The organism is Staphylococcus sp. 11262D007BW (assembly GCF_053547815.1).
Genome location: NZ_JBPWPJ010000001.1, coordinates 1,730,148 through 1,845,490, shown reverse-complemented (window position 1 = coordinate 1,845,490; position 115,343 = coordinate 1,730,148). Strand labels below are relative to the sequence as shown.

Annotated in this window: 85 protein-coding genes and 4 pseudogenes (2 of these 89 cut by a window edge); 57 read left to right on the top strand and 32 right to left on the bottom strand. The window is 37.4% G+C overall.

What is annotated here, in order from left to right; genetic code table 11:
• Positions 1-1,604, top strand: partial view of a BCCT family transporter gene (locus tag ACEE93_RS09095; RefSeq protein WP_449155256.1) — the 3' portion only. The gene continues 22 nt to the left of window position 1, outside the view; only the last 1,604 of its 1,626 coding nucleotides appear in the window; its start codon lies off the left edge, out of view; it ends in the stop codon at positions 1,602-1,604.
• Between the two features lie 570 nt (positions 1,605-2,174).
• On the opposite strand, the gene cudC is transcribed toward ACEE93_RS09095, so the two are convergent.
• Positions 2,175-2,738 carry a choline uptake/conversion transcriptional regulator CudC gene (gene cudC / locus ACEE93_RS09090; protein WP_449156516.1) on the bottom strand — a complete coding sequence of 188 codons (564 nt, stop codon included), beginning with the start codon at positions 2,736-2,738 and terminating at the stop codon, positions 2,175-2,177.
• 390 nt (positions 2,739-3,128) lie between these two features.
• On the opposite strand from cudC, the gene betB reads away from it, so the two are divergent.
• Both betB and betA read left to right on the top strand, forming a co-directional pair.
• Positions 3,129-4,622 (top strand): betaine-aldehyde dehydrogenase, encoded by a 1,494-nt coding sequence (gene betB, locus ACEE93_RS09085; RefSeq protein ID WP_449155258.1) that lies wholly within the window; start codon positions 3,129-3,131, stop codon positions 4,620-4,622.
• Between the two features lie 18 nt (positions 4,623-4,640).
• A complete protein-coding gene (gene betA, locus ACEE93_RS09080) occupies positions 4,641-6,344 on the top strand; it encodes a choline dehydrogenase (RefSeq protein ID WP_449155259.1) in 1,704 nt (567 codons plus the stop codon).
• A gap of 45 nt (positions 6,345-6,389) precedes the next feature.
• On the opposite strand, the gene ACEE93_RS09075 is transcribed toward betA, so the two are convergent.
• A complete protein-coding gene (locus tag ACEE93_RS09075) occupies positions 6,390-7,130 on the bottom strand; it encodes a DUF429 domain-containing protein (RefSeq protein WP_449155260.1) in 741 nt (246 codons plus the stop codon).
• Positions 7,131-7,372: 242 nt separating this feature from the next.
• Between ACEE93_RS09075 and argF the strand changes: the two genes are divergently transcribed.
• Complete coding sequence (gene argF / locus ACEE93_RS09070; protein ID WP_449155340.1) at positions 7,373-8,314, top strand: ornithine carbamoyltransferase; 942 nt, start codon at positions 7,373-7,375, stop codon at positions 8,312-8,314.
• A gap of 76 nt (positions 8,315-8,390) precedes the next feature.
• On the opposite strand, the gene hisIE is transcribed toward argF, so the two are convergent.
• From hisIE to ACEE93_RS09025, 9 genes and pseudogenes are all read right to left on the bottom strand, one after another.
• Positions 8,391-9,020, bottom strand: a complete 630-nt coding sequence (gene hisIE / locus ACEE93_RS09065) for a bifunctional phosphoribosyl-AMP cyclohydrolase/phosphoribosyl-ATP diphosphatase HisIE (RefSeq protein WP_449155261.1) — start codon at positions 9,018-9,020, stop codon at positions 8,391-8,393.
• A complete protein-coding gene (hisF, locus tag ACEE93_RS09060; RefSeq protein ID WP_449155262.1) occupies positions 9,011-9,775 on the bottom strand; it encodes an imidazole glycerol phosphate synthase subunit HisF in 765 nt (254 codons plus the stop codon). Before hisF ends, hisIE begins: the two co-directional genes overlap by 10 nt.
• The gene (hisA, locus tag ACEE93_RS09055) at positions 9,772-10,476 is read right to left on the bottom strand and encodes a 1-(5-phosphoribosyl)-5-((5-phosphoribosylamino)methylideneamino)imidazole-4-carboxamide isomerase (RefSeq protein WP_449155263.1); all 705 of its coding nucleotides are present in this window, start codon (positions 10,474-10,476) and stop codon (positions 9,772-9,774) included. Before hisA ends, hisF begins: the two co-directional genes overlap by 4 nt.
• Positions 10,477-11,043: an imidazole glycerol phosphate synthase subunit HisH gene (gene hisH / locus ACEE93_RS09050; RefSeq protein ID WP_449155264.1), complete on the bottom strand. Its 567-nt coding sequence runs from the start codon at positions 11,041-11,043 to the stop codon at positions 10,477-10,479.
• Complete coding sequence (gene hisB, locus ACEE93_RS09045; RefSeq protein ID WP_449156515.1) at positions 11,040-11,615, bottom strand: imidazoleglycerol-phosphate dehydratase HisB; 576 nt, start codon at positions 11,613-11,615, stop codon at positions 11,040-11,042. Before hisB ends, hisH begins: the two co-directional genes overlap by 4 nt.
• Positions 11,599-12,609: a pyridoxal phosphate-dependent aminotransferase gene (locus tag ACEE93_RS09040; RefSeq protein WP_449155266.1), complete on the bottom strand. Its 1,011-nt coding sequence runs from the start codon at positions 12,607-12,609 to the stop codon at positions 11,599-11,601. Before ACEE93_RS09040 ends, hisB begins: the two co-directional genes overlap by 17 nt.
• Positions 12,593-13,861, bottom strand: a pseudogene (hisD, locus tag ACEE93_RS09035) (histidinol dehydrogenase). Before hisD ends, ACEE93_RS09040 begins: the two are co-directional and overlap by 17 nt.
• Entirely contained in the window at positions 13,854-14,468 is a 615-nt protein-coding gene (hisG, locus tag ACEE93_RS09030) for an ATP phosphoribosyltransferase (protein ID WP_449155267.1), read from the bottom strand. The pseudogene hisD and the gene hisG overlap by 8 nt, the downstream one beginning before the upstream one ends.
• Before the next feature lie 556 nt (positions 14,469-15,024).
• On the bottom strand, positions 15,025-15,828 hold the full coding sequence (locus ACEE93_RS09025) for an ATP phosphoribosyltransferase regulatory subunit (RefSeq protein ID WP_449155268.1): 804 nt from the start codon (positions 15,826-15,828) through the stop codon (positions 15,025-15,027).
• A 213-nt stretch (positions 15,829-16,041) separates the two neighbouring features.
• Here ACEE93_RS09025 and deoC point away from each other — a divergent pair, with 213 nt between their 5' ends.
• From deoC to dhaM, 10 genes are all read left to right on the top strand, one after another.
• Positions 16,042-16,704, top strand: a complete 663-nt coding sequence (gene deoC, locus ACEE93_RS09020) for a deoxyribose-phosphate aldolase (protein ID WP_449155269.1) — start codon at positions 16,042-16,044, stop codon at positions 16,702-16,704.
• 31 nt (positions 16,705-16,735) lie between these two features.
• Positions 16,736-17,914 (top strand): phosphopentomutase, encoded by a 1,179-nt coding sequence (gene deoB, locus ACEE93_RS09015; protein ID WP_449155270.1) that lies wholly within the window; start codon positions 16,736-16,738, stop codon positions 17,912-17,914.
• Positions 17,915-18,090: 176 nt separating this feature from the next.
• Positions 18,091-18,288 (top strand): hypothetical protein, encoded by a 198-nt coding sequence (locus ACEE93_RS09010; protein WP_449155271.1) that lies wholly within the window; start codon positions 18,091-18,093, stop codon positions 18,286-18,288.
• 187 nt (positions 18,289-18,475) lie between these two features.
• The gene (locus ACEE93_RS09005) at positions 18,476-20,233 is read left to right on the top strand and encodes a LytS/YhcK type 5TM receptor domain-containing protein (protein ID WP_449155272.1); all 1,758 of its coding nucleotides are present in this window, start codon (positions 18,476-18,478) and stop codon (positions 20,231-20,233) included.
• On the top strand, positions 20,230-20,955 hold the full coding sequence (locus ACEE93_RS09000) for a response regulator transcription factor LytR (RefSeq protein ID WP_449155273.1): 726 nt from the start codon (positions 20,230-20,232) through the stop codon (positions 20,953-20,955). The genes ACEE93_RS09005 and ACEE93_RS09000 overlap by 4 nt, the downstream gene beginning before the upstream one ends.
• 179 nt (positions 20,956-21,134) lie before the next feature.
• Complete coding sequence (gene lrgA, locus ACEE93_RS08995; RefSeq protein WP_449155274.1) at positions 21,135-21,563, top strand: antiholin-like murein hydrolase modulator LrgA; 429 nt, start codon at positions 21,135-21,137, stop codon at positions 21,561-21,563.
• Positions 21,556-22,257, top strand: coding sequence for an antiholin-like protein LrgB (gene lrgB / locus ACEE93_RS08990; protein WP_449155275.1), 702 nt, complete (start codon positions 21,556-21,558; stop codon positions 22,255-22,257). The genes lrgA and lrgB overlap by 8 nt, the downstream gene beginning before the upstream one ends.
• A gap of 164 nt (positions 22,258-22,421) precedes the next feature.
• Positions 22,422-23,390, top strand: coding sequence for a dihydroxyacetone kinase subunit DhaK (dhaK, locus tag ACEE93_RS08985; protein ID WP_449155276.1), 969 nt, complete (start codon positions 22,422-22,424; stop codon positions 23,388-23,390).
• Positions 23,391-23,402: 12 nt separating this feature from the next.
• Positions 23,403-23,978, top strand: a complete 576-nt coding sequence (dhaL, locus tag ACEE93_RS08980; RefSeq protein WP_449155277.1) for a dihydroxyacetone kinase subunit DhaL — start codon at positions 23,403-23,405, stop codon at positions 23,976-23,978.
• A 1-nt stretch (position 23,979) separates the two neighbouring features.
• A complete protein-coding gene (dhaM, locus tag ACEE93_RS08975) occupies positions 23,980-24,336 on the top strand; it encodes a dihydroxyacetone kinase phosphoryl donor subunit DhaM (RefSeq protein WP_449155278.1) in 357 nt (118 codons plus the stop codon).
• 169 nt (positions 24,337-24,505) lie between these two features.
• Here dhaM and ACEE93_RS08970 read toward each other — a convergent pair whose 3' ends face one another.
• The 3 genes and pseudogenes from ACEE93_RS08970 to ACEE93_RS08960 all read right to left on the bottom strand — a co-directional run bounded on the left by ACEE93_RS08970 (position 24,506) and on the right by ACEE93_RS08960 (position 26,333).
• A complete protein-coding gene (locus ACEE93_RS08970; protein WP_449156514.1) occupies positions 24,506-24,946 on the bottom strand; it encodes a hypothetical protein in 441 nt (146 codons plus the stop codon).
• Between the two features lie 496 nt (positions 24,947-25,442).
• Positions 25,443-25,630, bottom strand: a pseudogene (locus ACEE93_RS08965) (hypothetical protein).
• A 358-nt stretch (positions 25,631-25,988) separates the two neighbouring features.
• Positions 25,989-26,333: a zinc ribbon domain-containing protein YjdM gene (locus tag ACEE93_RS08960; RefSeq protein ID WP_449155280.1), complete on the bottom strand. Its 345-nt coding sequence runs from the start codon at positions 26,331-26,333 to the stop codon at positions 25,989-25,991.
• Between the two features lie 184 nt (positions 26,334-26,517).
• Between ACEE93_RS08960 and ACEE93_RS08955 the strand changes: the two genes are divergently transcribed.
• Positions 26,518-27,894 carry an NAD-dependent succinate-semialdehyde dehydrogenase gene (locus ACEE93_RS08955; protein ID WP_449155281.1) on the top strand — a complete coding sequence of 459 codons (1,377 nt, stop codon included), beginning with the start codon at positions 26,518-26,520 and terminating at the stop codon, positions 27,892-27,894.
• Positions 27,895-28,120: 226 nt separating this feature from the next.
• The gene (locus tag ACEE93_RS08950; protein WP_449156513.1) at positions 28,121-30,286 is read left to right on the top strand and encodes a hypothetical protein; all 2,166 of its coding nucleotides are present in this window, start codon (positions 28,121-28,123) and stop codon (positions 30,284-30,286) included.
• Between the two features lie 55 nt (positions 30,287-30,341).
• On the opposite strand, the gene ACEE93_RS08945 is transcribed toward ACEE93_RS08950, so the two are convergent.
• Positions 30,342-32,504 carry an amidase domain-containing protein gene (locus ACEE93_RS08945; RefSeq protein ID WP_449155283.1) on the bottom strand — a complete coding sequence of 721 codons (2,163 nt, stop codon included), beginning with the start codon at positions 32,502-32,504 and terminating at the stop codon, positions 30,342-30,344.
• Between the two features lie 331 nt (positions 32,505-32,835).
• Between ACEE93_RS08945 and ACEE93_RS08940 the strand changes: the two genes are divergently transcribed.
• The 3 genes from ACEE93_RS08940 (at position 32,836) to ACEE93_RS08930 (ending at position 36,854) form a co-directional block, all read left to right on the top strand.
• Complete coding sequence (locus tag ACEE93_RS08940) at positions 32,836-35,691, top strand: YhgE/Pip family protein (RefSeq protein ID WP_449155284.1); 2,856 nt, start codon at positions 32,836-32,838, stop codon at positions 35,689-35,691.
• 148 nt (positions 35,692-35,839) lie between these two features.
• On the top strand, positions 35,840-36,466 hold the full coding sequence (locus ACEE93_RS08935) for a class I SAM-dependent methyltransferase (protein ID WP_449155341.1): 627 nt from the start codon (positions 35,840-35,842) through the stop codon (positions 36,464-36,466).
• A 58-nt stretch (positions 36,467-36,524) separates the two neighbouring features.
• The gene (locus ACEE93_RS08930; RefSeq protein ID WP_449155285.1) at positions 36,525-36,854 is read left to right on the top strand and encodes a DUF2200 domain-containing protein; all 330 of its coding nucleotides are present in this window, start codon (positions 36,525-36,527) and stop codon (positions 36,852-36,854) included.
• A 964-nt stretch (positions 36,855-37,818) separates the two neighbouring features.
• Here the strand turns inward: ACEE93_RS08930 and ACEE93_RS08925 are convergent.
• Together ACEE93_RS08925 and ACEE93_RS08920 are read right to left on the bottom strand one after the other, a co-directional pair.
• A complete protein-coding gene (locus ACEE93_RS08925) occupies positions 37,819-38,310 on the bottom strand; it encodes a hypothetical protein (protein WP_449155286.1) in 492 nt (163 codons plus the stop codon).
• 203 nt (positions 38,311-38,513) lie between these two features.
• Entirely contained in the window at positions 38,514-38,711 is a 198-nt protein-coding gene (locus ACEE93_RS08920) for a YozE family protein (RefSeq protein ID WP_449156512.1), read from the bottom strand.
• A 124-nt stretch (positions 38,712-38,835) separates the two neighbouring features.
• Here ACEE93_RS08920 and ACEE93_RS08915 point away from each other — a divergent pair.
• The 6 genes and pseudogenes from ACEE93_RS08915 to ACEE93_RS08890 all read left to right on the top strand — a co-directional run bounded on the left by ACEE93_RS08915 (position 38,836) and on the right by ACEE93_RS08890 (position 44,458).
• Positions 38,836-39,557 (top strand): annotated as a pseudogene (locus ACEE93_RS08915) (epoxyqueuosine reductase QueH).
• Positions 39,558-39,647: 90 nt separating this feature from the next.
• A complete protein-coding gene (gene nikA, locus ACEE93_RS08910) occupies positions 39,648-41,135 on the top strand; it encodes a nickel ABC transporter substrate-binding protein (protein WP_449156511.1) in 1,488 nt (495 codons plus the stop codon).
• Positions 41,125-42,114, top strand: a complete 990-nt coding sequence (gene nikB / locus ACEE93_RS08905) for a nickel ABC transporter permease (protein ID WP_449155289.1) — start codon at positions 41,125-41,127, stop codon at positions 42,112-42,114. The genes nikA and nikB overlap by 11 nt, the downstream gene beginning before the upstream one ends.
• Positions 42,111-42,935 carry a nickel transporter permease gene (gene nikC, locus ACEE93_RS08900; RefSeq protein ID WP_449155290.1) on the top strand — a complete coding sequence of 275 codons (825 nt, stop codon included), beginning with the start codon at positions 42,111-42,113 and terminating at the stop codon, positions 42,933-42,935. The genes nikB and nikC overlap by 4 nt, the downstream gene beginning before the upstream one ends.
• Positions 42,928-43,704, top strand: coding sequence for an ATP-binding cassette domain-containing protein (locus ACEE93_RS08895; RefSeq protein ID WP_449155291.1), 777 nt, complete (start codon positions 42,928-42,930; stop codon positions 43,702-43,704). Before nikC ends, ACEE93_RS08895 begins: the two co-directional genes overlap by 8 nt.
• Positions 43,697-44,458 (top strand): ABC transporter ATP-binding protein, encoded by a 762-nt coding sequence (locus ACEE93_RS08890; RefSeq protein WP_449155292.1) that lies wholly within the window; start codon positions 43,697-43,699, stop codon positions 44,456-44,458. The genes ACEE93_RS08895 and ACEE93_RS08890 overlap by 8 nt, the downstream gene beginning before the upstream one ends.
• 198 nt (positions 44,459-44,656) lie before the next feature.
• Here ACEE93_RS08890 and ACEE93_RS08885 read toward each other — a convergent pair whose 3' ends face one another.
• Positions 44,657-46,837 carry a bifunctional glycosyltransferase/CDP-glycerol:glycerophosphate glycerophosphotransferase gene (locus tag ACEE93_RS08885; RefSeq protein WP_449155293.1) on the bottom strand — a complete coding sequence of 727 codons (2,181 nt, stop codon included), beginning with the start codon at positions 46,835-46,837 and terminating at the stop codon, positions 44,657-44,659.
• Positions 46,838-47,058: 221 nt separating this feature from the next.
• On the opposite strand from ACEE93_RS08885, the gene ACEE93_RS08880 reads away from it, so the two are divergent.
• Positions 47,059-49,656 carry a CDP-glycerol glycerophosphotransferase family protein gene (locus ACEE93_RS08880; RefSeq protein WP_449156510.1) on the top strand — a complete coding sequence of 866 codons (2,598 nt, stop codon included), beginning with the start codon at positions 47,059-47,061 and terminating at the stop codon, positions 49,654-49,656.
• Positions 49,657-49,747: 91 nt separating this feature from the next.
• On the opposite strand, the gene ACEE93_RS08875 is transcribed toward ACEE93_RS08880, so the two are convergent.
• Positions 49,748-50,803 carry an acyltransferase family protein gene (locus ACEE93_RS08875; RefSeq protein WP_449156509.1) on the bottom strand — a complete coding sequence of 352 codons (1,056 nt, stop codon included), beginning with the start codon at positions 50,801-50,803 and terminating at the stop codon, positions 49,748-49,750.
• A 385-nt stretch (positions 50,804-51,188) separates the two neighbouring features.
• Positions 51,189-51,854: an NAD(P)H-dependent oxidoreductase gene (locus ACEE93_RS08870; protein ID WP_449155296.1), complete on the bottom strand. Its 666-nt coding sequence runs from the start codon at positions 51,852-51,854 to the stop codon at positions 51,189-51,191.
• 135 nt (positions 51,855-51,989) lie between these two features.
• Between ACEE93_RS08870 and ACEE93_RS08865 the strand changes: the two genes are divergently transcribed.
• Positions 51,990-52,853: a fructosamine kinase family protein gene (locus ACEE93_RS08865; protein ID WP_449155297.1), complete on the top strand. Its 864-nt coding sequence runs from the start codon at positions 51,990-51,992 to the stop codon at positions 52,851-52,853.
• Positions 52,840-53,283, top strand: coding sequence for a DUF1648 domain-containing protein (locus ACEE93_RS08860; protein ID WP_449155298.1), 444 nt, complete (start codon positions 52,840-52,842; stop codon positions 53,281-53,283). Before ACEE93_RS08865 ends, ACEE93_RS08860 begins: the two co-directional genes overlap by 14 nt.
• Positions 53,284-53,348: 65 nt before the next feature.
• Here ACEE93_RS08860 and ACEE93_RS08855 read toward each other — a convergent pair whose 3' ends face one another.
• Entirely contained in the window at positions 53,349-53,951 is a 603-nt protein-coding gene (locus ACEE93_RS08855) for a YIP1 family protein (protein WP_449155299.1), read from the bottom strand.
• A gap of 315 nt (positions 53,952-54,266) precedes the next feature.
• Here ACEE93_RS08855 and ACEE93_RS08850 point away from each other — a divergent pair, with 315 nt between their 5' ends.
• The 5 genes from ACEE93_RS08850 (at position 54,267) to ACEE93_RS08830 (ending at position 58,215) form a co-directional block, all read left to right on the top strand.
• Positions 54,267-55,325, top strand: a complete 1,059-nt coding sequence (locus ACEE93_RS08850; RefSeq protein ID WP_449155300.1) for an efflux RND transporter periplasmic adaptor subunit — start codon at positions 54,267-54,269, stop codon at positions 55,323-55,325.
• The gene (locus ACEE93_RS08845) at positions 55,322-56,008 is read left to right on the top strand and encodes an ABC transporter ATP-binding protein (protein ID WP_449155301.1); all 687 of its coding nucleotides are present in this window, start codon (positions 55,322-55,324) and stop codon (positions 56,006-56,008) included. Before ACEE93_RS08850 ends, ACEE93_RS08845 begins: the two co-directional genes overlap by 4 nt.
• The gene (locus ACEE93_RS08840; RefSeq protein WP_449156508.1) at positions 56,001-57,176 is read left to right on the top strand and encodes an ABC transporter permease; all 1,176 of its coding nucleotides are present in this window, start codon (positions 56,001-56,003) and stop codon (positions 57,174-57,176) included. The genes ACEE93_RS08845 and ACEE93_RS08840 overlap by 8 nt, the downstream gene beginning before the upstream one ends.
• A 231-nt stretch (positions 57,177-57,407) precedes the next feature.
• Positions 57,408-57,608, top strand: coding sequence for a plasmid replication-associated protein (locus ACEE93_RS08835; protein WP_449155303.1), 201 nt, complete (start codon positions 57,408-57,410; stop codon positions 57,606-57,608).
• A gap of 490 nt (positions 57,609-58,098) precedes the next feature.
• A complete protein-coding gene (locus ACEE93_RS08830; protein ID WP_449155304.1) occupies positions 58,099-58,215 on the top strand; it encodes a type I toxin-antitoxin system Fst family toxin in 117 nt (38 codons plus the stop codon).
• 397 nt (positions 58,216-58,612) lie between these two features.
• On the opposite strand, the gene lip (ACEE93_RS08825) is transcribed toward ACEE93_RS08830, so the two are convergent.
• The 4 genes and pseudogenes from lip (ACEE93_RS08825) to lip (ACEE93_RS08810) form a co-directional block, all read right to left on the bottom strand.
• Positions 58,613-60,829 carry a YSIRK-targeted triacylglycerol lipase gene (gene lip, locus ACEE93_RS08825; RefSeq protein ID WP_449155305.1) on the bottom strand — a complete coding sequence of 739 codons (2,217 nt, stop codon included), beginning with the start codon at positions 60,827-60,829 and terminating at the stop codon, positions 58,613-58,615.
• A 244-nt stretch (positions 60,830-61,073) separates the two neighbouring features.
• A complete protein-coding gene (gene lip / locus ACEE93_RS08820) occupies positions 61,074-63,203 on the bottom strand; it encodes a YSIRK-targeted triacylglycerol lipase (protein WP_449155306.1) in 2,130 nt (709 codons plus the stop codon).
• A 277-nt stretch (positions 63,204-63,480) separates the two neighbouring features.
• Positions 63,481-65,705 (bottom strand): annotated as a pseudogene (lip, locus tag ACEE93_RS08815) (YSIRK-targeted triacylglycerol lipase).
• Positions 65,706-65,946: 241 nt separating this feature from the next.
• Positions 65,947-68,268 (bottom strand): YSIRK-targeted triacylglycerol lipase, encoded by a 2,322-nt coding sequence (gene lip / locus ACEE93_RS08810; RefSeq protein WP_449155307.1) that lies wholly within the window; start codon positions 68,266-68,268, stop codon positions 65,947-65,949.
• A gap of 290 nt (positions 68,269-68,558) precedes the next feature.
• Between lip (ACEE93_RS08810) and ACEE93_RS08805 the strand changes: the two genes are divergently transcribed.
• Both ACEE93_RS08805 and ACEE93_RS08800 read left to right on the top strand, forming a co-directional pair.
• Positions 68,559-68,699, top strand: coding sequence for a hypothetical protein (locus ACEE93_RS08805; protein WP_449155308.1), 141 nt, complete (start codon positions 68,559-68,561; stop codon positions 68,697-68,699).
• A gap of 147 nt (positions 68,700-68,846) precedes the next feature.
• Entirely contained in the window at positions 68,847-69,782 is a 936-nt protein-coding gene (locus ACEE93_RS08800) for a cation diffusion facilitator family transporter (protein ID WP_449155309.1), read from the top strand.
• Here ACEE93_RS08800 and ACEE93_RS08795 read toward each other — a convergent pair.
• Together ACEE93_RS08795 and yut are read right to left on the bottom strand one after the other, a co-directional pair.
• The gene (locus ACEE93_RS08795) at positions 69,779-70,081 is read right to left on the bottom strand and encodes an SdpI family protein (protein WP_449156507.1); all 303 of its coding nucleotides are present in this window, start codon (positions 70,079-70,081) and stop codon (positions 69,779-69,781) included. The genes ACEE93_RS08800 and ACEE93_RS08795 overlap by 4 nt on opposite strands.
• A 157-nt stretch (positions 70,082-70,238) precedes the next feature.
• The gene (gene yut, locus ACEE93_RS08790; RefSeq protein WP_449156506.1) at positions 70,239-71,225 is read right to left on the bottom strand and encodes an urea transporter; all 987 of its coding nucleotides are present in this window, start codon (positions 71,223-71,225) and stop codon (positions 70,239-70,241) included.
• A gap of 296 nt (positions 71,226-71,521) precedes the next feature.
• Here yut and ACEE93_RS08785 point away from each other — a divergent pair, with 296 nt between their 5' ends.
• The 4 genes from ACEE93_RS08785 (at position 71,522) to ACEE93_RS08770 (ending at position 79,270) form a co-directional block, all read left to right on the top strand.
• Positions 71,522-71,824 (top strand): urease subunit gamma, encoded by a 303-nt coding sequence (locus tag ACEE93_RS08785; RefSeq protein WP_449155312.1) that lies wholly within the window; start codon positions 71,522-71,524, stop codon positions 71,822-71,824.
• A 10-nt stretch (positions 71,825-71,834) separates the two neighbouring features.
• Positions 71,835-72,191, top strand: a complete 357-nt coding sequence (locus tag ACEE93_RS08780) for an urease subunit beta (RefSeq protein ID WP_449155313.1) — start codon at positions 71,835-71,837, stop codon at positions 72,189-72,191.
• Entirely contained in the window at positions 72,188-73,903 is a 1,716-nt protein-coding gene (gene ureC / locus ACEE93_RS08775) for an urease subunit alpha (protein ID WP_449155314.1), read from the top strand. The genes ACEE93_RS08780 and ureC overlap by 4 nt, the downstream gene beginning before the upstream one ends.
• 369 nt (positions 73,904-74,272) lie before the next feature.
• Positions 74,273-79,270 (top strand): SdrD B-like domain-containing protein, encoded by a 4,998-nt coding sequence (locus ACEE93_RS08770; protein WP_449156505.1) that lies wholly within the window; start codon positions 74,273-74,275, stop codon positions 79,268-79,270.
• A 329-nt stretch (positions 79,271-79,599) separates the two neighbouring features.
• On the opposite strand, the gene ACEE93_RS08765 is transcribed toward ACEE93_RS08770, so the two are convergent.
• The gene (locus ACEE93_RS08765; RefSeq protein ID WP_449156504.1) at positions 79,600-80,838 is read right to left on the bottom strand and encodes an aminoacyltransferase; all 1,239 of its coding nucleotides are present in this window, start codon (positions 80,836-80,838) and stop codon (positions 79,600-79,602) included.
• A gap of 229 nt (positions 80,839-81,067) precedes the next feature.
• On the opposite strand from ACEE93_RS08765, the gene ACEE93_RS08760 reads away from it, so the two are divergent.
• Entirely contained in the window at positions 81,068-81,490 is a 423-nt protein-coding gene (locus tag ACEE93_RS08760; protein WP_449155318.1) for a universal stress protein, read from the top strand.
• Between the two features lie 51 nt (positions 81,491-81,541).
• On the opposite strand, the gene ACEE93_RS08755 is transcribed toward ACEE93_RS08760, so the two are convergent.
• Positions 81,542-81,895 carry a DUF488 domain-containing protein gene (locus ACEE93_RS08755; RefSeq protein ID WP_449155319.1) on the bottom strand — a complete coding sequence of 118 codons (354 nt, stop codon included), beginning with the start codon at positions 81,893-81,895 and terminating at the stop codon, positions 81,542-81,544.
• A gap of 96 nt (positions 81,896-81,991) precedes the next feature.
• Here ACEE93_RS08755 and cidR point away from each other — a divergent pair, with 96 nt between their 5' ends.
• The 6 genes from cidR (at position 81,992) to ACEE93_RS08725 (ending at position 86,175) form a co-directional block, all read left to right on the top strand.
• Entirely contained in the window at positions 81,992-82,873 is an 882-nt protein-coding gene (cidR, locus tag ACEE93_RS08750; protein WP_449155320.1) for a cidABC operon transcriptional activator CidR, read from the top strand.
• Between the two features lie 109 nt (positions 82,874-82,982).
• Complete coding sequence (locus tag ACEE93_RS08745; RefSeq protein WP_449155321.1) at positions 82,983-83,372, top strand: CidA/LrgA family holin-like protein; 390 nt, start codon at positions 82,983-82,985, stop codon at positions 83,370-83,372.
• A complete protein-coding gene (locus ACEE93_RS08740) occupies positions 83,372-84,055 on the top strand; it encodes an LrgB family protein (protein ID WP_449155322.1) in 684 nt (227 codons plus the stop codon). The genes ACEE93_RS08745 and ACEE93_RS08740 overlap by 1 nt, the downstream gene beginning before the upstream one ends.
• 157 nt (positions 84,056-84,212) lie before the next feature.
• On the top strand, positions 84,213-84,389 hold the full coding sequence (locus ACEE93_RS08735) for a hypothetical protein (protein WP_449155323.1): 177 nt from the start codon (positions 84,213-84,215) through the stop codon (positions 84,387-84,389).
• Positions 84,390-84,555: 166 nt separating this feature from the next.
• Positions 84,556-85,440 carry a hypothetical protein gene (locus ACEE93_RS08730; RefSeq protein ID WP_449156503.1) on the top strand — a complete coding sequence of 295 codons (885 nt, stop codon included), beginning with the start codon at positions 84,556-84,558 and terminating at the stop codon, positions 85,438-85,440.
• Positions 85,441-85,545: 105 nt separating this feature from the next.
• The gene (locus ACEE93_RS08725; RefSeq protein WP_449155325.1) at positions 85,546-86,175 is read left to right on the top strand and encodes a nitroreductase family protein; all 630 of its coding nucleotides are present in this window, start codon (positions 85,546-85,548) and stop codon (positions 86,173-86,175) included.
• 85 nt (positions 86,176-86,260) lie between these two features.
• On the opposite strand, the gene ACEE93_RS08720 is transcribed toward ACEE93_RS08725, so the two are convergent.
• Complete coding sequence (locus tag ACEE93_RS08720; protein WP_449155326.1) at positions 86,261-86,845, bottom strand: M23 family metallopeptidase; 585 nt, start codon at positions 86,843-86,845, stop codon at positions 86,261-86,263.
• A gap of 279 nt (positions 86,846-87,124) precedes the next feature.
• On the opposite strand from ACEE93_RS08720, the gene ACEE93_RS08715 reads away from it, so the two are divergent.
• On the top strand, positions 87,125-88,981 hold the full coding sequence (locus ACEE93_RS08715) for an acyltransferase family protein (RefSeq protein ID WP_449155327.1): 1,857 nt from the start codon (positions 87,125-87,127) through the stop codon (positions 88,979-88,981).
• A 146-nt stretch (positions 88,982-89,127) separates the two neighbouring features.
• Here ACEE93_RS08715 and ACEE93_RS08710 read toward each other — a convergent pair whose 3' ends face one another.
• Positions 89,128-89,847: a transglycosylase SLT domain-containing protein gene (locus ACEE93_RS08710; protein WP_449155328.1), complete on the bottom strand. Its 720-nt coding sequence runs from the start codon at positions 89,845-89,847 to the stop codon at positions 89,128-89,130.
• 405 nt (positions 89,848-90,252) lie between these two features.
• On the opposite strand from ACEE93_RS08710, the gene ACEE93_RS08705 reads away from it, so the two are divergent.
• From ACEE93_RS08705 to ACEE93_RS08695, 3 genes are all read left to right on the top strand, one after another.
• Positions 90,253-91,674 (top strand): phosphate--AMP phosphotransferase, encoded by a 1,422-nt coding sequence (locus ACEE93_RS08705; RefSeq protein ID WP_449155329.1) that lies wholly within the window; start codon positions 90,253-90,255, stop codon positions 91,672-91,674.
• Between the two features lie 119 nt (positions 91,675-91,793).
• Positions 91,794-92,690: an alpha/beta fold hydrolase gene (locus ACEE93_RS08700; protein WP_449155330.1), complete on the top strand. Its 897-nt coding sequence runs from the start codon at positions 91,794-91,796 to the stop codon at positions 92,688-92,690.
• Positions 92,691-92,824: 134 nt separating this feature from the next.
• Complete coding sequence (locus ACEE93_RS08695; protein ID WP_449155331.1) at positions 92,825-94,033, top strand: multidrug effflux MFS transporter; 1,209 nt, start codon at positions 92,825-92,827, stop codon at positions 94,031-94,033.
• A gap of 47 nt (positions 94,034-94,080) precedes the next feature.
• Here ACEE93_RS08695 and ACEE93_RS08690 read toward each other — a convergent pair whose 3' ends face one another.
• Entirely contained in the window at positions 94,081-94,290 is a 210-nt protein-coding gene (locus tag ACEE93_RS08690; RefSeq protein WP_449155332.1) for a hypothetical protein, read from the bottom strand.
• Positions 94,291-94,499: 209 nt separating this feature from the next.
• On the opposite strand from ACEE93_RS08690, the gene ACEE93_RS08685 reads away from it, so the two are divergent.
• The 7 genes from ACEE93_RS08685 to ACEE93_RS08655 form a co-directional block, all read left to right on the top strand.
• Entirely contained in the window at positions 94,500-99,254 is a 4,755-nt protein-coding gene (locus tag ACEE93_RS08685) for an Ig-like domain-containing protein (RefSeq protein ID WP_449155333.1), read from the top strand.
• Between the two features lie 108 nt (positions 99,255-99,362).
• Positions 99,363-100,496: a hypothetical protein gene (locus ACEE93_RS08680; protein ID WP_449155334.1), complete on the top strand. Its 1,134-nt coding sequence runs from the start codon at positions 99,363-99,365 to the stop codon at positions 100,494-100,496.
• 76 nt (positions 100,497-100,572) lie between these two features.
• Complete coding sequence (locus tag ACEE93_RS08675) at positions 100,573-101,454, top strand: SDR family oxidoreductase (protein WP_449155335.1); 882 nt, start codon at positions 100,573-100,575, stop codon at positions 101,452-101,454.
• Between the two features lie 536 nt (positions 101,455-101,990).
• A complete protein-coding gene (locus ACEE93_RS08670) occupies positions 101,991-103,457 on the top strand; it encodes a hypothetical protein (RefSeq protein WP_449155336.1) in 1,467 nt (488 codons plus the stop codon).
• Between the two features lie 100 nt (positions 103,458-103,557).
• Entirely contained in the window at positions 103,558-104,424 is an 867-nt protein-coding gene (locus ACEE93_RS08665; protein ID WP_449155337.1) for a hypothetical protein, read from the top strand.
• A gap of 387 nt (positions 104,425-104,811) precedes the next feature.
• Positions 104,812-114,717, top strand: a complete 9,906-nt coding sequence (locus tag ACEE93_RS08660; protein WP_449156502.1) for an Ig-like domain-containing protein — start codon at positions 104,812-104,814, stop codon at positions 114,715-114,717.
• A 129-nt stretch (positions 114,718-114,846) separates the two neighbouring features.
• Positions 114,847-115,343, top strand: partial view of an NAD(P)-binding domain-containing protein gene (locus ACEE93_RS08655; protein ID WP_449155866.1) — the beginning only. The gene runs 643 nt beyond the window's last position; only the first 497 of its 1,140 coding nucleotides appear in the window; its start codon is at positions 114,847-114,849; its stop codon lies off the right edge, out of view.

Genomic DNA, 115,343 nt, shown 5'->3' with positions numbered 1-115,343 from the left:
TAGACTGGTTTGTATTTTCTGGTGCTGCGATTGTGTTATTAATTGCAGTTATTCCTATGATGGTCTTTCCTGAACAAAGTCGTTCAGTCGTCATGACTTTAAATGATTTTGTGACATCTAAATTGGGAGCAGTTTACCTGGTATTAGGTCTTGCTGTTTTTGCCTTTGTTTTATACATAGCATTTGGGAAATATGGTTCTGTCACATTAGGGGAAGCGACAGATAAGCCTGAGTTTAGTGACTTTGCTTGGGCATCGATGCTTTTCTGTGCCGGAATTGGCTCGGACATCTTATACTGGGGTGTCATCGAGTGGGCGTATTACTTCCAAGGTCCGCCACAAGGGGCAAAACCTTTAAGTGATACGGCGTTAGAATATGCAACAATGTACGGTATGTTCCACTGGGGACCAATTGCGTGGGCAATTTACGTTTTACCTGCGTTACCGATTGCGTATCTTGTATTCGTTAAAAAGCAACCGGTATTCCGTATTAGTGAAGCATGTCGTCCAATCTTAAAAGGACAAACAGATAAATTAATTGGTAAAATCGTGGACATTTTATTTATCGTTGGTTTAATCGGTGGTACTGCCACATCACTCGCTTTAGGTGTACCAATGATTTCAGCTGGACTTGAAAAGCTCTTTGGTATTGATGGCCAAAGCATGCTTGTGAAAAGTTTAGTATTAATTGGTATCACAATTGTGTTCTCTTACAGTTCATACCAAGGGTTGAAAAAAGGGATTCAAGTACTTAGTGACTTAAACGTTTGGTTATCGTTTATCTTACTTGCCTTTATTTTTATTGTAGGTCCAACAGTCTTTATTATGGAAACAACTGTAACTGGTTTCGGTAATATGCTTAAAAACTTCTTCCAAATGGGTACATGGCTTGAACCATTTGGTGGTTTAGGTGGCCGTGAAGAAACAGGTTTCCCTCAACAATGGACTATTTTCTATTGGGCTTGGTGGCTTGTGTATTCACCATTTATCGGATTATTTATCGCGCGTATTTCTAAAGGACGTACGTTGAAAGAGGTTATTTTAGGTACAATTGCATATGGTACGCTTGGTTGTGTGCTATTCTTCGGTATCTTTGGTAACTTCGCTGTATATTTACAATTATCAGGCCAATTTGATGTTGTACAATACTTAGATCAATTTGGTACTGAAGCGACAATTATTGAAATCATTAATCATCTACCATTTGCAAAAGTGATGATTGTGTTATTCATTCTGTCTGCTTTCTTATTCTTAGTTACAACATTCGACTCTGCGTCATATATTGTGGCTTCTGCTACACAATTATCAGTGGAAGGCGAACCATTAAGATGGAACCGTCTATTCTGGGCATTTGCGTTATGTTTATTACCATTCTCTTTAATGTTAGTGGGTGGTCAAGAAGCATTAGAAGTCTTACAAACCGCATCTGTCGTAGCAGGGGTACCATTGATTGCGATATTCATATTAATCATGGTCTCGTTTATATATATCCTTTCAGGCGACCGCATCGCCCTTCAATGGCGTGCAGAACGCTTTAAACGCGTAGAACGACGCTCATTACGCATCCTACGCGTAGGAGAAGACGAAGAAGACGATAACTTATAAAAAAGTGTGGAGCACTGCGGTCAGAACTCGAGCAAAATCGAGCGTCGAACTCAAACCGATTTTTGGTTTTAGTGAGGCGCTCATTTTGTTGAGAGTTTTGCAGTGCGAAACCGGATTGAACACAGTGAGTTAGTGCACGTTATGCATGCGAGCGAATAGCGAGCAGGCGAACCTTATTATAGAAATAAAATCGCCCAGGAAGCAGAAATTGGTTTTCAAATTTTTGCGACCTGGGCTTTTTGTTGAGGGGACAGCTTTCTAGAGCCGGATTATAAATTAAGGTGCACCTACTCACTAACGTTCGTATGTGTAAGGATGACGTAATTCACTATGTTCATAAGTCATCCTTTAGATTTTCTTTCTTCAATGTAATCTGTGAGGATCACCTATTTGATAACTCACATTTGTTCGAGGTGCTTAGTAAAGCGAGGCATAAAGGTGCAATCAGTATAATTTTATCGCCTATATTTATAAACCATTACTTGTAATGTGTACTTGTTCAAAATGATGTGAGGTATAAAATTATACATTCAAATAACATAAAAAATGAGGTGGGCTTTAATGCCTACCTCATTTTTTGGAATCTTTATCTAAGTCAGAGATAGGGAAATAATCAAATATTTCTCCAGACCTCACTGCATCACTAATTGTATCGAGCCATTGATAATATAAACGAGAATGTTCCATATGTTTTTTAATATCAATCGCTTCTTCTTGTGTTTCTTTGTCGACATCATCAGCATTAATAATATCCTCAATAATGGCTTCTGATTCTCTTAAAGCAGCCATATTAATAGAGCTTTCACGCTTCCATTTTTGAGGGAAGAAATTACTGAAAAACTCAAAGAAGTCTTTTTCAGCTTCAAAATGCTGTTTACGACTGCCACGTGTGAAGCGTTGTTTGACAATGTCGAACTCTTGAAGTTTTTTAACACCAGAACTCATACTTGGCTTACTCATCTGAAGTTCTTGGCGCATCTCATCAAGCGTCATACTATCTTCAAAAAGCATTGTCCCATATAGATTGCCGACACTTCGGTTAATCCCATATAAGTCCATAGTTTCGGCAATCGAATTAATGACAATATCTTTAGCTTCGTCTAATTGTGCTTCATAAGACTGTTGTGCCATCATGTACACCTCCAATACATATTGATTTTTAGTTAAAGTGTGGAAGGTTAATGTCTCTTTCTTAATCCACAAACGATGAAAATGCTACATCGATAACGTTAAATCGCATCACGTATCGATTTTACAACTTTGTTTATAAAAAATAAAACGTTTTTAAGAAATTTAACAAAGTTTTCGAGAAAAAACAAATTATAATGTCGTATCTTGAAGGCAAAACGTACTTAGATGTTTCAATAATCTGAATAATGGTATTGTTTAAGTACATACTCAATTGAAGATAACATCTATTGAAAATCCTCGTATTGTCAGTTGACAGTTTAAAAATTCATGTGGTAAAGTAAATTTGTCAAATTCGTTAAATAAAAATTTAACAAACTTAACGGAGGTATCTTGATGGAACTTGTAAACAATTTATCTCGTCGTCAGTTTATTGATGGTGAGTGGGTAGATAGCAGTAATAAAGCAACTCGTAAAATTATTAACCCGTATAACCAAGAAGTCATTATGGAAGTGGCTGAAGGTACGACTGAAGATGTGGAGCGTGCCATTTTAGCAGCTCGTCGTGCATTTGACGATGGAGAATATGCGAATGAAACAGGCGAAGTCAAAGGTCAAAAAGTACGTGCGATTGCAGATAAAATTAAAGAACATCGCGAAGAACTTGCAAAACTTGAAACATTAGACACTGGTAAAACATTAGAAGAGTCATATGCAGACATGGATGACATTCACAATGTATTTATGTATTTTGCAGGTTTAGCAGATAAAGATGGTGGCGAATTAGTTAATTCACCAATTCCAAATTCAGAAAGTAAAATTGTTAAAGAACCAGTGGGTGTTGTTACTCAAATTACACCTTGGAACTATCCATTACTACAAGCATCATGGAAGATTGCACCTGCATTGGCAACAGGTTGTTCATTAGTGATGAAACCAAGTGAAATCACACCATTAACAACAATCCGTGTATTCGAATTAATGGAAGAGGTTGGTTTCCCTAAAGGTGTGATTAACCTTGTATTAGGCGCTGGTTCAGATATTGGCGATATCATGTCTACTCATAAAGATATCGACCTTGTATCATTTACTGGTGGTATCCAAACTGGTAAACGCATTATGAAACAAGCCGCAGATCATGTTACAAATATTGCGCTTGAGCTTGGCGGTAAAAACCCTAATGTCATTTTCGCTGATGCTGACTTTGATTTAGCAGTAGACCAAGCACTAAACGGTGGTTTCTTCCACGCTGGTCAAGTATGTTCAGCTGGTTCACGTATCATCGTGCACAACGACATCAAAGCAGATTTCGAAAAAGCATTAGTAGAACGTATTAAAAACATTAAAATGGGCAATGGCTTTGAAGAAACAACAGAGCTTGGACCACTTATTTCAGAATCACACCTTAACAAAGTAGAAGGTTATATGGATGTTGCGAAGGAAGACGGCGCAACAATCGCAATTGGTGGTAAACGTCCTGATAGAGACGACTTAAAAGATGGCTTTTTCTTTGAACCAACTGTAATTACAGATTGTGATACGTCAATGCGTATCGTACAAGAAGAAGTCTTCGGTCCTGTTGTAACAGTAGAAGGTTTCGATACAGAAGAAGAAGCAATTCGTTTAGCAAATGATTCAATTTATGGTTTAGCAGGTGGTATCTTCACACAAGATATCGGCAAAGCAAACCGTGTAGCTAGTAAGTTACGTATGGGTACAGTATGGATTAACGACTTCCACCCTTACTTCGCTCAAGCACCATGGGGTGGCTATAAACAATCAGGTATTGGTCGCGAACTTGGCGAACCTGGTTTAGAAGAATATTTAGAAACAAAACACATTTTAACAAATACAAATCCAGAACCTGTTCATTGGTTTGGTAAGCAATAATAAAGGAGGACACGGAATATGAGTAAAGCATACGATAAGATGTACGATTATATCATTATCGGTGGCGGTAGTGCTGGTTCAGTACTAGGTGCCCGCCTTAGTGAAGATAAAGATAAAAAAGTATTAGTGTTAGAGGCAGGACGTAGTGACTATCCATGGGACTTATTAATTCAAATGCCAGCCGCATTAATGTATCCATCAGGTAATCGTTTATACGACTGGAAATACGAAACTGATGAAGAACCACACATGGGTGGCCGTAAAGTATTCCACACACGCGGTAAAGTGTTAGGTGGATCTAGTTCTATCAACGGTATGATTTATCAACGTGGTAATCCATTAGACTATGAAAAATGGGGTAGCCCAGAAGGCATGGAAACATGGGACTATGCACATTGCTTACCTTACTTTAAACGTTTAGAAACAACATTTGGTGCAGACAAAGACGACCCAATTCGCGGTTTAAATGGTCCTATTAAATTACGCCGTGGTCCTGCAGACAATCCATTATTCGAAGCATTCTTCAATGCAGCAGTGGATGCAGGCTACAAAAAAACAAAAGACGTGAATGGTTACCGTCAAGAAGGTTTCGGTCCATTCGACAGTCAAATTCATAACGGACGTCGTGTATCAGCTTCTCGTGCTTACTTACGTCCAGCTATGAAACGTAAAAATTTAACAGTTAAAACACGTGCTTTTGTTGAAAAACTTCATTTTGATGGCAACCGTGTTACAGGTGTAACATTTAAACGTAACGGTCGTTTACACACTGTATTAGCTAAAGAAGTGATCTTATCAGGTGGTGCGATCAATACACCACAATTACTACAATTATCTGGTATTGGTGACGCAGACCATTTACGTTCAGTAGGCGTTGAGCCTCGTCTTCACTTACCAGGTGTTGGTGAAAACTTCGAAGACCACTTAGAAGTATATGTACAACATGCTTGTAAAGAACCTGTATCTCTACAACCAAGCCTTAACTTATTCAGAATGCCATTTATCGGCTTAGAATGGTTAACTCGTCGTACAGGTGCAGCATCAAGTAACCATTTCGAAGGTGGTGGCTTCGTACGCTCAAACGACAAAGTGGACTATCCAAACTTAATGTTCCACTTCTTACCACTTGCAGTACGCTATGATGGTCAAAAAGCACCAACAGCACATGGTTACCAAGTACACGTTGGACCAATGTACTCTAACTCAAGAGGTAACTTAAAAATTACGTCTACAAACCCATACAAAAAACCTAAATTTGTCTTTAACTATTTATCAACACCAGAAGACCGTCAAGAATGGGTAGAAGCTATTCGTGTAGCGCGTAATATCTTAAATCAACCATCATTAGATCCATACAATGGTGGCGAAATTTCTCCAGGACCATCTGTTCAATCAGATGAAGAAATCTTAGACTGGGTACGTCGTGACGCTGAAACAGCATTACACCCATCTTGTAGTGCTAAAATGGGTCCTGCATCAGATCCAATGGCAGTTGTTGACCCATTAACAATGAAAGTTCACGGTATGGAAAACTTACGTGTTGTTGACGCATCTGTAATGCCAACAACAACAAACGGTAATATTCACTCACCAGTATTAATGTTAGCTGAAAAAGCAGCAGACATTATTAAAGGTGTGAAACCATTAGATCCTGAATATGTTGACTATTATGTACACGGTAAAAACGATCCAGAAGATGGTACAGTAGAATCACATTATTAATCAAAAAAGACCACAACACGCGTTTAAGTGTTGTGGTCTTACTTATTATATGTCATCTTGATACGGTATCACAATAGCCCCCGTTTCCCATTCTCCAAAGACACGTGGGTATGTCTCTCTATGCGTATGTATACGAAATAATGCATAAGCACATAGCAATGCATCCATTTGATCCTCATAGTGCTTTTTGGCACGACGTGATAGATTGGTCCAATCAATCGTCATCCTCATCGTATAGCCTTGTAATAAACCATTATCCTCTAGTTGTGTTAAACACGCATGAAGTCTCTTTAAACCTTGTAATGCCATCTTAAAATTGACATGTTTTTTCTCTTTGTAATGAAAAGGATAAGCTTGTGGAAACAAACTCGCTGTAATCGCTGTGGGAAATGTTTCAATGACATAATGCGTGTCATCATTAAGCTGAATTGAAGTTTCTTCTGATAAGCTCGAACGAATTTTAGTCAATAAATCTTCTCCACGTACGCGCTTAAAAGTTTGTGTTAAAAAGGTACGGCTGACATGAAACGCACGAACACGGTGTTGGTGTAACTGACTTTGCGTCAATGCTTGCTCAGCTTTTCGAGTCCCCTTTGTATTTGGCACAATGAGAGGGGCATCAATTGCGATACGTAGTAGTCCATCCCATTGCTTTATAAAGTCGACAATCTCTTCATCTGACCATTGCACAGCCTTCATTTCTACAATTTTGCTATGTTTATCTATGACACATAACCCTGTTGCATTGTGATCTGTCCACGCTAAATCAATCCCGATATAGTACATCGTCATCTTCCTTTTAAAATGCTGTCATATGATTACTTTAAAAAGGATAACACAAATTATGCAAAAGATGGGGGTAAAGGGTTGAAATTGAGTATTAGAAATGTATAATAATACGTAATAGGTTTTAAATATTAGTAAAAGGATGTGGTTTAGATGGGGCGTACACAACATCACTAAAACAACTAAAACAGTTTAAAGGGCATAGCTTTTTGAAAACAATTGACTTTACAGCGGATGAATTAATGACGCTAATAGATTTTTCATTAGAACTTAAACAGAAAAAACAAAAAGGGATTCCGCATCCCTATTTAAAAGGTAAAAATTTAGCATTATTATTTGAAAAGCCATCTACGCGTACACGTGCGGCGTTCAGTGTTGCCGCTAAAGATTTAGGCGCACAAGTAGATTATTATGGTGAAGGTGATTTTCACTTAGGCGTGAAAGAATCAGTAGCGGATACCGCACAAGCATTAGGAAGAATGTATGGTGGTATTGAATTTCGTGGCTATTTTCAAGATCATGTGGAAACATTGAGCGAAGCATCAGGTGTGCCAGTGTGGAATGGATTAACTAACGAATGGCATCCGACACAAATGATTGCCGACTTTATGACGATTAAAGAGCATTTTGGTACGTTAGAAGATATTACATTAACGTACGTCGGCGATGCGGATAATAATGTAGCAAGAGATTTATTAGTGACTGGTGCGAAGTTAGGGGTAAATATGCATATTGCAGCACCTCAAAGTCTTCAACCGACCAAAGACGTTCAGGATCTTGCGAACGAATTTGCACAACAATCAGGCGCCAATATTAAAATTACTGAAGATGTGGAAGAAGCGGTCAAGGGTGCGAACGCAATCTATACAGATGTGTGGCTATCAATGGGCACGGATGAAAAAGAATGGGAAGAACGCATTGATAAAATGCTGCCTTATCAAGTGAATCAGGCGTTATTACAACATGCTCATCCAGAACAGCTCATTGTGATGCATTGTTTACCGGCCTTTCACGATACACAAACCCAAGTCGGTCAAAAAATTTACGATCAATTTGGTGTTAAAGAAATGGAAATATCAGACGAAACATTCCAAGCATATCAAGATATTATCTTTACACAAGCAGAAAATAGACTTCACTCTATCAAGACTATTATGGCTGTAACATTAGGAGATATCTTTTAAAACTGTATAAATAGAGAACAATGCTCCCGTTTTTGTAGTCACGGGAGCATATTATTATAGGTGGCATAATGAAATACTACCAATTATCAATATTTGGACGTTCACCTTTAAAATTGTTGCGGGTTTGATGACGTTCGGCGAGTAGGTCTTCAACATCATTAATGGACACGTTTTGTTCGTGCCAAAGGACAGACAGATGATATAGTAGGTCTGCGCTTTCAGCAATCACTTCCTCGCGATCGTCTTTCATCGTAGCAATGACGACTTCAAAAGCTTCTTCTCCAAATTTTTTGGTAATTTTTTCTTTACCTTCCGTCATTAAATAGTGTGTATAAGACTGTGATTCTTTTGCCTGAAGCCGTTGTGTAATGGATGCCTCTAATTGTTGAAGGTGGAAGGGCACATTGGTATTAAAGCAACTTTGAGCGCCAGTATGGCACGTAGGTCCCTCAGGTGTAACGAAAATCAACAATGTATCTTGATCGCAGTCCAACTGCATATCAACAACTTTTTGAATATGACCAGATGTTTCTCCTTTTTGCCAAAGTCTTTCTTTAGAACGTGAGTAAAACCACACCACGCCCGTTTCAACTGTTTGATGAAAAGCCGCTTCATTCATATAGCCCAACATGAGTACTTGATGTGTGGATGTATCTTGTAATATTGCGGGTAACAGTCCTTTTGAAAAGTCAGGATTTAATGCCATCTTACCGGAATACCTCCTTGTTGTAGTGTTGTTTTAATTGCCTTAATCGTCGTTTCTTTATCATGTAAAATACTCGCTGCGAGCCCTGCCGAAACAGGGGTGTCAGTAAATAATGTCTTAAAATGCTCAGCAGTACCGCCACCGCCAGAAGCGATGACCGGTATGGAGACACGTTGTGTAATGCCGTTTAAATGGGCGAGGTCAAATCCTTGTTTCATGCCATCGTAAGCCATACTGGTAATGAGCAACTCACCAGCACCCAACGCTTCTACTTGTTGCACCCAATCATAAACACGTATATTTGTTCGTTTTTTACCGCCGTGCGTGCAACAGAAGTAATCATTTAATGTCTCATCATAATAACTATCAATGGCGATACAAATGCATTGTTTACCAAATGTATGACTAGCTTCACGAATCAATTCTGGATTATTTAACGCAGCCGAATTAAGAGATACTTTATCCGCCCCGTTTTGTAACAGTTGAGAAATGTCTTCAATAGAACTGATACCACCGCCAACAGTCAAAGGAATAAATAGTTGTTCAGCGGTTTGACGTATAATATCCAACGTTAAAGCATGACCTTGTTCCGTTTTTGAAATATCGAGAAAGACGAGTTCATCGGCACCTTCGTCGTTATAATACATCGCTAAATCAACAGGGTCCCCAATATCGCGTAATCCTTTAAATTGAATACCTTTGACGACCCGGCCATCTTTAACATCTAAACAGGGGATGATGCGTTTTTTAATCATGTTAATCCCTCCCAAAAGTCAGGGCGATGAGCCGCTTTACCGACAATAGCCGCTTCTACACCGATTGCTTCTAATTGTGCAAGGTCTTCTTGATGACGAATGCCTCCAGACGCAATGATAGGGAGGTTAACCGCCTTTACTAATTCAGCAGTTGTTTCGAAGTTCGGGCCGCCCATTTTTCCGTCTTTTGAAATATCTGTATAAATCATGCCACCAATTGGTAGGTGGGCAATGGACTGCGCAAATGTAATCAAATCCTCTTGTGTTGATTCAAGCCAACCATTGACTTTAATGGTCCGATTATACGCATCAATGGAAAGGTAGATTTTCCCAGGAAATAACGCACTCATTGATTCTAACCATTCAGGATGTTGAATGGCTTGTGTCCCTACAATGCAATAATCAACGCCAGCCTCAAAATAATGACGTAATGCCGCTTCGTCTCGAATACCACCACCTACTTCAACTGGCTTATGAGCATGTTGTACAAGGGAAGCAATATAATTTGATTCTGTCGGAGTTTGATGTTTCGCACCCATCAAATCGACAATGTGAATGCGATCGACACATTGAAATTGATTATAAAATTGAATGCTCTCTTCAGCAGAACGTGACATTTCCTCAGACGTATTGTAATTACCTTCTGTTAGGCGTACACTTTTACCTTCAATGAGGTCGATTGCTGGCCATAGCTTAATCATTTAAAACCCTCCTTCTAATGCTTGTTGTAGTATTGCCAATCCTTTATCGCCACTTTTCTCAGGGTGAAATTGAATACCGATGTACTGTTGATATTGGACGATAGCTGGAATATTTGTACCGTATGAGGCATAAGCTACCACATGCTCAGTCATCGGTGCTTGAAAACTATGCACGAAATATACATCGTGATTGAGCTCTGGATGGGAACCGAGTAACGTATTCCAACCTAAATGTGGCACAGTATATGGTGTATTAATCTGAACAATGCGACCTGGCATAAGCCCGAGTCCTTTGGCGTTTCCTTCTTCGCTCGATTCATAAAGTAACTGCATCCCAAGACAAATACCAATCATGGGTTGAGTTGTCTGTGTTAAAAAGTCATACAATTGATAGTCATTTATTTTTGTCATTGCCGTTTTAAAATGACCGACGCCTGGTAAAATTAGCGTATCTGCTTGAGCTAAAACATCTGTATCTTTACTTAATACAACGTCATAGCCTAAATGTTTAACAGCTCGTTGCACATTGAGCACATTCCCTAACCCGTAATCCACGATACCGATCATTCAATCACGCCCTTTGATGAGGGGATTCTCGCTGTATCAGAAGGGGCTAGTGCTTGTTTTAAAGCACGCGCAAAAGCCTTGAAAATGGCTTCAATTTCATGATGCATATTACCTTGATGTAATAAATCGATATGTGTAGTTAAACGCGCATTAATCACTAATGCTCTAAAAAACTCCTCCACTAATTCTGTATCAAATGTGCCGACTTTTTCTTTACTAAATTGAGCTTGAAAGTGAAGGTAGGGGCGACCACTAATATCGACGACAGCACGTGCAAGTGTTTCGTCCATTGGTAAATATTGCGTCCCGTACCGTTCAAAATGAGGTTGGTCTTTGATCATTTCAAGTAACAATTGTCCCATTACAATACCAATGTCTTCCGTCGTGTGATGGTCATCTACCCACGTATCGCCTGCCACATCTACATGTAAGCTTAACCCGCTATGAAAGCTGAATAAGGTGAGCATATGATCTAAAAAGCCGACGCCAGTTTGAATATGGCACTCCGACCCTTTAGACAATTCAATGGCTATTTTGGTTTCTTTCGTTTCACGATTAAGTTGATAAGGCATGTTGTTCACTCCATTCTTTGACAGCTTCTTCAAAAGCGTCTAATTCCTCTTGAGTCGCAATAGAATATCTCACACATTCTGCCATTAGTGGTAGTTCATTGGCATCATAAAAGCGTGGTAAAAAGCCTTTTGATGATAAATGTTGACCTAGTAACTCTGCGTTGGGCCCCTGAGTAAGTACGAAATTGGTCTCACTCGGAAAAATAGTCATGTATGGTTTGGCATAGGTCGTTAATATGGAATTAAGTTGTGTGCATAGCTTACGTTGTTGTTCAATGAGTGCTTGTGTTTCATATGGATGTTCAAAGAGATGAATCGCGATATCCAATGTTAAGGTTGAAAGTGGATATGGATGTTCAATTTGACGCATCATTGTGATTGTCGTTTCAGTGCTGATTAAGACACCTAACCGTAACCCTGCCATCGCAAAAGCTTTAGATAATGTGCGCATGACTAAAATATGATCTTGAAACGGTAGGTTAAGGGGTGTTGTAAAATCAACATAGGCCTCATCAATCACTAAATATCCTCCAACCTTCAGTAATTCATCCGCTATTGTCTGTATTGCTTCAGCGTTGAAGCGGTGACCTGTTGGGTTATGCGGATTACTAAAAATAAAAAAGCTTGGTTTAATCGTTCTAATCGCCTCGATAATGGATGCGATTGAAAAAGTAAGGTCCGTCGATGCATCGACAAAACGAATCTCCCGTTGTGTTTGTTGTGCGTAATCTTGATACATGAAAAAGTCGGGATTTAAGGTAAGGCACGGACCGGGCGGCATTTGAAACATCAGCTTTTGAATTAGTTCATCCGAGCCATTCCCACAACAAATTTGGTCCATCGTTATATTGCCATAATACGACGCATAAGCCCGTCGAAAGCGATCGTAGTGGTCGCTAGGGTAGTGATGATAATTGCTAGATGTAATAAGGTCGATGAGTGTTGCGTCGTCTATTGGTTTAATAGGGCTCTCGTTTTTATTCATTCTGATCATACAAGTCACCTCCGCGACGTATTAATAAGGATTGCTCATGGTTATATAATTGTTCTTCTTGTGCGAGTCGTGCCGCATCTTGATAAGTCGCATTAAAAGTATGTTGGTTTAAATGAATGACAGTATGTTTCGTTAAAAAGTCATTAACAGACAAACCATGTTGAAAACGTGCGGTACGGTTTGTTGGTAGGACGTGACTTGGACCAGCAATATAATCACCCATCGCCTCTGGAGCGTAACCTCCTAAAAATAGACTACCGACATAATTGATATCGTCAACGTATGTTTCCGGATTTTCCGTTTGAATAGAGGCATGTTCGGGTGCAATGGTATTCATCACTTCGCAACTTTCTTCAAAGTTTTGAGTATGAATTAAATAATGATGCTATGCCAAACTTTCTTTTAATATTGATTGACGTTGTGTTTGTTGAAATAGCTGTTGAATTCGAGTTGAGACTTGTTTTAATAAGGATAAATCGGTCGAAATCACAAAGGTACGTGCCAACTCATCATGTTCCGCTTGTGCGAGGACATCGTAAGCAATCGCATCAATATCACATGTATCATCAATCATTAATGCAATTTCACTCGGTCCTGCGATTTGATCAATACCTACTGTTCCGTACAATAACTTTTTAGCATAAGCGACATATTGATTACCTGGACCGACGATTTTATCCACTTTATCAATGGTTTCTGTTCCATAAGCTAGGGCAGCAATACTTTGCGCGCCTCCAGTTTGATACACATGATCAACGCCTGTAATGTAGCAAGCGGCTAGCACACTTTGGTTAACACCATTCGTTTGTGGCGGTGTGACGACAGTAATATTTTTCACACCAGCTACCTTTGCGAGTGTTGCGGTCATTAAAACGGTAGACGGATAACTCGCTTTGCCACCAGGAACATAAATGCCAACAGAAGCAATTGGGCGATAGACTTCATACATTTCTTCATCCGAAGGGCCATCAGTGTAACGAATGCGCTGTTGATACGCATAAATACGTTGATAGCTGTGTTCGAGCGCGGTTTTCAACTTAGGGTCAAGTGTGTCATAAGCCTGTTGTAATTGTATTTTTGGAATTTCTAATTGTGTCGTGTGAACCCCATCGAATTGCTGATTATAAGTATGAAGCGCTTGGTCCCCTTGTTGTTTAACAGTGTCACAAATCTCGGCAATAAGGTCGTGTAATGTTAGATCCAGTGGTTCGGTGGATTGATAATATTGCAGAAATGATTGGGTATTATAAATCAATGACAGACCCTCCTAACGTGTGAATAAATGCATCAATTTCATTGGAATGTGTAAAGAAACTTTGACGATTGGTAATTAATTTCGCTTGTACCTCTGTAATATATTCTTTTTCGACAAGCCCATTTGACTTTAAAGTGGTGCCAGTTTGAACAATATCGACAATGCCATCTACCATTCCTATGACACAAGCGAGCTCAATAGAACCAGACAGTTCGATACATGTCACATCGCGTCCTGTGTTTCTAAAATAAGCTTGTGCAGTTTTAGGATAAGAAGTCGCGATAGTCTTGTAGGTTTCTGTTGAGTCAAAAGCTGCCACCGCTAAGTGACATTGGCCAAATGGCAAAGATAAGAGTTGATTCACATCGTAGTGATGCTCCTGTAAAATGTCGCTTCCTGTAATCCCTACATCAGCAATGCCTTGTTCAACATAAGTAGGTACATCTTGTCCTTTCACAAATAAAAAGCGATACTGTTCTGTTTGAATTTGTAATTGTCGCTCGCGTGATTCCAATTGTTCAACGAGAGACTGTTGATTTTGATCTGCTAAATAAGCGATGAAACTTTTTAATAAACGACCTTTGGCTAAAGCAATGGTTAACATGTCACTTCCTCCTTGATGATTGAATGCGTTAAATCAATTTATATTAGTATCATTTAGTTTGATGTATTTAGACTTTTCAGAAATATAAATGTGTAATAAATAATAGTGTTGAGATATAGAACATCTATATCGTTCTACTGAGTACTGTAAACAAATGTGCGTTAGTGATCAGTATGCATATGAACGTGAGTGAATAGACGTTCCTCTCTATGCCAAAGAAGTCTCGGCTAAGGTTGCAATCAGAGGAAAACACCTCGAAACCAAGAATGCACTTTATCCAATTGAATGTTTCTAAATGTTTATTAAACAATGGTTTTAAATTCAGCGCTCGATTTTGCTCCTAAAGAAAGGTTCGCCTGCTCGCTATCACTCGCATGCATAACGTACACTAATCTCATTGTATTCGAAGTGTACGTAAGCTCCCACACTATGTTTTATAATCCGGTTTCGCGCTGCAAAACTCTCAACAAAATGAGACGCTTCACTAAAACCAAAGAACGGTTTGAGTTCAGCGCTCGATTTTGCTCGAGTTCTGACCGCAGCGCTTCACACTTTTTTATAACACTAGACCCAAGCCGAAGCCTTCGAGTTGATTGTTATAATAACCTCCTGATAGGACGTGATCGTTGTTCAGATAGGCTTTGATGAAGGTGCCTTTGTAATAAGACCTTGGTGGCAAGGGTGTAATGTCTAAATGAATGTTTGTAATATTTAATGACTCTAAAAACGTAGCCCATCGTTCTAAGCTTGCTACAATGTGATGCTCAGCTGAGTATAAAGATGTGAGCAGTGATAGTTGTTGATCTGTAGGTGTCAGCAAGAGTTGCACAATTGGGTGTTGGACGCCGAGCACTTTCTTTAATTCTGAGATGTTTCTTTGAGAAATCCACTTTAGTACCGACGCTGTTTGCTCTTTGGCATCAAGCAATAAGTGAATCAGCTGATAGTGTCCAATGACAACGTATTGAACGGTGGTCGACAGATGATGTTGAATATATGTATGAAATTGTTGAAAAGCGTGATGAATATCTTGAATCGTCGGATTATAGCATTCTAATCCGAGTTGCGTAGATACTTCCTGATATCTCGCAATAGGACCGCTGTACGCTATTTTTTGATTTTGAAGTTCGTAATTTTGATAATATCGAACGAGTTGGTCTGTAAAATCATTTCGTAATGCATAAATTTGGTCGTTGTTTTGCCAAATACTACGTTCTGGCATTTGTTTTAAATCATCTGAAGTTAATTGTGACCAGTTCAATGATTCGATAAACGACGTATCGATTAAGGTGAATCCTTGATTAGAGAAATAATCTAAGAATTGCACTTCTTGCTTTTTTGATTCAAGTAATTGCTGCATAATTAAACCTCGCTTTCATTCGCTATCGAACTAAAGTGTTTTAAGAATAACGTTATCATATCACAACCATTTTTCTATTTCAATGAATAATCTGAAAATAAAGAAAAGAAGAAGTTAGCGTATGAAATATATAGTAAATAATCGTATTTTATTAAAGTAGGCGGTATAATTAGAAAGTAGTAAAGTGATTATTTTAACAAGGGAGCATACATTATGAATTTTGAAAAATATATCGACCACACACAATTAAAACCAGAAACGACACGTGAACAAATCGATCGTATTTTAGAAGAAGCGAAAACATATCATTTTAAATCTGTATGTGTTAATCCAACGCATGTACACTATGCGGCTGAAGCATTATCAGATTCAGATGTGCTTGTATGTACAGTGATTGGTTTCCCATTAGGTGCATCAACAAGTAAGACAAAAGCATTTGAAACAGAGGATGCTATCAATAATGGTGCTGATGAAATTGACATGGTGATTAATGTTGGCGCATTGAAAGATGGCCGTGACGAAGAGGTACAACAAGATATCGAAGCGGTAGTTAAAGCAGCACAAGGTAAAACTGTGAAGGTCATCATTGAAACAGTATTATTAACAGATGAAGAAAAAGTGAAAGCTTGCCAATTAGCACAAGCAGCGGGCGCTCATTTTGTGAAAACATCAACTGGATTTGCAGGTGGCGGCGCAACACCTGAAGATGTCAAACTTATGAAAGACACTGTTGGTGATGCATTAGAAGTAAAAGCATCAGGCGGCGTACGTAGTTTAGAAGACTTTAAAGCAATGCTAGATGCTGGTGCGACACGCGTTGGCGCAAGTGCTGGTGTACAAATTATGCAAGGTTTAGAAGCAGATACAGATTATTAAGATTGTATCTGATTAAGAGGAGTGATTGTTTATGACTAGACCATTTAATCGTGTTCATTTAATTGTAATGGACTCTGTTGGTATTGGAGAAGCACCCGATGCTCACAAATTTAATGATGAAGGAAGTCATACACTGAAACATACGTTAGAGGGCTTTGAAGGTACATTGCCATCCTTAGAACGTTTAGGCTTAGGTAATATTGCCCCGCTACCGGTCGTGAATACAGTTGATCATCCATTGGCTTATCATACGAAGTTAAGTGAAGCGTCTGTCGGAAAAGATACGATGACAGGTCACTGGGAAATTATGGGATTAAACATTAATAAACCATTTAAAGTATATCCAAATGGTTTTCCTGATGAGTTAATTGAACAAATTGAATCATTAACTGGCCGCAAAGTTGTAGCGAACCGCCCAGCTTCAGGTACACAAATTATTGATGAGTGGGGCGAACATCAAATGAAGACAGGGGACTTGATTGTCTATACTTCAGCGGACCCTGTGCTTCAAATTGCGGCACATGAAGATGTCATTCCTTTAGAAGAATTATATGATATCTGTGAAAAAGTTCGTGAAATTACGAAAGACCCTAAATATTTAATCGGTCGTATTATTGCACGTCCATATGTGGGTGAACCTGGTAATTTCACACGTACAAGTAATCGTCATGACTATGCTTTAAAACCATTTGGCAAAACCGTGATGAACACATTAAAAGATGAGGGTTACGATGTGATTGCGATTGGTAAAATCAATGATATTTACGATGGTGAAGGTGTCACTGAAGCTATTCGTACGAAAAATAATATGGATGGTATGGATCAGTTGATGACAGTCGTGAATAAAGAATTTACAGGTATGAGTTTCTTAAACCTAGTTGATTTTGATGCGTTATATGGTCATCGTCGTGATAAACCGGGTTATGCCCAAGCCATTAAAGACTTTGATGAGCGATTACCAGAGTTACTGGATGCTTTAAATGAGGATGATTTACTCATTATTACAGCAGACCATGGTAATGATCCAACAGCAGACGGTACAGATCATACACGTGAATATATTCCTGTGTTGATGTATAGTCCAAAATTTAAAGAAGGTCACGCGCTAGATGGCGATACAACGTTCAGTTCAATCGGTGCAACGATTGCGGATAACTTTGGGGTGACATTACCAGAGTTCGGACATAGTTATTTAAATGAATTAAAATAATAGTAAGAGAGGTTGAGGCATAAAGCATTAATGCTCTGGGAAATCGATTAACGGTATCCCACAAGCAGGATTTTGTTTCAACCTCTTTTTGACGCTTATCATTAATACTTTTCGATTAATGTGTTACGTTATTAAGTGGAACTGTATTGGGATGTTGTAATGTAAAGGAGAATGATATGAGCAAACAACGCCATAGCATGTCAAAGTCTCAACAAATATTACTCGCTGTAATTATCATGATATTGTTACTGGAAGTCGTATTAACAATATTCTTTGTTTCCTTCAGCTCACCTGTATATAAAGGACTTACTATTATTCACGGAATACTCATTGTGGTATTTTTAGGTAGGCAAATTAAAGATAAAGGTGTGTAACACATCACTACCGGTCATTGTACAATGACCGGTTTTTCTTGTGTGACGTTATCATTGTTAGTTGCTACATGTTGTTGCCTATAATGTATAGCGCCTATTATGTATATCATTCAATGTGATAAAATAAAAGTGATTATATTGTTGTATTACTATAAGTTGAAGTAGAAAGAACTTAGAAGGTGCCGATATGTTTAATTTAACGATTTTATTATTAGAGCGTGTAGGTTTGATTATTATTTTGGCTTATTTGTTAATGAATTTAAGTCATTTTAAGAAAGTGATGAACCAACGTGATAAGTGGCGGTCAAAATGGCAGCTATGCATTATATTTTGTTTATTTGCGATTATGTCGAATTTTACTGGAATTGTCATTCATCATGGCGACATTTTATCGAGTAAAATTTACTTCCAACTTGATGATGATGTATCACTGGCGAATACACGCGTGTTAACGATTAGTGTTGCAGGATTAGTAGGTGGCCCATTCGTGGGCGCGGTTGTAGGCATTGTGTCTGGTATCTTTCGCTTTTATATGGGAGGTGCAGAGGCCTATACTTATTTAGTTTCTTCCTTATTTATCGGTTTAATCGCTGGCTATTTCGGCCAACACTTTCGTCGCTTTCAACAACGTTATCCTTCAGTCGGTGTGAGTGCATTAATTGGTGCGTCGATGGAAGTGTTACAAATGCTGTGTATTTACTTTTTAGCACAAGATAAAGCGCACGCGACGGATTTATTGCAACTGATTGCGTTACCGATGATTATCGTCAATAGTACAGGTACAGCGATTTTTATGTCCATTATTATCTCAACATTAAAGCACGAAGAACGTATGCGCGCGGTACAAACACATGATGTATTACAGATTACGAATCAAACGTTACCTTACTTTAAAGAAGGGTTAAATGAACATTCTGCTCAACATGTGGCGATGATTATTAAAGATCTTATGAAAGTCTCGGCCGTTTCGATTACAAGTGGGCGCGATATTTTAGCGCATGTCGGTGCGGGAAGTGATCACCATGTACCCAAAAAAGAAATTGTGACGCATTTATCGAAAGAAGTCATGCAAACAGGTGAGTTAAAAGAAGTACATACTAAAGAAGAGATAGGGTGCCCTCATGCTAATTGTCCGTTACATGCGGCCATTGTGATTCCTCTAAAGGCACATAAAACAGTGATTGGGACATTAAAAATGTATTTTACGGATCCGAATGATTTAACCTTTGTAGAACGTCAATTGGCGGAAGGCTTAGCCAAGATTTTTGGTAGTCAAATTGAATTGGGAGAAGCGGAAATGCAAGGGAAGCTATTAAAAGATGCTGAGATTAAATCCTTACAAGCTCAAGTGAATCCGCACTTTTTCTTTAATGCGATTAATACCATTTCAGCCCTGGTTAGAATAGATAGTGAAAAGGCACGTGAACTGTTATTAGAATTGAGCCATTTTTTTAGATCGAATTTACAAGGGTCTCGTCAAAATAAAATTACTTTAGAAAAAGAGTTAGGCCAAGTGTCTGCTTACTTATCTCTTGAACAAGCGCGCTTTCCAGGCCGTTTTAATGTCACATTTGATGTGCCAGAGCGATATATGAATGCATTTGTTCCACCCTTTTTAATTCAAATTCTAGTTGAAAATGCGGTCAAACACGCCTTTGCCAAACGCAAAAAAGAGAATCAAATTGTGGTTTCAGTGCAGGATACGGAGGCGGGTTTAAAAGTGGCTGTTCAAGATAATGGGCACGGTATTCCCACTGAAAAGTTAAAACTGCTTGGCGAACAAGCAGTAGAGTCTGAATCGGGAACAGGCAGTGCGCTTGAAAATTTAAATTTGAGATTAAAAGGATTATTTGGCAATGCCGCCAAATTGCATTTTGAATCTAATCCAACTGGAACGATCGTATGGTGCCATTTACCACATAAGAAAGAAGAGGTGTCGGGATGAAGGTATTAATTGTAGATGATGAACCACTTGCGCGTAATGAGTTGATGTATTTACTGAATCGAATTGGTGGGTTTGATACTATTGATGAAGCTGAAAATGTCTCGGAAACGTTAGAAGCATTGTTAATTGGAGAATACGATATCGTTTTCTTAGATATTAATTTAACAGATGACAATGGAGTGGAATTAGGACGCAAAATTCAAAAGATGAAGTCACCGCCTGCTATTATTTTTGCGACAGCTCACGATCAGTATGCTGTGCAAGCTTTTGAACTTAATGCGACAGACTACGTACTCAAACCTTTTGAGGAATCACGCATTAAACAAGCGGTTGATAAAGTCACTGCGATGCAACGTGAAGATAAAGAGACGACAAACGCAGCATCTTCCATCGAACAAGCGCTGCCGATTGAGATTGACGACAGAATTCATATGTTGAGTCAAAGTGACATTATTGGCTTTAGTGTAAATCAAGGTGTGACCACAATATTTACGACGCACGGAGACTACGAAGTGCTTGAGCCGCTTAGTACGTATGAAAAGAAACTCAACCCACAGCGTTTTTTACGCATTCATCGTGCACATATTATTAACAAACAACATATTCAAGCAGTTGAACATTGGTTTAATTACACATTGAGAGTGACACTGACGAATGAGATTAAAATGCAAGTGAGTCGTTCATATATGAAACAATTTAAACAGGCAATCGGGTTAACGTAATGGCTGCTTGATACGCTTTATTCAAAGGATACAGGCCTTGAATAGAGCGTATTTTTTTATGTCCTTCTTCATTTTGTGCATGTCACCTATCAATTTTTGCATTTCGGCGTGAAAATGCTTTATAAATGCGTTTTCATATTAAACTATAAGTAATTAATAAGTCTTAGGAGGACAGGGAAATGAGAGAGAAAAAAGAAAAAACATATGGCTTCTTGCATCAAGTATTAGTCATGTCACTCATACTATTTGTATCAAAAATAATTGAGTCGTTTATGCCAATACCGATGCCTGCATCAGTGATTGGACTCGTATTGTTATTTGTCTTGTTATGTACAGGGGTTGTGAAATTAGGACAAGTTGAAACAGTAGGTACAGCACTTACAAATAATATTGGATTTTTATTCGTACCTGCCGGCATTTCTGTAGTAAATTCTTTAGGTATTTTAAGTCAAAGTCCATTTCTCATTATTGCATTGATTATTATTTCAACACTTTTATTACTTATATGTACAGGATTTATATCTCAAATGATTATGAAATTGTCACCGAAAAAGACAGAAACATCTACTCAAACTAAACGCATGAAAGGAGCCCAATCACATGGTTAATCATCTTGCATTAGACACACCCTATTTCGGGATTTTGTTATCGGTTATTCCGTTTTTAATTGCAACGTACTTATTTAAAAAGACGAATGGATTCTTCTTATTTGCGCCATTATTTGTAGCGATGGTAGTGGGTGTAGCTTTTCTATATTTTACAGGCATACCTTACGAAAACTATAAAATTGGTGGGGACATCATTAACTTTTTCTTAGAACCTGCAACGATTGCTTTTGCGATTCCACTATATAAAAAGCGCGACGTCCTTGTTAAACATTGGCACCGTATCCTTGGTGGTATAGGTTTAGGGACTATAGTGGCTTTAATTGCGATATTCTTTATTGCTAAAGCCCTACAATTTGGCGATCAAATTATTGCATCAATGTTACCACAAGCAGCTACAACAGCTATTGCCTTACCAGTATCAGAAGGGATTGATGGCGTGAAAGAGCTGACCTCTTTAGCTGTTATTTTAAATGCGGTTATTATTTACGCGCTAGGTAATAAATTATTGAAATTCTTCCATATTGAAAACCCGATTGCAAGAGGATTAGCATTAGGTACAAGTGGTCACACTTTAGGGGCTGCAGCTGCAAAAGAGTTAGGACCAACTGAGGAATCAATGGCGAGCATCGCGATTGTACTTGTAGGTGTAGTAGTAGTGGCTGTCGTACCAATACTCGCAACCGTCTTCTTTTAAAATTTATATGTAATAAGATAATAGGAAAGGTTTGGACACACAGCTGCAACGTGTGGTCCGAGCCTTTTCTCTTTTTAAATGAAAGTCTGAGATAAAAAAGATATAATAAATGTAATATTAGTTTGAAGTTTATTACCTGAATTTTCGAAAAGTTGGTGAAAATGATGAAAAAGTTAATTCAACATAAGCAAGATTTTCTAAAAGATATGTTAGAAGGGATGCAGTACGCCAACCCAGCTATTGAAGTCATTCACGATACGATTGTCGTGCGTCAGACGAAAAAACAATCTGGTGTCGCACTTGTATCAGGTGGTGGCAGTGGTCACGAGCCTGCTCATGCCGGTTATGTGGCAGAGGGCATGCTAGACGCTGCGGTGTGTGGTGAAGTATTCACCTCTCCAACCCCAGATAAAATTTTAGAAGCGATTAAAGCAGTCGACACAGGCGAGGGTGTGTTATTGATTGTTAAAAATTACGCTGGCGATGTTATGAATTTTGAAATGGCTCAAGAGATGGCACAAATGGAAGGCATCGACGTTGAGACAGTCGTTGTAAAAGACGATATTGCTATAGAAGAGATACAACAACGTCGCGGTGTCGCAGGAACAGTTTTTGTTCATAAATATGCGGGTTACCTTGCTGATCAAGGAACATCGCTTTCTACGATACAGTCGAAAGTGTTAACGTTTATCGAGGGTATACGGACAATAGGCATGGCATTAACACCACCTATGGTACCCACCACTGGTCAATATGGTTTTGATATTGATGAGACAGAGATGGAGATTGGTATAGGTATTCATGGTGAAAAGGGGTTAAAACGGCTGCCGATTGAACCCATTCAGAGTATTTCAGATCGACTAATTGAATTACTGAGTGAAGAAGTAAAAGAAGCGTCAGTCATCGTCATGGTTAATGGGATGGGTGCTACACCACTTTCGGAATTAAATATCACAACGAAATATGTCGATCAATCCTTAAAAGCGCAAGGGAAAACAGTGCAATCATGGTTTGTGGGCGATTATATGACTGCTTTAGATATGCAAGGTTTTTCAATTACGTTAGTCCCTTATCAAGAAGAAGTTCAAAAAGCATTAAATGCACCAACAACGAGTCATTATTTTACAAAATAGAGGGTGAAACTTATGGATAAAGCAACACTTAAACAACGATTATTACAATTAAAAACAACATTTCAAGAGCAAGAAGAGACGTTAACCGAACTTGACCGTGCAATTGGAGACGGTGATCATGGCGTTAACATGAAACGTGGTTTTGAAGCATTAGCAGAGAAAATAGATGGTCGTTCAATTGCCTCCTTGTTGAAATCCACGGGCATGACCCTGATGTCTAATATTGGTGGCGCCTCAGGGCCTTTATATGGATTTAGTTTTGTCAAAATGTCTCAAGTGGTCAATGAAGAGATTGATCATGACACTTTAGTAGAAATGTTAACTGCTTTTGCTGAAGCGGTGGCACAACGTGGAAAAGTAGAACTTAATGAAAAAACAATGTATGACGTGATTGAAAGCGCGCGACAAGCGATTGCAAATGGTGAGACAGTAACGTTAGATAGATTACAAGGTTTCGCAAATGATACGAAAGAGATGGTGGCTACCAAAGGACGTGCAGCATACTTTAAAGAAGATTCAAAAGGTTACATTGATCCAGGTGCTCAAAGTAGTGTTTATATTTTAAATGCATTGATTGGAGAGGATTAGAATGACAGCCATTGTAATTGTAAGTCACAGTGAAGCCATTGCGACAGGGACAAAAGCCTTATTGAACCAAATGGCCCAAGGGGTGGAAGTGATTGCTGTAGGCGGCAGTCAGGGTGAGATTGGTACTTCGTTTGATGACATTTCGGAAGTGATTAATCACCTTGAGACAGATGCACTTTGCTTTTTTGATATTGGTTCTTCGGAAATGAATTTGGATATGGCTATTGAAATGTATCCAGGTGAATATCGAGTAGAAAAGGTCACTGCGCCTATTGTAGAAGGTAGCTTTGTGGCGAGTGTAGCATTATCCACCGGCAAAAGTTTTAATGAAGCTATTGCAGCTACCAATGATATTTAAAGCTAGAAAATATCTCGAAACTGAGAGCGCATCATAGCTACTTGATTTCTCTTTTTTAGTCAAGTTTTTTTAATCATTAAAATCAGATATATCAAGGGGTTAAGGGTAACTATCTCAAATCGAAATAGTTACCCTTATTATCAAGATAAGAAGAAACTCGTTTCAAAATCTAAAAGAAATTAACAATTTCTGTGAATAGTAAATAAGCAGAATACACAGTACCAGCAATATCAAAAATCTTAAAAAGCGTATCGGCAAAAGAAGCTTTACCACTAGAGGTTCTGAAAGCATAAATAGCACCAACTACAAAGCAAGTCATAGCACCACAAATTAAAATGGCAAATATAAATTTCAGAACAAAAAATTCATAATCTACAAAATACAAAGATAAGAAAATCATTCCAACTCCACCAGTAAAATAGCAATACCTCTTATAGCCTTCTTCACTCAACTCAACAAGTAGTCCTAAGAATCCAAATATTAAACACGGAAAACCTATCCAAACCCAACCTCCACCACCAAACATAAACCAAAAAAAGCCAAAAATAATACAAAAAGTTGCTATAGCATATCCAACTAAACCATTACTCTTATTTTCCAATGAAATCATCCCTCATTCTTTTATTTTTAATTATTATACACCTTAAAAACTTTTATTTGACGGTAACTTAAAGAATTTTTATCTCTTAGACAGAAAAAAACAGGATTTCGAAAGAACATAATATTATGGGCAAATTTAAAGCTTTGATCACTCAGTGGTTAAAGCTCTTTTTTTATAAAAGAATAGTTTGCTCTGCTGATTGCTATATTAATAAAACCAGAGTAAAAACTAGGAGGAATACAGATGACTGTAACAGTTATGCTAAGTAATATATGTATATGTATCATTGCCCAATATCTCTACGAACAAATAAAAAATAATAAGTAAAAAACATCTAATTACTTTATTCCAATTGCTTTATTGACAATGAGCCTCTGAACCCTTAACAAACCTAAAACTTGTCGAATCGTCGTCTTAATAGCTCAAGCTATGCCGACATTCGTCTTCAAGTTTAGTTAAGGGTTCTTCTCAACATCAATAAATTTTCTCGGCATAAATGTATGATCTATTTTTCTGAAGATTTCTTAAAAATACCAATAATCCAAAAAATAAAAAACACACTAACATACCAAAAAGAAATCCATCTAAAAGTTTGAAAGTTAATTTTTCAGGTGTTGGAAGTAAATAATCCATTGTACAACGAAGCATAATTGCTAATACTAACGCTTTTAAAAAGTAATTAATCCTATTCACCTATTTCACTCCTTTTTAAAAATTTTATCACAAGAACTATTTAAAATTTAAAGAAGTTTTTAAAGATTTATGGGTAAATCATATAATTTTATCATCTAAAACCGTATATAACTCTTAAAACACAAATATGAGCGAATAAATATATGCTATTTAAAAACTTGAGTTTGGCGCTTGATTTTGCTCTTAAGGAAAGGTTCGCCTGCTCGCTATTTCTACTTCTATTGCTCCCCAAATTAGAATAATCCGGTTTCGTGCTGCAAAACTCTCAACAAAATGAGACGCTTCACTAAAACCAGAGAACGGTTTTAGTTCAGCGCTCGATTTTGCTCGAGTTCTGAACGCAGCACTCCACACTTTTTTATATTTTTTTGACGAGGTTGGATTTTAGGCCGATTTGGCCGAAGCCTGGTATTTTACAGTCAATGTCGTGACCGTCGTCGGGATCAACGATTTTAATGTTTTTAACTTTTGTACCTTGTTTGATGGCGTTGGAGGATCCTTTGACTTTTAAGTCACGAATGACAGTGATGGTATCCCCGTCTTGAAGTGCATTGCCATTTGCATCGCGTACAATAGCGGCTTCGTTTGCTTCGTCGATTGATGCTTGAGTCCATTCATAGCCGCATATTGGACAAACGAAAGATGTGCCATCTTCATAAGTATATTCTGAGTCACATTGTGGACAATTTGGTACTGTTGCCATGTATGATTAACCTACTTTCATGAGTCATTACCTTATAATGTAGCACATAATTTAGGAAATGTATCTATGTTAACGTTTAAATTTGCTCGAAAAAAGGAATTATAAAACTAATATTGATAGAGCACACTGCATTTTCACACAGCTTGAAAAGTGACTGCTTATGATTAGAAAAGGGGATAGGACAATGTCAAAATTAGAAGTGATGAATCCATCAACAGAAGAGGTTATTGATACATTATCATTTGATACAAAAGCGGAAATGGAAGACAAAATTGAACGCGCGTATGAGGCGTTCCAATCTTGGAAAGAAGTGGATGCGCATGAACGTTCTCGACTATTGTGGGCATGGTCGTCATTAATCAAGGAACACCGTGACGAGTTAGCGCGCTTAATTACACTTGAAGGCGGTAAGCCATTTGCTGAGGCACAAGGAGAAGTGGATTACGCTGTTTCTTATGTTGACTGGTATGCTGAAGAAGCCAAACGTACTTATGGACGCACGATCCCAGCAAATACACCGGATAAAAAGATTCTCGTCGATAAGTTTCCAGTTGGTGTAGTGGGTGCGATAACACCTTGGAACTTCCCGGCTGCTATGATTACTCGAAAAATGGCGCCAGCCCTTGCTGCGGGATGTACGATTGTTTGTAAACCAGCGACACAAACGCCATTAACGACTATTCGTCTTGTGGAATTAGCGCATGAAGCAGGTATACCTAAAGCAGCGATTTCATATGTGATTGCTAGCGGAAAAGATGCTGGTGAATTATTTACAGACCACCCTCATGTTCATAAAATTACTTTTACAGGATCAACGGGCGTAGGCAAGCAATTAATTGCTCAAGCTTCTGAACATGTTAAAAATGTCACAATGGAATTAGGCGGCTTAGCTCCATTGATTGTTCATAAAGATGCAGATATTGAAGTGGCAGTTGATCAAACAATTGCATCAAAATTTAGAAATGCTGGTCAAACTTGTATTTGCGCAAACCGTATTTATGTTCATGAAGACATTGCAGAAGACTACGAACAACGACTGATCGAAAAAGTCCATGCACTTAAAGTAGGAGATGGATTTGAAGAAGATGTAAAGGTTGGACCACTCATTAATGAGGCCGCTGTAGAGAAAGTGTTAGATCACATTGAGGATGCTACAAAACATGGCGGTACATTATCTCGTTCAATGGAAGACATTAAAGTCGGTGGTCATTTCTTAAAACCAGTAGTTATTACACAAGCGAATCAAGATATGAAAGCCATGCATGAAGAAACATTTGGTCCGATTGCACCGGTTATGAGATATCGTGATTTAGATGAAGCAATTGGTTACGCAAATGATACAGAATTTGGTTTAGCAGCTTATTTCTTCACAAATGATTACCGTACAGGTCTTTATATCTATAACCATTTAGATTATGGCGTGATTGGATGGAATGATGGTGGTCCATCTGCAGCACATGCGCCATTTGGTGGTATGAAAGAAAGTGGTTACGGTCGTGAAGGTGCTATTGAGGGTATTGAGCCTTATTTAGAAACAAAATATTTATCTATCGGTCAATAATAAGATGAAACAAGAGGTTGGGTCATAGGCATTGAGATTGTTCTGCGATGCATGAGTAAGTGTGCGTTATGTTGATGACCTATCCTCTTCGTTTTTTGATAGGAGATATGTATTCACATTATACGTAACGAGGTTTATAATAAAGGGGTATTAAGATGAAAGGATGGAGGACATGCCGTATAAATTTTTCTCGCGACATGGGCACATGTTATATAAAGTGACCCTTATGACGACAGCAGCAACGCTATTAACAGGCACATTAATGCATCATGATACCGATACCTCTATAGCTGCTGAAGAGGATAATACAACAGAAGAAAATACAGCTAACAATAATACAGCTGAACAACCATCAGAAGAAAAAGATGTTAGAGCATTATCTGACGAAGCAGAAGGTAAAATAAACGAACTGGACTATCTAAATACGGATTATAAAAATTCATTTTTAGAATTATTGCGCCTTAATGACCATTCTGAAACAGGTATTGAAGATGTATTACAAGCTGCTGAAGACGCTAATGAAACCGCTAAAAAAGAATCTACTGATAATGATCGTAGACCGGTAGTAGATGCGATTGACCAACAAATTGATGAAATGTATCAAAAGGTTGATATGCCTCAACAAAAAGAACAACGAGATACGTTAACAGTTGGCAAAGATCAAGACAACAAATCTAACACAGAAGAATCTAATACTACAGAATCAAGTGAAACGAGCAATAACACTGATGAATCATCTTCAAGTGACAGTACGAGTGATGATGGAAAAGACGATTTTGATAAAATTTTAGATAAGATTGATTCACTCAATAATTTCCTAGGTAATGATAATCCTGTTAATACAAATGAAAACAATAGTACAGCTACAAACGAACAACCTACAAATGAAAGTGATGCTTATGTCTCTCCATCAAAAGGTGAAGAAGATGTTTCAACTGAGGAATCAACTTCGACTGAAGCGCAATCTGACAATAGCACTGCTCCAGCTCAAAATGACTCAGATGATTCAGGCAATGGTGGAGGCAGTAACGATTCAGAAAGTGACGATAATGCATCATCTGAAGACAAAGAATCAACACCAAGCGCGCCTGATATGTCTACTGACGACAAAACACCGCATCAAGAAGAACAATCCGCAATTAATGAAATTGCAGGTAAAGATCCAGAAGACTTATCAGAAAACCGCGATACCACTTCAAAAATTCAACAGGTGATTACAGATGTAGCTGATCGACAAAGTAAAGATCAAGACTATACAGAACTTAAACGTAATGCATTGAGTGATTTGAGTAACTTAACGCAAGACAGTTCACAATTAAGTGATGATCAAAAACAACAATTACAAGATAGTATTAAAGAAGTTTCTACACAATTAGATGATCAAAATAATGTCATTGTGGATCATTTAAAAAATACAGACGATAAACGTCAGGCAACTAAAACGATATTCGAACAATTATTTAATGAAAATGAAGCGTCAAAACGTCTCGATAATATCGATTTCGACAATCAAAATGATCAGCAACTTGCTAATCAAATTCAACGTGAAGTAGGCCAACTTCAAGGTATAACTGGTGATTCAGTGCTTGATGGCATGTTGAACAATACTTCTAACCAAGCTGGTTTAATTCAAGCAATACTAGCTTCTCGATATAATACGGATAAAGCCAAATCATTAGCGGATACGATCATGGAAGGTCATCCAGATAATGAAACGGTAATTGAACGTTTGAAATCACACTTTACAAGTGATGGAAAGGCCTCAAGTGATGATATTTTAAAATCTTTACTTAATAATTCGGATCATAAAAAAGATATTATTAAAGCCATTTTAGGTAGTAAATTAAGTCCAGAAAATGCGGACTTCCTAACAGACCGTTTAGCGGATGATATTCAATCTGGTCGAGACTTGTTAGGATTGGTACGTGGTGAGTTAGATGACAAAGCGAATACATTGTTAGCGCTACGTGGTAATATCGCTCAAGCACGTGATAAAGCGTCTGATCGATTAAGTCAAATTTTCTCACCTTTAAAAGGATTACCTAGTTTAGATTTACCAAGTCGTTCAAATTCCCTTAATTTACCATCAACAAGTACAAATGATAAACTAATGGATCGCTTAAATAGTGGTAGCCGTTTATTAGGTGGCAGCAATGGTTTATTCCAAAATGACTTTGCGCCAAAACCGAATATTGACCCATATGAACTGATTGGTCGAGATACAACGAGTGGCGGCTTATTAGATGGCTTGTTTGATGATAAAGGCAATTTTCAATTACCTGACACGGGTACTGTTGCGAAATATTCTTGGGTACCAATTGGTGTGGTAGTTGTTATTGTTGGTGTGCTATTCATTTGGAAATCACGTAAAAAACATAAACATTCTTCATAAGAAATAGAAAAAAGCAGAAATAGGCCGTCCTATTTCTGCTTTCTTTATGTGTGAATTAAGATTCACCTTCGATATAATCAAGAGATTGTGCCGCTTCTTTATCGATTGTGCGGTATGAGATGACGCCTAATCCTTTAACATTAGATTCTGACACCACAATTGAACCGTCATCATTTACTTTTTCGACAAAGGCTACGTGACCGTAATATGGATCTGCACCTGATTCACCAGGTTCAAATACAGCAACGGTTTGTTCGCTTGGTTCGTTAGAGACAGAATAGCCTTTTTCTAAAGCAGAACGTGTCCAATCTTTAGCATCGCCCATATCTCCTGCAATAGTTAAATCGAACTGTTTCATGCGATGGTATACATACCAAGTACATTGTCCGAATGGGTAAGGAGAGTCACCTGAAACTGAGAAAGGTTTAAAGTCTCCTGTGTCTTCTGTTGTTACACCTGAGTCGTCCTCCTCTGTTAGTAACTCAGGCATTTCTTTGTCATCAAATCGATCAAGGTCATACGTTTCGATTAATGATTTTAACTTTTTATCATAAGATGGGTCAGTCGCATAAGTCCCTACAAGTGCTGAGGCAGCTGAGCGATAACTTAAACTTTCACTTTTCCAAGTGCCTTTATAGATATCAGGATCGCCATCAATACCATTTTTAATTAAACGAGCGTAGTCATTGAGTGATGCTTTCGTATCCGGATATTTTCGGAAAGACGCGTTGATTTGAAACATGTTACGTCCATCTGATTCTAATGTATCAAAATCAGTCGATTGCCCTTCATAGGCACCTTTCATACCAAATAAATTGTAATTAGGTGCTTGAGACAGTGCACTGCGACCTGAATCAGATTCAAGGATAGCTTGTGCAATCATAATAGATGCATAAATATCGTTTTGTTGACCGATGTCGTGGGCATCTTCAGCAATCGAATTAATAAATTCACGCGTTGACTGATTTGGTACAGCGTGCAGCTCTGATTGATCATTACTGTCAGTGCTTGGTGATTCCTGGAAAAGCGTCGTTTGTCTCAACGCATTACTTTGTGCGTTATCTGTTGAGAATGATTGTTTTGGTGCTTGTGCTTCAGAACGTGTTAATGTGCTAGAATCAGGGATCTGAGGGTTACTTGAAGTCGTCTCATCTGAGTCTACTTCAGGTGTGTCTGAAACATTAGCTTCATCATTCTCGTCTTTATTTTGTTTTAAATAATCATTGTGCGTTTGACGTGCTGATTCACTATATTGATTTAATAAAGCATCAATAGATGTTTCTCCTTCAGAAGATGATGCACTGTCATTAGTATGCTCTTCAGATGTTGATGTATCTGTTTGATCGTTAGCTGATTCGTTATCAGGTTCTGTCTCCTCAAAGTCGTTGTTTGTATTTTCTTGACTATTAGATGCTTCAGTTGAGGCTTCTTCAGATGGCATTTCTGGTGTAGTGTTGTTTTCTGAAGAAGGATCCTCAGTTGTAGGTTGCGTATTGTCTTGCTCGTCAGTATTCATTGGGTCTTCAGTTGAGTTTGTTGTATCTTCACGGTTAGTACTGTCTTTATATTCATTTAAAAGTGCATTTAAATTATCAAGAAAATTACGATCATCGGGTGTGCTAGGATTATATGAAGATGATGCAGAGCCTTCTAATGAATTCTCTTCTGTATGCTCTTCAGGTGAAGTTGAATTTTCTGTTGATGGTGTCTCTGTAGAGGACGCATTCGTTTCTGAGGCGTCTTCCATTCCTTCATTTTCATTTGATCCTTCAGTCGATTCATCTGATTGCGGTGCGTTACTTGTGTCAGATTCAGATGGTGCAAAAAGACGATCTAGCAACGATGAACGCGATGTTGATGAAGGTAATTTAAACGGTGCAAACAAGTCATATTGATAAGAAGGGGTGTCAAATTGAGACGCCGACGCATGATCTTTTTCCTCATCTGATTTTGAGTCATCTTCTTTTTGACTTGATGAAGCATCCTCTTGTGTTGGTTCATCCTTTTTCTCTTTTTGTTGATCTTCTTTGGCTGCATCCTCTGTATTTTTTTCTTTTTTAGTTGTTGAAGCGTCTTCTTTAGATGTGTTGTCACGTTCTGTTTGATCGGCTTCTTGTTGCGTTGTTGATTCGGTGGCTGCTTGTGTAATGTTCAATGTTAAAGGTGGTAATAATAGTGCAGTTGTTAAGGCGCCTACCACAATGTATTTCGGCTTCAAAATACCCCTCCTGTATAATAGTAATAATAAAATAATCTGGGCATAAAATATGATTGCTTTTGTCCTATCTCGTGGTGAATATCTCTACCTTGAGGCTATACAAAATAACGATGACCCTGATATACTATGTAAAGTCGTCTTATAATGTTGATAAGTATCAACTAAAAAAGGTGACGGGATTTTTAATGAATATATTAGCAGTTTACATTAAAATATAAGAAGAATAAAGACCCATGATTTAAAATAGAGAGAGTGTCTATCAATTTGTTCGTCATTAAGCAAGTTGATAAGTTAAAGTAGGATAGTAAGTAATGGAGTTGAGGTGAAAAATATGAAAAATGCCATCAAATTATTTCTGATGGATATTAAACGAACGGCTAAGACACCCGCAGCTTTAGTTTTAGTAATTGGTCTGATGATCTTGCCCTCATTTTATGCGTGGTTTAACTTAGCAGCAACTTGGGACCCACCTTCAAATACGGACCAAATTAAAATTGCGGTTGTTAATGAAGATGATGGGGACACTGTTAATGATAAAGAGATTAATGTGGGTGACGATATAGAGGATGAAATACGGAAAGATGATAATTTTGATTGGCGGTTTATGAGTCGTGAAAAGGCCGATCAAGAGTTACATATGGGCAGAGTCTATGCTGCCATTTATCTTCCTAAAGACTTTACCCATGAGATCACGGGGACATTAAGAAAAGACCCTCAACAAGCCAAAGTATTATACAAGGTCAATCAAAAGCTTAACGCTATTGTACCTGGTATGACTGAAGCGGGAACAAGCGCTCTTGTGTCAAAAGCCAATGATACATTTAATGAAACGGTGACGGGCGTATTATTCGATAAAGCCAACGAACTCGGTTTATCGTTAGAAGATCAAATTCCTGCATACGACAAATTGCGAGATGGCGTTTTTCGAGCACAAGATGCCTTGCCAAATATCGAACGTTTCCGTCAAGCGATTATCAATTTAAATAACAACCAAGATCAATTGGATGAAAAGGCCGATCAGTTTAGAAACCTTGAAAACTATAAAGACGAAGCTGTGAATGCATTAGAGCGTTTGAATCAATTAAATGCAAGTGTTCCTGCTATCAATGAACGGGCACAACTTGTGGTGTCATTAGATCGTATGATGCCAAACATTGAACGTGCTTTACAAACAGTTCATCAAGCGAAAAAAGATCGTATCGCCTTTATCAATGATGGGGTAGACTTAGCTATTGCGGGTACCCAAAAAGGGTTACAAGACTTAAATGATGCGAGTGAGCGTTTACCAGTCATTGAAGCACGTGTGAACGCATTTGGCGAAGTGATTGATCGTGCACAAACAGCAAACAATGATTTTGCGAATGCTTTGAATAACAATCAAACGACAAATAATGCCGTTCAAACAACACCTCAAAGCAGTCAAGGTACAGACTATAAGGTAACGCCTTTAAGTACATCTAATGATGTTAACTTAGACCCATTACCAGATGGACGCGTGATTACTGAAGAAGATGCCAATGCAATGACATCCGCTTATTCTAGTGCATTAGAAGGCGTCAATAGTGCTGCAAAATCACAAGTTGAAGCGGCACAAAAAGACATTAAAGCGGCTGAAAACATCAGTTATGGTGTTATGGGTGCGAGTCAACCTGATTCATTTAAACAACCACTAACACACATTATTACGCGTATGAATCATACAAGTAAGTTTTTACGTGACTATCGCGACTTTTTAGATCAAGTTGAGCAACAAGAAGGTATTGATTTAACAGATGCTCAACAAAAATTGCGTAATTCGCAAGATGATATTTCACAAGTGACAAAACGTTTAAATGCATTAAATGATGCGATTACTTCTGGTAATTCAGGAGAAAGAGAAGCGATAGATGTTGTGAAAGGGCTAGATGATATTTCTTCACGCTTTAATGCGACGGGAGAAGTGATTAAAAATGATATTCGAAATGCATTGTTAAATGTATCAGATGGTGTGGCGACTGCGCTTAATAATGGCGAAGCGACAATCGATACAGTTCAAACTAAATTACAAGGTGTTCAAAATATCATTCGTCTAGGTCAAACGTTATTGTCAGAAGGTAATGAGCGCTTGACTCAACTAAGCGATACGTTACCAGCGATTGAGTCAGCGTATATTAGTGCGATGGATGCAGCAGAAGACTACTTCCCAGTGATTAGAGATAAAGTGTCTCGTGCTTCTGATTTTGTACAAAATGATTTACCGGCATTAGAATCACGATTAAACTCAGCTACTGAAACAGCAAATGAAAAGTTACCAGAAGCATTTAACCGCTATGATCAGATGCGTCAGTTATTAGATAACAATCAAGATCGAGCAAAACAAGCATTGAGTAACTTAGCTGATTTTGCGCAAAATGAAATGCCGAATGTTGAAGATAATATACAAAAAGCCGATGATGTATTCCAAGAATTGGAAGACAATAATACATTAGAAGAACTGATTGATCTCTTACAAAATGACTTAAAAGAACAGGCAGACGTTATTGCTAATCCGATTGATATTCAGTCAGAAAACGTCTTTCCAGTTAAAAATAACGGCTCAGCAAGTGCGCCATTCTATACGGCGTTATCCATTTGGGTTGGTGCATTATTACTTGTAAGTTTATTAACAGTAGATAACAAACACGAATCACTGCAACCTTATTTAACGATTCGACAAACTTATTTAGGTAAGATGGGATTATTCTTAATGATTAATATCATACAAGCTATTGTGGTATCGTCTGGTGATATTCTTATCTTCCATGCAGACGTAGAGTCGATACCGTTATTTATCGGAATATGTGCTTATTCCGCAGTGATATTTACATCGATTGTTTATACACTCGTATCAATATTTGGTAACCCAGGTAAGGCGATGGCCATTATTTACCTTATTTTACAAATTGCTGGTGGTGGCGGTACGTACCCAGTAGAAATCACACCGAAATTTTTCCAAACAATTCATCCGTTCTTACCATTCTCTTACAGTATCGATGCCTTACGTGAGGCAGTAGGAGGACCAGTACCAGAAATTTTAGTATCTAAACTGCTGATTCTAGGTATATTCGGAATTGTCTTCTTCTTAATTGGATTAATTGGTAAACCATTGATTGATCCATTTACAAGAAAAGTTACAAAGAAAGCCGAGCAAAGTAAGATCGTAGAATAATATTTGAGAAGCGGGAGAAAGCTTATTGATTTAAGTGTTTCTTCCGCTTTATTTATTTAGAAATTCATTTTATTTGAAGACTCAAGAAATTAGTTTATAATACATATCGAAAAACTAAGAAATAAAAGGGGTTATTTCAGTGGAATTTATGAATGTATTTAAAGAATGGGCAGACGTCTATGATGATACAGTATTTAATCAAGGCGAAGATAATGAGTATCAAGATGTGTTCGCAGGGTACGAGTCAATGTTAAATAACGCTGTTTCAAACGCATCAGGACGCATATTAGAAATAGGAGCTGGCACAGGAAATTTAACACAACGCCTTAAAGCAGCACATGATTCAGTCATAGCGATTGATCCATCAGAAGAAATGCGTACTATCGCCAATTATAAATTAGGGGAAACAGTCTATGATGGTCACTTTTTATCGATCCCAAGTGAAGGACCTTTTGATACTATCATCTCTACCTTTGCATTTCATCATTTAACAGACGAGATGAAACAACAAGCCTTTGAATACATGAAGTTATTTTTATCAAATGAAGGTAAAATTGTAATGATTGATACCGTATTTGATTCTCCAACGACAAAACAACAATTTGTGGAAAAATATACAGCACTTGGCCATTTAAATTTAGTTGAGGATTTAAATACAGAATATTATACTTATGTTGAAGAAATTAATCGCATGGTAGAATCATTGAATGGCAAAGTTCAATGGGATAAACAAAATGACTTTGCGAAATTAATGGTGATTCAATTTAACGAATAAAATCATTTTATAATTAACAATAGGGAGGTTATGTCCTATCGCACATCAAATTCAAACAATGGCTTTTTCAAAAGTATATCCAAGCTATGTAAATAAAGCAGAAAAGAAAGGCCGTACAAAAGAAGAAGTCGATGAAATTATTCGTTGGCACACAGGGTATACACAAGAGGAACTTGAGGAACAATTAGATAAAGAAAACACATTTGAGACATTCTTTGATGAGGCACCAGAACTCAATCCTAACCGTCATTTAATCAAAGGCGTCGTCTGCGGTGTCAAAGTACAAGAGATTGAAGACCCACTCATGAAAGAAATTCGTTACTTAGACAAAATGATCGATGAACTAGCCAAAGGAAAAGCAATGGAAAAAATCTTACGAACACAATAAAGTGCGGAAGAAAGCGGGTTGGCCCCGAGCAAAATCGATCACTGAATTCAAACTGTTAGTTTTAAATGGTTTCGTTATTGCTCGCGTTCCTACAGGCCTCGCTCGAACTAATCAAACCTTCATTAAAAATTTAAGGAAAAATCAAGGTTCACCTACTCACTAACGTTCGTATGTGTAAGGATGACATAATTCACTTTGCTCATAAGTCATCCTTTAGGATTTCTCACTTCGGCGTAATCTGTCAGGAGTCTCGCAACCGAAACCATTTAAAATAATTGCTCAGTAACATAGAGAAACATTTGAGTGGTTATGGTGCACTTTTGATTTCGAGGTGCTTTCCACTGATTGCCACCTTAGCCGAGACTTCTTTGGCATAGAGAGGAACGCCTATTCACTTGCGTTCATATGCATACTGATCACTAACTCACATTTGTTCGAAGTGCTCAGTAAAGCGAGGCGTAGAGGTGCAATCAGTATTTTTAAACGCCTGATCCTCATAAGTCATCCTTTAGGAGGCTTGCAATCGACACCTTATTCGATATCTTTTTGGTACAACGATGAAACTAAAGTAACAGTATAATTGAAAAATGTTAACTATAGAGTGATATTTTGTTATTATAAAGAAAATATTAATTAGGTCGTGAATTATGGTTCGTTTAAAAAATGTCGATTGGAAATTGTATTTTTCTTTATTATTAATTTTTGGAGTAATCATTGTGCTGTCTGTAGTATTTTTACCTAGTGAATATAGATACTTAGCGTTTATTTGGGTATTCTTTTTTTGGGGTGTCTACCATTATTTAAGTTATAGAAAAAAGAAGCGCGAAGAAGGTAGCTAATATACGATTGCTAGAATTGCTTTTGTTGTTGCAATAATCAAATCAGGACTAATGGTCATCCTTTAAAAGAAAGGCTAAGATGCTCACGGTTATGTGTGAGACATCTTAGCCTTTTATGGTATGTGTTAATTGTCATTCGAATTGCTTGAGTTGTTTGTGTTATTTGAAGTGTTTTGTGTATTAGAGCGGGATGTATTTTGTGATGATGTTGATTCTGCAGAAGGTTGCTCACTTTGTTGTGTTGATTTAGGTTGTTCGTTTGAAGCTGGTTGCTGAGTCGATGGCTGTTGTGATTTTTCTTGAGATTGTTGTGTTGATGGTTGTTGTTGTGATCGTGGTGCCTGCTGTGGTGCCTGCTGTGGTGCTTGTTGTGTATAATTGTTCGGTGTATATTGCGATTCTGTTGATTGTTGATACGTATTAGCTGCAGGCGCCTCGTATGTTTCTTCTGATGATGGTACTGCTTCCTCAGAGGAAGGCTTTTCTTTTTTCGTTGTCTCTGATTTTGGTGCTTCCTTTTGAAAGGGAACCTTATCTTGAGTTAATGCTAAAACTGAAAAATAAATAAGACCAATGACAAGTAAACTGATTACGCCGATAATAAGACCTTTTTTCATCTTAGTGTACTCCTTCGTTGATATATTTATAAAATGGGATACCGCTTATAAGGGTGTAAATGTTTGGTATTTTTTATTCTCAAAGTCTATTTAATGTATGTAGGCGGTCGGAACAAACTATTTTGGCTTCCCCCAAAACATTTGCCCCAACCCTCACCTATACAGAGGTTGATTATAAGTTATATAAGTGAGATTTGGCTCGGTTAAGCTGATCCAAATTGCATGTAAATTGCAATCGCTCGTTTGACATCAGCTACGCTAAAATGGCCGCTTCTACATGACTCATGAAAATATGCTAGAATTTCATTGGATGTACACATATCTTTAGGAAATTCAGCATCTGAGTGAATGTACCGAGCCAAATCACCTAATAATGTATCATCACCAATGTATATCTGCATAAAATCATAGAAGTTCAAATAACTCTCACCTCTTTGACGAGCTAGGCCATATTATACCACAATATAAGTGAGGAATATATGATATAGTTAGTAAGAACAACATATGGGAGAAATGAGGGCTATCATGATTCAAGCAGAAAGTATACTAACTAAAATGAAAAACCAAAAAATTAATTACGACAAAGTGTTACGTAAAATGATTATGAATTGGGAAAGAGAAGGGGCACGTCCGTCCATTTTATTACATAGTTGTTGTGCACCATGTAGTACGTACACACTAGAATTTTTAACTGAGTACGCTGATATTGCGATTTATTTTGCGAATCCAAATATTCATCCTAAAAATGAATATTTACGACGCGCTCGTGTGCAAGAACAGTTTGTTGAAGCGTTTAATCAACGTAATGGCACGAATGTAAAATATATCGAAGCACCTTATCGTCCGCATGAATTTATGAAAATGGCTAAATCTCGTGGTCTAACAGAAGAACCAGAGGGTGGCGCACGATGTACAGCGTGTTTTGGTATGCGACTGGAAATGGTGGCCGAAGCAGCTGTAGAATTGGGATATGATTATTTTGGTAGTGCGATTACACTGTCACCCAAGAAAAATGCGCAGTTAATTAATGAAATTGGTCTCGACGTGCAACAACTATATGATGTGAATTATTTACCTAGTGATTTTAAGAAAAATAAAGGATATGAACGTTCTATTACAATGTGTAATGATTACAACATTTTTCGTCAATGTTATTGCGGTTGCGTTTTGCAGCACAGCAACAAGGCATTGATTTTAAGACAATTAATCAACAAGCAAAGGCATTTTTAGAAAAAGATAAAATATAAATTTTTGAAGTTTTTTGTTAGGTTCGCCTAATATAGATGTGCTAGAATGATTGATATTAGATAAATATATAGAGAGAAGGCGTTTATAGTATGAATTGGAAACATGGGTTAGCTGTGGTTGCAACCAGTTCTGTTATTTTAGCGAGTTGCGGTACACCTTCTGCCTCAAATGACAAAGTGTTAGATATTGAGTTACCGCTTAAAACAACATCCATTGCTCCATATGAAACGGATGTGCCAGTCCAATCAGGTGCACTTGAATCTTTATTTAAAGTGTCAGATGATGGCGAGGTTGAACCTTTATTAGTTGATGATTACGATCAAGTATCTCCTCAAGAACTCAAATTTACCGTTAAAGATGATATTACATTCCAAAATGGTGAAAAGTTAACAGGGGACAAAGTTAAAAAAAGTTTAGACTATGCTTTGAAAAACAGTGATTTAGTCAACGCAACATTGCCAATTGATCAGATTACTGCAGATGGTCAAGATGTCACGATTACAACGACTGAACCTTACCCTGAATTAACGTCAGAGTTGGCAAGTCCATTTGCGGCGATTTTTGATGTCGATGCAGATACTGATGTAGATTCTGAACCAATCGGCACAGGTCCATACCAAATTAAAGATTATAAACAATCTCAAAAAGTTGAGCTTACACGTTACGATGATTACTGGCAAGGTGAACCTGCTTTAGATGGTGTCAATGTAACGTATCAAGAAGACGGTAACACACGCGTGAGTGACCTTGAATCTGGTAAAGCAGATCTTATTACAGATGTACCAGTGACAAGTGTAGATAAAATAGAAGATAATGATCAAACTAAGACTTCACGTGTACCAGGCTATCGTACACAGTTAGTCGTTTATAATCAAGACAGCGATAAAATGACTAAAGAGGTACGTGAGGCAATGGATGCGATTATTGACCGCAAAGGTATTGCAGAACAAGTATCCAATGGCTATGCTCGTCCAGCCACAGGCCCATTTAATGATTCATTAGATTTTGTTGAACAAAAAGATGTGCCTAAACAAGATATTAAAAAAGCGAAACAATTAATGGAAGATGCTGGTTATTCAGAAGATAAACCACTTAAAATTCAATTGGTCTCTTATGATGGTCGTCCAGAATTACCAAGAATTGCTCAAGTCATCCAATCAGATGCTAAAAAAGCACATATTGATATCGATATTCGCAATGTAGACGATATTGAAGGTTACTTAGAAGACCGTTCTCAATGGGATGCAACAATGTATAGCTTTGGTACCTTTCCACGTGGAGATGCAGGTTACTTCTTTAACCAAGCATATGATCCAGATGGTGCGGTCAACAAAGGTAATTACAGCAATAGCACAGTTACAAAAATGATCGAGCAATTAAATCAATCAATTGATCAAAATAAACGCGAAGATTTATCAAATGACATTGTAGATGAAGCTGCAAAAGATACTCCAAATAGCTATATTACGTATAATGATACGATTGACGCCTTGAATAGTAACGTTTCTAACTTTAAAGCTACACCAGAAGGTATTTATCTTATCGATTATAAAGTTGGAATGAAAGATGAAAATTAAGCGTTTAATCGGGTCGCTTATTCAAATGGTGGTCGTGTTGTGGATACTCTCGACCATCACTTTTATTTTAATGAAGTTAACACCCGGAGACCCAGTTAATGCGATTTTAGATGTTGGAGAATCCAATGTATCTCGAACGGCGATTAATGAAACGAGAGATGCAATGGGATTTAACGATTCTATTTTCCAACAATATATTCAATGGTTAGGTCAAATCGTAAGGCTAGATTTTGGCACAAGTTATCAAACGGGAGAGCCTGTGCTTAAAGAGTTATTATTTTATGCACCACCTACTTTGATGATTGCTGGATTAACGATTGTGGTTGTCATAGTTGTCGCACTGCCATTAGGTGTGATCGCTGCGTGGTATTATCAACGTCCATTTGATCAAATCATTCGCGTGGTTACTTCTGCTACTGTGAGTATTCCCTCATTCTTTTTAGGGATCATTTTAATTTATCTTTTTTCAGTGCAGTTTAATGTATTACCATCATCAGGGTTTGAAACGCCATTTCATCTTGTGTTGCCCGTGATCGCAATGAGCATCGGCATGTGTGCATATTATGTTAGATTGATGCGGTCGAATGTGGTTGATTTATATCGTAGTCCAGAAGTTGAAGCCTCAAGATTACGTGGTATGTCTGAACGCTATATTTTCTTTTATGACATTTTGAAACCCGCTTTAATTCCTATTGTGACCATACTAGGAATGGCGATTGGTAGTTTAATTGGCGGGACTGTAGTTATTGAAAACTTGTTTGGCATCCCAGGTATTGGTCAGTTCCTTGTTGATAGTATTCGAGCTCGAGACTATCCGGTCGTTCAAGGTGTGGTATTAATGATCGGGGTCTTCGTGATTATCGCCAACTTCCTGAGTGATTTAATTGTATTATGGTTAGATCCTGAACAAAGATATGCGAAACGTCGCCGTTCGATGGCACGTGCTAAAGCTTCCGATCGTGAGGTGATGCGCTCATGATGACACGTTTAAAACGCCTACCGGTAATGGTTTGGATTTGTATCGTTTATATTGCAGTCATTGTCATTGCGCAATTGTTTGTCTCGCAACAAGATGCTCTCGAGGTACATCTTGGCGAAACATTATTACCGATGAGTGCCGCGCATTGGCTCGGTACAGATGACTATGGACGTGATTTATTTGCCCGTATTGTCATTGGGGCGCGTTACACGTTAATTGTCAGCTTACTGACTTTATTGGTGACGATTGTCATCGGTGTGCCTATTGGTCTAATCGCCGGCTATTTTAAAGGGCGTATTGACCGGATTATTATGAGAATTGTAGATATTGGGTTGAGTATTCCAGAATTTGTATTGATGATTGCGATGGCTAGTTTTTTAAAGCCAAGTATATGGAATTTAGTGATTGCGATGACTTTATTACGTTGGATGACCTTCACTAGAATGACACGAACGATTGTGAGTGGTGTCCGCGATAAAGATTATATTCGCATGGCCAAACATTTTAATGTACCAACGATTAAAATTATGGTGAAACATATCTTACCACATGTCTTACCATCACTTATTGTCATTATGACAGTGGATTTTGGAAAGATTATTTTATATATTTCTTCTCTATCATTTTTAGGTTTAGGTGCACAACCACCTTCACCAGAGTGGGGTGCGATGTTAGATGCGGGTCGAGATTATATGACGACACACCCAGTTATGCTGATTGCACCAGCCTTTATGATTACTATCACCATTTTAATCTTCCAATTAACCGGAGATACATTGCGCGATCGATTTGCGAAAGAAGGGCGTGATTTAAATGAATGAGTTATTGAGTGTTAAAAATTTAAATATTTATAGTCCTTCTCACCATTTAATACATGGTATCGATCTTAAGCTATTCCAAAATAAAGTAAATGTCTTGATTGGGGAAAGTGGTTCCGGTAAAAGTGTTACAGCCAAATCACTATTACAAGCGTTGCCTTCCAATTTAACGGTAAGTTATGATACTTTTTGTTTTAATGGTCAAGATGTAACCTCCATCAAGTCGTTACTTGGCCGTCATATTGGATATATTTCGCAAGATTACACGCATAGCTTTAATGCGCATATTTCAATTGGTAAGCAATTGATTGCGATTTATCGCCAGCATTATGCTGTTTCTAAACAACAGGCTAAAGCCAAAGTGCAACAAGCATTAGGGTGGGTCGGTTTGGACCATATTGATATGATGAAACGGTACCGATTCTCCCTATCTGGTGGGCAATTAGAGCGTGTGCTCATTGCAAGTGTCATGATGTTAGATCCCTCATTAATTATTGCGGATGAGCCCACTGCGGCACTTGATGTGGTCACAGGATATCAAATGATGGATTTATTGCATCATTTAGCTGATAAACATGAGGTAACGTTACTCATCATTACGCATAATTTAACGCATGTGTTGCAATTTAGCGATTATATTTATGTACTTCGAGAAGGCCATATTGTAGATGAAGGATCAAAAGCATTATTACAGCGTGATGATGTGAGTGACTACACGCGCGAACTCTTTCAGCGCAGAAGCCAGTTAAAAAGAGGTGATGCCCATGCTTAACGTTTCATCCGTGCGATTTAGTTATGAACAAATGTTAATTTTAGATGATGTGTCATTAACGATAGAGCCCGGTGAAATAGTTGGGATTGTCGGAAAAAGTGGCTCTGGTAAATCCACTTTAGGACGATTGATTTTAGGAGAATTAGTCCCTGATCAAGGGCATATTAAAAATACCTTTCAATTAACCTTGCCCATTTTTCAACATGCCAGTTACGCGTTTAATCCGAAACGTTCACTGCAATCTTCATTAGATGAAGCGGCACATTATAGCGCGCAACAAGAAGCGGATATTAAGGCGTATCGTGATGAATTAATGACCCAAATGAAAGTCCCTCAACACCTTTTATCAAAACGCCCGAATCAAGTCAGTGGTGGCCAATTACAACGATTAAACGTCATACGGACCTTGATGTTAAAACCAGATTTATTAATATGCGATGAAGTTACTGCAAACTTAGACGTCATGGCAGAAGCAAAAATGACAGAACAATTTCAACGCTACGCCAGTGAAGCAGGCAAAACAATGATTGTCATCTCACATGACATTGCCTTTTTACAAAACATAGCCCATCGCATCCTCGTCATGGATCAAGGCCAATTAGTCGACGACTTCCCAATAGAAAATCTATTCAACACCACACGACACCCAGCCACCCAACAACTCTTAGACATATATGACCACCAAAGTGCGGACAATTACGTACACTTCGAATACAATGAGATTAGTGTACGTTATGCATGCGAACGAAAGTGAGCAGGCGAACCTTTGATTAAGAGCAAAATCGCCCAGGAAGCGGAATTAGAAACACTTCGAACGCAAGTGAGTTAGTGTATGTAAGCAAATTTTTAATCAATATTACTGGTTTGTACATATAATTAAGCTCACAAACCTTTAAAAGCCTTCAAAGTTCATTTAAAATTGGACTTTGAAGGCTTTTTTATCAACATTTATTTAATTTTGTTGGTTTTCGATGTAATCATGTATCAAATGACCGACATATTCTGAAGCACGTCCATTTTCATTAGCGCAAAAACGTTCGTAAAAACGCTCGATTTTAGGTTGATATGATTCAGCGACCTGATCTAATTGCTGCAAGCCTTCGATGAGAGAGGTTGCATCTGTATAAATTGGTCCCGGTAAATCTTCATGATAATTAATGTAAAAGCCACGTAAGTCATTAGCATATTTATCAATATCATACGCAAAGAACAACTGTGGGCGTTTTAAGATGCCGTAATCAAACATGACAGATGAATAATCCGTAATTAAGCAATCACTGATTAAATACAGTTCTGATACGTTGCTGTAATTAGATACATCATAGGCAAATCCTTCATACCCTGATAAATCCAGTTGATTAGCAATCAGATAATGCATACGGAGAAGAATGACCGTGTCGTCACCTAATTGTTGCTGCATTTGTGCTAGATCAATCTTAAGGTTAAAGGTGTATTCTCCTTGTTGAATATATTCATCATCACGCCATGTTGGAGCATATAACACCACGCGTTTATGCGCGGGAATATCCAGTGCTGCCTTTAAAGAGGCAATGTAATCTGTATCATTTTGACGATTCACAATGACATCATTTCTTGGATAACCAATCTCTAAAATTTGATGAGGATTCATCCAAAAAGCAGATTGGAAGATCTCTGTTGAATAGGCATTAGGAGAGATCAGATAGTCCCAACGCCGTGTTGCCCAGTAAAAATTACGCTTATAACGAGCTGTCGTTGTTTCAGGCAAACGAACTTGTGGCATATCATTGGCTAATCGTTTTAAAGGTGTCCCATGCCATGTCTGAATATACAGTTGATTATCCTTTTTCTTTAAGTGAAGTGGCACACGCGCATTTGAAACCCAAACTTGAGCGGTTTTAAATAAATCGTAATAGGCTTTTGTGCCTTTTTGAACAATGTGCACATCATCTGGAAAATGCGGTTCACTGCCTTCTTTATACACCCAATGGTAGTCATAACCTGGGAAATGCGTCGTCATATAATCATAAATGGCTTTTGGACTATCATTAAAAGATTTGCCGCCAAAGGATTCAAAGACAATTTTGCCTGGTTTTACAGCGCATTCTGTATTGTACAGCATGTATTTCGAATAATGTTTGCTTGGTTTATTTAATGCGATATTTTTCAACAAGCGGCTACGATAGCGATATTTATTCATAAACCATGCACCAGGAATGTAGCCTAATTTCAAACACATCAGTTCTAATTTAAACAGCAATTTCTGATGATAGGAAATAGCTGGCTTTAATAAAGGAATAAGCTCTGACAACATGCGATGGAAAGTGTAATAACGCTCTTTAATCTCACGTTGACTTGGGTCAAAGTCTTTATAAATTCGTGCTAACATTTCCTGACAAATCACACGTCGAACCGTCGTGTTTTGTGTGTGCGCTAGTGCATCGTAAAAGGCCTTCGTATAGTCAGAGAATCGTTCTGTAAACGGCTGCATTGTGAGTCGATTCGTCATAAATGGATCCAGCAGTTCACCACGATAGTAAAAGTCGACGCCTGTTAATTGAGTAGCCGTCTGAGCATGTGCCATATAATCAATTAATAACGACCAGTCTATATAAATCTTTAGATCTGTATTGAAACTCAGTTGATATGTATGAATAATGGATGTTTTGAAGACGATGTTGCTCACCGCACGATGTTTTAAGAGCGGTTCAATCATCTCTTCTTGTTGATAGTGGTGTTGTTCAAGCGCGGTTGTATCTAGTGTGTTAGATTCAGCAGTGTGGGCTCTGAAAGGTGTAATCGGTGCAAACAGCACATCTTGTTGGTTTAAAGCTGTTAAATATGTTTCTACAGTATAAGGTGCCAAAGTGTCATCTGTATCTAAAAACATAAAATAGGGTGTTGTTACTTTAGACATACCTACATTACGGGCATAAGCATGACCATAATTTTGATTTAACTTAATGTAACGCACTGTTTTATCGTAATGGTCTAGTTGTTCATTTAACAGTGTCTCACTTTGATCGGTTGAACCATCATTAATAATCATCAAATCAAAGTTTTGAGAGGATTGCTGAATCACAGATTGAATACAACCTTCAATGTCAATTTCAGCATTATACATAGGTATAATAATGGTTAAAGGATGTGTCATAATATTACTTCCCTCGCTTTAATGCATCTACGTTAATAATTTGAATTCACTATAAGACAATGATATCCGAATTTCAAGCATAATCAAATTAGTTGATTTTTAATTTTATCGTAATTAAATTGATTTGTGAGTTGGTCTATGATAAGTGACAACAGTTTTTAAAACTTTTTTGAACAAGTACAAAAAAAGATAAGAATTACAAGTAAAGAAGGTGTATCAGTATGCAAAATAACTTAAAACAACTGTTCAGGAAAAAATTTGAACTGCTATCATGCGATAGTGATAGCACAATGTTACATGTTGTTATTAAATTGACGCATTTTTATCAGTTTAACAAAAGTCATTTTGAGGTCAGTATTGATGATAAAAACGTCCATTTTGAATTACAAAAATTAACAACTCAAACTTATAAAGTAGCCATTCCTACACAACAATTAAGCCAAAATGATCATCAAATTGATTTTTATTATAAAGGGCAAAAATTATGGGTTGTGTCTTCATTGGATCATAAACAAATGATTCATGCGAATGAAAACATTTATACTATCGAAGTGAATCAATCGCTTCAATTAACACGTTTTATCACGAATTATAAATATCATTCAGACGTTTATCACATGTCATTATCTAATACGTCTGAGCATGCTGTTAAATTGAACACAAATGCACCGTTAGATAGTATTTTGTTATTAAATCGGTATGAGTCTATCGAAGTGCCAGTCAATGAACAAAACGAAATCGATATTCAACAACTTCAAAAAGATACAAAGGCACAGTCATATAAAGTATTTGGTATAAACCAACAACATATCTTCCCGATTTGGTTTGATAGCTATTATTTCTCATATTTTTTATGTATGAAACACGAATGGCAAAATGATGAAGTGCGAATTCAATCGAATAAGCTTGATGTTGAGATGGCTGGTATTAACAGCTTTTTAGATGATACGACATTGAATGTCCGATTGATAATGCAGCAAGATCTGAACCAAGCAACGATCTTTGATACAGAAGAAGCATTTGTCTTCGATACATTAGCTTTAATGGATTCTAATTTTAATACGTATTATGAGTTAGCGGTGGAAGTAGAAGGAGAGACGATCTTTACGCACATACCGTTAACTTATTTTGATTCTTCCCAAACTAAGAAATTGGTTGCTGTTTATAAAGAAATTGGCACTCAAAACAAACGAGTATTGTTAATCAATCCGCAAAAAATATCTAAATTTGAAGACTATTATAGAGTACATCAAGAGGTATTTAGCTTAAAAACAATCAAACGCAATGGTTTAACTTTCGTAAGTAAAAAACCGAAAAATCGTCTAGGCATTCATTGGATTAATGAGTCACAAATGTCTTGTTATTACCAACCACATACGATTTATTCAAGTTTTAATCACTATTTAACATTTGAAGAAAGAGTCTCTGGCCAAGCTTATCATATTCCGATTGGTCGTGGTGAGCATATAATTGATATTCCTTATGAACACATCGAAGCTATTAAAACAATGCCTAAAACAGTCATTGATATTTTTATTACGATATACAATCAAGATACATTAGTTCGTAAGGATAAGATCAAATATAGAAATGTTGAGTATAAAAAAGATGATATTTTGAGTTTAAAACACATTAAAACTCAAGGAAAAGAAACGTACTATATGGCAACGATTACGCCATTTGGCAATATCAAATTAGAAACATTTGCGATTACAGAAACGGAAAAATCAATATTAGATCAAGGCGAGCTAGATGCCAATGTATGGTTAATCGGTGAACGTACAGATACAGCGCAAGACAACGGTATTGCGTTATTTAAATGGCTACGTGAACATACGCACATTGAGGCGTATTATGTGATAGATGAGCTATCACAAGACTATGACAAAATTAAAGAAGATCCTCATGTGCTGCGTTTCGGTAGCCAAGCGCATTTCGAGGTCGTTTCTCGCGCCAAAGTACTCATTTGTACGCATGATTTAGAAAACATTGTACCGTTTAAAACAGCAGCGCCATTCTGGAACTATAAAGATACGGTCAAAGTCTTTTTACAACATGGTATTATGGGACGTAAAAATGTAGAATATCACAAACAATATTATCAAGTGCCATTTGATTTATTTAATGTCACAAGTACGAAAGAAAAAGAAAATGTAGCGATGGCACAGTTAGGTTATGATGACGCGGAAGTGGCGGTAACAGGGTTATCACGTTTTGACCGCTTACCATTACAACCTGAACGTAAGCTAACAAAAATATTACTGATGCCAACATGGAGAGATTGGTTAAATTCAGACTTTGCTTTTGAAAACAGTGATTATCTAAAACGATATTTAGATTTAATTAACGATCCAACATTGTTAGCCTTTTTAGAAGAGCACGATTTAGAATTGAACTTTTACCCACATTATCGTGCGCAAAGCTTCTTCCAACAATATGTAGATGAAATGAATGCACGTATTCACTTTGTGGAATTAGGAGAGCGCACTGTTCAAGATTTATTGATCGAACATGACTTATTAATCACTGATTACAGCAGTGTAAGTTTTGACTTTTCTTATATGAACAAACCTGTTATTTTCTATCATTTTGATGTGGCGCGCTTTTTCAGAAAAGGCATTTTGAGACCTATTCATGAAACCTTTATTGGCTCAATCGCGTATAATAACAAAGAATTAATTCATAAAATCCAAACAGTCGTGACAGAAGGTGGCCAACCAGCACAAAGCGATTTATCAGAAGTCTTTGATCACATTGACCATCATAATAACGAAAGAGTTTATAACGCTATAGTGGATAAAGTGGAAACGAATGCTTAAATAAAGTGATGCTTTAAAATAATAATAAGAAATGGACTGATGAATTTTGAGAAAACATCAGTCCATTTTTTAAGTTAAATTGATAATGTTGTTATTTAAGTGTGCCTTTAAGCAAATGGGCATGTTCTAGTTTGGTAACTGCGCCAATGATATATTTACCTATAATGAGACGATTCACTAAGTAAGCGACAATAATAGACATCACTATCGCTAATAAAAATTTATATAAAATATCGTAACCAAAATGCGTGTGTGTCATTGGGAAACTGTAGATGAAAAATAAATGCAATAAATAGATACTAAAAGAAAAGTTACTTATAAATAGAATGAATTTCGGAACATACTTGAAATAAGAACCAACTAAGAATAACAATAGAATAACTGCCGTTGTATAAAGTGGCGTATCTAACCTTTTAGAACCAATTGCACTATTAATACCTAAGTTATGAGTTAGCAATACAAAGATAATGCTAAAAATCATCAATCCAATAATATGTATACGATAATTCTTTAAACTTTGAATAAAACGATCATAGTAAATACCGATATAATAACCTAAAAGGAAATAGGTTATCCACCCTATAAAAATGGTTTGTCCTTCTTTTGCCCATATTAATGAACCTATAATATTATTAGGCGCTGGGAATATTAAACGAATGCCCCAATAAATAGAAGTGATTATAATAGAGATACCGATCATTAAGAATGGATTGAGCTTTCTTAAATATTTTGAGAAAACCATATGTAATATATAAAACTGAAAAATAATGACTATAAAATATGTAACAGAATAGCCTCGAAAAGAAACTAAAATAAAGGTCGATAAGAATTCTGATAAATGACGCGGCGAAACTTGTATCCATGTCCATATCAAATTGACGACTATAAATGGAATGCCTAAATAAAGCAATCTTTTTCTAAAAAATCCCTTTTTTAACGTATCCCCATAAAATTTTGCATTTAAAAATTCGGTAATAAATACAAACATAGGTGTACAAAACATTAGGAAAATTTGGACATAAGTAGGCCATTGATTCTTTTCAAGGTTTGGATTGATGGCAATAGTGTGTGATATGGAATGGATTAACACTACACCCAAACAAGCAATTGCGCGCATCCAAAATACGATTGAAATATATTCTTTCACATAAAAAACCTCTCATTCATGCTATGTGTTGACGTAAATATAATTAAATCATGGCTATAATAACATACTTATTCATATTGTGTTAATTTGAATATAAAAAAGTTTGAAAAGTGAATTAAAGCAGAATTTAAAGAGGGAAACAGTGAGATGGTAATAAAAACGAGGTTGGGACAAAAGCGCTCAGGATTTGAGCAGAAACGAACGAAGTAAAGAACGACTTCGTTTAGTTAGTCGTTCTTACAAATGTGTCAAAGCACATTTGATCATTTACAATACGTCAAATTTTGGCGAATCGTGAACTTTCTGTCGAAAATCCTACTTTTGGGACACCGTTAATCGGTTTTCCAGAGCATTAACGCTTTATGTCTCAGCCCCGCTTGTTAGCTTATTCAATCCATTGCACAACGTCGCTTTGTGGGCGGCGTGTTTTGTCGCGTTTAGGGTCTTCTTCTCGATAACCGAAAGCAACCATAACTGAAGGTTCATAAATATCGTTATCGAAATAGCCTTTACTGCTTAGTAAATCAGACACTTCATCGTATTGGAAACCTTCCATTGGGCAAGAATCAATGCCTAACATTGCTGCGGACGTCATCATATTAGCAAGTGGGATATATGTTTGTTTACTAGCCCAATCCCATAATGCACGCTCACTTTCATATAAGTTTAAGTTTTTATCTTGGAAATCTATAGTACGTTCGTGCATTTGTTTAATGACTTCTTCAGGCATTTCTTTTGTTTCACGTAATAATTTTTGAACGTAGTCACTTTCTGGACGTACATTTTTGCGTGCAAGAATTAATACGAAATGACTTGCTGTATCGAGTTGTCCTTCTGCACCCCAACTTAATGGTTTTAAAGCGTCTCGAACTTCTTGATTTTGTATAACTAAAAATTGCCATGGTTCAAATCCGAGAGAACTAGGGGAAAGGCGACCAACTTCAAGAATTGTATTAAAGTCATCATCAGCTATTGTTTTATTAGCATCGAAACGTTTAGTCGCAAATCGATAATTCATCGCATCAATAATGAATTGTTGTTTATCAGTCATCGTTATACTCCTTTATTCATTGATTTATACTTAATTTCATTATAATTAAGATGAGAAGGGTTTTAAAATAATGTGATTTTATGTAAGGTTAGTGGTAAATAACAAGTAAAACAACGTTAGAAAGGGGTCTCAATCATGCAAGAACAATGGTTTGAAAAGTTACCTATTGACGATATTCAATCGATTACGCCTGTCAGTGGAGGAGATGTGAATGATGCGTATCGAATTGACGCCTCAGACGACACATATTTTTTATTAGTGCAACCGAATCGTTCAGAAGATTTTTACGCTGCTGAAATTGCTGGTTTGCAAGCATTTGAAGAAGTTGGCATTACCGCACCGATTGTCATCGCAAGTGGTGAAATAGATCATAATGCCTATCTTTTATTAAGTTATTTAGACGAAGGTAGACATGGTAGTCAGCGTGATCTTGGAGAACTTGTAGCACATTTACATCAAAATCACGAACCAGAAGGACGCTTTGGCTTTCATTTACCTTATGATGGAAAAGATGTGCGCTTTGACAATACTTGGACAGATCAATGGCAAACGCTATTCCTTCAACAACGAATTGATCCATTAGTGGATATGATTCGACGCCAGCAATTATGGTCGTCATCTGATGATGCTTTATTTGAGAAAGTACGTCAAATTATGGAAGAAACGTTATCTAATCATGAAAGTAAACCATCGTTATTACACGGTGATTTATGGGCTGGAAATTATATGTTTTTAACAGATGGCTCACCAGCTTTATTCGATCCCGCACCATTATACGGCGATCGTGAATTTGATTTAGGTGCCACAAAAGTGTTTGGTGGTTTTACACAAGATTTTTATGACGCATATGGGGATACGTATCCACTGTCTGAAGGCGCACATTTTCGTATTCAATTTTATGAACTTTACCTATTACTCGTTCATTTAGTGAAATTCGGTACCATGTATTTAATGAGTGTCAGACGTACAATGGAGGCTATTGTGAATGAAGCGGATTAATCAATGGGTGCCTTTATTCTGGGTGGTTGCGCTAGTATTTCTTATTATCATATATGGAGGATTACCAGAACAGGTAGGGACTCATTTTAATTTTAGTGGTACACCTGATGAGTTAGGGCCTAAACGGACATTATGGATTATGCCTATTATTATGCTCATCGTATGGAGTGTATTAACACTCTTGCTACACTATTTACCAAAAATTGAGGAGAATATGAAAGGGAGACATACATCGAGGATGGCACGTCAACTTAAAGATATCTATTTATTGTTTATTGCTGTCCAATTAGGTATTTGGTTTATCTATATCGTACAGTTATTTAATCTCTCTCAAGGCCAATTAGCCCTTCCATCTTGGTTAATTACTGTAGTGATCATTGTTATCATCCTTGCTTTTGTATGGAGATGGGTCAGAGTTGTCAAAAAATAAGATGAATATAAAAAGTGGTGTTACGTTTCTTAGTTAATGTAAGAAAGTGACACCACTTTGTTGTTTTATACAAAAATAAACGGCACAACGATAAAGAGAATGATATAAATAATTACGAAAATCCACGATACTTTTTTGCTTAAGTGCAGTGTTGAATGAAGCATCACACCAAATAACCAAGCGCTAATGAATGTAGATAGTCGAATCACACCAAGCTTCGTATTACCGGGATCAAAAATATTTAAAGAGTCGAGGATAATTTGGTTCACATCAATCCCTACAATCCATTGAATAAGGACAATCATTAATTCGATGATACCTGTAATGATAGAATATCTTAAAATCGCAGCAAAGATGCTTTTAGCACGGGCGTCTGTTTTAAAAATTTTACCGATTACAAAGACAATCAACATCATGAGCCCGATTATAATCCATACATTAATAAATGCAACAATTGGGCCAAAATATTTACTGAATTCTGTCATTTGTTGAGCTTGTGTTTCGCTAACGCCTTGATCAACCATAAATTGCACCCAATCTGTAGCTATGAAATTAATCAGTGCGGTGATGAGTGTCACCACGATAACGAGTACAATTTTGAGCGCTACTTTGGGATGGAGACGATCTTGTTCGAATGATTCAATATGTAATGGTTTAGAATATTGCATTGATGAACCCCCTTTGAAATAAGAAATGGCATATTGAAAATGAGGTAGAGCGTAGTGTATCTCCACTGAATCATTTTTTTATACCTTTTCAAAATATGTATTACGCTTTTATTATAATTTAAAGATACAAAATGTAAATTGTATTTTACAAATTTATAGTTAAAATTAACAATTTATCGCGGCATAAATATCGGATTTGTAGGGAATGGATACGTTTACAAACAAAAATGTAAAATTTCTAAAAATTATAATTCAAGATGTTTATTTTATGTTATGATGCAATTGTCCTATAACAAAAATAAGGAGCGGTGCAATTTGAAAAAGACAACATTAATCATTTTATCGGTAGTAGGTATACTACTATTGATTGGTATTGCGTTATTAGTTAAGGCGTTTGGCCAAGGTAATAACGACAGTAAGGAAGGATATAATACATATAAAGTGAAATCGGAAAAACCGATTCATGTGACAGGAAAAGTGTCACCGGACACGATTAAAACATATCAAAACAACGCGCAAGTTGGTGAATTTATTAGTACACAAGTTGATGACGGGCAAACTGTGACACAAGGGACACCTTTAATCAATTACGATATTGATCCAACACAACGTCAAAAGTTATTAGATCAAGTGAATCAAGCAGAAGCAAAAGGAGATCAACAACAAATCGATAAAGCTTGGCGACAATTAAATCGCTATGACGGCCAAATTAATAACAGTGTGAATGCCACATTTAACGGTACAGTCTCTTTAGAAAATACGTCTAATGTGAATGAAGGCGAAGCAATTTTAAAACTGATTTCGAATGAGCCTCAAATTGTAACAACAGTCTCAGAATTTGATTTAGATAAAATTAAAGTAGGCGACGACGTGAATGTGAAAGTCGCAAGCAACGGTAAAACAGGCAAAGGGAAGATTACGCATATTGCACAGCTGCCTACAAGTTATGAAGAAGGCGAGGCAGCGCAAGCTCCAGCTGGAGGCGACATGGCGGCAGAGCCAGAAAGTGATGCAGAAGGGCAAAGTTCATTAACAACGACAAATCCAATCGATAGTAATCCATCATTAGGTAAGGCCAATGAAACCTCTAAATATGAAATTATGATTGGTGATTTAGACTTTAACGTGAAAAACGGTTATTCGATTGAAGCAGATATTCCATTATCTGAACTGAAAATTCCAAAGAGCGCATTAACAAAGGATAATCAAGTCTTCGTCGTCGATTCAAACAATAAAGCTCAAAAACGACAAGTTAAATACGATGAAGTCAATGGCGATATTATCATTAAGAGTGGATTGAAAAAGAACGATAAAATCCTTAAAAACCCTGACAATAAAGTAAAAGATGGCCAAAAGGTTGAGGTGTCTCAATGATAGAATTGGTCGATATTAATCGTCATTTTAAAAATGGAAATGAAACAAACCACATTTTAAAAGACATCAATTTACGCATTGATCAAGGAGAGTTCGTCGCAATCATGGGGCCATCAGGGTCAGGGAAAAGTACTTTGATTAATATTTTAGGATTTATTGACCGTGGTTATGACGGTGCGTACTACTTTAATGGCGATAATTATCAAGAGCAATCGGACAATGAGCTTGCGGAAATTCGAAATCGTACAGTAGGGTTTGTCTTTCAAAATTTCAAACTGATTCAAAATAATACAATTCTTGAAAATGTGAGCATTCCCTTGTTGTATTCGGGCGTTTCGTCGAGTGATCGAAAACAACGTGTGATGGATATGCTGCACAAGGTAGGATTATTTGATAAAGAGCAACTCATTCCAAATAAACTGTCAGGTGGTCAACAACAACGTGTCGCGATTGCGCGTGCGATTGTGAACCAACCGAAGTTTATTATCGCGGATGAACCGACTGGTGCGTTAGATTCTGAAACATCGAAAGATATCATGGAATTATTTTTACAATTGAACAAGGAACAGGGGACGACGATGATTATCGTGACGCATGACCCTAAAGTAGCTGAACAAGCGGACCGCGTCATTCACATTTTGGACGGCCGTGTGCAACGAGAAGAGGTGCATCAACATGAGTAACCTGGGAAATATTATCAGTGTGTCACTTCGCTCAATTATGAAAAATAAACGGCGCAATATCTTTACGATGATTGGGATTATTATTGGGATCGCAGCGGTTATCACCATTATGTCTTTAGGTAATGGCTTTAAACAGTCAGCTAACGAACAATTTAGTGAGGCTGGGGCTTCAAATGACGCAGCTCTTATCAACTTTTTAGGTAGTAATATGGATAATACGGATGCCGAACCGTTCACAGATACAGATATCGACTTAGCACGTCAAGTTGAAGGTGTTAATAGCGCAAGTATTAAACAAGATGACACACTTGGTTTATCTTCGGAAGCTACAACGGTTAATAAGAAAGCAGATATTTCGGTATTAAAACAAAAATCAGCGATAAATGCCACTGAAGGTAAGGGGTTTACCACTGATGATAACGACATTCATAATCGTGTGGTGACGATTTCAAGTGATGTGGCAGACCAACTCTTCGATGGCGATGCAGTGGGTGAAACGATTTATATTGATGATATGGGATTTGAAGTCGTCGGTATTTTAGACAATATGCAAGTGCCTAATGCGGTGACCATGCCAAAAGCCACGGCAGATGTGTATTTACCGAATTTAACATCCTCATTCCCGCAACTTGAAATTAAGTTCGATGAAGATGCGAATAAAAAAGACATTGCCAATAATGTCGCTAAAAAGTTGAATCAAAATGGTTCAGCAGCAGGCGATGGAGAATATCAATATACGGATATGGAAGAGGCGATGAAGAGTATCGGTAAGATCTTTGATGGGATTACGTACTTTGTTGCCGCTGTAGCAGGTATTTCTCTATTCATTGCCGGTATTGGCGTAATGAACGTGATGTATATTTCTGTAGCCGAACGTACCGAAGAAATTGCGATTCGTCGTGCGTTTGGTGCCAAAGGCCGTGACATTGAATTACAATTTTTAATTGAAAGTGTCATTCTTTGTTTAATTGGTGGTATTATCGGTCTCATTATCGGTATTTTAATTGCATCGTTCGTTGATTTAATTACACCAGATTATATTAAGAGTGCAGTGAGCCTCGGTTCAATTCTTTTAGCAGTAGGTGTATCGACGCTAATCGGTATCGTATTTGGATGGATACCAGCTCGTGCTGCCGCTAAGAAAGAATTAATTGATATTATTAAGTAGGTCATTAAAGAGGTTGGAACAAAAGCGTTCAGGATTTGAGCAGAAAGGAACGACAAGCTAAAATTGTTTTTCCAATTTTAGTGAATCATGAACTTTCTGCCGAAAATCCTGCTTTTGGGACACCGTTAATCGGTTTCCCAGAGCATTAATACTTTATGTCCCAAACTCTATCCTCATATATCAGGTTTTACATATATGAAGCATTACATTAATTGAGAGTGAGTGATACTTATGGGAGGATTTTTAGATAGCATAGATACTTCTAAAGTGCAATACACAGAGAACTATAAACCAATATCTAAAAGTACTACTTTAAGAGTGGATACAATTATTAAAAAAAGATTAATTCAAATGGCACTTGATAAAGATACATCTATGAAATCAATAGTTGACGATGTGTTGGAAAGATTTTTAGAAAGTAAAGGTTACTAAGGTGAGAAAGAGCGGAATATTATTTTAAATAATAGTTGAAGAACATAAAAACAATTCAATTGATAAAAAGAGTGATTTTACACTAAAACTCTATTAACATCATTGTCATACTGTATTATACTTATGAGGCACTTCCTGTGCGGAAAGGAGGTGCGATGTACAAATGAATATTGCACTTTTTGTTCTTATCGTTTTCATTTGTCCTATTATCACAGGGATAATTGCAAATTATCTTTACGATAAGTTCAAATGATAAGAAAAACCCCCACAAAGCTTTGGCCGGCTGTGGGGGTTTTGATGTACAAAGAACATTGCACCTTTTGTTACTTATATCATAACATACTAGTTTCATTATTGAAACTAAGTTCTTCTGTAAAGTCATATCGGTTAAAGATACAATAAGTAAAATAGGCCTTATTTTTATCGTGATATAACACTACAGTCGCTATCTCTCAGCCCTCAATTTAGATATAGGGGAGATAGGTGATTTATGTTAGAAATCCTTGTTCAAATCGTGATTACAGTTATTACTGAATGTATTATTGCAGTAATTACAGATTGGCTATATAACCATAATAACAAATCGGCGATATATAGTCACACTTAAAAATCCCTATGATAACAGTACTGTTCATTTTGTACAGTAGGGTTTTCCTTTTTTAATTACATCTGTTTAAGCTTTCACTATTATAAAGGATGGATTAGTCCGAGACGCGATTTTGCTCATAAGGAAAGGTTCGCCTGCTCGCTATTCACTCGCATGCATAAGAAGCACTAATTCACCCTGGTGTGAAGTAATTAATGGTTCGCCTGCTCGCTATTCACTCGCATGCATAACGTGCACTAACTCACTTACGTTCGAAGTGCACGTAACTTTATTATAATCCGGCTACGCAAAGCTGAACCCTCAACAAAATGAGACGCTTCACTAAAACCAAAGATCGGTTTGAGTTCAGCGCTCGATTTTGCTCAGGTTCAAAACGCTTTCTTCCGCACTTTAATTTTTAAGATAGTTTTTCGGCTGCGACTAAGTCTGTGGCGATGTTGAGATAAAAGTTTTTGAGTTCTTCGGCGGTGCGGGCGAGGTCTGTGGCATCGGCGCCTATGAAGTCTGAGTGATCCCAATCGTGAAGGGTTTCGTTAACTTGCCATATGCCTTTTTGGATGTCATCTGTTGCTTCTACCCAATCTTGATTGAAAGGATGTTGTGCTGAGATGACTGAGACTAAGCCGTCATTTTCACGCCACTCAGGTTCGTCAGCTTTACCGATGATATTGGCAGTGAGTACGTTTGAAAATGATAAACTTAAGTCTGCTTTTTGTTTGCCTAATAATGTCGGGTGAGTGGCTTCTCCTGTATACGTTGTGTAAACAATATTTGGATTTAATGATGTGGATTGATTTAATTTTGCTGCACCTTCACGTGTTAAATCATAAAAACCGTTATCTTCTGTCGTCCATAATGGATTGTCTTCGTGTATACGTTGCCAGTAATCAATTAATGATTCGCCTTCAGAACGTTTGATGCCCCATTGATCTAAACCAAAGTTCACACGTGAGTCAGTGTTGGCTAATGTTTTCGCAAAGTCATACACAAATTGTCTAACAATTGGTTCATTACCGAGTTCATCAGCCGCATGTGTCCCATTATGAGGTGTCGCTAATGTTGTAATTGATGTAATCATATCATCATTGTTCCCTGTAAATAATGGAGAAATCTCACCACCATGTTCTTGATGATAGGCGATTTCTTCCTCACTACCATTACGTAATAATTCTTCCAGTTGGCGAATGGTTTGACCACCCATACTATGACCGACTAAGTGTACTTTTTGACCAGGTTGCCAATCTTTGTAAATCCCTTCATAGGTCTTACCGTAGCGTTCATGGCCGTATTTTTCTGCATGCGCCGCACCATAGTCGACAGTGCCGCCTTTAATATAATAATAAAGTTCTACAGCACGGTCATAGTTACTACCAAATGCGCTGACACTTGCTTCATATGTTTCATAACCATTTTCATTTAAAAATTCACTGATATTGACTTTATCTCCGCCCCAATAGTGTGAATGGACAGAAGGTTTAATATCATCAGTGAAGCCATTAAATCCATGAACTAAAATAATCGGATCGCCATTTTTATAAAAAGCTTGTTTGGCTTTTTGATTAGGTTGGGTTTGAATTTGCTCTTGGTCACGTGTTTGTTGTTGCGTATTTGTGGTTGCGACGTTCGTAGTTGTTAATGTATCGATGTCTTTCTCTGGTGTAGAAGAATCATCACTTGTCGGTTGTGACGTATTATCATCATTTAAAGCTTGTGGTGCCATTATTGTATTGGGTTGTGATTGAGTATCTTCTGAAGCGGTTGCTTCTTCTACGACAGGTAATGTTTCGCGTTCATTCGTTTGTAAAGGTGCTTGATCCTCTGATGTTTTTTCTTCCTCTAATTGTGCTTTATCTGGTTGAGTAGTGTCATCTTCAGTTGTGTCGTTAGGCGCTGGTGCTGTGATAGGTAAGGGTGCTTGCTGAGTTGTTTCGTTAGCTGTCTTTTCTTTTTCAGTTGTATTGTCTAGTGAAGGTGCAGTGACCTCGTTATGTACATTGTCTTTGTTAGCAGTCTCTTCTAATGTTGTAGAATTGGAAAGGGGAGTATCCTCATTCGTTTCAGGAATATGTGTGTCTTCTTCTTTCAGCGGTTCACTAGACGCTTTTGTTGATACATCTTTTGAAGGTTGGATGGATTCTTGTGCCGCTTCTGAATCGGACGTTTCTTTAGTATCTTCGGTAATGTCTTCTTGTTTTGTAGATACGGCCTCTGTTTCGTCAGAAGTATTCACTTCAGGTACTTCTTCTGTATTATGTAATGGCTCATTTTCAGTTTGATTATTAGAAAGGGAAGTTTCATTTATGTCAGAACTAGACGTGTGGTCTTGAGGTTCTGTTTGTTGAGGGGATTGTTCAGAATTTAGCGTAGTGCTCGGTTCACTAGTGGCCGCTTCATCTGATGTATCTGTCTCAAGTGTGTCATTAGATGATGTGTTGTCAGGAGAAGGCGCTTGTGGTAACTCGGTAGTCTCTTGTGTTGTTTGCGTTGTTTCTGAAGCTGATGTTTCAGCCGCTTGCGCTTCATGGACATTTAAGAAAAAAAGCGAGGCAATCATTACAGACGACGCCCCCATACTTAATTTACGAATACTGTATATCTTCCTTTGATTATTCATTGTAAAAAACACCTCTTTTTAATTTTAATAAGTTATTCCATATATGAAAGTTATTAAAACATTAAAAGTTATTTAAAAAAGTTAGTGTTTGATGAATGAAGTGTTAAATAGACGTAAAGAAAGAGGCCGGAAACAACACGTGTTCCGACCTCTTAGAGTAGGTTGTTATTTAAATAGTGTTTTAATGATGTTGAAAATAGATTGAATCAATTCGCCAACTGTTCCAGCCATAGTATTTCCCCCTTTATGATGTGATTTTTTCAGAAGCTACTAAATCTTCCGCGATATGATGCCAGAAAGCTTGCAGTTCTTCTGTTGTATGTTTTAAATCAGCAGCATCTTGGCCTACAAAGTCAACATGATCCCAGCCATGTCGAACATCAGTGACTTGCCAAATTCCTTTTTGCAATTCCTCTGTCGCTTGTACCCAATCTTGATTAGATGGGTGAAGAGAAGAAACGACGGATACAAGACCATCATTTTCGCGCCATTCTGGTTCTGTTGCTTTACCGATAATATTTGAAGTTAACACGAATGGGAAGAAAAGACTTAAATCCGCTTTTTGTTTACCTAATAGGGTAGGATGTGTAGCTTCTCCAGTGTAAGTTTTATAGACGATATTCGGGTTGAGAGACGTATGCTGATTCAATTGGTCAGCGCCTTCACGTGTCAGGTCGTAAAAACCGTTATCTTTTGTCGTCCATAGTTGATTGTCTTCTCGAATGCGTTGCCAATAATCAAGTAATTTTTCGCCTTCAGTACGTTTGATACCCCATTGATCTAAACCGAAAGAGACACGTGAATCTGTATTTGCTAACATCTTCGCAAAATCATATACGAACTGTCTAACGATAGGTTCGTTGCCGAGTTCATCGGCAGCATGTGTCCCATTATGAGGTGTACCCAAAGTAGTGATCGAAGTGACCATATTATCATGATTTCCTTCGAATAAAGGTGAAATCTCACCGCCGTGTTGTTGGTGATAGGCAATCTCTTCTTCGCTACCATGACGTAATAGTTCTTCTAATTGACGAATCGTTTGACCACCCATGCTATGGCCGACTAAGTGTACTTTTTGGCTAGGTTGCCAATCTTTATAAACGCCTTCATATGTTTTACCGTAACGGTCGTGGCCATATTTTGCTGCGTGTGCCGCACCATAATCTACCGTACCGCCTTTAATGTAGTAATATAATTCCACAGCGCGATCATAGTTACTACCAAATGCGCTAATACTTGCTTCATATGTTTCATAGCCATTGTCTTCTAAGTCTTGACGAATATCAAGCTTGTCGCCACCCCAATAATGGGCGAGAACAGAAGGGTTGATATCATCTGTGAAACCATTAAAACCATGGACTAAAATGATAGGATCCTGATTTTTATAGAAACCTTGTTTCGCTTTTTGGTTCGGTTGTGTTTTAACTTGTTCTTGATCTCGTGTTTGCTGTTGTTGATTTGTTGTAGCAACGTTAGATTTCGCGAGTGTATCGAGTGCTTTATCTGGCGTAGAATCGTCATTTTTCTCAGGTTGTGTCGTCTCATTACCTGTTAATGCCTCTGGAACTTTCATTGCTTCCGGTTCGGTAACCGCTTCTTCTAATTGATGTTCTGTTTCTTGAGGCGATGCAATAGGTGCTTCTTTAATGGAAGGCAAAGCATCTTCATTCTTTGTTTCTTCATTTACAAGTGTTTTATCAACCGTGTTATCCTCTGTAGAAGTTGTGTCGTTAGATTCTGGTTGCTCAGAGATTGCTGGGACTGTTGGTGTCTCTAACGTGTTGGATTGAGTTGTTGTTTCTTTTTCATTGTTTTGAGCCTTAGGTGTAACGGGTGTTTCTGATCGCGCCTTATCAGATGTTGATTCAGGTGTTGGTGTTTCACGATTGAAAGTATGAGCGTCGTCACGCTTTTCAACTGTAGGTTGTATTGCTTTTTCAGGTTCAGACGCATCTGAATTGGGCTCGGTTATTACGTTTTGACCATCCTCTGTTTTATTGAAAGTTTCTGATTCAGGCGTATCATTGGTAGAAGGTACTTCCTCTTTAGAAAGTTTGTTGTGATCTTCTGCTTCCACTGTTAAAGGTGCTGATGGCGCTTTGTTGTCAGTAAGTGTTGATTCAGTTGTGTTTTGATATTCAGCTGAAGCCTCAGAAGGTTGTAGGACCTCATCATTATTTAAAGATGGTATATCCTCAGTATTAACGTTCGTGTCGGCATTCATGGATGTTTCGTCTGCAACGTGATGATCTGTTGTCGCCGTCTCTTCAGCGTGAGCTTGATTGGCGCCTAAAAAGAGTAATGATGCAACCATGATAGATGATGCACCGAAGCTTAGTTTACGAATGCTATAAATATTTGTTTGTTGTTTCATAATGGACACCTCTTTGTCTAAAATCTCCCCGTTTGGTGTCTCCCTTATGTATCCAATATTAAAAAAATGATGACCAATTTGCCTTTATAACAGAAATGAAAAGGCTTACATTTGGTGGTATTAAGCATACAATGATATGTTTATTTTGTCAATATGATTAATATAAAAAAATTATGGAAAAGAAGAGAGGGGTGTTAACAATAATAAAAGAGGCTAAGACATTAATGCTTTATGTCCCAGCCCCCAGTAAATGCACTGATTTTATTTAAAGTTTTCCTTAAGATGTGACTTTTTCAATGGATACTAAATCAGCTGCGATACCTAAATAAAATTCGCGTAATTCGTCAGCTGTACGTTTTAAATCTGTCGCATCCATGCCAACAAAGTCAGCGTGATCCCAACCATGTAGCACATCTTTGACTTGCCAGATGCCTTTTTGAATTTCATCAGTAGCTTTTGTCCAAGCTTGATTAGTTGGATGTTGGGCAGAGATGACTGAAACGAGTCCATCATTTTCATGCCATTCAGGATCCATTACTTTACCAATCACATTACCTGTTAATGAAAGAGGGAACATCATGCTAAGATCTGCTTTTTGTTTACCGAGTAGTGTAGGGTGTGTCGCTTCACCAGCATATGATGTATAGACGATATTTGGATTGAGCGATGTATTTTGATTCAGTTTTTCTGATCCTTCAAGTGTTAAATCATAAAAACCATTGTCTTCTGTTGTCCATAATTTGTTATCTTCACGAATACGTTGCCAATAATCCAGTAATTTTTCGCCTTCAGTGCGTTTAATACCCCAATGTTCTAAACCAAAGTCCATTTTTGAATCGGCATTAGATAGGAGTTTGGCGAAATCATAAACGAATTGTCTTACGATGGGTTCGTTACCTAATTGATCTGAAGCATGTGACCCATTATGTGGCGTTGCTAAGGTTGTAATTGAAGCAACCATATTGTCCTGGCCACCTGCAAATAAAGGTGAGATCTCGCCGCCATGTGCTTGTTGATACGCGATTTCTTCGGCATTACCGTTGCGTAGAAGTTCTTCCAATTCACGAATGGTTTGCCCCCCATACTATGACCGACTAAATGGACTTTTTGACCAGGTTGCCAATCTTTATAAATACCTTCGTATGTTTTACCGTAACGGTCATGTCCGTATTTTTCAGCGTGCGCTGCCCCATAGTCTACGGTACCGCCTTTAATGTAATAATAAAGTTCTACAGCACGGTCATAGTTACTACCGAATGCACTCACACTTGCTTCATAGGTTTCGTAGCCATTTTTCTCCATTTCGTCACGAATATTAAGTTTGTCGCCACCCCAATAGTGTGGCACGATGTCTAATTTATTATCATCTGTAAAGCCACTGAAGCCATGCACTAAAATAATAGGATCGTTATTTTTATAGAAACCTTGTTTTGCTTTTTGGCTAGGTTGTGTTTTAACTTGCTCTTGGTCACGTGTCTTTTGTTGATTTGTTGTAGCAACATTAGATTTTGCGAGTGTATCTAATGTTTTGTCTGGTGTAGAGTCATCATCTTTTTCAGGTGTAGACGTTTGCTTATCTTTTAACGCTTCGGGTACAGTTACTTCTTCAGTTTCAGTAGCTGTTTCCAATTGATGCGGTGTTGCTGTTGCCTCAGTATCGTTAGTTTGTTTTTCTGGAGCTGGTGTAAGAGCCTCGGGTTTTGCTGTTTCTGTCGTGGTTTCAGTTGACTCTGTCGTATTCTCCTCAGATGATGTTGTTTGCGTATTCTCTTCAGAAGATGACGTTGCTTTTGATGTAGTCTCTATTTCTTCTTTACTTGATGAAGCGGGCTGAGACGCTACTTGTTCAGATGAAGGCGCCTCAGGTTGAACAATAGATGATGTAGAGGTATCCTTATCGTTATTTGTATCATTTATATCTGATAAAGGTGCCTCGTGTGTCGTGTCAGCTACCTCAGCTGTTTCCACTTCGTTATTTACCGTCGTGTCTGTCGTAGTAGATGCTTCTATTTCTTCATTTACTTCAGAAGAGGTAGTAGTCTCATTTTTGTTAGATACTGCGTCGTCTTCCGTTTCTTTTTGGTCTTGAGCAGTTATGTCTTGATCAGATGGTGCTGAAGTTGATGGTGTTGTGTCGCGTTCAGCAGTTGAATCTGATTCAGTAGAAGGTGATTCGGCTTTTGGCTCCTCAGAAGTGGTCGTTTCCTCAGTAGTTGAGGGTTGTTCTGATGTTTGTGCTTCTGATGTAGATGGTGTGTCATTTGATGGTGTTGTGTCTGTTGTCTCAAGTGATGCAGCTTCTTCTGCAGTTGAAGCTTCCAGCGTTTCATCTTGAGTGGACGTGTTTACGTCAACTTGAGAAGCGGTTGCTTCGGGCTGCGATGTATCATTTTCAGCAGCTTGTGCAGTGTGTGCACCTAAAAGACAAAATGATGCGATAGCGATAGATGAGACACCAACTTGTAATTTGCGAATACTATAGACTTTTTTTGTTTGATTCATAAAGGACACCTCTTTGTTTTTAGTTACTCCATTGATAAAACAGTGCCCATTTCCCAATGTGAAAGTCGAATGTGCATTGCGATAGTTCATAAAGTTTAAAAATAAAGCCCAAAGTTTTAAAGCGAAATATAGATCATCGAAAAACTTTGGGCTTGATCTTATCTATTCAAAAAATGTTTTGAGAATGTTGAAAAAAGATTGAATTAATTCGCCAACTGTTCCGGCCATAGTATTTCCTCCTTTATGATGTGACTTTTTCTGCTGCGACTAAGTCCTCAGCAATACCTAAGTAAAATTGACGTAGTTCTTCTGCAGTACGTTGAACATCTGTAAGATCGAGTCCGACAAAGTCAAGGTGATCCCAACCGTGAAGTACATCTTTCACTTGCCAGATCCCTTTTTGAATTTCATCTGTTGCTTTTGTCCAAGCTTCATTTGTTGGATGTTCAGCTGAAACGATAGAGACTAAACCATCATTTTCACGCCATGCTGGATCATCTACTTTACCAATGACGTTACCTGTTAAACTAAGTAAAAACATCATACTTAAATCAGATTTTTGTTTACCTAATAATGAAGGGTGAGTCGCTTCACCAGCATATGATGTATAAACGATATTTGGATTTAATGATGTTTGTTCATTCAGTTTTTCTGCACCTTCTAATGTTAAATCATAAAAACCATTGTCTTCTGTTGTCCATAATGGATTTTCTTCTTTGATACGTTTCCAATAATCAAGTAATTTTTCGCCTTCAGTGCGTTTGATACCCCATTGATCTAGACCGAAATTCATTTTTGAATCGGCATTAGACATAAACTTCGCAAAGTCGTAAATAAATTGTCTGAAGACAGGTTCATTACCTAATTTATCAGAAGCATGAGAACCATTATGTGGTGTTGCTAGCGTTGTAATAGAAGAGATCATCTCATCATGACCACCAGCGAATAAAGGTGAAATCTCGCCGCCGTGTTCTTGTTGATAAGCGATTTCTTCTTGATTACCATTGCGTAAAAACTCTTCTAATTGACGGATGGTTTGACCGCCCATACTATGACCTACAAGGTGTACTTTTTTACCAGGTTCCCAATCTTTATAAATCCCTTCGTACGTTTTACCGTAACGTTCATGGCCATATTTTTCAGCGTGTGCTGCACCATAATCTACGGTACCGCCTTTAATGTAGTAATAAAGTTCCACAGCACGGTCATAGTTACTACCGAATGCACTGACGCTTGCTTCGTATGTTTCATAACCATTTTTTTCGAGTTCATCACGCACATTAAGTCTTTCTCCGCCCCAATAATGTGGATAGACTGCCACTTTATTATCATCCATAAAGCCAACAAAGCCGTGCACTAAGATGATAGGGTCATCATTTTTATAGAAACCTTGTTTTGCTTTTTGGTTCGGTTGTGTTTTAACTTGTTCTTGATCACGTGTTTGTTGTTGTGTGTTGGTAGTCGCAACATTTGATTTAGCGAGTGTATCCAGTGCTTTATCTGGTGTAGAATCGTCATCTTTTTCAGGTTGAGCAGTGTCGTTGTCTTTTAATGCTTCTGGCACTGTGATGTCTTCAGATGTTTCTTTATCAGTTGCTTCTAAATGTTGTGTTTCTGCCTCTGGTGCATCACTATCGTCTTTAGGGGCAGTCGCTGTTTCAACAGATTGCGCGTCTTGTTGATCCGTTAAATCTGAGTTAGGATCTTCTTCTTTTGTTGTTGTTCCTTCTTTTTGAGTCGTTTCCTCACTTACTGTTTGATCTGTTTCTGGTGTTGTGCTGTCTGTAGAAGATGATTGCGTGTTTGTTTCTGTAGTCACATCTTGTTCGTCTGTTTGATCAGGTGCATTTGTTGTGGCCTGATCTGTTTGAGCTGTTTCCTCTGATTGTGGTTGGTCAGTTGTTGTATTGTCCTCAGAAGTTGTAGAAGGTTGATCTGTTTCTTGGGTAGTTTCTGGAGTAGTGTCTTGAGTAGATGTATTGTCGGCAGTATTGAGGGATGTATCTGCGTCAGTCGTTATGTTTGTAGTATCATTTTGATTCGTTGTTTCCTCAGTAGCCTTGTCATTTGTTGGCGTTGTTTCTTCCGCTGTTTCAGTCGTCTCTTCTACTGTTTCAGTAGTTTCATCATCTTTTGTGATCGTTTGAGTTTCTTTAGTAGCGGGTTTTTCTTCTGGTGCTTCGAGCTCTTCTGGTGGTGTGTTTTCATTAGTGAGTGTAGTGCTTGGAGTTGATGGTTCTGTGGTATTCTCTTCGTTCAAAGTTGTTTCGTTGGACACGTCGCTTGGTTGAGCTTGTTCAGTACTGTTGTCTTGAGTAGTTTCTTGAGTTGTATCATCAGAAAGTGAATTTTCTGACATATTGTCTTGAGTTGCTTCAGGAGACGTTATGTCAGTGGACGTACTGCTATCTTCAGTTTGCGTGATTGAATCCGGTGGTTGTGACGTTTCATCTTCAGCAGCTTGTGCGTTACCTGCGCCTAAGAAGAAAAGGGAGGCAATGGCCACTGATGATGCACCTAAACTAAATTTACGAATACTATAAACATTCTTTTTTTGCTTCATAATGGACACCTCTTAAGTTAAAGTTACTCCATTATAAATCCTCCTTAAAACCCCAATATTAAATGAAAATGTTAATCAAAATACGTGGAATGAAACCAAACATCTTACCTAATACAGCAAGCATACCAATCTCCTCCTTTAAAACATATTACAATTTTAGTGTATTGAACTTTCTTAAAGATGTCAATGAATAAAATAATAAAATTATCTAAACGAAGAAAATACATCATTTGAATAATACAAATGGGAAGGGGTATGGTAGAATGAACATGTAATGGAGGGATATAGAAATGAAACAATTATGTAAATGGAGCACCTCTATTGTAGGTGGTGTTTTAGTCCTTGTATTAGCAGGCGTAGGTTATCTTACGTATCAGCAATACAAAGATGATGAATCTTTAGTCAATGATGATTTTGGTAAAAATAGCTAAAATAGTTGACTAAATGTAGTCTACTTTTATAATAATATCAAACACACGAATGGTTATGGGGCGGTATTACGATTGTTACAAAATAGTCGTTATTCCGCTCCTTCGTCATTTATGGGTGGTGAGAAAGATTATCAAGGAGTTGGTTGTATGGCAAGAGGTTATTTTCATCATGTAGAACATCGTAAAACACAAGCACATTCAAAAACCACATTATGGTTATCATTATTGATCACTTTATTTTTTACAATTGTTGAGTTTGTCGGTGGATTATTATCGAACTCTCTCGCATTATTATCTGATTCATTTCATATGTTAAGTGACGTGTTAGCATTAGGTTTGTCTATGGTAGCTGTTTACTTTGCGAATAAACCACCTACTGCACGGTATACATATGGTTTCTTACGTGTCGAAATTTTGGCGGCATTTTTAAATGGATTGGCACTTGTGGTGATTTCAATTTGGATATTTTATGAAGCGATTCTTCGTATTATTTATCCTAAGCCAGTTGAAAGTGGCTTAATGTTGGTCATTGCAACCATTGGGCTGATTGTGAATATTGTCTTAACTTGGATTTTAATGCGTTCTTTAAGAAGTGAACAAAACATCAATATTCAAAGTGCACTTTGGCATTTTATTGGAGATTTGCTCAATTCTGTGGGTGTTATTGTGGCTGTCGTACTCATTTACTTTACAGGTATTCAACTGATTGACCCTATTTTAAGTATGATTATCGCGTTGATTATTATGCGTGGTGGTTACAAAATCATTCGCAATGCTTGGATGGTCTTAATGGAAGCCGTGCCTGAAAAGTTTGATACCGATGAAATTATAGAAACAATGACCTCCGTGGATCGCGTGTTAGACGTGCATGAATTTCATTTATGGGCAATTACGACCGAACATTATTCACTAAGTGCCCATGTCGTGCTAGATAGCCGACATAGTGATGATGCGTTTGAAACCATTAATCAGCTAGAACGTTTATTAAAAGAGAAATATGGTCTCGCCCATACAACATTACAAATTGAACACCTTGATATTAATCAATTAGATGACAGCTATTTTCAACAATTTGATAGTTAACACAACTTTTTATGTATATTTAAATACAATAACATTAGTGATAATACGAGCAATACAGATTGAATGACCAATGACAGTATTAATATAGTATCGCTATAAAAAATGATTAATAAGATATCGATTAATAAAAGTGGTAGTGAAAATAAAGAAGTGTACATATATAGTTGTTTAGATTGTATTCCAAATTCTTTTTGAGCTATTTTCCAATTTTTATTATTTTTCATAGATTTTTTAGTTCTAAATCCCCAATAATTATTAATATGTTCAGGGGGATAATGTACAAATAAGTTTCCTAGCATAAATAGAAAGATACTACTCGGAAATAACACCATCATTTTCGCCTCTCTTTAACTATGTATTTATAAATGTACTTTAAAAACAACAGTTATATTAATATAAAGCACCCCTAAAGATGAATTTGTCGAGTTCAACTTTAGGGGTGCTTTATAACTTTTATTAATCAGTCGTTGATTCAGTAGGGTGATCTGTATTTTTAGGTTTTCCAGCTAATAAGATCGTCCATGTCACTAAGATGAATGGGAATGTTAAAATTGGAATACCGATTGGCTCAAGGAAGGTTGCTTGAGCTGCATACATCATTGGTGTCATTAGCACTGTTAATATGAATGCAACGATTGGATTAAGATGGTTTTGTGATTTAAACGTATAACTTACAGCGATAATGGCTAAAATCAAGTTAAATCCAAATAATCCATTATTAATTGTTGCGATGTCTGCACCAAGGATAAATTCAAATAAAATACCTAGTGCGTTAGCGATTAAGACATAGATACCGGCACGACGAGATGCAATAAAGCATGCAATGATAATCAGTAATCCGGTAATCATATGACCAACCAAGAAGATTTGGCTGACATTTTCTAAAAAGGATTGTATCGGTCTGAATGTGATATCTAAATCAATATTCACATTCGTTGTTAAAGGTAAGACAGAAACGTTTGTTTTTAAGAATTTAAATTGTTCTGCCATGAGTAAGACAATCCATGTAATGATAACAAAAGGTGTTGTTAACTCAGGGACGTTAAGCGGTTTTAAAAAACTTTTGATTGCTTGTGCGACTGGCATAGCTATTAAAATACTTAACAGAATAATCAGGCCACCTTGCCAAGACCATTCAATAAATAGTGATAAGTCAATCGCAATTAAAACGGGGTTAAAACCGGCAAGCCCCGAACGAATTTCCTCTTCAGTGTAATTGAAAAAGCGAGCTGTTAATAAACTGATCAAACTACCGACCATAGCAGCTAGTCCAATTTTCCAATCTCCAATCCATAAGGCGATAAGAATTAAAACACCTGTCCAAGTGTTTTCTAACAGGATAACTTGGGAAATGTTTTTAAAAAAGGTGTTAATCCAATCACTCATTGTTTTCACTTCTTTCTTTATAAGGTCGACGTAAGCCATCCAAATTTTATCACTCATATGAATCTGTGACAATTATTGTGGAATAATAATTTTATATGTGGATTAAAATATAAAAATAACATAATTCCATACCACGGTAGAGGAATAAGTTATTTTTTGTAGAAAATGATTATTTTTATTATTATTCTCTAATAAAAATGTAGTTAAAAGGATGTGTGGGGGATATTTAACGGTTTTGGATTGTAAAAATAAAAATTATTATCATAAAATATTATTAGTTTGATTAATCTTTTTTAGGGGATTATAATTTATAAATGTAGAGTCAATAATTTCGGCAAAAGGAGATAAAAGACATGTATTTTACTCAGCGTGAACAAGATAAATTAATGCTTGTTGTAGCAGCAGATTTAGCTAAGCGACGTCGAGACAGAGGTTTGAAATTAAATCATCCTGAAGCAGTCGCGCTTATTAGTTATGAAATTTTAGAAGGTGCTCGTGACGGTAAAAGTGTTGCGGAATTGATGAGTTACGGTCGTGAAATTTTATCAAAAGATGATGTCATGGAAGGCGTTGAAGCGTTAATTACAGATATCGAAATTGAAGCAACATTCCCAGACGGTACAAAATTAATAACAATCCACCACCCAATCGTTTAGGAGGCCAATTATGCAACCCGGTGAAATTATCGTACAAAATACAGAAATGATGATTAATGAAAATCGAGAATGTACAGTTATTCAAGTGAAAAATAGTGGGGATCGTCCAGTTCAAGTCGGTTCACATTATCATTTTTTTGAAGCGAATCCTGCTTTAGATTTCGAACGTGAACAAGCGTATGCTAAGCATTTAGATATTCCTGCAGGTGCAGCTGTTCGTTTTGAACCTGGTGATGAAAAAGAAGTACGCCTGATTCCTTACGCAGGTCGTCAATGTATTTATGGTTTCCATGGAGATGTAGACGGTCACGTGGATGAGTCACGTATTACACCAGCGAATATGGTCGAAGGAAGTGAAGTAAAATGAGTTTTAAAATGACAGAATCTCAATATACAAGTTTATATGGTCCAACAGCAGGGGATTCCATTCGTCTAGGAGATACAGACTTATTTGCTCATGTAGAGAAAGACTATGCAGTGCCTGGCGATGAAGTCACATTTGGTGGCGGTAAAGTTATTCGTGATGGTATGGGTCAAAACCCAAATATGACACGTGATAATAAATATGTCGCTGACTTAGTTATTACAAATGCAGTTGTCATTGACCATGATAAAGTAATTAAATGTGATATCGGTATTAAAGGCGGTTACATAATGGGGTTAGGTAAAGCAGGTAACCCAGATATTATGGACAATGTGGATATCGTTATCGGTTCAGCAACTGACGTTATTTCAGGAGAAGGTAAAATTGTGACTGCAGGTGGTATTGACACACACGTTCACTTTATTAACCCTGAACAAGCTGAAGTCGCATTAGAAAGCGGTATTACAACACATATCGGTGGGGGTACAGGTGCTTCAGAAGGTTCTAAAGCCACAACTGTAACACCAGGTACTTGGTATATGCATCGTATGCTTGAAGCAGCAGAAGCGTTACCAATTAACGTTGGTTTCACAGGTAAAGGTCAAGCGGCAAGTCATACAGCATTAATCGAACAAATTCATGCCGGCGCTATCGGTTTAAAAGTACACGAAGACTGGGGTGCAACACCATCAGCACTTCGCAATGCGTTAGAGGTTGCCGATGAATATGACGTTCAAATCGCATTACACGCTGATACCTTAAATGAAGGTGGCTTCATGGAAGATACAATGGAAGCCATTGGTGATAAAGTAATCCATATGTACCACACAGAGGGTGCAGGTGGCGGACACGCACCTGACTTAATCAAATCAGCAGCATATCCAAACGTATTACCATCTTCAACAAATCCAACATTACCATATACACATAACACAATTGATGAACACTTAGATATGGTTATGATTACACACCATCTTAATGCATCTATCCCTGAAGATATTGCATTTGCGGACTCTCGTATCCGTAAAGAAACAATCGCAGCAGAAGACGTGCTTCAAGACATGGGTGTCTTCAGTATGGTTAGTTCTGACTCTCAAGCGATGGGACGTGTTGGTGAAGTTATCACACGTACATGGCAAGTGGCTCACCGTATGAAACAACAACGCGGTGCTTTAGAAGGCGACAGTAAACATAACGATAATAACCGCATCCGTCGTTATATTTCAAAATATACAATTAACCCAGCAATTACACACGGTATTTCAGAATATGTAGGATCAGTTGACGAAGGTAAATTTGCGGACCTTGTCATTTGGGACCCACGTTTCTTTGGTGTTAAACCTGAAATGGTCGTTAAAGGTGGTTTAATTAACGTTGCGGTTAACGGGGATGCGAACGGCTCAATCCCTACTTCAGAACCACTTAACTATCGTCCAATGTATGGTCAATTAGGTGGCAATATTCAAAGTACAGCTATGACATTCGTGTCAGAAGCGGCATATATGTCTGGTATTCGTCGTACATTAGACCTTAAACGTCACGTACGTCCAGTGCATAACATTCGTCAACTTACAAAAGACGATATGAAAAATAACAATGCTAGACCAAAATTAGATGTCGATCCAGAAACATATGAAGTGTTTGTGGATGATGAAAAAATCACAAGTGAACCAGCTACAGAATTACCATTAACACAACGTTATTTCTTATTCTAATCACATTTCCCTCCTATGTTGTACATTCGTACAATATTGGGGGGATTTTTTTATGGTCAAAATTAGCATTACATATCCTGTTAAAAGATAGAACAGTAAAGGATTTCGCTCGTTAGGAGCAAATTCAAGGCTGTTCTATTTTTTATTTCAATAAATATATAATAATAAAAACTCTAAATACCAATGTCTATTTAAATTTTTAAGTATAAAAAAGTTTAGAGTATTTAATATATAAAATGAGTGGAACTATCCAAGTAAAATTTATGTAAATTTCTAACAAGTATATATTATCCAATTAGGTTATAGTATATTATGTTGGGGTATATTTAAAATTGCAAAATATACAAAAATTATTAGTGGAGGAAAAAGATGAAGAAAAATGATTTTATTTCAAATCGACTAAACAAGTTCTCGATTCGCCGTTTTACAGTAGGAACAGCTTCAATTTTAGTGGGAGCAACCTTAGTTTTTGGCATAAGTAATGATGCTAAAGCTGCAGAAGAGGCAGGGGCAGAAAATGTAAACGGTCAGTCAACTGATAGTACTGACGCCGGAGAAGCACTTTCCACTGACGAACCAGCTACTAGTGAAACACCAAATACTGATGTAGAAAATGATTCATCTTTGCAACCAAGTGCGCCGGTTGAAGAAGATAAGTCAGTTGAACCACAAAGTGATGAAGTAGATGGAGAACCATCAATTGAAACAAAAGAAGGTACTGATTCTAATGTAGAACCAAAATCTTCAGAAGAAGTGCCAACTTCTGAAAGTGAAGTAAACACAGATCCAAAACCAGCAGATAATGTTAATAAAGACTCTAATATTACTAAGGAAGAAGAAACACAAACAACACTTCCTAAAGAACAGGCATCTATAGGAAATGACGGCGTACAATCAGGCACACCAAAAATAAAAGACCCATCACCTGAAAATGCGTCACAAGCAGAATCTACTACACAATTACCTCCATCATCACCTCAGGCTACATCTAATGAAGATACATCTGCTAAGCAAATAACACCTAAAAAACCTGTAGAAAACCCAGAGGCATCTAAACAAGAGGCACAAGTTTTATCACCAGAAAAAGACACAACATCAAGCACATTGAAAGATGACGCAAACCTAACTTTAGAAAATAGTGAAGTTAACAACAATGTTGATTCATCTAATATCAATGAAAATACTAAAGCGACAGTTAAAAAGTTTTTAGAGCAGAATTCATCGTTATCAGCAGGTGAGATTGAGGAAACAATTAATAGCGTAGATATTGAGGATGCTGACTCATTAATAGAAATCTTACAAGACTTTACAAATCAAAAAGATAGTGAAACACCAGAAGCAACACCAACAGTATTTAGAAATGCACTATCAAATGAAGAGTCAATTTCATTAACAGGAAACGATGTAAAAAATCTTCAATTAGCTGGTTCTAACAAAGACGTCAGTAACTTAATGCAAATCTCTAACATTGATATTGAAATTACGCCGGGTCATACTAATCCAAATACTGGGAATTTAGAATTTTGGGCTACGTCAGGGGACGCATTAAAACTTAAAGCGGATTATCAATTAGATGATGAAATTACAGAAGGCGATCAATTTACAATTCAATATGGTAAAAATTATCGTCCTGGCGCACTTAATACAGCAAGAGATACACATACACTATATAGTAATGATGGTAAAATTATTGCTCAAGGTGTATATGATGCTGAAACTAAAACAACAACATATACATTTACAAACTATGTTGATCAATATCAAAATATTACGGGTTCATTTGTAATTACAACATTTTCAGACCGTTATCATGCGACAGATGATAAAACCGCGTATCCAATGGAAGTAAATATTGCTGGTCAACAGTATTCTGAGGATATTATTGTGGATTATGGTAATAAGAGTCACAAAGATGATCCTATTGTAGGAAGTACAGAATATATTGAAGTACAAAGTAAAGACCGTCATATGAATGTTTATATCAATCAACCCGGCCGAGTATATCAAAATTCTAAACTTACTGTAGACTTAGTAGGATTTAAATTTGATGGACAAACGGATGATTTTAAAATTTATAAAGTTACTGATGATAGCCAATTTGTTGATAGTTTTGCGCCTGATACAAGTCAACTTCAAGATGTGACAGATCAATTTAATGTCAATTATACAAATGATCATCAAGCAATAATTGATTTTGGTAGTAGTCTTTCTAATGGAGAAAAATTTATTGTTCAACACGTAGCTCATACAGATAAAAACTTTGAAAGTGATAAAGGGCAAATTAACTATAATTGGAATGCATATGATCTATATAGTGGTGTTCCAGTTGATTTTCCACATGAAAACTCTTACAATCTATTTGGTCAAGGTAGTACAGGTTCAGGAAACAATCCAGTTTATAAACTAGGTGACTATGTTTGGGAAGATGTAGACCGTGATGGTCAGCAAGGAACAGATGAAAATGAAAAACCAATTCCTGGTGTGGCAGTGATCTTAAAAGATGCTGACGGTAGAGAACTTGATCGTGTAACTACAGATGAACAAGGTAAATATGTATTTGAAAACTTACAAAATGGTACATACCAAGTTGAATTTGTGCCACCTGAAGGTTATGAAATGACACCTGCTAATGCTGACGGTGTTGCTGATGATGTCGATTCGGATGGTTTAAATGTAACTGCTGTAATTGATGGTGCAGACAATATGACTGTAGATAGCGGTTTCTACAAACCAACGCCAACATACAAATTAGGAGACTACGTATGGGAAGACGTAGATAAAGATGGAGTTCAAGGAACGGATACTAACGAACAACCAATCGAAGGTGTAACAGTTATCTTAAAAGATAAAGACGGTAACGAACTTAACCGTACGACAACAAATGCCGAAGGCTACTATGAATTCGACGGTTTAGAAAACGGAGACTACACAGTAGAATTTGTAGCACCAGAAGGATACGTGGAAACACCAGTCGATCAAGGAGAAGATGACAGCAAAGATTCAGACGCAGGTATCGTTGATGTAACGATCCAAGATGCGGACGACATGACAATCGACAAAGGATACTACAAACCAGCGCCAACATACAAATTAGGAGACTACGTATGGGAAGACGTGGATAAAGATGGAGTTCAAGGAACGGATACTAACGAACAACCAATCGAAGGCGTAACGGTAATCTTAAAAGATAAAGAGGGTAACGAACTTAACCGTACGACAACAAACGCCGAAGGCTACTATGAATTCGATGGTTTAGAAAACGGAGACTACACAGTAGAATTTGTAGCCCCAGAAGGATATGTGGAAACACCAGTCGATCAAGGAGAAGATGACAGCAAAGACTCAGACGCAGGTATCGTTAACGTAACGATCCAAGATGCGGACGACATGACAATCGACAAAGGATTCTACAAACCAACATACAAATTAGGTGACTATGTATGGGAAGACGTGGATAAGGACGGAATCCAAGGAACAGACGAGAATGAAAAACCAATTAAAGATGTAACAGTGATCTTAAAAGATAAAGATGGCAACGAAATCAACCGTACGACAACAGACGAAAAAGGTTACTATGAGTTCACAGGCTTAGAAAACGGAGACTACACAGTAGAATTCGAAACACCAGAGGGATACGAAGAAACACCAGTTAACCAAGGTGGAAACAACGAAAAAGATTCAAATGAAAGTACTGTGAAAGTAACAATTAATGGTAAAGATGATGTAACAATCGACAAAGGATTCTATAAACCGACATACAAAATCGGAGATTACGTATGGGAAGACGTGGATAAAGATGGAATCCAAGGAACAGACGAGAACGAAAAACCAATTAAAGACGTAACAGTAATCTTAAAAGATAAAGACGGCAACGAAATTAACCGTACGACAACAGACGAAAAAGGTTACTATGAGTTCACAGGTCTAGAAAATGGAGACTACACAGTAGAATTCGAAACACCAGAGGGATACGAAGAAACACCAGTTAACCAAGGTGGAAACAACGAAAAAGATTCAAATGAAGGTACTGTGAAAATAACAATTAATGGTAAAGATGATGTAACAATCGACAAAGGATTCTACAAACCGACATACAAAATCGGAGATTATGTATGGGAAGACGTGGATAAAGATGGAATCCAAGGAACAGACGAGAACGAAAAACCAATTAAAGACGTAACAGTAATCTTAAAAGATAAAGACGGCAACGAAATTAACCGTACGACAACAGACGAAAAAGGTTACTATGAGTTCACAGGTCTAGAAAATGGAGACTACACAGTAGAATTCGAAACACCAGAGGGATACGAAGAAACACCAGTTAACCAAGGTGGAAACAACGAAAAAGATTCAAATGAAGGTACTGTGAAAGTAACAATTAATGGTAAAGATGATGTAACAATCGATAAAGGATTCTACAAACCGACATACAAAATCGGAGATTATGTATGGGAAGACGTGGATAAAGATGGAATCCAAGGAACAGACGAGAACGAAAAACCAATTAAAGATGTAACAGTGATCTTAAAAGATAAAGATGGCAACGAAATCAACCGTACGACAACAGACGAAAAAGGTTACTATGAGTTCACAGATTTAGAAAACGGAGACTACACAGTAGAATTCGAAACACCAGAAGGCTATGAAGAAACACCAACAGGTCAAGGTACTGACAAAGGTAAAGACTCAAACGAAAAAGTGGTTAACGTTACAATTAATGGTAAAGATGATGTAACAATCGATAAAGGATTCTATAAACCAACATACAAATTAGGTGACTATGTATGGGAAGACGTAGACCAAGATGGTATCCAAGGTACAGATGTTAATGAAAAACCAATGTCAGGTGTCACTGTGACATTGAAAAATAATAACGGTGAAGTCATCGGTACAACAACAACAGATGACAAAGGTTATTATGAATTCACAGGCTTAGAAAACGGAGACTACACAGTAGAATTCGAAACACCAGAAGGTTATCAAGAAACACCAACAGGTCAAGGTACTGACGAAGGCAAAGACTCAAATGAAAAAGTGGTTAATGTCACAATTAATGGTGCAGACAACATGACAATCGATAAAGGCTTCTTCAAAGAAGAACCAACAACACCAGAAGAGCCAGGAACACCGGATGAACCAAATACACCACCGACAACACCAGGAGAACCAAATACACCGGCTACAACAGCAGGTGAGCCAAACTCAACAGAGGCATCATCAGAAGGTAATGGTTCTACAGAAAAAGAAACAGCATTACCAGATACAGGTAGTAACAATTCTAACCAAAATACAACTTTATTCGGATCATTATTAGCAGCAGTTGGTTTATCATTCTTAGTAAGACGTCGTCGTAAAGAAGATAAATAATTCATCCCTTCATCCCTTTTTTAATAGATCTTCTTAGGACGATGTGGGAGTCAGTTAAGCACAGATGTGGTACTGGCTCCCTTTAATAATCATTTGATTGCGTATTAGAATATTGTTGAAAAAGTGAATAATATGAGAAAATGAAAATGTAGATAAATGGTGAGGAGGAAATAAGATGGCTGAAAATAAAGGTAAAATTACAGGAACAGTAACTGGCAAAGCAGATAAGAAAATCAAAGGAACAGTGAAATCTACTTCAAAAAAAGAACAATAATAGTAAAGCGGAGTGAATGGTTAAGGTGCCATCCCTCCGCTTTTTTAAATAAATCTTATTTACGTAATTGATATATTTTATAAAGTAGTGGTTGAACAGGTTTGATAAAGTCTCCCACTAATTCTTCGACATAACCGCCAAATCCTTTTTTGAAATCCACAACACCCGCATCTTCAGCTTCGTCAGTGAAATCTCCAGTAATACCGAAGAAATTATAACGACAAATTTTTTGATCTAGTGCATACTGAATCATTGACCATTGTAATGCATAGTTACCCATATAACGATTAAATTTAGGGTTAGAACCGCTAAACATATAAGTCATTTCATCTTCTGTTTGAACAAAGATAGCTGAAGCTAAGTAGAGGGTATTACCGTGTTCTTCATATAGTTGTTCTGCTTCTCTTTTACGTTTGTTGATGCTGTTCACGATAATTTCTTGATCTTTTAACACATTGCGTTTTTTCTTAGATTTAGGCGCGTTGTTAGCAGCTGTTTCTAATTCTTGGCGTTTGGCCTCTGCTTTGTCCCATTCTTGTGATAAATGTGCTAAGTGTTCATCAAGATTTAAGTAGGCTACTTTTAAATGTGTCATATCGCCATAAGTTGATAAGAATTGTTTAATATCATCTTTTGAAAATAACGAGAATTGATGTTTTTTCTCTGCCATTTGGTAAAGGTCATAAAAAATATCGAATTCATCTTCTTGTAAGTCGCGCACTTTAACACCCATTTCAATGGATTTACGGATGCTTCGTGCTGTATTGTAATCCATCCCATTTAAAATGTCTTCTTCAGTACGGCCTTTTAACGGTAAAATGGATAACCAACGTGCTTGACTTAGTTCGCTATATCCAGTTGAAAAACCTTGGTGTTTGTAACCTAATTTTTCTAGGTGGTTCATCCAGATGTGATTATCTTTTGATTCAAGTATTTCGCCATGATGGTCACGAATGTTTTCAATAATATATGGATTAATTAATGCAAATATTGTGCCGCGACGACGTAAATATAGTGTTAGTGATTTGAAAAAGAAGTCGACAAGTTCAATATTGTTATAATCCATCACTGGACCGCGATGACTGTAGGCATAATTAAAAAATTTGAGGGTAGGTGCTGTCGTAAATAATCCAGCAGCTATGACTTCATCTGAATCAGTTTTAACACCTAATAAATAAACGGATTTGTTGTTCTCTTTTCGATAGTTAAAATGTTGAATTGACTGGGTGTATTGACTGGAATGTTTGTTAATAAAAGTCTCATATTCTGATTGATTTAATTCTGTAAAATACATAGTTATTCGCTCCTTAGCTATAAATTAACACGTTTAACTTGGATATGCCACAAATTATATTTATTGAAAACTTAACTTAATAAAAAGGAAATAATGAGGGGATTATATGTAAAAAAATAAATAATTAGATAATTGTGAAAGCGCTATCATAGTGGTATAATAGAGGTGTAAAGAGGTAGTATTAACATAAGCCATGACGGAGATACTTACTGTTAAGGAGTGGTGGGTAATGTATAAACATATTTTAGTACCTTATGATTTTGGTAACACTTTCAGAAACGTACCAGACCAGTTGGTGAAATTAGTAGGTCAGGATAAGGATGCTCAGATTGTCATATTTAATGTCATTTCTGAAACGGAATTAGCTAATTATGTACGTTATCAAAACAAACACCTTGAGGAAGTCAAAGCGGAGAAAAAAGAAGAAATGCGTCCATTTTTAAATCAAATAGACGAGCTTGGATTAACTTACGATGTCCGATTTACAACAGGTACACCTACAAAAGAGATTGTGAATGAAGTTGAAGCGCATGATTATGATGTCGTCGTGATGAGTAACAAGCGTTCAGAAATTGATATTAAACATGTACTGGGTCATGTTACGCATAAAATCGCAAAACGTATCAACATACCAGTATTGATTATAAAATAAATAGAAAAGCGCTCGACCACGTTTAATTGAGTGGTTGGGCGCTTTCTTATGTTAAATTAACGTTTTTAAAATATTGACGTGGTTATATGTCGTATCTTTAGCAGCATATAATAAAATCACATCTTGTTTTGCGTTTTTGACGATGCGTTTAAGTTGGTTTAATGCCTCATGTTGTGCCTCATTCTCTTGTAATTCTTGTTCATACTTTTCTTTAAATGCTTCATATTTTTGCGGATCGTGGTTGAACCATTGTCTTAAAGCCGTGGTCGGTCCAATCTCCTTAAGCCAATGATCAAGTTGTGCTTTTTCTTTTGACACCCCTCGAGGCCATACTCTATCTACAAGAACACGGATACCAGGTGAAGTTTCTTCATTATAAATACGTTCCATTCGAACATTGCCCATTTTTAACACACTCCTTATTTACACAACTACCCTTTATACTAAAAGTTAAGTACTCATGTTAAGATATGTACATAAATCACTAAATGGAGTGTCGAGATGGATATTAAACAAATGACCTATTTTGTTGAAATAGTAAAACAGGGTGGTATGACGAAAGCAGCTGAATCAATGTTTATTGCTCAACCGACAATCAGTAAAGCGATTAAAGAATTAGAACAAGAATTGGGCAAAGCATTGTTTGATCGTTCAAAACGCCAACTCAGTTTGACGGATGTTGGCCAGGTATTTTATGAAAAATCACTGGAAATTCTCAATTTATATGATAACTTACCTGATGAAATTAACAGTGTATTAGGGATTGAGAAAGGACATATTACGATTGGCTTATCAGCGATCATGGATATGGAACGGTTTAGTCGAGTGCTTGGGCAATTTCATCAACAATATCCGAATGTTACTTTCAATTTAATTGAAAATGGGGGTAAAACGATTGAATCGCAAATACGTAATGGCGATATTAATCTCGGTGTCACATCTTTACCGGTTGATGATATCCAATTTGATTCGTTTCCATTATATGCGGAAACCTTTCAAGTGGTGGCACATCGCTCTCATCCGTTATCACAGCGGCAAACAGTACAAATTTCAGATTTAAAAAATGAAGATTTCATTTTATTTAACGAAGATTTCTATCTTAATGACAAAATTATTGCGGCAGCTCGCAAAGTAGGGTTTGTACCAAATATTGTATCGAAAATTTCACAGTGGCATTTTATTGAGCATTTACTTACCGCTAAAATGGGGATTAGTATTTTGCCGGAAAATATTGTGCGCATAATTAGTCAAAACCCAAATATTTGTGTCTTACAAATAGAAGAAGAATCACTGCAATGGGAAATGGGTGTCATTTGGAAGAAAGATGTATATCTGAACCATGCTACAAGGACCTTTTTAGATTACTTAAATTTATACCATTAATTAGTGACTCATAGATAAAAGTAATAGGTCATATGAAAAAGCTATATTTTTATTATGAGTCAGAACGTTCTATAATAATAATTGTTCGAATGAAGAAAGGGAGACGGTAATGACTGTAATGAAAATTATACGCGTGATCGCGCAAATCATTTTGATTTATTGTATTACACGTGTAGGCAATTGGATTCAACAGTTATTTCATATCCCTATTGCAGGTAGTATTATAGGATTAGTTTTATTCTTCCTACTACTGCAACTCAAAATTGTTAGAGTGAATTGGATTAAAGACGGTGCCAATTTTCTTCTAGCAACAATGGTTTTTTTCTTCGTTCCATCAGTAGTTGGTGTAATGGATGTTATCACCGATTTGGATTTGAATTTTATCGTGTTTTTTATCTTACTTGTTATCGGCACGGTTCTCGTTGCATTAAGTTCAGGTATAGTGGCTGAAAAGATGACAATGAGAAAACGGTGTCGTCATTCGCAAGGTGATAAGTAATGTGGATTCAAGCGCTATGTATGATTGCCCTAACAATCTTATTGTTCTTGATCGCACGTTATGTTTATGTCAAATTCAAATCACCATTTCTTAACCCCGCTTTGATAACATCAATAGGTGTAATTATCGTCTTACTCCTATTTCACCAAGACTACCATTCATACATGATTGGTGGCCAATGGATTAACCATCTATTGAGTTGTACAGTTGTGTGCTTAGCGTATCCACTGTACACAAATCGCCATAAGATCCTTAGACATTTCCGAACAATTTTCACGAGTGTTGTTACGGCAGTAATTTTGAACTTTTCCCTAATATTCTTCTCTCTCAAATTACTAGGTTACAGTCGTGAAGATATTGTTACTTTGCTCCCTCGCTCAATCACAGCGGCTGTTGGGATTCAAGTTTCACAACAGTTAGGCGGGGAAGATACGCTAACGTCGATGTTTATCATCGCAACCGGTATATTAGGAAGTATACTGGGTGCCATACTCATTAAAATGACAAAGTTCCAATCCTCCATCGCACGCGGGATGACATTTGGTAATGCATCACACGCTTTTGGGACTGCAAAAGCCCTTGAAATAGATGATGAGTCTGGCGCCTTCAGTTCAATCGGCATGATTCTTACAGCTGTGATGAGTTCAATCATGCTACCTTTATTGTTGATGTTATTTTATTAATTCTTAAACCACGGTATTTCCCCTAGATACCGTGGTTTTGTTATACATAACTGTTGATACGCAAATGTTACAATACAGTGTACCTAATAGGCGAAGATAATGTACATATGCTAAAATAAAATTATTATATATCAACAAGCGGAGGTATAGGATTATTATGGATGTAATGATTTATATTCTAGCTGCGTTAACACTTATTTCTTGGATCTATACAGCAATCCTATTTCGTAAACATAAAGGGCAACGTAGCCAAAAACCAATGAACTTTACAATTGTCTCAACAGTGATTACAACGTTATGGGTAATGTTTATGTTTATTAAAAGTTTAAATTAGATAAAAGATGATGAGAGGCACATCAGTGTCTCTTTTTTTGTGGTTATTTAAATTGTGTCAATCAAAGTTGAGTAGGGTATAAAAAAGTGTAGTAAATACGGTCTTCAAATTGGGACACAATTTGGTATAATACGCTTAATAATGAAGCAGAGAGTGGAGTGAAACTATGGTTAAGACCTTAATCATTTCTGACGGACATCCGTATACGCATCAGTTTGTTGAACAACTTATTCAACAACAACATAGTGTATACGTTTATACACCCCCAACAACAAAACAACTTACAAAAGGCATGTCACTGGAAATAGATTTATTTGATTTAACACAGATTCAACATGCATTAGAAGATATAGACTGGGTAACTATTATTGGCAATCCAACGGCCTCCTTTACGGCTTTGACACAAGGTAGTCAACTGAATAAGGAGCGATTAATTTATCATAACTTAGCACAAGCGATGCACACACATCACATTAAACATTGTTTAGTCATTCATGATACTTTGAAGGCAAGTTTGAAACAGGCGATGGCCTATTTTAATGTAGAAACACATTATCAGACACTACCACGACGTTATCGTTTATTAGGAAAACGTGCGTTACAACAAGGATATAAAGAAGTTAAAACAGTTCGTTCAATTCAATCACTTGAAGTGCCTAATGAAGTACCAATGGACGGTGTCGTATCGATGTATGGATTGTTTTTAAAAACAATCAATTTACATGTCATTAATGGTGTATATGACGGTACGACGTTTAATATTATTGTGCCATTCATCAATCTCCCACTTTTAAAAATGACCCGCACTCAAGAAAGTGATCGCACAAATCGAGTGGTATTTGATATCACAGGTGGATTGTTGGTGGGGCACTCATTCCATCAACCACAAATGGAATTTCGACGTTTAGAAAGTGCATCTAAAACATGTTTAATTGCATTGCATAACTATGTACCAAGATTACCATGGCACATTTATCGTTATACGCAGGCACCTATTCACGTGTTGGTCTCTTGGTTATTCCATAAGTATTGGCGACAAATTAAATATTAATTTATATAGTGATGGGCTATAAGTTTGTTTGCTTGCATATTTTGTACGACTCCAATATAATTATTTCACGTCAGTATTAGACCAATAAAAAAGGTGGAATAGATAATGAGTTTAAACAACGATTTTGATGCAATATTGACGGGACGTCGCTCTGTGAAAGTATTTGACGAGAATGTTAAAATTCCGCGTTCAGAAATGAATGAAATACTCGAAAAAGCAACATTAGCCCCATCATCTATCAACATGCAACCATGGCGTTTAGCTGTTGTAGATAGCGAAGAAGGAAAAGAAAAATTACGTCCGCTTGTTCAATTTAATACGCGTCAAAATGATACTTCAGCTGCAATGATTGTTATTTTTGGAGACATGCTTAATTATCATTATGCAGATGAAATATATGGCTCAGCAGTAGACAAAGGATACATGCCACAAGAGGTCAAAGAAGAACTTGTTGAAAAGTTCGTTAAAATGTATGAATCCCTAGATCGTGCAAGTATGAATGATATTGTAAAGGTAGATAGTAGTTTAATGGCAATGCAACTAATGCTTGTTGCACGTCAATATGGTTATGATACGAACCCTATTGGTGGGTTTGATCGCGCACATATTGCAGAAGCATTAGGTTTGGATCCTGAACGTTATGTGCCAGTCATGATCGTCGCAATCGGTAAAGAAGCGAAAGCAGGACGCCCTTCATATCGCTTACCAGTAGACCGTGTCGTAGAATATCATTAATACTTTTAAATATAAAAAGAGGAGAGGTTGGGACAAAATCCTGCTTTTGGGACACCGTTAATCGGTTTCCCAGAGCATTAATACTTTATGTCTCAACCCCTCCTTTTTGCGCTTTATTGACACGATAGAGACTTTGTTGACCTTCTGGTAGTTGCTCTACAAATTCAGCAGGGTCTTCAGCATATTTGTTACTTGCGCCACCCTTCATCCGTTGAAAGTGAAGGTGAGGGCCCGTCGTTTGTTCGCCACTATTTCCTGATTGAGCAATCACTTCTCCAGCTTCAATCGTATCTCCTACATTGACATTATAATCACTTAAATGCATAAACCATTGGAAATATTGTCCATTCGTTTCTTGAACTTCCAATACTTTTCCACCGAGATCATCAGTGAATATATTGGTCACTCTACCATTTGTCGGTGCGAGCACATCCGAGCCAACCGGTAAGCGATAATCAATACCGTAATGACGATCATCACCATCAAAAGAGAGATTGTTATTATATGTTCCAAAACCATGTGTTTCACGGTCTTGTTGAAAGAATCGTTTACCTTGTGAATCGTACCAATCTGCATATTTATCTTGAAAGTCTGTAAAATGTTGCATGCCCCAAAATGCGACACCAGCAATTATCACAATTGTAAGTATAGACGTTAGCCATCTTTTCATTTTGATTCACCCATAAGAAAGAAATGATTTAATTAGTGTAAAATGATATGTAGCCGGTTGCAATAAAGTTGCTTGTGAAAAGTTTTAGATAAATGCTTAAAAATTTTAAAAGAAAGAGTATAATAGAGATTATGCGAGTTAATACGGGCAACTTAACTAATATTTCTATTAAGTGTTATATAACTTTTTCTTTATAAGTAGTTAAGGGTGTGTTAATTTATAAACATATGTTTATTTAAAATATAGTTTATTTTTAGAGTAATGGAATGGGGATTTTCAATGAAAAATTTAGATTTAAAACGGACCGATCGCTTGAAGCAAAATCAATCGCATCGGTATCTGCCGGGATTGGATGGTTTTAGGGCAGTTGCGGTTATCGCAATTATCATATTTCACCTCAATCCATTGTGGTTACCTGGTGGCTTTCTAGGTGTCGATACATTTTTTGTTATTTCAGGTTATTTAATTACGTCATTATTATTAGCAGAGTTCCAAAATACCCAACGTATTGATTTAATAGGGTTCTGGACGAGACGTTTAAAACGTTTGATTCCTGCTGTATTTTTTATGATAACCATTGTCGTACTTTATACAATCATTTTTGAGCCACAAATCTTTTATAATGTAAAAAAAGATGCTGTCGCGGCTATATTTTATGTTTCTAACTGGTGGTATATTTTTGAAGATGTTGATTACTTTAATCAATTTGCCGTGGAACCGTTTAAACATTTATGGTCACTTGCGATTGAAGAACAATTTTACTTGTTTTTCCCAGCTATTTTACTAATTTGTCTTAAGATTTTTAAAGAACGTGGTACATTTTTCATTATATGGGCAGTATCATTACTCTCATTAATTTTAATGATTATCTTAAGTTTCACAATTGGAGATCAAAATTATTCAAGATTATATTTTGGTACAGATACAAGATTACAAACGTTATTATTAGGTTCTTTATTATCGTTCTTATGGCCACCTTTTAAATTAAAGGCCACGATTTCTAAAAAACAAAATAGCTTAGTTAGTTTGATTGGTTTAATCAGTATAGCAGTATTAATCGTTTTATTCTTTGTAATAAGCGATCAAGATATTTGGTTATACCGTGGAGGATTTTATCTTATTTCAGTATTGACGTTAATTGTCATCGCTGTTGCGGTTGTGCCATCAGGTATCTTCTCTAAAATACTCGGTAATCCAGTGTTTGTTTATATTGGAAAGCGCTCATATAGTTTATATTTATGGCATTATCCAATCATTGTGTTTTTACATAGTCACTTCGTAAATGGTCAGATTCCATTTTATGTATACATCATTGATATTGTTTTAATGTTATTGATGACAGAGATTTCATATCATTTCATTGAAAATCCAATACGTCGAAATGGTTTTAAAGCCTTTGCAGTGAATCCTAAACACATTGGTCGTTTCATTCGCTTTATCGTTTCAGCGATATTAGTTTTAGTCACATTATTATTCTTATTTGGCTTATTTGATAGTATCGGTGATGCCCATAAAGAAAAAGAAAAACAAACGACATTCACGACGAATAATGCTAAGAAGGCGCCATCTGATAAGCAATCTACGGAAAAAGATCAAAGTGATGATAAAGATGGAGATTCTAAAGCGTCATTCGATTTATCGGAAGCGTCACCATTGTTAATAGGTGACTCAGTAATGGTGGATATTGGAGATGTATTCACTGAAAACGTGCCAAACGCCACAATTGATGGACAAGTTGGACGTCAACTAATTGATGTGCCTGATATAGTCGATAGTCAATATCAATCGTATAACACGAAAGATTCCGATGTTGTACTAGAGTTAGGCACAAATGGTGATTTTACAAAAGATCAACTTGAAGAATTACTACAACGTTTTGATAAAGCAAATGTATATTTCGTTAATGTTCGAGTACCACGTGATTATGAATCACATGTCAATTCATTAATTGCAGAAGCTGCTAAAAAGCATAAAAATGTGCATTTAGTTGATTGGTATAGTGCTTCAGAAGGGCATACAGAGTACTTCGCATATGATGGTATTCATCTTGAATATGAAGGATCTAAAGCATTATCAGAATTAGTTCAACAAGAAATAAAGAAAAAACACGAAGCATCATCTAAACAAAAGGATTAAATATAAAGAAGCGATAAGGCATTCTAAATAATGAATGCCTTATCGCTTCTTTTCTATATAAATGAATTTGTCTAGGGTAGACTAAAATACATATATAAACAAAAAAACCAGGGAATGAATCCCTGGTTGAAATCGTTATGGTATAATTACATACCCCAAGCTGATAAACCTTGAGCGTTGTAAGCTTTTTCAGCTGCGTCTAATTGTTGATCTACTGTGTTAGTAGCTCCCCAACCTGGCATAGTTTGGAATAAACCTGAAGCACCTGATGGGTTTTGAGCATTTACTTGACCGTTTGATTCACGAGCAATGATCATTTCCCAAGTTGATGCTGGTACACCAGTACGTGAAGCCATTTCTTGAGCAGCTGAAGAACCAGTTGCACCTGCAGTGTTACCGTTACCTAAAGTAATTGAACCAGTGTTTGATGATGAAGTTTGAGTTGTTTCTGGTTGTGGAGCTGCTGCAGTTTCTGGAGCTTGCTCACTTGATTGTTGTACGTTTGATACTGTGTTGTCACCAGTTGATTGTGTAGCTTCTGCGTTAACGTCTTGAACGTCAGTTTGAGTTGGTTGAGCAACTGAAGTGTTTTCGTCTGAAGCAGTACCGAAACCGTTATATGACCAACCGAATTGTACACCGTCTGACCAGAAGTGGTAGCTAACGCCATCTAATGTGAATGTATAGTCATATGCACCTTCTTGGATTGGGCTTTCATTTAAAGATGCATCTTCGTTTAATGCTAATTGAGCTAATTCTTGTTCGTTAATGTTTGATTCTGCAGCGTCTGCGTCAGTAGCGTGACCAGCTACGCCTGTTAATCCTAACGTTAATGCTAATGATGAAGCGAATAATGTTTTTTTCATAATTCAAAGTCCTCCTAGAAATTTTTTCTATATTTTCATTTTCAAATTTGCTTGCCAAAAAATTCAACAACCACACTCTAACAACCTTAAGGACATTTGTAAATTACGTGTAAATAACAAAACGTTACATAAATATTTCTTATATACTTTAATGTAATATTTTTGTAATATTAATGATTGTTGAAAACGTCAATTTTTGTCTCTTTAAAGTTATGGTTGTGATTCAAAGTAAATGTTCAAATAATTCTTTTAAAATAGCGATGTATTACAAATGTTACAATGGGTTTTTGAATTGTAATGCAGATGACAGTGATTCTCGTATAAAATGATTAATAATAGAGAGAAAAAAGTGCGTGATTTACAAAGTCAACTCATTTTAAATTAACAATTACTAGAGGTGAAGGTATGACTACATCAATAGAAACGCTAAGAATGGAAGCTGCAAAATTATCTCGTCAAACACATGCATTAGGTATTCCTATTATGATTGTCTTTGAAGGCGTTGTTGCTGCAGGGAAAACACGGTTAACCAATGAGCTATTGCTGAATTTGGATGCCAAATATACACACTTTATTGCCACGAAGTCACCATCAGAGGAGGATCTTCGTTATCAATTTTTGCAACATTACTGGGATACACTGCCTGCTAAAGGGCATATCAATATTTATTTTCGAAGTTGGTATGCTCATTATATTGATTATCACGTCAATCATCTAAAAAAGGATAAGTTAAAAGATACTCAAGTATTGAAGGAATCCATAGAAGATTTTGAGACAATTGTTCAAAATGATCATCATGAATTGATTAAGTTTTATGTCGAAGTTAATGAAGCAAAACGACAAGAACATATTCAACAAATGAAAAACAATCCATTAATGAACTGGAAAGCACATGAATATGAAGAAGTCATTCCTAAAGCACAATATACAGAAGAAATGTCAAAGCTTATTGATGACTCTTTTAAAACCATTGATTATACACACAAGGAAGCTGCTGTTAAGCAAATGTATCTTCATTTAATTGAGAGAATGAAAAAAGCGATTGAACGTTATCATCAACGCCAAGAAGCAGTGAATGGTGCATTTACACCTGATTTTACAACGGAGCGGTTTAATCAAACGATTCATAAAATCCGTAAAAAAGACTATAATGAATTGATTACTCAATTACAAGAACGGTTGCGAGAACTTCAATTTGCATTATATGAACATAAAATCCCTTTAGTATTGGTCTATGAAGGTATGGATGCAGCAGGGAAAGGTGGCAATATTAAACGAGTGAGAGCATTATTAGATCCAACTGGTTACGAAGTCAATGCGATTAGTGCGCCGACAGATGTGGAGTTAAATCATCATTATTTATGGCGATTTGCGACTAAGATGCCAAAAAGTGGCCATATTGCTATATTTGATAGAAGTTGGTACGGACGTGTATTGGTTGAAAGGGTCGAAGGGTTTGCCAGTCAAAGTGAATGGTCGCGCGCCTATGAAGAAATTAACGCATTTGAAAAAATGTGGACTGATGAAGGGGCTATTGTACTAAAGTTCTTCTTATGTTTAGATAAACAAGAACAACTTAAGCGCTTTGAAGCACGTCAACAAGATGAAAATAAACAATGGAAAATTACAGAGGAAGATTGGCGTAATCGTGAAAAATGGGATTTATATTTAGAAGCAAGTGAGGATATGATTGAACAAACAAATACATCACGCGCACCATGGCTTATTGTGCCAGCCGATCATAAAAAAACAGCACGTATTCAAGTTTTAAAATACATTATTCAAAAATGTGAGGAAAAGCTTTGGGGCGTTAAACAATATGATTGAACATAAAGCGTGATATACTTGATTATCCATTTTCTACTATAATATGTCAGTAATGTTTGACGGTCAAAGTGCTGATGTAGAGTTTGTACAATAAGGAATAGAGAAATAGAGGTTTTGGCATGACAACAAATAAGGATGAATATGGAAAAGCACACAGGCAATTAATGACATTAAAAGAACACCCAGAGGAAGCACTAGAGATTGTATTTGCGGGTGATCATCGCGCTAATGATGCGATTGTGCTACTGCACGGTGCTGTGATGAATTATAAGATTATGAGTGTCTTTGAAAAATATTTACATCATACTCAGCTGATTTATATTAATTGTCCTGGGCGTGGTCAGAGTACAGAGATAGATCGTCAGACACATGATTTATCAGATTATGCAACACGTATTAATGAAGCATTAGTGCGTATTGTGAGGGACCAACAAATCCATCAGCTTGCGATTATTGGCTACTCGATGGGTGGCTTGCTTGCTACAAAGTTAGCGAGATACAATACATTGCCTATTTCACATCTCATTTATTTAAATAGTGCGGCTAAAATGGATTATAAAGAGATAAGATTAACCAAATTATTAACTGAAATGACAAAAGAGATGACACCTAACCCTAAAGATGGCATTATAAAAAGTATTCCTGAATATGTATTGGATAAAGGTATCTCTGATAAATATAAACAAGAAGATACGAAACAATTCACCAAATATTTTGCGCCTTTAGAGGCAATGATTACAGATTTGCAATATACATTGAAAACCAATTATATAGAAGATATTGCACTGATTGATCACATGCCAGACATTTTGTTTTTATTAGGCGAAGAAGATGTTATTTTCCCTAATAAGGACTCTAAAGAAACGATTGAAATGTTTAAAGCGCACGGGGCTAAAGTCAAGTCCGTGACGTACCCAGATGTAGGACACCTTGATTTTTTAAGGGTATTAGACCGTGAAGAAGGTGGACAACTGGGAAGTATTGAGTATAATATCAATCATTGGTTACGGGGTTGAGACTTAAAGGATTAGTCTCTTGGGAGATTGATTAACGGTGTCACAACCTCTAGCGATCAATAACATTTCGGGCGAAAACAAAAGTTTGGTTCGATTTTTCAATTATAAAAGAGAGAATTGACGGTGCTAAAGATATGAAGTCAACGATTAAAATGAACAATTTGATATTTATTATTATTTTAGGAACAATGACTGCTTTTGGGCCGTTATTATCAGATATGTATAGTCCGGCTTTACCACTGGTACAAGAGGATTTTCATATTTCAACGTCTCAAGCACAATTGACGTTAGCGATTGCGATGATGGGTATTGCGATTGGCCAATTTGTCATAGGTGTGATTGCAGATCGTATGTCGCGTCAAAAGTTAGCGATTATGATTTTAAGTATCGTATGTCTTGCGTCTATCGTAAGTACATTTAACATTAATTCTGATTTATTTATGGTAATGCGTTTCATTCAAGGGGTTGCCGGCGGAGGTGCGATTGTACTTGCTAGAGCTATTGTAGGGGACCGCTATGAAGGACAACGATTAAGTCACTTTTTTACAGCATTAATGGTAGTTAATGGCATTATTTCTATTTTAGCGCCTTTAGTCAGTGGATTTATTTTAAGTGTCTCTGTATGGCAAACGATTTTTATCGTATTAGCTTGTCTGAGCATTATTTTACTGATTTTTGTTGCGCTACATCCTCAAATCAAAGAAACAGCAATGGTAGAAGATCATACGAAGCAATTTACAACGATTTTTAAAGATTTTGGCCATTTGCTTAAAACACCGCGCTTTACTATTCCGATGTTATTGCAAGGTGTCACGTATATTATGATTTTTAGTTATAGCGCTGGGGCGCCGTTTATAGTCCAAAATGTTTACCATTTGAATCCACAAACCTTTAGTTTATTAATGGTAGCGACAGGTATAGGACTCATTATCATGAGTCAATTGTCTAATATATGTTTACGTTACTTTGAACAAATTCGCGTATTAAGTGCCTTTATCACGATACAAGTGATTGGCGCAGTGCTCGTTGTTATCGTATTGTGGATGCATTTACCTTTATACATGTTAATTATTGGTTTACTTGTAAGTGTCACACCAGTGACAGCCGTAGGGCCATTGGCTTTTTCTCTCGCTATGCAAGCACGCACGGGCGGAAGCGGTAGTGCTTCCAGTTTATTAGGCCTCTTTCAATTTGCTTTAGGAAGTGCCATTGCCCCATTGATTGGTATTCAAGGCGCTCATAGTGTAACGCCTTTTATCATTATTGTAAGTATTACAGGCGTATTATTAGTTGTGCTCTTATATATTGTTTACAAAAATGCCTATCATTGGAGAAATACTTAAAGAAAACGACCTTAACACGTGATGATGTTAAGGTCGTTTTTTACTATTTAAAAGAAATCAGCTGTAGCGATCTCATCTATATTGAAATTTTGTAACTTTTGTATAGGTTCACTGTTTAAAAAAGCCTGCATAGTCTCTGTTTGCATAAACTCGTCTTTGTATCCTTTTAGTTGGGCGACATTATCGGGTTGCTCTAGAAAATGTGCGACAACATAAATGATGCCTATTGCGATGGCTGCTCTCAAAATTGTTTTCATCGATTGTTCCTCCATAATGTAAATTCTATCTTAATTGTAGCTAAAAATTAAATAAATATCATAGTACTAGAGCAAGAGATCTATCCACGTCTTTAGTCTAATAACCCAGCAATAAAATTAATGTGTTTATGTAATTAAAATATACTTACAAATTAGGTTGAGTTCTGCTAATATTATATTAATACTATTTAGGAGCGAGAGGAACACTGATGATGAAAAAAAGAGTGAATGCGAATATTGGGAAAAAGCGACGCAATCAATATGTGATTAGAAAGTTTAATATCGGAACAGCATCTGTACTGATGGGAACAGTGATGTTGTTAGCAATAGCAGAGGATGCTAAGGCAGAAGAAACGAATACTATTAAGACAGAAAATGTTAATACTAAGGAAAGCAATTCATCGACTGAGGATGATGAAACGACATTAACACCGTCGTCAGAAGCAGACGTATTATTAGATGAACAAGAAACGAACGCTGAAATAGATCAAAACAGTACAACAGAAAACGTAGAAGTGCAAGAACCACTTGAAACGACTGAACAACCTCTTACTACAGAGACAAAAGAAGAAGTAACTAAAACGGAATCGAACCGCTCATCAGTAGAAAATGAACCTTCTTCAACTACAGATCATTCTCCAGAAACGGTTTCTGATACACCTCAACAGGATATGCCAACAACAAATACGACAGAAACACAATCGACACCTAAGTCCACAAATAATGTATTTCGAGCAGCTGCGGATAGCGAAGTAAATGTTGATCAACCTGCGCCTCAAGCAAATACAAAAGAGATACAGGTAGACGGTATTGATGAAACAGTCTATCAAAAGGAGATTCCAGTTTTAGATTCTTCACCTAAAGCACAAACGCTTGGAATGGGGCGTGGATTAGGTCAAGCGCGTGAAAGTTTGGGGATTATTTTACCAAAGGATGAAACATTGTATATACGTCAATCTGGCACACAAAATGAAGCGGATTTAAGTGTGAGTCTTATGACGAATGATGGCAATTTTAACAAGAGTGCTATCATTCCGAAAAGTGGCGAATGGACAGCGATATCTACAGGTATCGATAGTGCAGCATTTGTTTATTTACCAAAGGGTTTAAATAATATTCCGCTCGTTGATTTTTACGTAAAAAATAATATGCTACAAGCTTTACCGACTTACCGTAGAGGTGAAAATCAAGAGTCATTCGAAACGCAATGGGTCGATCAAGATGCGAGCTATGCCTTTGTGGATGGGGACTATAATTCCTTTTTAATTCCACGTGTCGATCGCGATCGTGTATTAAATATGAAACATCAAGAAGGCGCTAATGCGTTTCATAATTTAGATGAGATGATTGATTATTATGATCATGTGGTCACGCAATATAACGAATGGGCTGGTTTAACGGATAATCCTGAGTCCGTTAATTTTAACGTAGGTCAAAAGTATTTTACGGTAGCTAACATTAATGGATTTGGTTTAGCTTATTGGTCGTGGGATCACATGGGATCTAATGATGCGTCGATGTATGGTTACTTATCAAAAGGTTGGCTCTCTTTACATGAAATTGGTCATGGATTTGATGGTTGGTTAGCAGATGACCCTAAGATGCCTTTATTAGAAGTTTGGAACAATATTTTTGCGAATGAGTATCAAATGAATGTGGAAAACCGTGAAGCGGGCTGGTTATATGAAGGCAATCAAGAAGGATTTCAACAACGTTTTCAAGAGAACATTTTAGATGCGACGCCTTATACAGATTTCAATCAATATTCAGCGAGAGAAAAGTTAGACTTTATGACGCGCATGGTTCGTCTGACTGGCATTGAAGGGATGACAGATATGTTGCAAAATATTCGTCAAGAAGTAGCAACGACCTCATCTTCAAGAGATATGCCACGTTGGATTGGTGATTATTGGTTAGCTGAGCGTGGTTATAATGCATTGGCATATTTTGATTTATTTGCGATAGATACACCTCAATATTTAGAAGACCGTTTAAATGCGTATTCAAATAGTTATATTTATCCTTTGGCAATGCTAATAGAAGATGAAGCAGAGGCACAAAAATATGTAGAGCAACTTGGACTTGCTACTAAATATGAACTTGTTCGTTCTAAAGATATTGCTGATACAACGATTCAATCAGATGCCACAGTTAATTTAGCGTTAAACAATCACATTTTGCCAGAAGGGGCTACAGTCTCTTTAATGGATGGTACTGCTACTGTCGCAACAGCAGTTGTAAAAGACGGTAAAGCACAGTTTGACGGTATAAGACCAGGTATTTTTCATATTAAAGCACCTGTCTCACAACAGTTAGCGTTACCGGATCATACTTATATTGTTGTACGTGAAAACCACGATAATGAAGCGACATTAGTTTATCCTAAGATTGAGGAAACACAAACCGCGCTATCCCAAAAAATTTCATTATTAGGATTAAGTAACCGAGAATTTACAACTGTTGCGTACACGCCAAATACAAAAGAAGTCATCTTACGCCAAAATAGTGGCCAACCACATTTTTATTTTACAGATGAATATGCCCATGTGACGATTCAAAAGCAAGATGGTACGGTTGTTTTTGATGAGAGTATTGTAGGAAATGATAATATCGCCGCATTGGATGAGACTTATCATTTAGAATATGGTGATAAGGTCATTATTAAGCATCGTGAACCAGATCGTCGACAAGTAAAACGTATGGAAAATAATACAATCATGGCTTTGCCAGATGCAACCATGCAAACAGTGACTTATACACTGACGGATAAAGGGTTTGCGATTAATGATGAAACTGAACAAGATGTCACATCAAGATATACTGACGTTATTCAACAAGATATTGATACATTCATAGACACGGTCGAAGCAAATCCTGATAAAAATTATCGTACGGTATTATATCGTCTTGTACAAAGTGTTGAAAAAATAGAGGGCGCTGATGATCGAGAAGCATTATTGAAACAATTAGAACCATACCTAGAGCAATCTACTATCACACCGCTAACTGTGCAACCTATCGAATATGATCATCAAATCATTCAAGGTCAATCAAGTAATGGCGCATCGATTACTGTGACATTACCTTCTAATGCAACGTTAACGACTGAAGCAGATGAAATGGGAAATTGGTCCCTTCAGTTATCGCCATCACAACAATTAAATTGGCAAGATCAAGTAGAAGTGATTGCAGTCAAAGATGGCGAAGTGCGTTCGAATGTGGTTAATGCTGAAGTAATTGATACAGTGAGACCAGATGAACCAACGCTTGTAGCACCACAAGCAGGTAGCAAAACAGTTCAAGGGACAGCCATGCCAAATGTACAGGTGATTGTTCAATTTAAAAATGGTTCAAAAGTAACGACACAAGCCCAGGAAGATGGTAAGTGGAGTATTTCGGTGCCAGAAGATGTGACGTTAGCATACAATGATCAAATTGTGGTAGAAGCCATTGATCAAGCAGGTAATACATCGAATCGAGCAATTAAGACTGTCATCGACACGATTCGTCCGAAACGCCCAACTGTGACACCTATTGAAGCAGGAAGTCACATCATATGGGGTACTGGAGAAACGTACAAAGATGAAATTTTAGTAAGATTACCAAATAATGAAGTAGTTAGAACGAAAGTCGGGCGTAATGGTACATGGATGATAGGTGTGCCGTTCAATGTCACATTAAATGCAGGGGATTCTGTATTAGTTTCTGAAATCGATCAAGCAGGTAACTATTCATTAGCAGGTGTGGGTTCAGTGGTTGATACGACAGCACCAAAAGTACCAACTGTTGATGAAATCACCACAGAATCTGAATGGATTACTGGGCAAGCTGAACCAAAAAGTCAAGTCCGTGTCGTTTTAGCAGATGGTACAGTGTTAACAGGTTTTGCTAATGAAGCGGGAGACTATCAAATAAATGTGCCACAAGAAGGGCTTTTACAACCAGATACGTCAGTTACCGTGACTGCTACAGATGCTTATAACAATACCTCTGCAGAAGTACAACAACCGATTCAAAATGTTGAGCCAATTGTACCAGAGGAAGCGCCAGAAGTAGAAGCGGAACCGGAACCGCCAGTAGAAGACGAAACACCGCAACCACCAGTGGATGAGGAAGATTCGGAAGTAGAAACAATGCCTGAAGACCCGTCACCTGAAGAAGGTACATCTGAGGTAGACGAAGCACCTTCAGAAGAAGATGAAACGCCACAACCTCCAGTTAAGGAAGACGAACCTGAAGGAGAAACACCGACTGATGAGGAGGAGCAACCTGAAGCGGAAGTACCTCAAGTAGATAATACGCTTGAAGAAGATACGTCTGGAACTGATGAAGCACTACCAGAAGAGGAAGATACGTCTGATGGTGAAGCGCCACAAGTGGACGACGACACATCATCAGTTGAGGAAGAAACATCTGAAGCAGAAGAAACATTAGAAAATGACACAACTGAAGCGGAAGAACCAGCGTCACCAGAAAAAGAAATGATGGACGATAATCAAGATCTTCCATTACAAGAAGACATATCAAAAGAAGAAAATAGATTACCAGCAGAAGGTCAGTCAATGCCGGCTGTAAAAGGTGAGACAGTTGAGCCAAACGTGCTTGATTTAGAACAAAATCAACGTACTCCTCAACATCTACCACTGACTGATAAGACATGTCTTGTAAAAGACAACGCCTCTATCGTCAATGTGAATACGAATATGAATCAATCAGGTCAAGTTAAACAAGCATTGCCTGAAATAGTTTCAAGCGAATCGAACTTTACGAATGATGGCACATCTGCACCTACATCGCTAGAACATGCAGCGACGCATAACGACGCGTCACAGTCGAAGGCGTTACCAGAAACGGGAACATCACCACAACGTACACCTTTATTAGGTTGGGTGGCAACGTTATTAGGTTTTGGCGTGTTTGCACGCTTTAGAAAGCAAAAACGTTCATATAAAACAGAAGAATAAGATTAAATGAATTGGGTTGGGGCATTTTTATATATGCTCCAACCTTTTAATGTCATAAATTAAAAAATATGATAAGTTTAAAGAAAGAACATATAAGGAGGTAATCTAGTGGCGCAAATTGTTTTTGAAAATATTGTGAATCAACAAGGCATTGTTCAAGCAGATTATAGTGACACTATTCACGATGGAACGATACGTTTTGAAATGGCTGATCCGATTAAGGTGCGTTCGGATCTTGTGGCAGAAGCGTTAGCTGCTTTATGTGGCAACTATTATGATACCATTCACATGCATGTGAAAGTCTCTGATAATACCAAACATACCATTGAACAAAGAACAGGTTCACAACTCACTTGTGAAAAAGGATTAGGGTTATGGAATCTCAATAAATTATTTGATCATAAAGTTAAAACCCTCAATTTAAACAGTGATTTTTCAAACTTCTCAGCAGCTGCTTTAACACCAGGACCAATCAATAAAGTGACACTAGATTGTGGTCGTACGACGCCTGAACAATATGTTCTATATGATCGTGTCGACAGTAAACTGATAAAAACCAATGTCCTTGATACGCACTTTCCTAAAATAACCTCTGATTACCGTATCATCGGTTCGATATTATACAAAGATTACTTCAATACTGCTTATATGATGAGTGGTTTACAGCTTAACCCCAAAACAATGAATATGACTAAAACAGAAGCTGAGCATCCCATTGCAGGTATGAAAAATTTGCCGCACACGTTAGGGCTCACGGCAGTTGGTCATACACGCATTGCCTGTCAAAGTTACCCCGACTATATGAATGATGCGATTCAAGCGGTTAAAACGTCTGATTCATTTATGGCAACGTTACAACATACTTTAGTTGAAATTCAAAATGAACGTTTTCGCTTAGGCCTCCCATTAAAAGATAGAACATTATACCCTGACCAAAAAACAGTGGGGGAGGATAGTCGCGTCGATTTTTATACTTTATACATATTAAAGCATGGCGGACGACGATTAGCCGAATATTTAGTAAGCCATATTCCAACATCGGCTACTGAGTTAGTGCAACGCTATGATTTACAATTTTTTGATCGATTTTACCCTGGCGTTTTATATTATTTACCTGATGAGATACGAGAATATGTTCTAAAACAATTAAAGCTGCATCAAATTCCTTTATTTTCGAATGAGGACTGGCAAGTATTTAAAATAGTGCAAAAGTGGTTACGAGCACATCGAACACCGGACTAAGCAGTGCACAGTGATTTGTTTCAATTTGGATAGAGATGGGAATGGACTAGTAAACTAATAAAAGAGAGGTTTTTTGATGACTAAACAAAATCCAGTAACACAGTTTTTTAATGGTTCATACGAAAAGCAACCTCAAGATTATCCAGGTATTCAACGTGAGATGAAGCCCGTTCCAGATTGTGGCGAAGAAACATACAAAGGTTCAGAACAACTTGTTGGTAAAAAAGCACTTGTGACTGGAGCAGATTCTGGTATTGGACGTGCTGCAGCCATTGCTTACGCGAAAGAAGGCGCAGATGTAGCGATTGCTTATCATCCTGATGAGCAACCAGATGCAGAAGATGTTAAAGCAGTAGTTGAAAAAGCAGGACAACAAGCAGTATTATTGCCAGGCGACTTACGTGATGCAGAGTATGCCAAACAAATGGTCAAAGATGCTCATCAACAATTAGGTGGATTAGACATCGTCGTACTTAATGCCGGCATGCAACAATATGAATATGATATTCAAAAATTAGATCCAAAACAATTAACGGATACATTTGAAGTCAACGTTTTTTCAACAGTTTATTCTATTCAAGAAGCCTTAAATTATTTAGAAGCAGGTTCAAGTATTATTTTGACATCATCTATTCAAGCTATGAAACCAAGCAGTCATTTATTAGATTATGCGATGACGAAATCTTGTAATGTGTCATTAACAAAAGGGTTAGCTTCTCAATTAGGACCAAAAGGTATACGCGTCAATGCGGTAGCACCTGGTCCTGTATGGACACCTTTACAAATTTGTGGGGGTCAACCACAAGATAACATTCCAGATTTTGGTAAAAACATGCCATTACAACGTGCAGGTCAACCTGTTGAACTAGCAGATGTGTATGTATTATTAGCTTCAGACAAAGCTAGCTATATTACAGGCCAAGTTTACGGCATTACAGGTGGCGCACCAATTAATTAAAGACATGCGTCGTAATAGTCAATTCAATACAGCATAATGTTATAAGGTTGGGACGAAGATACGAAAGGGTAATCGCTTGATTTTGTCCCAACCTGTTTTATGATTAATGATAGTAAAATGATGAATCACCCACTTATATTGATAGGGTTTACGATATTAAAAAGGTAGGATGCTCAAGTGCTTTAGAGCGTTCCACCTTCTTTTTTAGTTGCATTGGGTTTTTTAAGGGGACTGGGACATATAGCATTGATGCTCTGGGAAACCGATTAACGGTGTCCCAAAAGCAGGATTTTCGGCAGAAAGTTCACGATTCGCCAAAATTTGACGTATTGTAAATGATCAAATGTGCTTTGACACATTTGTAAGAACGACTAACTCAACGAAGTCGTTCTTTACTTCGTTCGCTTCTGCTCAAATCCTGAACGCTTTTGTCCCAACCTCATTGAGAAATCATCATTTTTTAGTAAATGGATTATTTACGTAGGGCCACAGTATCATTGGTCTAAAGTCATCAAAATAGATAGAGGTAAGCGGACATGAAACAAATACTACACAAACATTATTTAATTTTAAGTATCAGTCTCTTTTATTTTGTTATCGCGATATTAACGCCACTCGTTCATGATGATTTGGAGTGGGGGCTTACATATGGTACAGATATGTTAAAAACATTTTATGCTGAGTTGAATGGTCGATATCTCGGTAATACTTTGGAAGTCATAGCAGTTCGAATTCCATTATTTCGTTATATTACATACACCTTTTTTTCGGTCGCTATGATTTTAGTCTGCGCTGGATTGATTAAAGATCTTATACCTAATCTACAGTGTCGTGCCTTTAATATCATCGCGATTTTTATGTTCCTTGTTTTAATGCCTATTTCATTATACAGTCAAATTTATGGATGGTTTGCGGGATTTTATAATTATGTGCCAGCGAGCCTTTGTTCGTTGATTCTGTTGAGATACAGTTTAAAAATATTAAATGATCAACCATTACGTCGACAAGAACAATGGCTCATATTAAGTTGTGCGTTATTAGGACAATGGTTTATGGAGAATCATACGATATTTAATGTGATATTGTTGATGGGTTTATTGATTGTAAAGTGTATTCAAACTAGAAAAATACCGATATTTGTCTTCCTAGCATTAGGTTTCTCGATTTTAGGTGCTATTGCGATGTTTATTAATCCAAACTATATCGTGATGTTTGTTGGGGATACATCTTATCAACAAGTTTCTGATGACAACAAAGGGATGATTGTTAAAGTAGTGGGCACGTTATTCACCCAATTTCCGCAATATCTCGTGTATCAATCTATGTTTTTAATTACGTTGCTCGTTATTGTATTAAGTGTTTTAATTTGCCAAAGTCGTTTAAGTCAAAAATTTAAATATGCAATGATACCGATACTATTTATCGCACCGCTGTATCACTATATTGTCCGTGTGCCTTTTAATTTTGCGAAAAATAATCAAAATGTGGTTGAAGCAATCTTAGATACGGTCGTCATTGTTATTCTTTTTTGTGCGCTATGTTTAACGATTTATAAAGTGATAGATAACACGTTATTACGACAGAAGTTATTAATATTATTAAGTACTATTCCGATAATTGTCGCGCCTTTATTAGCTGTTGAACCAATGGGACCACGAAATTTTTATATTGTGTATATCATTGGCTTGATTATGTTGATTAGCTTAGTGAATGTTATTCATTTTCGACCTTATCGATTAGTGAAATGGGTGTCTATCGTTGGGGCATCTTGTCTCATTATTGTGTTTAGTATTATTTCTATCGCGCAATATGAACGCATTCTTCAAGTGAAAGAGGTTGTTAAAACAGATGATACGGTGACGCAATATACGATGCAGCATTTACCATTCGAATCATATATGCAACATGCCACACCCTATAATCATAAAACGGTTACGATTTTTAAAGAGTATTGGGAGATACCAGAGGATATTACGCTCTCATTTATTGATGATGAATTTTAAGTGATGTATTCCTATTTATTTTCAGTATTAATATTTCATGTCTCATAGTATTGTGATACGCTATCTGTAATACTATATTTTGTTTTAGGGGGCAAACAGGGTGAAAAAAAGACTAATTCCCGTTTTAGTTGGCGCATTTTTACTTGGGGCATGTGATATTAATGTATCTTTTGGTGATAATGACAAAGACAAACAAGAAGCGCAAGATAATAAGCAACAACAAGCAGATGATAATCAATCGTCAAATCAACAATCATCAAATGATCAAGATTCGGATAGTGATGGACAATCAGACAGCGCAAGTTCTGAATCAGAAAAGTATGTAAATATCAATGATGATGGCTTTCATGATGACTACTTCTATAATAACTATGTAGACGGATATGGCCCAGTATATATAGGAATGACGTTATCCGAGCTAGAAAATAAATTGGGCAATCGCACAAATACAAAAGATCTACTGACAGGGCGTCATGATATTTACGGAAATTATGCAGTGGTGCTATCTGATAATAAAGTGATTAGTTATGCAATCGTGCCGGATTCTCCAGTACCAAGTAGTCAACTTAAACAAGTTTTTGGTACACCGACATATGAGAGTAGTAGCGAATACATTTTTGATAGTAATAAAAATAATGGTTTTGCGATTTATGTAGAACGTGATGAAAACGGTAATGGTGTAGCGTTAGGTCAGTATGATGATGTTGGTCTTGAATCGTTAGATAAGAATACAAGCTCCGACGAATTTGTGACACGAGCGAATGTCATTGATTTCGTAGAAAGTTTTGAAGGAGATTACTTAGATACAGATAAGTATACGTATAGAGAACCAGAAAAACGTGATGATGGTTGGGGCTTTGCCTTTTATGATAAATCCGGTAATTTAGCAGGGTCTTATATTGTAGAAGATGATGGACACGTTAAAAAATATGATAGTGATGGAGACCAGATGTATGCTGGGTATTAAAACGAAATAATAATTTGGAAACCAAAAAGATTCAAATGTCATTGTGCATTTGAATCTTTTTTATTGTGCGATGAATGATTTTATTTAATATTTATCAATGGTTTGAAATGGCGTTATAATGCGTTTTTTTAGCTATTATTTACCTCAAAAATCACTTTCTTCTAAAAAAGTAAAAAAGGGTTTGAAAAGTGATTGTATATTTTGTCCAATAGGAAACTGTTTACCACAAGAGGTCAAATTATTATAATGGAAATCAAAAATCAACATTATTTATAGAAGATTTAATTATAGTTCTCATTTAATTTTTGAAAATCATTTAATTGGGTATATGTGAATTACAACTTTTATCTTAGTTAATAGATAACATTAATAAAAGGAGGAAATAAAATGAGAAGAAAGAAAAAAGGCGTGAAACGGTTAGATTTTTTGCCTAACAGACAAAATAAGTACTCTATCAGAAAATTTACAATCGGTACAGCTTCCATTTTAGTGGGTGCCACATTAGTATTTGGAATTCCAAAAGAAGCAAAAGCTGCAGAAGAAAACACAACACAAACAGATAACATTTCAACTTCTGATGAAGCTGTAGATAGTGAGCCAAATGTAGACAATACAACACAAACGCCTACTACTGAACCCACATCAGAAGAGATGAATACTGACACTACGACACCATCATCAACTGAACCAACAACTAATGAACAACCATCTACAGAAGAACCAGCGCCTTCAGATGATACCAATGCCTCCGTGGACGTAACGGAAGACCCATCAACTGATGCTTCTACTAAAGAAGCGCCAACACAACCATCAGATGCGACAGAGGCATCTAACGAATCTGAGGCGACGACTGAAACGTCAGAACCTGATACTACTGAAGAAGCTTCCACAGAAGAACAATCAGCTGAAACAGCTCAACCTGAAACTGAGACAACAGAGGAGCCACCTCAAGAAAAAGAGGAAGCTGATAAGACTGAGACTAATTCAACAGAAGAGGAAGCTACTAAAGAACAATCTACATCGGAATCAAATACAACTGAAGAGGCAACAACAGAAGAAAAGACTCAAGAAACGGACACTACGTCAGATTCAGATGCGAAGACTGACGCATCAAACAAAGAGAGCAATGCATCAACAGAAGAAGCATCTCCAGAAACAACTACCACAAAAGACACTGACGCGCCTCAAACTTCTTTGGAAAATGATTTACCTGCCTCAAATACAGACAAGGAATCAGATTCTATGACGTTAAATAGTGGGTCAAATACGTCTTTAATGCAAGCGTTAGAAAGTGTTGATGCTCAAGAAAAACAACAAGCCACAGAGGACTATTTAGCACAGTATTTAACACCAGAAGAATCAAAACAATTAATTAATAATACGACAATTAATTTTGAAAATGCAACGACACAAGAAATCAATGACGCTATTTTGCATGAAGCGGCGCAAAATTTAGCAAACGAAATGGATCAAAATGAAGCATTAGCGACAAGCTCTGACATTGTCCGACCAATAGCGCCTTTATCAATGCAAATGAATTCTACAAATTACGATTCAACGTTCCAATCTGCAATGACACTTGAAGAACCTAATCGTCCGTCTTACACAATTCCGGACGATCCTAACTATTTATACTTACTACGCGATTTAGGCTATAACGCGACGACAGTAAAAGATAAAACAGATTTACGATTTGCAGGGATTGGTCAATTAGGCGATCAAAAAACAAGTGAAATCAATTTAAACTTAACAAAATGGTTAAGTTATAAAAGTGAATTTACAGATGGCGGAAAAGTGCATCTTTCTTTCAGTCAACCGGAATTCTTTAGTCAAATTGATAAGATAACGATTAATGGCGTCGATATGACCACAACGAATAACGGTCAAGATTGGTCTGCACCCATCTCTGGTAGTACAGTCAATAGTGGACTGATCGGTGTTGTAACAAACTCACCTGTTAAAATCACATTAAAAAATAATCAAACGTTAGAATCATTGGGTTATAGTGAAGATAATCCTGTTTATATGACACATACATGGACGACAAATAAAGGTGAAATTGCGGCAGAAAGTATCCAACAAACGACGATTACACCAACTTTAAATAGTAAAGCACCACAACAAACGCAAACATCTAACTTTGTGTCAGGACGTATTGTAAATTCTTTACGTTATGATCAAACAGATAATGCCATTCGCTCAATTCATTCATTTAAACCAGATGAAAACTTCTTACAAACAGATTATGATTGGCTATTATATATCAAAGAACAGGTCCCTGAAGCCTTAATTCCATATATTGATCCAAATAAAATTCAAATTTACGTATCAGATGAATATGGTAATAAACGTTGGGATTCAACTTATGTAGATATTACGATGGACCAAAATGGCTTAGTGGATACAAGCAAGATTCCGAGTCTATCAATTATGCAAAACAATACATTATCACAAATAGGTAAAGCGCGTCTTGCGCTAGATTCTAACGTATTTTATGGTGCTTTAGGGCAATCTCGTAACTACACAATTTCATACGGCTTAAAAGATGGCGTTACTATGTCAGAAATTGCTAGAAATATTAATGAAGAGTCGTTGACATCTACAGACGCACGGACGCAATTCTCTTCATGGTTAGAAAGTGACTATCTAGATTCACGCGTATTTGGTAAACAAGATGGAGGTTCAGCGCATAAGCGAATTTATGGTTCATACGCTTCGTCATACATTGATTTCTTTGACTATGACGGTGATGGCGTACCGGATATTGCGGATACAACACCTGATGTGAATAATGACGATCCTATCGCACCAGATGCCCCTGTTATTAATCCAATCGAAGCGGAAAGTACGAGCATCACAGGTACTGGTGAAAGTGGTTCAAAAGTGACAGTAACATTTAAAGATAATACAACGGCTACAAGCACAGTGGATAGTAATGGTCAGTGGACAGTTAATGTGCCAAATGGTACGACATTAAATCATAATGATACTTTAAGTGCGACATTAACCGATGCGGCTAAAAACACATCAACTGCTACAACAGCAACTGTCAAAGATACAGTGGCACCGAATGCTGTAACAATTAATCCAGTCGTGACTTCAGATACTACTGTTACAGGCGCAAATGGTGAACCAGGCTCAACCGTAACCGTGACATTCCCTGGCGGTACAACCACAACAAGTACAGTAGGGGACCACGGAAACTGGGAAGTAAACATTCCAGATACCGTCACATTAAATGAAAATGATACGGTGACTGCAACCGCTCAAGATAAAGCGGGCAATCAATCAAGTGAAAGCACAGTAAACGTGACAGGTATTCCGGTACCAGACGAACCTACACTTGATGCGATCGAAGCAGGTGCGCAACAAATTTCAGGTAAAGGTGAAGCAGGTAATACAGTTACAGTCACGTTACCAGATCAAACACAACACACTGCGACAGTAGGTGACGATGGCGTTTGGACTATTGACGTACCGGATACGGTGACATTGAACCATGAAGATGTCGTGTCAGCACGTCAAAATAACGGTCAACAAGATTCAGGAGATACAACAGCCATCGTACGTGATACAGTGGCACCAAATGCACCTTTAATTCATGACATTGAAGCTGGTGTGACGAAAATTACAGGACAAGGTGAGAATGGTTCAACCATTACTGTTTCGTTCCCAGACGGTGCGACTGCCAATGCCGTAGTAGATGATGAAGGTAATTGGACTATTGATGTTCCATTAGATACACCATTACCAACTTTAGGTGAAGACATCACAGCTACATCAACAGATAAAGCAGGTAATGAGTCTCAAGTGAGTACTAAAGCAGTACAAGATACCACTGCACCAGAAGCACCTGGCGTATTACCAATCGAATTAGGTGAGACGACAATCAATGGAACAGGCGAACCAGGTGCCACAGTAGAAGTAACATTTAAAGATGGCACTATAGGCACAGCAGAAGTTGGCGAAAATGGTAATTGGACACTAGAAGGTACAGCTGACAACTTGCAATTGAATGATAAAATCGAGGTCACTCAAAAAGACGCATCACAAAATGTGTCACACGCAACAACAGTAATGGTGCATGATACGACAGCACCAGATGCGCCAAATGTTAATCCAATTGAAGCGGCATCTACTGAAGTCACAGGTACAGGAGAACCAAATGCATTGATTGCATTACAACTGCCAGATGGTTCCGTAGTAGAAGCAACAGCTAATGAAAATGGTGATTGGACAGCAGATATCTCTACATTGCCAGTGTTAAAAGATGGCGACACTGTGGAAGTGACGCAACGTGATGCAGCGATGAATACCTCTACAGCAACTACAGTGACTGTAGAAGATACCATTGCACCCGATGCACCAACAATTAATCCAGTGACCTCTAAAGATCGCCAAGTGAAAGGGACAGCAGAACCAAATAGTACGGTCGTTATCACATTCCCGAACAATCAAAATGCGACAGTAGAAGCAACGGAAGAAGGCTTATTTACAGTAGATTTTCCTGAGGATTTAGAGTTAACGGGTGGCGAAACGATTAAAGCCATCGCAAAAGATAGTGCGGGCAATGAATCTGAACAAAGTACTACTACTGTAGAAGATCTCACAGCACCAGAACCACCTGTAATAGCATCCGTTAATTCTACAGATACTACAATTAATGGTACGGCCGAACCTGGTAGTAAAGTTTCACTTACAATAGATGGAGAAACAATCGGTGATGCAGTGGAAGCGGATCAAAATGGCGCGTTCACTTTTGATATCCCGAACACATTAAATGGTGGAGAAGTCATCAAAGCAACAGCGACAGATCAAAATAATAATGTATCTGATGAAACGACCACTGTGGTCACAGATACGACACAACCTGATGTTCCGACGATAAATCCAATTAATTCAGAGGATCGAACAATTACGGGTCAAGCAGAAGCAAATGGCACTGTAACGATTGAATTACCAGAAGGAGAAACATTAGAAGGTACAGCAGATGAAAATGGTAACTATACTATCGACTTACCAGATACTGTCGACTTTAAAGGTGGCGAAACAATTCGTGCTTCTGTTAAAGATGAAGCAGGTAATGTATCTCCACAAACTGAAATGATTGTAAAAGATACAACACCACCTACGACACCGACACTGAATGAGATAACATCAGAAGATACATCCATTTCAGGTACAGGTGAAGCAGGTAGTACTGTAACTTTAACGTTCCCAGATGGTACGACAGCAACAGGTACAGTGAATGATGAAGGTCAATATGATATTGCCATTCCAGAAGGTATCGATTTACAAGGTACGGAAGTCATTTCTGCTGAATCAAGAGATGCTGCTCAAAACGTGTCGTCTAATACAACAACAACGGTTAAAGATGTAACACCACCAGCCCAACCTACTATTGATGAAGTGACATCAAATAGTATTGAAATCTCTGGTACAGCTGAACCGAATAGTAAAGTGACGATTGTCATTTCAGATGGCACACTGATTGAAACGAATACAAATGCTAGTGGTCAGTATAGAGAAAATATTAGCGACATTGGTCCATTTGCAGGTAACGAATCTATTGAAGTCACAGCAATCGACGCTGCAGGCAATACGTCGGAAAAAGCGACAACAACAGTGATTGATAAGACACCGCCAGACGCACCAAATGTGGATGCTATTCAATCGACTGATAATACAATCAAGGGAACAGCTGAACCAAATAGCACTGTTACTGTTCGTTTTCCTGATCAATCTACACAAACAGCGACAGCAAATGAACAAGGTGCTTTTGAATTTGATATAACAAATCAAAACTTATCTGGCGAAGAAGAGCTTGTATTTACAGCAAAAGATGAGTCAGGTAATGTATCTAATCCAAGTTCTGTAGTGGTAGCAGATACGACAGCGCCAGAAGTACCAACAGTAGACGAAGTCACATCGGATGCGACATCTATAAAAGGCACAGGAGAAGCGGGTAGTACTGTTACAGTAGCTTTTCCAGGTGGACAAACATCTACAGGTACTGTTCATGAAGATGGTAGTTATGATCTTTTAATTCCTGGTGACGTAGATTTAACAGGCGGTGAGGAATTACAAGTAACGTCAACTGACAAAGCAGGTAATGAGTCAGACGCAGGAACAGTTACAGTGACAGATACAACAGCACCTGCGGCACCAACAGTAGATGAAGTAACATCAGAGTCTCCATCCATCAAAGGAACAGGCGAACCAGGAAGTACGATTAATGTCACGTTAAATGGAGAACAACTTGGTGAGCCTGTAGAAGTAGGAGAAGACGGCAACTATGAAGTGATAATTCCAGAAGGAACGGACTTAACTGGAGGAGAAGAACTTCAAGTCACATCAACAGATAAAGCAGGTAATGAGTCAGAAGCAGGAACAGTTACAGTGACAGATACAACAGCACCTGAGGCACCAACGGTGGACGAAGTGACATCAGATTCACCATCAATTAAAGGAACAGGCGAGCCAGGAAGCACGATCAACGTTACGTTAAATGGTGAACAACTAGGTGAACCAGTAGAAGTAGGAGAAGACGGTAACTATGAAGTGATGATTCCAGAAGGAACAGATCTAACTGGAGGAGAAGAGCTTCAAGTAACGTCCACCGATGAGGCAGGCAACACATCAGAAGCAGGAACAGTTACAGTGACAGATACAACAGCGCCTGAGGCACCAACAGTGGACGAAGTGACATCAGATTCACCGTCTATTAAAGGAACAGGAGAACCAGGAAGCACGATTAACGTTACGTTAAATGGTGAACAACTAGGTGAGCCAGTAGAAGTAGGAGAAGACGGTAGCTATGAAGTAGTAATTCCAGAAGGAACAGACCTCACAGGAGGAGAAGAACTTCAAGTAACGTCAACAGATCAAGCAGGAAACACGTCAGAAGTTTCAAGTACAACAGTGACAGATACCACAGCACCTGCGGCGCCAACGGTGGACGAAGTCACATCAGATTCCCCATCAATCAAAGGAACAGGAGAACCTGGTAGTACGATTAACGTTACGTTAAACGGTGAGCAACTAGGTGACCCGGTAGAAGTAGGAGAAGATGGCAACTATGAAGTAGTAATTCCAGAAGGAACAGATCTAACTGGAGGAGAAGAACTTCAAGTTACATCAACAGATAAAGCGGGCAACACATCAGAAGCAGGAACAGTTACAGTAAAAGATACGACAGCACCTGCGGCACCAACGGTGGACGAAGTAACATCAGAGTCTCCATCAATTAAAGGAACAGGCGAGCCAGGAAGTACAATCAATGTCACATTGAATGGAGAACAACTTGGTGAACCAGTAGAAGTAGGAGAAGATGGCAACTATGAAGTAATGATTCCAGAAGGAACAGATCTAACTGGAGGAGAAGAGCTTCAAGTAACGTCCACCGATGAGGCAGGCAACACATCAGAAGCAGGAACAGTTACAGTGACAGATACAACAGCGCCAACGGCACCAACGGTAGATGAAGTGACATCAGATTCACCATCAATTAAAGGAACGGGAGAACCAGGAAGTACGATTAATGTTACTTTAAATGGTGAACAATTAGGAGAACCGGTAGAAGTAGGAGAAGACGGTAACTATGAAGTAGTAATTCCAGAAGGAACGGACTTAACTGGAGGAGAAGAACTTCAAGTCACATCAACAGATAAAGCAGGTAATGAGTCAGATGCAGAAACAGTTACAGTAAAAGACACAACAGCGCCTGAGGCACCAACGGTGGACGAAGTGACATCAGATTCACCATCAATTAAAGGAACAGGCGAGCCAGGAAGCACGATCAACGTTACGTTAAATGGTGAACAACTAGGTGAACCAGTAGAAGTAGGAGAAGATGGCAACTATGAAGTAGTGATTCCAGAAGGAACAGACCTCACAGGAGGAGAAGAACTTCAAGTAACGTCAACAGACAAAGCAGGTAACGTTTCAGATGCAGGAACAGTTACAGTGACAGATACAACAGCGCCAACGGCACCAACGGTAGATGAAGTGACATCAGATTCACCATCAATTAAAGGAACAGGAGAACCAGGAAGCACGATTAACGTTACGTTAAATGGAGAACAACTAGGTGAGCCAGTAGAAGTAGGAGAAGACGGTAGCTATGAAGTAGTAATTCCAGAAGGAACAGACCTCACAGGAGGAGAAGAACTTCAAGTAACGTCAACAGATCAAGCAGGCAACACATCAGAAGCATCAAGCACAACAGTGACAGACACAACAGCGCCTGAGGCACCAACAGTAGATGAAGTGACATCAGATTCATCATCCATCAAAGGAACAGGAGAACCAGGAAGTACAATTAACGTTACGTTAAATGGAGAACAACTAGGTGAGCCAGTAGAAGTAGGAGAAGATGGTAACTATGAAGTAATGATTCCAGAAGGAACAGACTTAACTGGAGGAGAAGAACTTCAAGTCACATCAACAGATCAAGCAGGCAACACATCAGACGCAGGAACAGTCACAGTAACAGATACTACAGCACCGTCAGCTCCAACGGTGGACGAAGTAACATCAGAGTCTCCATCCATTAAAGGAACAGGAGAGCCAGGAAGTACAATTAAAGTTACGTTAAATGGTGAACAATTAGGTGAGCCGGTAGAAGTAGGAGAAGACGGCAACTATGAAGTAGTGATTCCAGAAGGAACGGATCTAACTGGAGGAGAAACGTTAGAAGTTACTTCAACAGATAAAGCCGGAAATACGTCAGAAGTTACAAGCACAACAGTGACAGATACAACAGCACCTACAGCACCAACGGTGAACGAAGTGACGTCAGATTCACCATCCATTAAAGGAACAGGCGAGCCAGGAAGTACAATCAACGTTACGTTAAACGGAGAACAACTAGGTGAACCAGTGGAAGTAGGAGAAGATGGCAACTATGAAGTGATGATTCCAGAAGGAACAGATTTAACTGGAGGAGAAACGTTAGAAGTAACATCAACAGACAAAGCGGGCAACACGTCAGAAGCATCAAGCACAACAGTGACAGACACAACAGCGCCTGAGGCACCAACAGTAGATGAAGTGACATCAGATTCATCATCCATCAAAGGAACAGGAGAACCAGGAAGTACAATTAACGTTACGTTAAATGGAGAACAACTAGGTGAGCCAGTAGAAGTAGGAGAAGATGGTAACTATGAAGTAATGATTCCAGAAGGAACAGACTTAACTGGAGGAGAAGAACTTCAAGTCACATCAACAGATCAAGCAGGCAACACATCAGACGCAGGAACAGTCACAGTAACAGATACTACAGCACCGTCAGCTCCAACGGTGGACGAAGTAACATCAGAGTCTCCATCCATTAAAGGAACAGGAGAGCCAGGAAGTACAATTAAAGTTACGTTAAATGGTGAACAATTAGGTGAGCCGGTAGAAGTAGGAGAAGACGGCAACTATGAAGTAGTGATTCCAGAAGGAACGGATCTAACTGGAGGAGAAACGTTAGAAGTAACATCAACAGATAAAGATGGCAATGTATCAGAAGTGACATCAGTCACAGTAAAAGATACAACGGCACCGACAGCTCCAACAGTAGATGAAGTAACGTCGGATTCATCATCTATTAAAGGAACAGGCGAACCAGGAAGTACAGTTACAGTTACTTTCCCAAATGGTGATACGGCAACTGGAACGGTAAATAAAGATGGTCGTTTTGAAATTTCAATACCATCTGGTACTCAATTAGATGGTAATGAGGAAATTAATGTTACGATTACTGATGCCGCTGGTAATTCATCTGATACGATTAGTGTTAAAGTAATATCAACTAAGGAAGATTTACCAATTAGTAATTCAAATTCTGAAAATCAAACAAATGCTAATAGTAATGTGAAAAATAATGATTCACAGCATCAATCAGAAAGTGCAAGCAATTCATTTAATGAAAATGATAGTCAAAAAGTGTCACCTTCAGTTGTTACTGGAATGGGTGATCCTGGAAGCACAGTAACAGTCGTTTTACCTGATGGATCGGTTTACACTGGTTTAGTGGATAATAATGGAAATTACAGTGTAGAATTGCCAAGTGGTATTGGTGTCATTAACCAAAATAATGTTACAGTAGCCATTACTAATCCATCTGGTCAAACAGTTAAAGATGAGAATGCTGAAATTCATCACAATGAATTGACGGTTTTACCAGAAACTGGTCAATCATCTAGTCAAAAAGGTACATTATTAGGTGGCGCGTTTGCGATGTTAGGTAGTTTCTTCCTATTATTCAGACGTCGAAATAAAAAAGATAAAGAAAATCATCAATAATTTTTATTATAGAACGCTCGGGATTGCTTATTTAAGCTTTTTCGAGCGTTTTTTTAGTAAGGAGTTGATTTAATGGAAATTATTTAGTAATATAAATAGTAATTATTACTATTTACTGAGGTGAAAGAAATGTATGAATGGGTGATTATTGGTGGTGGTGTTCACGCTACAACAATTGCATTACAACTTAAGGATTTAGGTTTACCGGTGGAAAAATTAAAAATAATTGATCCGCATTCACAACTTATGGCTAACTTTAATCGACAAACAAAACGATTAGGTATGCAATATTTGCGATCACCTTTAGTGCATCATTGTCATCCTAATGCATTTGACTTGAAGTATTTCAGTAAAAAAGAAGATTATGCTCAACCTACTATTGGACATTATCAACGACCTAGGTTAGATATGTTTATGAATCATACTTTATATTGGATTCGCCAACACCATCTTGAAGAATGTCATATTTGTCAAAAGGCTAAAAATATAGAACAGCATAATCATCAATGGCGTATTTCATTAAATCACAATCAAGACATTATTGGAAAAAACGTGGTGCTGGCTATGGGAACTCATGACACGCCATACATACCAAAAATATTTAAAAATCAACCTGATGTGCAGCA

What these genes read in the sequence shown, in the direction of transcription:
- ACEE93_RS08795 (WP_449156507.1), bottom strand. Translation starts at nt 70,081, where the DNA reads ATGCTAGGAAACTTATTTGTACATTATCCCCCTGAACATATTAATAAT.
- ACEE93_RS08745 (WP_449155321.1), top strand. Translation starts at nt 82,983, where the DNA reads ATGACTGTAATGAAAATTATACGCGTGATCGCGCAAATCATTTTGATT.
- nikA (WP_449156511.1), top strand. Translation starts at nt 39,648, where the DNA reads ATGAATTGGAAACATGGGTTAGCTGTGGTTGCAACCAGTTCTGTTATT.
- lip (WP_449155306.1), bottom strand. Translation starts at nt 63,203, where the DNA reads ATGAAACAACAAACAAATATTTATAGCATTCGTAAACTAAGCTTCGGT.
- ACEE93_RS08870 (WP_449155296.1), bottom strand. Translation starts at nt 51,854, where the DNA reads ATGACTGATAAACAACAATTCATTATTGATGCGATGAATTATCGATTT.
- lrgB (WP_449155275.1), top strand. Translation starts at nt 21,556, where the DNA reads ATGGTTAATCATCTTGCATTAGACACACCCTATTTCGGGATTTTGTTA.
- ACEE93_RS08845 (WP_449155301.1), top strand. Translation starts at nt 55,322, where the DNA reads ATGATAGAATTGGTCGATATTAATCGTCATTTTAAAAATGGAAATGAA.
- ACEE93_RS08730 (WP_449156503.1), top strand. Translation starts at nt 84,556, where the DNA reads ATGGTTAAGACCTTAATCATTTCTGACGGACATCCGTATACGCATCAG.
- ACEE93_RS08765 (WP_449156504.1), bottom strand. Translation starts at nt 80,838, where the DNA reads ATGTATTTTACAGAATTAAATCAATCAGAATATGAGACTTTTATTAAC.
- ACEE93_RS08705 (WP_449155329.1), top strand. Translation starts at nt 90,253, where the DNA reads ATGACTACATCAATAGAAACGCTAAGAATGGAAGCTGCAAAATTATCT.
- ACEE93_RS08720 (WP_449155326.1), bottom strand. Translation starts at nt 86,845, where the DNA reads ATGAAAAGATGGCTAACGTCTATACTTACAATTGTGATAATTGCTGGT.
- ureC (WP_449155314.1), top strand. Translation starts at nt 72,188, where the DNA reads ATGAGTTTTAAAATGACAGAATCTCAATATACAAGTTTATATGGTCCA.
- ACEE93_RS09040 (WP_449155266.1), bottom strand. Translation starts at nt 12,609, where the DNA reads ATGATCAGAATGAATAAAAACGAGAGCCCTATTAAACCAATAGACGAC.
- ACEE93_RS08660 (WP_449156502.1), top strand. Translation starts at nt 104,812, where the DNA reads ATGAGAAGAAAGAAAAAAGGCGTGAAACGGTTAGATTTTTTGCCTAAC.
- ACEE93_RS08885 (WP_449155293.1), bottom strand. Translation starts at nt 46,837, where the DNA reads ATGACACATCCTTTAACCATTATTATACCTATGTATAATGCTGAAATT.
- ACEE93_RS08865 (WP_449155297.1), top strand. Translation starts at nt 51,990, where the DNA reads ATGCAAGAACAATGGTTTGAAAAGTTACCTATTGACGATATTCAATCG.
- ACEE93_RS08895 (WP_449155291.1), top strand. Translation starts at nt 42,928, where the DNA reads ATGAATGAGTTATTGAGTGTTAAAAATTTAAATATTTATAGTCCTTCT.
- ACEE93_RS08860 (WP_449155298.1), top strand. Translation starts at nt 52,840, where the DNA reads ATGAAGCGGATTAATCAATGGGTGCCTTTATTCTGGGTGGTTGCGCTA.
- ACEE93_RS08695 (WP_449155331.1), top strand. Translation starts at nt 92,825, where the DNA reads ATGAAGTCAACGATTAAAATGAACAATTTGATATTTATTATTATTTTA.
- betA (WP_449155259.1), top strand. Translation starts at nt 4,641, where the DNA reads ATGAGTAAAGCATACGATAAGATGTACGATTATATCATTATCGGTGGC.
- lip (WP_449155307.1), bottom strand. Translation starts at nt 68,268, where the DNA reads ATGAAGCAAAAAAAGAATGTTTATAGTATTCGTAAATTTAGTTTAGGT.
- ACEE93_RS08920 (WP_449156512.1), bottom strand. Translation starts at nt 38,711, where the DNA reads ATGCAGATATACATTGGTGATGATACATTATTAGGTGATTTGGCTCGG.
- ACEE93_RS08960 (WP_449155280.1), bottom strand. Translation starts at nt 26,333, where the DNA reads ATGGCAACAGTACCAAATTGTCCACAATGTGACTCAGAATATACTTAT.
- ACEE93_RS09000 (WP_449155273.1), top strand. Translation starts at nt 20,230, where the DNA reads ATGAAGGTATTAATTGTAGATGATGAACCACTTGCGCGTAATGAGTTG.
- hisG (WP_449155267.1), bottom strand. Translation starts at nt 14,468, where the DNA reads ATGTTAACCATTGCTTTAGCCAAAGGTCGTTTATTAAAAAGTTTCATC.
- ACEE93_RS08760 (WP_449155318.1), top strand. Translation starts at nt 81,068, where the DNA reads ATGTATAAACATATTTTAGTACCTTATGATTTTGGTAACACTTTCAGA.
- ACEE93_RS08670 (WP_449155336.1), top strand. Translation starts at nt 101,991, where the DNA reads ATGAAACAAATACTACACAAACATTATTTAATTTTAAGTATCAGTCTC.
- dhaM (WP_449155278.1), top strand. Translation starts at nt 23,980, where the DNA reads ATGACAGCCATTGTAATTGTAAGTCACAGTGAAGCCATTGCGACAGGG.
- ACEE93_RS08805 (WP_449155308.1), top strand. Translation starts at nt 68,559, where the DNA reads ATGAAACAATTATGTAAATGGAGCACCTCTATTGTAGGTGGTGTTTTA.
- ACEE93_RS09075 (WP_449155260.1), bottom strand. Translation starts at nt 7,130, where the DNA reads ATGTACTATATCGGGATTGATTTAGCGTGGACAGATCACAATGCAACA.
- hisB (WP_449156515.1), bottom strand. Translation starts at nt 11,615, where the DNA reads ATGCCTTATCAACTTAATCGTGAAACGAAAGAAACCAAAATAGCCATT.
- nikB (WP_449155289.1), top strand. Translation starts at nt 41,125, where the DNA reads ATGAAAATTAAGCGTTTAATCGGGTCGCTTATTCAAATGGTGGTCGTG.
- ACEE93_RS08830 (WP_449155304.1), top strand. Translation starts at nt 58,099, where the DNA reads ATGTTAGAAATCCTTGTTCAAATCGTGATTACAGTTATTACTGAATGT.
- ACEE93_RS08940 (WP_449155284.1), top strand. Translation starts at nt 32,836, where the DNA reads ATGAAAAATGCCATCAAATTATTTCTGATGGATATTAAACGAACGGCT.
- ACEE93_RS08840 (WP_449156508.1), top strand. Translation starts at nt 56,001, where the DNA reads ATGAGTAACCTGGGAAATATTATCAGTGTGTCACTTCGCTCAATTATG.
- ACEE93_RS08715 (WP_449155327.1), top strand. Translation starts at nt 87,125, where the DNA reads ATGAAAAATTTAGATTTAAAACGGACCGATCGCTTGAAGCAAAATCAA.
- ACEE93_RS08740 (WP_449155322.1), top strand. Translation starts at nt 83,372, where the DNA reads ATGTGGATTCAAGCGCTATGTATGATTGCCCTAACAATCTTATTGTTC.
- ACEE93_RS08925 (WP_449155286.1), bottom strand. Translation starts at nt 38,310, where the DNA reads ATGAAAAAAGGTCTTATTATCGGCGTAATCAGTTTACTTGTCATTGGT.
- ACEE93_RS08970 (WP_449156514.1), bottom strand. Translation starts at nt 24,946, where the DNA reads ATGATTTCATTGGAAAATAAGAGTAATGGTTTAGTTGGATATGCTATA.
- ACEE93_RS08955 (WP_449155281.1), top strand. Translation starts at nt 26,518, where the DNA reads ATGTCAAAATTAGAAGTGATGAATCCATCAACAGAAGAGGTTATTGAT.
- ACEE93_RS08675 (WP_449155335.1), top strand. Translation starts at nt 100,573, where the DNA reads ATGACTAAACAAAATCCAGTAACACAGTTTTTTAATGGTTCATACGAA.
- dhaK (WP_449155276.1), top strand. Translation starts at nt 22,422, where the DNA reads ATGAAAAAGTTAATTCAACATAAGCAAGATTTTCTAAAAGATATGTTA.
- ACEE93_RS09025 (WP_449155268.1), bottom strand. Translation starts at nt 15,828, where the DNA reads ATGCAGCAATTACTTGAATCAAAAAAGCAAGAAGTGCAATTCTTAGAT.
- dhaL (WP_449155277.1), top strand. Translation starts at nt 23,403, where the DNA reads ATGGATAAAGCAACACTTAAACAACGATTATTACAATTAAAAACAACA.
- nikC (WP_449155290.1), top strand. Translation starts at nt 42,111, where the DNA reads ATGATGACACGTTTAAAACGCCTACCGGTAATGGTTTGGATTTGTATC.
- lip (WP_449155305.1), bottom strand. Translation starts at nt 60,829, where the DNA reads ATGAATAATCAAAGGAAGATATACAGTATTCGTAAATTAAGTATGGGG.
- hisH (WP_449155264.1), bottom strand. Translation starts at nt 11,043, where the DNA reads ATGATCGGTATCGTGGATTACGGGTTAGGGAATGTGCTCAATGTGCAA.
- ACEE93_RS08770 (WP_449156505.1), top strand. Translation starts at nt 74,273, where the DNA reads ATGAAGAAAAATGATTTTATTTCAAATCGACTAAACAAGTTCTCGATT.
- ACEE93_RS08855 (WP_449155299.1), bottom strand. Translation starts at nt 53,951, where the DNA reads ATGCAATATTCTAAACCATTACATATTGAATCATTCGAACAAGATCGT.
- ACEE93_RS08710 (WP_449155328.1), bottom strand. Translation starts at nt 89,847, where the DNA reads ATGAAAAAAACATTATTCGCTTCATCATTAGCATTAACGTTAGGATTA.
- yut (WP_449156506.1), bottom strand. Translation starts at nt 71,225, where the DNA reads ATGAGTGATAAAATTTGGATGGCTTACGTCGACCTTATAAAGAAAGAA.
- ACEE93_RS08950 (WP_449156513.1), top strand. Translation starts at nt 28,121, where the DNA reads ATGACGACAGCAGCAACGCTATTAACAGGCACATTAATGCATCATGAT.
- ACEE93_RS08785 (WP_449155312.1), top strand. Translation starts at nt 71,522, where the DNA reads ATGTATTTTACTCAGCGTGAACAAGATAAATTAATGCTTGTTGTAGCA.
- argF (WP_449155340.1), top strand. Translation starts at nt 7,373, where the DNA reads ATGACGCTAATAGATTTTTCATTAGAACTTAAACAGAAAAAACAAAAA.
- ACEE93_RS08935 (WP_449155341.1), top strand. Translation starts at nt 35,840, where the DNA reads ATGAATGTATTTAAAGAATGGGCAGACGTCTATGATGATACAGTATTT.
- ACEE93_RS08880 (WP_449156510.1), top strand. Translation starts at nt 47,059, where the DNA reads ATGCAAAATAACTTAAAACAACTGTTCAGGAAAAAATTTGAACTGCTA.
- ACEE93_RS08755 (WP_449155319.1), bottom strand. Translation starts at nt 81,895, where the DNA reads ATGGGCAATGTTCGAATGGAACGTATTTATAATGAAGAAACTTCACCT.
- lrgA (WP_449155274.1), top strand. Translation starts at nt 21,135, where the DNA reads ATGAGAGAGAAAAAAGAAAAAACATATGGCTTCTTGCATCAAGTATTA.
- hisF (WP_449155262.1), bottom strand. Translation starts at nt 9,775, where the DNA reads ATGATTAAAAAACGCATCATCCCCTGTTTAGATGTTAAAGATGGCCGG.
- ACEE93_RS08780 (WP_449155313.1), top strand. Translation starts at nt 71,835, where the DNA reads ATGCAACCCGGTGAAATTATCGTACAAAATACAGAAATGATGATTAAT.
- ACEE93_RS08690 (WP_449155332.1), bottom strand. Translation starts at nt 94,290, where the DNA reads ATGAAAACAATTTTGAGAGCAGCCATCGCAATAGGCATCATTTATGTT.
- ACEE93_RS08685 (WP_449155333.1), top strand. Translation starts at nt 94,500, where the DNA reads ATGATGAAAAAAAGAGTGAATGCGAATATTGGGAAAAAGCGACGCAAT.
- hisA (WP_449155263.1), bottom strand. Translation starts at nt 10,476, where the DNA reads ATGATTAAGCTATGGCCAGCAATCGACCTCATTGAAGGTAAAAGTGTA.
- ACEE93_RS08800 (WP_449155309.1), top strand. Translation starts at nt 68,847, where the DNA reads ATGGCAAGAGGTTATTTTCATCATGTAGAACATCGTAAAACACAAGCA.
- cidR (WP_449155320.1), top strand. Translation starts at nt 81,992, where the DNA reads ATGGATATTAAACAAATGACCTATTTTGTTGAAATAGTAAAACAGGGT.
- deoB (WP_449155270.1), top strand. Translation starts at nt 16,736, where the DNA reads ATGACTAGACCATTTAATCGTGTTCATTTAATTGTAATGGACTCTGTT.
- betB (WP_449155258.1), top strand. Translation starts at nt 3,129, where the DNA reads ATGGAACTTGTAAACAATTTATCTCGTCGTCAGTTTATTGATGGTGAG.
- ACEE93_RS09005 (WP_449155272.1), top strand. Translation starts at nt 18,476, where the DNA reads ATGTTTAATTTAACGATTTTATTATTAGAGCGTGTAGGTTTGATTATT.
- ACEE93_RS08700 (WP_449155330.1), top strand. Translation starts at nt 91,794, where the DNA reads ATGACAACAAATAAGGATGAATATGGAAAAGCACACAGGCAATTAATG.
- ACEE93_RS08835 (WP_449155303.1), top strand. Translation starts at nt 57,408, where the DNA reads ATGGGAGGATTTTTAGATAGCATAGATACTTCTAAAGTGCAATACACA.
- ACEE93_RS09010 (WP_449155271.1), top strand. Translation starts at nt 18,091, where the DNA reads ATGAGCAAACAACGCCATAGCATGTCAAAGTCTCAACAAATATTACTC.
- ACEE93_RS08930 (WP_449155285.1), top strand. Translation starts at nt 36,525, where the DNA reads ATGGCTTTTTCAAAAGTATATCCAAGCTATGTAAATAAAGCAGAAAAG.
- deoC (WP_449155269.1), top strand. Translation starts at nt 16,042, where the DNA reads ATGAATTTTGAAAAATATATCGACCACACACAATTAAAACCAGAAACG.
- hisIE (WP_449155261.1), bottom strand. Translation starts at nt 9,020, where the DNA reads ATGGCATTAAATCCTGACTTTTCAAAAGGACTGTTACCCGCAATATTA.
- ACEE93_RS08890 (WP_449155292.1), top strand. Translation starts at nt 43,697, where the DNA reads ATGCTTAACGTTTCATCCGTGCGATTTAGTTATGAACAAATGTTAATT.
- ACEE93_RS08725 (WP_449155325.1), top strand. Translation starts at nt 85,546, where the DNA reads ATGAGTTTAAACAACGATTTTGATGCAATATTGACGGGACGTCGCTCT.
- ACEE93_RS08735 (WP_449155323.1), top strand. Translation starts at nt 84,213, where the DNA reads ATGGATGTAATGATTTATATTCTAGCTGCGTTAACACTTATTTCTTGG.
- cudC (WP_449156516.1), bottom strand. Translation starts at nt 2,738, where the DNA reads ATGATGGCACAACAGTCTTATGAAGCACAATTAGACGAAGCTAAAGAT.